The sequence below is a fragment of the Sinorhizobium sp. CCBAU 05631 genome, from assembly GCF_002288505.1.
Taxonomy (GTDB): domain Bacteria; phylum Pseudomonadota; class Alphaproteobacteria; order Rhizobiales; family Rhizobiaceae; genus Sinorhizobium; species Sinorhizobium fredii_C.
Map to the genome: position 1 here is coordinate 1 of NZ_CP023066.1, position 115,343 is coordinate 115,343.

Here is a 115,343-nt window from a genome sequence, read left to right on the forward strand (position 1 = left end):
ATGAACGCTTTCGCCGCATTCCCAAAATTCGAGTTCGACGACAAGATTCTTTTGCAGGGCGCAGAGATTTCCCGCAAGCTCGACCAGCTTCGCCAGGAGAAGTTTCCGCCGAATGCTCGCAAGACTTTGCGGACGTTCTCTATGGCAGAAGTGGCTCACTATCTCGGCGTGAGTCCTAACAATCTAAAGCGCCTTCACCTCGAAGGCAAAGGACCCGTGCCCGCGACTTCAAGTGGAGGCCGTCGCTTCTACACCGCCGAGCAAATGCTGGAGCTCCGGCATTTCCTTGACAAGACTGGCAAGGCCGAGGCCAAGAAATACGTCCCCTATCGCAAGCCAGGAGATAAGCTGCAGGTCATTGCTGTCGTCAACTTCAAGGGCGGGTCCGGCAAGACAACGACGACGGCTCATCTGGCGCAGCATCTCGCTCTCACGGGACATCGTGTCCTCGCGATAGACCTGGACCCGCAAGCCTCTCTCTCGGCGCTACACGGTTTCCAACCTGAACTAGACCGAAACCCGTCTCTATACGACTCGCTTCGTTTCGACGAACAGCGGCGACCGATTGCGGACGTGATAGCAGCGACTAATTTTCCTGGTCTGGACATCATTCCAGCAAACCTTGAGTTACAGGAGTATGAATACGACACCCCGCTCGCAATGCAGACGTCGACAGAAGGCAAGCGGTTCTTCACTCGTCTGGGCAGGGCGCTTGAAGACGTAGATGAGCGTTACGATGTGGTGGTGCTCGATTGCCCGCCGCAACTTGGTTATTTGACACTCACGGCACTGACCGCCGCCACGTCGGTGCTAATCACCGTTCACCCGCAAATGCTGGACCTTATGTCAATGTCCCAGTTTCTGCTGATGCTCGGCAACATAACAAAGACGATCAAGCAGGCGGGCGCAAACGTCCAAATGGACTGGCTGCGCTACTTGATCACTCGCTTTGAGCCATCGGATGTTCCCCAGGTTCAAATGCTCGGATTCATGCAGTCGATGCTCGCCGAGGAGATACTGAAGAATCCGATGGTGAAAACGACCGCCATTTCGGACGCAGGTTTGACGAAGCAATCCCTCTACGAAGTCGATCGTGCGAATTTCACGCGCGAAACCTACGACCGCGCGATGGAATGCATGGATGCGGTTAATTTCGAGATCCAAGGACTCATACATAGAGCATGGGGCCGTCTTTGATGTTGACGGCCGTAAAAACGCAGCGGAAACGCATTGATTTCAATGTGGTAGACCACTCGGGAGAGTGAAGAAATGGCTCGCAAAAACCCCTTTGCAAGCGTCATGACGGAGGCCCCATCTGGTGCGAGGGAGCCACTCCCAGAGTTCCGCATGTCAGGGGCATCGAAATCGATCCTCAGCTCGATCGATGAGCTCGCCGCGCAGGCCGACAAGCTGCGTGCCGGTCAAACGGTCGTCGAATTGGAGCCGGAACTGATCGACGGCTCATTCGTCAGTGACCGGCTCGAGGAGGATGAAAACGAGTACAACGAGCTTCTCGAGGCGATCCGCGATCGGGGGCAAGACACACCAATACTTGTCCGGCCTCACCCCAGCTTGGGCGGTCGTTACATGGTCGTCTATGGCCATCGTCGTTTGCGAGTGGCCAAGGCTCTGGGTCGGAAGGTCTTTGCTGTAGTCAAGGAAATGCGCGACGAAGACCACGTCGTCGCGCAAGGACAAGAGAACTCCGCTCGTGCAAATCTGTCATTCATCGAGCGGGCGGTCTTCGCTCATACGCTCTCGCAACTGCATTACGACAACGACAACGCCGTCGTCATGCGCGCTCTGTCCACTGATCGGGCCACCCTTTCGAAGATGCTGTCCGTAGCCGCGATACCGCGGGACATCCTCGATGCAATCGGAGCTGCCAAGACTATCGGGCGCGACCGATGGTATGAACTGAAAACCCTGTTGGAGAAGCCGGCGCATCTCGATGCCGCGACGCGTCTCGTCGGGGAAAATGGCTTCAGCGAAGGCAGTGCTGAGGAGCGATTCAACCGCCTTGTCGAACACCTCAAGCGATCGGGAAGGGCAGCGAAAGTCGCCACACCCAAAAGTGTTCAGAAGTGGGCGCCTGAGGACAAACGGATTGCCGCCAGCATGTCGTCTGACGGACGCAATTTTACGCTCGCTTTGAAGTCGAAGGATGCCCTGGACTTCGGAAAGTTCCTTTCGGACAACCTGGCCGACCTCTACGCGGCGTTCCGAAGTAAACGTGAATCATCACAAGGAGAGTAACGCGCAAAAGAAAAAGGCCCCCAAACGTCGCCGTCGTGGAAGCCCTTCTCTGTGTGTAAGCGACCTGAGAATCGCATTTCCCCGAATCCCCGTCAAGAGTCTTTGGCACCGTTTTGGTGAGCGGATTTCTTTTGCCTTCTGAAAGGTGAAGGAAATGCAGGTTGGAAATGTGACGACGCCCTTCGGGCGGCGGCCGGTTTCGCTTGCCCAAATCAAAGGGCAGATGCGGACGGCCGAGATCAGACCCGGCAAGACAGCCGACAAATGGAAGGTGTTCCGTGACGCCTGCGAGGCGAGGGCTGTTCTTGGCATCCAGGACCGAGCCCTTGCGGTCCTCGATGCGCTGTTGACGTTCTATCCGGACAACGAGCTTTGCGAGGAGCGAGGTCTCGTCGTTTTTCCGTCGAACGACCAGCTCTCAGTACGCGCGCACGGCATCGCCGGCACGACGCTGCGTCGGCATCTCGCCGCGCTCGTCGACGCTGGCCTGATCCAGCGCAAGGATAGCGCCAACGGCAAGCGCTACGCCCGCAAGGACGAAACCGGCGGGATCGAAGAGGCGTTCGGCTTCAGCTTGGCGCCGCTGCTTGCGCGCGCCGAGGAACTGGCGCACGCCGCACAACAGGTTGCCGCAGAGCGCAAGCGCTTTCGCATCACCAAGGAAGCGTTGTCGATCTGCCGGCGCGACATCCGCAAGCTGATCAGCGCTGCGATGGAGGAGGGGGCTGCCGGCGACTGGGGACACATCGAGGAGATATTCCTAGGCCTGACCGGGCGCATCCCCCGCACGCCGACGATCGCGGACATACAGCCGATCCTCGAGGAAATGGAGATGCTCCGCGAGGAAATCATCAACCGGCTGGAAATTCAGGAAAATTCCGAGAGTATGGGCAGCAATGCTGTTCAAAACGAACGCCACATACAGAATTCAAATACCGAATCCAGCAGTGAACTTGAACCTAGCTCTAGAAAGGAGCAGGGCGCGAACTTGAACCAGACCAGCCGGCCGACGAGCGAGCCGATAAAGGCATTCCCGTTGGGTATGGTGCTGAAGGCCTGCCCAGAGATCAACGATTATGGGCCGGGCGGCGCGGTTGGAAGCTGGCGCGACCTGATGTCGGCGGCGGTCGTCGTTCGATCGACGCTGGGGGTCAGCCCGTCGGCCTATCAGGACGCCGGCGAGGTCATGGGACAGGCTAATGCCGCGGTGGCTGTCGCCTGCATCCTCGAAAGGGCAGGGCACATAAAAAACCCCGGCGGCTACCTGCGTGATCTCACGCGAAAGGCGGCGCGCGGCGAGTTTTCGCTCGGGCCAATGCTGATGGCACTGATGCGGACGCATGAGAGTGCGGGCAGGAAAGCCGGATAGTGCGATCGCGGAGCGGCTGCTAAGCTGAGCCGAATGGGAAGGGGAACGTCGCATGCCATCTGAGTGCCTAATTCAATCGGCGCTAATGATGGGGTGATCGGCATGGTTCGTCCCGAAACGCAGTTCGAACTTGCCGCATTTCGGACATTTGTAGTGACCGCGCAAGTGTGGCGTGTCGCTATTGCCCAGCATAAGGGGTAGGAGAGGAAGTCCTTCCGAGCCGTCGACATCACCCAGCCAGGTCGACGGGTCATCAATACGCAATACGTTGGACGAGTTACATACCTCACACGTCAGTGGCGTCGCTTTGTAATTGGCAGTCGTCATCTCCTTGCAATTTTCACAGCTCACCGGTTCGGCCGAGTATACTTTAAAGTTCGTCATCAGGCCGCCCACCATTAACAACTTATCGTAGCCGCATGAAAAACAGTGCGCGTCCACAGAGTCCATTCCATCCTCCTCCTGCGGTAACGTTTGGGTCAGAACAGGGTTTTCCTGCTCGATAATTGGTTTGTCGTTGCCGACTCGTTTCATTCGCTCTTCCGACGGAACTGGCGGTTAAACGCTGATCCCTCGGAAGCGCGATTCAGAAGCGTACACAAGGGCTATTCGCGAGGTGCTTGTCTAATGCGGAGGGCGGCTTCGTGAAAAGCCTTTGCGATATCGTCGCGCACCTTCAGCCGTTCCGCGAACTCTTCAGGAGACTCGTCTTCATCCGGTTGTTCAAGCGCCAGAGACGCGATTAGGTCAGGCAAGTATTTGAGACCTCTAATTTCGATCGTAAGATCGCGATCCGAATGGGCGTTTGTCACCAGCCTCGCTCGGTCCTGAACGACGAAGCCATCAACCACACGGCCTTCATGCATATGGTCGCGGCCGGCGCGCGAGTAGCCCACAATCCCTCTTATCGAGACTTTGCTATCAACTATATCCATTTGCTCCTCTGAGAGGTTGTAGTCATGCAGTGCAGGCGAAGGTGCTGAAAATGCACCGCTCGGTCAATCGGTGATGGGCATTCGGTGGTCGCGTCCACCGAGTGGATGCTTGTCCGCCAAGCATCAATGACCTGAGCAGGCTTCGACCGACTTCGATCGGATGAGGAATATCGGCAATTGGCCCGGCAAATCATGGTAACTTGCGAATGGAATATGAAGGGACGTATACGCGGCAGGCATATTTGCGCGTCGCTTCGTGTTCTCAGGAACGAACGAGCCCGAAGCGACGCGCCTCGTCCAACAGCGCCCTGACGGAAGACGGCTGCCATTTCCGGCCGCCACGGGGCGGCCGCTCGTGCATCTGGTCCAGTTGGGCTGCAATGTCGCGCAGCGACAGATCAGGATCGGCGATCGCGATCCCCGCAACGAGTCTCATCAGATGATCCTCGGGCGGCCGGCGCGGCGATCGGGCAAGGAGTTCTGGTTCCGCGAGCTTTTCGCGCACCAGCCGATGCACCGCCCGGCGCAACCGTTCAACCGTCCAGTCGTGGCCCCTCCGATTGAGGATCCGCACGACATTGTCCCAATTGTGTTGCGGCCGTAGCCGGCGGACAGTCGGCAGCCATGTCTGCGCTGACGCAATCAGTTCATCGAGGTAGGCCCTTTCGCGCGCCACTGAGACCGCGCGGATGGCTTCCGGGCGGCGTTCCCGAAGCCCGGGATTGCCGGCAAGCCTGCCGCGCGCCTTGGCGGCCTTCATGCCAGCCTTGGTCCGTTCGGCGATGAGCGCGCGCTCGAGCTGGGCGACAGCGCCGAGCACTTGCAAGGAAAACATCCCCTGCGGCGTCGAGGTATCGATCGGATCGCGCAGCGAGCGGAAATGCACGCCGCGCTTTTCCAAATCTTCGATGACATCAAGCAGATGGCTGACCGAGCGGGCGAGGCGGTCCAGGCGGACGACGACGAGGACATCGCCGGCGGCAAGATCTTTGAGCAGCTTGGTGAGAACCGGCCTTGCGCGTGACGCGCCGGAGCCGTGCTCCTGGTGGATGCGGTGGCAACCGGCTGCCCGCAACTCGTCGACCTGGGCGTCGTTGAGCTGATCGTCGGTCGAAACGCGGGCGTATCCAATCAGCCTTTGCGGCAGGGGAGGAGGAATGAGGTTTGCAGCTTTTGCCATCGGATTTTCCGGCCGTTTCCGCGGCGGTTTGTACAGATAAGAAATGTGTCAGAAAACGAACCTTTGCAAGCGTGTTTTAGCTCGAAACGGAAGGCCGTACAGCGCGAAATTTGGTCTGCAACAAGCACGGGCCATCGACGGCCGGAAAACCGCGCCAGCGGCCTTCTGTGGGCGAAACGCGAAAAATTGGTTGTTATGAAAGGGATCGAGTACCGCGCTTGCGTTTCAGATGGGCTTTGAGATGGAGAAATAGCCGGGGGACAGCCCAGCGGTCGGCCGCTCGGGAGAGGTCTAGTCCAATCGATCAGGCAAATGAGTCCGCTGAAACCCTATCGATGGTTATTGAGCAGGGAATCTTGCGTCCGGATGACGGAAAGATCGTCGCTGTTAGCTTCCGTTTATGAAATTTGCCCACGTTAATTCATATACTTAATGTTCATGAATTCGACATCCGTGTTGTCGCGTGGCCGCGAGGCGATACCCTCCGCGATGTGCCTGCAACAGAGGCAGACGACGATGCGCGCAGCACAGGCAAACGGCGACGGGTCACCCGCCAATGTTGGACGATGAGGACGTGTTGGCGGCGACGGCCCAGGCGATGGGCACTGATACGAGGTCATTCGATCCAATCCTTCCAGGCGCCGAGCCGGGCTGATCCGGAAGCGCGGCGAACGCGCCTCTTTTCGTGCCGAAGCCTTTGGGCTCAAAGGCATGAACGGACGATCATGCGCTGCCGATGACCCGCAGCTTCATCGCGCGGGTCTCCAGCAGATACGTCTCGACCCCGGCTAACAGGTGTAAGCCCTCTTCGGTGATTGCTGCTCGGGAGAGGCCCGGCTGCACGATCCTGACGTCGAACTCGTAGCGATAGTCCTGCCAGCTCGCTTTCAGCTTTTTGAGGAACGCAGCGGTGCCTTGCTCGAAGCGTGAGCTTTGCCCCTTGTCCAGGCGCAGCTTCTCGCGCTTCAGCATGTGGGTGAACATGCGATTGGGACGGTCGCGCCAGCGCGCCGACTTTTGCGCCTGTCCGCAGACCTCATAGAGATCCTTGACGCGGGCGCCGGGCGTCGTGGCGCTCGAATATTTGCAGTGATGCAGCGTGACCTGCACAAGACCCTCCGTGACGCGGAGCGAGACCACATCGGCGATTTCCCCGGCGCCGTCGTCGTCGAAGATCAGATCATGGGCGTCGCCATCGGCGAGCAGCGCGTCGATCACGCGCCGCTGGACGGAGTCGGCGCGTTTCTCAGGGCCTTGGGATTCGGCACGGATGTTGGTCTTCGACCAGTCCCATATCTCTATCCGGTCGGCAGGATAGGGCTCGACGGCTTCACCCTCCGGCAGCGCATAAAGATGGCTGTAGATGAGCAGAGAGCCATCGCCGAAGTCGATCTGGGGGGAATCGTCTCCGAATGACTCGGACAAGGACTTCACCTTCCCGCCGATCCTGATGGTGGCCTTGGGACCGGCTCGCTGCGGATAGCGGGCGCCGCCATCGCTGAACACAATCTCGAACTCGGCGACATCGGCCTCGCTACGCACCGCGAAGCGGAGCGGACCGGTTCGTTCGTGATCGAGAAGCTCGATGTCGCATTCGGTGAACAGCACGGGCTGATCGCCGAAGCTGATCTCGACGCGATCCTCGATCTGCATCAGCAGCGACTCTGGCCAGTGGATCGCGACAGGCGGAACAGTGGGTCGCTCACTGATTTGTCGAGGCCGCATGGCGCTCTTGAAAACACCATCCGTCGTGATGCCGGGGTCGTTGACTGACCGGCCGATGTCCTCGCACCATTCGATCCAGTCGGTGAGGTCGCGAACGGGCGAAATCGACCAGAACTTGCCCTTTGCCGAGCAGCCACGGGTTGCCGGCACGCCGTCAAGGAATCCCGTCGCGAAGACATTGTTCTTGATTCTGGACTGGGACTTGGCAGTGTCGAGGCCATCGGCGACGTCGACGCCCATGTACATGGAGTAGCGCACGCCGCGTCCCTGATGATGGGTGAGGCCGAGGTTGCGCAGGATCAGGCGCTTGAAGCCATGCAGGCTGCTGAACACCTCTTCGCCTTCGACCCGACGGGTGGATTCGCCGCATACGGTTTTGGCCAGCTTGTCATAAGGACCCTTTGCCGAGCTGCTGACGTAAAGGAGGCCCTTCGTCTGGTCCCAATGCATCATGTGCAAGTCCCATATGACGTTGGTCGCATGCTGCGCGGTCGTCCATCCGGCTTGCTCCTCCGAACGGGTGACGAAGATGGCCACGCGCTGGTGCGAATTGATCTTCATGCCGAGATAGACGCCGGGATTGTAGAGGTCTTCGGCGCGCAGCGGCTCCCAGGCGTCGCACGAGGTCCGGTAGACCACGGCGTTCATCTTCGGTTCGAGCGTTTGCAGCGGAATGTCGCTGAGATCGCCGACAAAACCCTTGAACATCTCGGCACGCCGAGCCTGCCGCTCGATGCGCGCGCTGCTGAGCGCCTCGACCAGCGCGTTCCAGTCTGCATCTTCGGCGTAGAGTTTCGCCAGGGAGCGGTCGATGTCGTCAACGCCGGTATTGGCGATCACTGTCGCGTCCCCGAGCGTCGGATCCTGGCGGGTGAAGCGACCAACGAACTGGATGGTGACGGCAATGCTCTTGTGCGGGTCGTGGAGCCCCGCGATCTTGAGCTCGGGCAGATCGAAGCCTTCACCCAGCATGTCGACGCAGACGATGAGCCGGCTGTCGAACCGCCGAAGCGCGTCCAAATTCGCGCGCCGCTCGCGCGTCGCCTGCTGGCTATGAACGATGACGGGCCGAAACTCCGGAAACAGGGCGCTGTAGAGCTGATGCAGTGCCCTGGCGCGGTCGATCGTGGAGCAGCGCGCCATAGCGAGATGATTGAGCCCGGCATCGAGATCGGCTTGTAGAACCTCTCCGAGTTTTTCGGCGATCGCCTGATCGGCATCGGCCTGATCCAGGCCGAAGACAGCCTCGAAGCGGATCGGTTTGAAATAGCCTTCGGCCTGCGCCTTCTTGAGGGGGTAGGTGTAGATGAACTCGCCATCGACCCGCCGGCCATCTTCGCGAAATGGCGTGGCGGTGAACTGAACGATGGGCAATGGCGGGTCACGATCGACGAAAAGGCCGCGAAAGCGCGCCCAGGTCGGCGCGCCGATATGGTGAGCCTCGTCAATGAAAAGGGCCGACGCGCGGGCCGCCATTCGCTCCTGAACTGGCGCTTCGGCGCGGCCGGCGATCTGCATCGTCGTGACCACGACATTCGCACTGTCGAATATCTGGTCCACATCCGCGGCGCTTGTCGGGATATGAGAGAGGCGCATGACCACAGGGAAAGCAGCGGAAGCGTCGAGGCAGTCCTGGTGCTTGAGGACGCCGAAGGTCTCGAATTTTCCGGCGATCTGCTCGCGCAGCGCGTCGGTCGGGACGACCACCAGCAAGCGCTCGAACCGTTGATGGGCGTTGAGCGCGAGCATTGTTTCCGTCTTTCCGGTGCCCGTCGGCATGACGACAGTGGCGGGCTCGGTCGAGCGCGTGGCATGGGCAAGCGCGGCATGGAGCGCGCCGATCTGGGGGCGGCGCAGCCCGGGCACCGCCGGTCGACCGTTCTCGGCGGGGCGGCTTTCGCGGAGGTGGAACGCGTCCTGCCATGAGGTCGCGACAAGGGCGAGGCGTTCGCCGCGCACGGCCGCATCGAGTGCGGCGATGTCGGTCGGCGTGATGTTGATCCATCGACCTTCGCCGAGTTCCAACGCCTCGGCGATCGTGGAAGGCTCCGACGCGCCGGGCACCAGCAGGATGAGGTCGGCTTCCAGTCGGGTGGCCGTCCTGGCGCTGATGATCTTCAGCGTCTCGCCGGATTTCAGGCTTGTCTCATATCCGTTGACCCGTCGGATCGAAAACGGCCGGAGCCGGCAGGTTTCACGCACGGCGGGGACCGCCAGTTGCTGCACCGGACTCCCGAGCACCCTGCCGTCGATCGCAAGGCGCGGGGGAAGCAGCAGAGGGACCTCCTCGTGGAAGAGGTCGTCCTGGACGGGGCTGGCAGGGGTGCGGGATGTCATCGATCGCCCTCGCTTCAGGCCGCCATGGCCTGGGCCGAGGGCGAGACGGTGATGATGGCGCCGGTCGTCATCAGCACGATCAGTCCGCGCTCGGCGCCGGTCATGTCGAGATAGGCGCGGACTTGCGAGCGATAGTGATCGACTGTCTGGGGATCGGGGTTCACGTCGCTCTTCCAGTCGACGATGACCGCGGGGCGGTCCTCGGCGGTCAAGGTCAGCGCGTCCGCGATGCCAGCGGTCGCCGTCTCCTCGCCATCATCCGCGCGGACGGCGTAAACGGGGAACTCGGCCAAAAGCGCCGGGCGCAAGTCCGCGATCTCGGGCAGAGCCAGGGTCCGCATGACACAGCCCGCCAGCTCCTCGGCTGAAAGACCCGTCGCCGGATCGGCAACGGGCGAACGGCCGAGCGCCCGGATGAGCACGTTTGCGCGTTCGGTGAGGGCCGGCGCGACCGCGTCGGTTTCCCCGGTCAGGACTTCCTCCATGAGCTTATGGAGGATCAGCCCGCGCTCGCGGCCGCCCTGGACCACGACCGCCGTCTCAAGCTCATGCGGCTGATCATCCTCCGAGCCCATCCAAATTCCGGCCTCTTCCTCCCGAAGCACGGCGCCGGAAGCGCTCTCGTCGCGGCTCGGCGCCAGCCAGACGAGGCGCGTCTGCCGCGCGGCGATGGCCGCAGCCTCGGCCGCGAAGATGTCGCGCGTCTGGGTGTTGCCCGCGCCAGCGCCGGCGCCCGCCTCGCCGAGTGGCAGATGCGAGACATCAAGGCCGGGAAGATCGGCGAGCGACAGATCGAGCAGACCAATCCAGGCCGATCTTGAGGGCGTCGCATCGAGCCGGGGCAGAACGAGGAGCTCGCGGGCGCGCGTCGCTGCGACATACCAGAGCCGGATGCGTTCGCGATCCAGCTCGTCCTTTTCCGCCTGGCGCGCGGCCACATAACCATCGGGCGCGATGCCGAGGACCGGGCAATAAAACGTGTCGGTCTGGCGGTCGATCACCGCGCTGTCGGGCGCCATGACGCCCGTCATGGTGTTGACGGGGATGACGATTGGCCATTCGAGGCCCTTGGCCGCGTGCATGGTAAAGAGCGCGACGGCTTCTTCCTGCGCGTCGGGCCGGCCTTCCACGGCGCGCGCCTCATCGGTCCAGGCTGCGGTCATCGCTTCGGCGAAGGCGCGAAGGCCGCGCACGGCGTAGCCAGTCGACAGGCTCAGATAGAGATCGACATTGGCGAGCGCGCGTTCGGCCTGGCCGCGATGGCGCTCGAGAAGAAGGGGACGAACCCGCATCACGTCTACGGCCCGCGAGAGAAGCTCGTGCGGCGTCGTGCTGTTGCTGCGGCGGTAGAGCGCCTGCAGCTTTTCGATGATCTCGCGTGCGAGCGGATGAGCGATTGCGCCAGGATCGACGCCGAGATCGAGACGGGGAATCCGGTCGGGCTGCTCCTCGGAACGCGGCAGTGTCCAGACGATATCCAGGAGATCCTCTTCGGTGAGGCCGACCAGCGGGCCGCGCAGCAGCGCGCCGAGCGCCAGCGTATCACGCCGGTCGGCGAGAACGCGGGTCAGCGCGATCAGGTCCTGGACCTCCTGGCGGCGGAAGAGACCCTTGCCGGCCTGTGTCGCCACCGGAATGCCGCGACGCTCCAGCGCCTCCTCATAGCGCCACAGTTCGGCGCCGGTCGGCGCCAGCAAAGCGATGTCGCCCGGCTGGCAAAGACGTTCCGCGCCGCTGCGCCGGTCGATGATGGGCTGGCTGCCGATCAAACGGGCGCACAGTTCGGCCACGGCGTCGGCTTCGGCGTCGCGCTGCCGCTCGGCGCTGGCCTTGCCGTTTTCATCGGCGACAGCGATGTCGAGCGCCGCGACGCACAGGCCGCCGCCGGGATCGTCGTGAAACGGGTCCAGGGCCGTGAATCCGGGTTGGCCATCCGCCGATAGCACCGCCTTGAAGCGCTCGTTGACGAAAGTGAGGATCGACGCGCAGGAGCGGAAATTGGTGGAGATCGACAGAAGGCTGTCGGGATCCTGCCAATGAAAGGCGCCGCGCGCCTGCACATAGGCACCGACGTCGGCGCCGCGGAAGCGATAGATCGCCTGCTTGGGGTCGCCGACGAGGAAAAGCGCACCCGGCCGGATCCGGAACCGGGTCCAGTCAGGATCGCCATCGACCGGCTCGCCGCACAGCCGCCAGAAGATTTCGGTTTGCAGGGGATCGGTGTCCTGGAACTCATCGACAAGGACGCGTGCGAAGCGCTGTCCGAGTGCGCGCCGGACATCGTCATGGTCGCGCAGCAGATCGCGCGCGGCAAAGATCAGATCATCGAAGTCGAGCTGGGCGCTCGCGCGCTTGTGGTCGCGATAGCGCTGCAGGATCGGACGCGTCTCCTCGATCAGCGCCGCCAGAACCTGGCTGGCCGCCGCCTGAAGAAGCGAAGTCCAGGCATCGCAGCAGGTGGTGTAGTGGCCTTCGGCGGCGATGTTTAGCCGTTCGCCATCTGCCTTGGAGAGGCCCGCGTGCTTCGCCGCCTCGGTCCATTTGCCCTTCTTCCGATAGGAGGCGAAGGTGCCTGCCTTGGTGCAAAGATCCGGGTGCGGACGCGAGGTCAGAAGCCCAACCAAGCCCGAGGGCGTCGTGGGATCAGGACCGACCGCCAGCGCGGTCGCCGTCTCGGCCAGCTGCTCGACGATCACGACGGTTTCCCGGCTCGGTCGCCGCCGCTCCGCTCATGAAGGCCGCGAAATCCGCCGTCGCCTGCCGGAACGCCGTCAGATGACCGTCAAGCGGGGAGACGGGCGGCGCCGCGAGGGTGCGGCGGCGCCGCATATTTTCGGCGATATTGTGGACGAGCGCCACGGTTTCACCGGGGCTGTGAAGCACCATTTCGGCAAGGATGCCGCCCTGATCGCCCGACAGACGCTCCCGCAGCCAGCCATCGACGATCTCAAGGAAGGTGAGATCGGCCTGGTTGCGGTCCATGACGCCGGCGCCAGGATCGATGTCGGCTTCGGCAGGAAAGGGCTTGATCAGGCGCTGGCAGAAGCCATGAATGGTCGAACAGGTGATTTCGTCGATGGCGGCGCTTGCGGCGGCGAGATTGTCGCGTTGCCCCTGCGACAGGCCTTCGGGCAGCGCCACGCGCAGCTCGGTCGCGATGTCGCCGGCCGAGAGGTCGGCGACAATTTCGCGGACGCGCGAGAGGAGCTCGCTGGCCGCCAGCTCAGTGAAGGTGACGGCGGCGATGGTCCGCGGAGCGACACCCTGGGCGAGCATGACGGCGATGCGTCCGGCCATGACGGCGGTCTTGCCCGAGCCTGCGCCGGCCTCGACCAGGATCGACCGATCATGGAGGCTGATCGCGTCGCGGCGCGCGCCATCATCCTTGAGGGCTTTGGATACGCTGCTCATTATTCCGCCTCCCAGATTCGAGCGACTTGGCCAAGCCGCTCGGTCGCAGCCGGCAGCTTGCGTTTGCAATAAGTGGCGCTGGCATTCGCCGGCAGGGCGAAGGCGAGGTCGTCATAGTCGCCGCCCGTGTCGGGGCCTGGCAGCGCGGCGCCGCCGGCGAAACTGATCCTCGCCGCGCTCAGACAGCCGGTGATCTCAGCGAGCACCGCCTCGGGATCTTCGAGCTGGAGATCGATCTGCTCGCGCGGGAACAGTAGCGATGCGCTGATCGCGACGTCATCGCCCAGCAGGGCCTTCACCGCGAAGGCGTAGAGGCAGCGCTGAAGCTCCCGTCCGCCGTTCAGCCGGATCGCGGTCCGGGGAGCCCGGCCCATCTTGTAGTCGCGAACGAGCGCGCTTTTGCCGTCGCCCGCGATGTCGAGCCGGTCGATATAGCCGGCGATATTGAACCCGGTATCGGGGATCGAGACCTGTGCGCCGGGATCCCACGGCGTCTCCGCGTCCGACTTGGGCTCAGCCCCGCCGAACGGCACCTCGCCATAGGAGCGGGCATGCGGCAAAGGCGCATCGCCATATGCAAGAGCCCGACCCGCCATCAGCCGGGCATCATCCAGGGTGCGTCCCCAGATGACGGCCGGGGGGATTGCGCGTTCGCTTTCCCAATCGGCAGCGACAAGCCCTGCGGCCTGATCCACCGCCGCCGTGATTGCCCCGGCGTCAGCGGATGCCAATCCCCCGGCGCGTTCCAGGTCGCGCAAGGCGCGGTCGAGTACCATGTGAACCAGATCGCCGACGCCCTGCGCATCGAGCACGAGCGGCTCGGCGCTGCTTTCGGGCACACCCCAGCCAAAGGCATAGACCCAGGCGAAGCTCAGCGGATTGCGCAGCAGACGCCGGAGCGAGCTGGCCGACTGGGTGCGGGCCAGGATTGCCAGAATGAGCGGATGATCGGGCCGGATGAGTCCGTCATGCGGCGTGATCTCGGTGCGCCGCCAGTCGCGCCAGCAGCCTTGCGCGCTGATCGCCTGCGGATCGGCGCTAAACTCCTGCGGCCGGGCCATGAGGCGGTCGGTTTCGCTGAGGGCGTGGCCTGGCACGGCGTTGCGGCCGAGATAGACCTCCTCGCCATGCCCGACGAGGAGGGGGCTGCGTCCCAGGAGTCGCCCGTCGCTGTCGCGCCGGGCGCGTGAGAGGACGACCTTGCCGTCCGTGGTCGCCAGGATCGTCTCGAAATCTCGGCGATCGGCGAGGCTCACCGGAAGCGGGTCGAGCTCAGCAGTCGGAATGATATGGTCCGGGATCAGCCGGTCTTCGGCGATTCCGCGGGGCCAGCGCGAGGAGTTGAGACCGATCAGCCGCACGAAACGGCGCGGCGAGGCCGCGAGCGCGCTCGCCGGCATCCAGGCGACGGAGACGCACGCCTCCAGCCCGTCATCCTGCTTCAGGGTTTCGAGGGTGGCGTCGATCGAGGCCGCTGGCCCGGTGAGAAGGGCCTTGCGCCAGATGGCGAGCGCGCGACCGTTGAGGAAGGCCTCACCGATCTCCTGCGCTGCGTCCGGCCCCTTGGCGAGCATGTCGGTGGCTGCGCGCAAGGCCGGGGTGTGATCAGCGCCGTCCGGCCAGTCCTCGGGCTTCAATCGCCCCAGCAAGCGGTTCCAGGCGTTCGGCGTCGACATCGGCGCATCGGCCGGCAGGACGCGCAGCCAGCCTTCGGGAAGCGACTCAAACGGCGCGGAGTCCCGACACAGGGCTGCGAGGCGGCGGAGCCGGGACTGCGACAGGCCGCGAACCGCGATATCGGCCAGCGCGGCGGCCGCCTGGCCTTCACGGGTGGTGACGGCCCTGACGCCATGGACGAAGTGCAGGTCGATATTGGCGTCCGCGCGCAGGGCGAGAAAGTGATCGTCATAGTCGGCGGGCGAGGCAGTGGCGATCGCGATGTCAGACGGCGCCGCCCGCCCGGAGGCGAGGAGCGACCGCGCCCAGCGCATGGCCTCGATGGCTTCGTGATGGGCCGTCGCGGCGCTGACGGCGCTGACCTCCGGGGTTTCCGAGGGCGCGCGCAGCACCGCGATATCCGTGCCTTCCAGCCAGGCCGGCGCCTTCCTCGGCCCCGCCGTCCATTGCACGGGAATGTGCACGGTGAGCGCCTTCAGGAGCGGCCGCCAGCAGGGCGAGAGTTCGGTGAGGCCGGCGATCTCCACGGGGCCGAGAACGGCGGGCGCATGGGCGATACGGCTGACAGCGCCGGCGACGATGTCGATGGGACGCATCATGCCAGCGGGAAGCTGCGCCAGGACCGCCGCCTCCAGCCGGGCGATGGCGTCGAGCCGCGAATGCTCGGCCGCCCGCGCCGCAAGGTCGATATCAGCGCGCCAGGCCTTGTGCAGAGTGTCTGCGGCCGCGTCGATCATGCCGGGCAGCGACTTGATGCTTTCGAGCTCGCCCATCGGCGTTGCCGGCAGGACGGCCTGGATCGCCGCGCGCAGGCTTTCGTCGTCGATCGGCCGGACGACCCCCCCGGCGAGCCGCACTGCCGCCTGCTCGAAGGACATGACTTGCAGGCCGTGCCGGCCCTCGCGCGCCGCCGCCAGGCGGCGTTCCCGTATGGCGAGGCGACCGTGAACGACAAGGGTGGATCGACTCGCGACGGACATGGCCGCTCTCCTGCAGGGGTTACTTCTTGTTCGGACGCTGGGTGAGCGCCGATGCGCTCGCTGTCTTTGCGGCCTTACTGCTCTTGGGATTCCGCAACACTTTGGCGGCGGCGCTCGCCGCCCGCTTGCTCGTGACTTCGCCCTTGGAAACATGTTTCGGCATGGTTTTGCCCCCGAAATTTGCGCCGATCACCATTGACTGGCGCCATTGATGGGAATAATAATTACACGGATCGCGTCGATATGTCCATATAGTTTTTATTCCCATCGGCGCAGGAAGGCGAAGAGCAATGGTGGAAGGCGCCGCGGCATTGAAATGGGGTGTGGAGCGCCGGCTCGAGTTCATCGAGTTCCGGCTGTTTTGGGAGGGCGGAGTCAACCGCTCCGACATCATCGCGATGTTCGACGTATCCGTGCCGCAGGCGTCAAAGGACCTGACGCTCTATCAGGAGCGCGCGCCCCACAACGCCATCTATGACAAGAGCGCGAAACGCTATGTCGCGAGCGCGCAGTTCTCACCGATTTTCCTGAAACCCGATCCTGACGGCTATTTATCGCGCCTGCGCTCGCTGGCGGAGGGGCTCGCCGAGCCCAGCGAGTCCTGGATCGCGCATCCGCCCCAGACGGACATCGCCTTGACGCCGCGCCGCGCGGTCGATTCAGGGGTCTTGCAGGCGATCCTCAGCGCAGTTCGCGAACACCGCTCGATCGAGGTCCACTATCAATCGATGAGCGGTAGGCGGGCCGACCCGATGTGGCGCCGGATGACGCCGCACGCTTTCGGCTATGACGGCCTTCGCTGGCATGCACGCGCCTATTGTCACATTGACAATAAATTCAAGGATTTCCTGCTGCCTCGGATCCTCGGCGTGCGCGACATGGATGATCCTGGGCCCGGCGGCGATCAGGATACCTTATGGCAGGAGACGTTTAACATCGAGATCGGTCCTCATCCACGCCTGACACCGAGCCAGCGTGCAGTGGTTGCGAAGGACTATGGAATGACGAAAGAGCGGGCGGTCCTCACGGTCCGTTACGCGATGCTCTTTTATGTCCTCAAGCGCCTTGGCCTTCTTGGCGATGCCAGTCAGCAGGACCCTCGCACCCAACATATTGTCGCGGTCAATGCTGCAGAAACCGCACACGCCCTTAAGAGCGCTGACTTCGAACTTGATGAGGCGAAGCAGGCTCCGAAGGTCGAGGGGAGCGTTTAATGGAGAGCTCGGAACAGCGCCCCTATCTCATGTCCTTCGGAACGGGCGGGCTTTTCATCAACGAGAGCGTGGCCGTTGCGCGTCTGCATGTCGCCGGCGGCGATTGGGAGTCGACGTTGGTCGCCGCGCAAGAAAGCGGAGCATTCCCGGTCCGCAAGGCAAGTTCGGCGCGACGTTCGATTCGGGAGATCGTGAACCGCTTGAAGCGCCTGTCTTCGGACGAACTAGCGCTGTTCATAGAAGGGGACCGGAGCGAGCAGGCCGCGCTTTTGTGGCTCGCAGCCTGCCGCGCCTACAGGTTCATCGGTGAATTCGCGGTAGAGGTTCTCACCGACCGATTCTTGTCGTTGCGGACCGACCTGACCTATGACGACTTCGATACGTTTTTCTCCGCGAAGGAGGAATGGTCTCCCAAGCTCGCGGCGTTGTCTGCCTCGACTCGTGCCAAACTTCGCGCCGTTCTTTTCCGCCTGATGCGCGAGGCAGAAATCCTTTCACAGGACAACCGGATCCTCGGAGCGATGTTGTCGGCGCGCGTCTTGGCCGTGATTCAGGCCGGCAACCCCGATGAGCTCCGTTACTTCCCCGGTGCCGAACGACAATCGGGGAGGAAATAGGAATGTCGCGACTGAGTAATACGGCGAGCCCCAAGGATCGCTTCGATCACCTGCTGAAGGTGATCGCGAGCGAGCGCTTTCTCAAAAAGCAGGGCCTCGGCAACGAGGTGCCATTCTTCATCTGCCCTTATCCAGTCGACGAAGCGGTCGCCATGGAGGCGATGCGCGCGAGCCTGGTGAAGCAGCTTGGAAATCGAGGCGTCCGTGTGATGGAGATCAACCTCTATGATTTGAGCATCGCCATGCTGCGCGAGCGTGGTATTTGGGATGATGTTCTCGCCGCAGAACAAGGCATCAGAAAAGACGAGCTGAAAGAGCTTCTTCAAGGGGTTCTTGATCCCGAGACGCATCTCGTTCCTGAAATCGGCGCACGGCTCGCAAGTGAGGAGTTCGACGTCCTTTTTCTGTCGGGTGTCGGCGAGGTCTATCCCTATATTCGGTCCCACAATGTGCTGAATAACCTCCAGAGCACTGCCAAGGAAAAGCCGACGGTAATGTTCTTTCCGGGGAAATACACGCACAGCCTGGCGACAGGAGCGTCACTCGATTTGTTCGGAATGCTGCAAGACGACAAATACTACCGCGCTTTTGACATAACGCATTATGAGGTCTGACGGGCCATGAGCAAACTTCGCGAAATTTTCAAGGAACCTGTAGATCGCGAGATCGAGGGGGTCATCAAGGCGGATGACGAGGCGAGCCTCTGGGTCGAACTCGACGAATATATCATCACCAACGAGATCGAGCGGCAACTCGAAAAGTTCCTCGATGCCTACAACAATTACGGGACAGCCAATGGTGTCTGGATTTCAGGCTTCTTCGGTTCCGGCAAATCGCACCTGCTGAAGATGCTGGCGCTCCTTCTGGAGAACCGGGACGTGGGGGGCCGTCCCGCATACGAGCTTTTCAAGCAGAAGTGCGCTCACAATGAGATCCTCGCGGCCGATCTACGCAAAGCCGTCTCGATCCCCTCGAAGAGCATCCTATTCAACATCGACCAGAAGGCTGATGTGATCTCAAAGGAGCAGATCGACGCCCTGCTTTCTGTGTTCCAGAAAGTCTTCGACGAAATGTGCGGCTACTATGGCAAGCAGCCTCACATTGCCCAATTTGAGCGTGATCTGGATAGCCGCGGCCTGCTCGACGCATTCAGGGCGGCATACCAGTCCATCGCCGGCAAGTCCTGGGACCGGGGACGCGAACAGGCTTTGTTGGAGAACGCGAACGTAGCCAAAGCCTATGCTCAGGCTACGGGTGCTGATCCATCCGAGGGACAGGGCATTCTCACGAGGTATCGTCAGGATTTCCGGTCATCGATCGAGGACTTCGCCGACAAGGTGAAGGCCTATATCGACGCGCAGACGCCGGATTTCCGGCTCAACTTTTTCGTCGACGAGGTCGGTCAGTACATCGCCGACAACGTCAAGCTCATGACGAATCTGCAGACGATCGCGGAAAGCCTGAACACCAAGTGCCGCGGCCGGGCCTGGCTGATCGTGACGGCGCAACAGGACATGGCCTCCGTTATTGGGGACAGGAACCAGTGGCAGGAGAATGACTTCTCCAAAATTCAGGCGCGCTTTGCGAACAGGATGCCGCTTAACAGCGCCGATGTCGCCGAAGTGATTCAGAAGCGCCTGCTCAAGAAGACCGACGGCGGTATAGAGGCGCTGTCCGCGCTCTATCATCGCGAGTCGAACAACCTGAAGACACTGTTCGACTTTTCGGATGGCTCAATCCGCCTCGAGAACTTCCGGGACCGCGATCATTTCATTCACAGCTATCCATTCATTCCGTACCAGTATCCCTTGTTCCAGTTGGCGATCCAGAACCTGTCCCAGCACAATGCTTTCGAGGGCAAGCACAGTTCGGTCGGTGAGCGGTCGATGCTGGGCGTCTTCCAGGAGGTCGCGGTAAGGCTTGCGGACATTCCGATTGGCGGTCTCGCGACCTTCGACCAGATGTTCGAAGGCATCCGCACGGCGCTTAAATCGAATGTCCAGCAGTCAATCTTGATTGCCGAGAAGAATCTCGACGACGAGTTCGCCACGCGGATCTTGAAAGCGCTGTTCCTAGTCAAATATGTCAGGGCGTTCAAGCCGACGGCCAGAAACGTCGCGATCCTGATGCTGGACAGGTTCGACGTGGATCTGACGAAGCACAAGCGGCGTGTCGACGAGGCGCTGAGCCTGCTCGAGCAGAACACCTATATCCAGCGCAACGGCGAGCTGTTCGAGTTTCTGACGGATGAGGAGAAGGACGTCGAGCAGGAAATCAAGGCATTGGAGGTCGATACGGCCGAGATCGCCAAGGAGCTGGAGACGCTGATCTTCGATGGGGTCATCAAAAGCCGGAAGCTCCGGCACGAGTCGTCGTCCCAGGACTATTCCTTTGCGCGGTATCTCGATGACCGGCTGCTTGGGCGCGACTACGAGCTTGCGATCAATGTCATCACTCCATTTCACGAGCAGAGCGGAAACGCCGAAGCTATCGCGATGCGCACGATATCGAGGGACGAGCTCGCCGTCGTCCTCAACACCGATAGCCGCTTCGTGAGCGACCTGATGATGTTCAAGCGCACTGACAAGTACGTCCGCCAGGCTCGCGCGGTGACGCAGCAGCCTACCATCGAACGCATCATTCGTGAGAAGGGCGAGCAGAACAGCAGCCGGCAGCGCGATCTTACGCTCAAGGCCCGCACATTGGTGAGCGAGGCTCGGCTTTTCGTGCGGGGGGAGGAGATTGAAGTTCGGTCGGAGGATCCGCAGGCCCGAACCGAACGTGCGTTTCAGACCCTCGTCGACAAGGTCCATGTCAATCTCGGCATGCTACGCGGCGTAGCCTACTCGGAGAACGAGATCGGCAAGTTCCTTGCGCATGGCAATGACGGCATGTTTGGCGAAGATGCCGCGAATCTCACGGAGGCGGAGCAGGAGATTCTCAACTACGCGCAATCGAACGCCCGCAACGGCATACGGACGACAGTGAAAGCCGTCGTCGAACGGTTTGAGCGCAGGCCTTATGGCTGGTCCTATGCTGCGATCCTCTGCACCACGGCCAGCTTGCTTGGCCGGGGCAAGATCGAGGCGCGTTCGGACGGCAGCCCGTTGGAGGGCGAGGCTCTGCAACGAAGCCTCCAGAACGCCCATGCCTTGGGCAATATCGTGCTCGAACTGCAGGTGGAGTTTACGCCAGCGCAGACGCGTAAGCTCAAGGAGTTCTATCGCGAGTTTTTCGACGCGCAGCCGGCCGGTTCCGAGGGCAAAGCGCTCGGGCTTGAGACGGCGGAGGCCTTTGCTGCTCTCAAGAATGATCTCGCCGTGCTGGAGGCAGAGTCGTCGCGCTATCCCTTCCTAACCGCACTGAGTGGTGTGCGGGAGGCGGTGCGCGAGGTTACAGGCAAGCCATACGCGTGGTATCTGCAGGAGCTTGGCCGTCACGAAGATCGGCTGCTCGATCTGAAGGACGGCATTCTCGACTCGATTCGTCGCTTCATGGGTGGAGCGCAGAAGGCGATCTATGACGAGGCGCGGGCCTATCTGTCCGACCAGAGTGCCAATTTCGGCTATGGTGGCGATGAAAAGGCCAACGCTATCCGTGCCGTTCTGGACGATCCGAACTGCTTCAAGGGCAATACCATCCAACAGATAAAGGGTACTCTTGAGGCCCTGAAAGACGAGGTCGATAACCGGATCGCGACAGAGCGCAAGACGGCGTTTTCCAATGTGGAAGAGCTTCGAGAGAAGCTACGGGCACTGCCGGAATTCGCCTCCCTCACGGATTTCGATCGCCGAGAAATCGAGGCGGCCTTTTCAGGTGTCCTTGAGACAGTCGCAAACAGCAAGCTGATCGCAGTAATCCGTGAGCGGGTGAGCGGATTTAAGTCGTCGGTCTATCCGGCGCTTCTTGGCCGTGTAACGGCACCTCCTCCTGCGTCGCCCGCACAGAAGGGCGATGGTGAGGCCAAACGGCAGGGTTTCCAGAATGACGCAGGCCCGCTACCACCGGCGACGCCCGTCCAACCGGAATATGTGGCTGTCGGCGCGCTGCGCGTCACCTATGCCAAGCCGTATCTCGCCGATGAGCGCGATGTCGATGCCTATCTGGCGGCCCTGCACGAGACTCTGATTGCGGAAATCCACGCGGGCAAAAGGATCACGATCTGATGGATGCGATTCATTCAAGCAGCGCCCCACAGCGCGAATCGATGGACACCGGCGCGCTGAAAAAATTCGCGCAAGAAGCCCGCCGGATCCTGCGCGACCAGGTGTCGGCAAAGCTCGCCCAAGTGCTGGCTGAAAATAGTGCTGCGCGGCGCGAGGCGCCCAAGGCAGTGCAGGAGCTCGAAGGTGAGATCAGGCTGACGTCGCGCGACCACGTCGTTGAGAGGGTTGCTTACACCTGGTTTAACCGCTTCACCGCCCTCCGTTTCATGGATGCCAATGGCTATACGACCGTGCGGGTCGTGACACCGGCCGATGGGCAGACGCGACCGGAGATCCTGTCGGAGGCGATGGGGGGCATCGTTGGCGATGAAGTGCCAGGAGCCACCGCTGGGCAGGTTCGTGCTTTGCTCGACAACCGCACGCCTTCGCGTGATCCGCAGGGAGAGGCCTACCGCTTGCTGTTGGTTGCTATGTGTAATCATTGGCACGCGACGATGCCGTTCATGTTCGAGACGATTGCCGATTACACCGAGTTGCTGATGCCTGAGGACCTGTTGTCGCAGGGTAGTATCCTCGCCAAGCTACGCACGGTGATGACAGAGGACGCCTGCAAGGATGTCGAGGTCATCGGCTGGCTCTACCAGTTCTACATTTCCGAGAAGAAGGATGAGGTCTTCGCCGGGCTGAAGAAGAACGTAAAAATCACGGCCGAGAACATTCCGGCCGCCACGCAATTGTTCACGCCGCACTGGATCGTGCGCTATCTGGTCGAGAATTCCCTCGGTAGGCTCTGGATGCTGAACCGGCCAGGCTCGCGGCTAAAGGAGCGAATGGACTACTACATCGCTCCGGAAGAACCAGAGACCGACTTCCTGCGCATCACGTCACCGGAGGAGATGAAGGTGTGCGACCCGGCCTGCGGATCGGGGCACATGCTGACCTACGCCTTCGACCTTCTGTACGCGATCTACGAGGAGGAGGGATATGACGCGGCCGAGATCCCGGGCCTGATCCTCGCCAACAATCTGTACGGTATCGAGATCGACGAACGTGCCGGGGCGCTGGCCGCGTTTGCCCTGACGATGAAAGCGGCCGGGCGTCGCAAGCGATTCCTCCGGCGGGCGGGCAAAGACGGCGTCCAGCCCAACATCTGCGTGCTGGAGAACGTCAGCTTCAGGGACGACGAGCTGGCTGAATATGTGAAGGAAGCCGGGCGCGATTTGTTCGCCGCGGACGTGCGCGAGACGTTAGGGCAGTTTACAAAAGCAAAGAACTTCGGCTCGCTGATCGTGCCGAAGCTGGGGAACGTGTCCGAACTGCGCCAAGTGATATCTGAGAAGCAGTTTGAGAAGAATCTGTTCCTACGGGATACTCACGCGCGAGTTCAGGTTGTGTTGCGTATGGCCGACTATTTGAGCCGCAAGTACCAGGTTGTGGTGATGAATCCGCCATATATGGGCGGGAAGGGAATGAATGGACATCTGGGCGAATGGCTAAGGGAAATGTATCCCGACAGCAAGTCAGATTTGATGACATGCTTTATGGAGAGGGCGAATCTACTCTCTGTTCCTCTTGGTATTTGGGGGATGATAAATCTTCCATCATGGATGTTCCTAAGTTCATTCGAGACGCTACGGCTGCGATTGATTACTGAGAGCAGGATTGATTCTATGATCCATCTTGGTCGGGGTATTTTTGGCGCGGATTTTGGAAGTGTCGCGTTCGTCATCGTGAACAAGAACTCCGAGCGGAGTCGTATGGGAACGTATCGCCGGCTATTTGAGAAAACATCAATTGTTCGAAGCCCAGATGAAATTGAGCAGATGTTTCTGAATGAAACTGTTGGGCGATTTCGCGTTTCGCAGGACAGCTTCCTCAAGATACCTGGTCAACCAATTGCGTACTGGCTGAGCGATCAGGTTTTTGACGCCTTTGATCGGCTTCCTCCGCTTTCGTCTGTCGCGCCCACGAAGCAAGGCCTCGCAACTGGTGATAACGATCAGTTCCTTCGTCTGTGGTTCGAGCCCGATGCAAAAAGGATTGGGTTCGATTGTCAAAGTTCGGAAGAAACAAAATCTCGTCTGGAGAGGTGGTATCCGTGCAACAAGGGTGGCGAATTTAGAAAATGGTTCGGAAATAATAATATAGTCGTTGATTGGGGCAGTGGCGGAATCAGAATAAAGAATCTTTTTGGAGAAAATGGAAGGCTAAGATCAAGACCGCAGAATGAGAGTTTCTATTTCAAACCGGGACTCACATGGTCCGCCATATCAATATCTAGTCTCTCCATGCGGCTTTCGCCTCCGGGAGCTATGTTCGAGACCAAAGGGGCAATGTGCTTTCCGTCACAGAAGGACACGTATTCAGTTCTTGCGTTCTCTAATACCAAGATCGTAAACCGACTCCTTCTTGCTCTGTCGCCGACGTTAGACTTCCACGAGGGACCCGTCGGCAGGCTGCCATATAAGAATGCGGGTGGTGCCGATGCAATCGGACGCCAATGCACAAACTTAGCTCGCTCCGACTGGGACGCCTACGAGACATCTTGGAATTTCGCGCTTCTGCCGCTTCTAGAGGGCGAATACCGACAAGAAACGCTGGAAGGCACTTACAAGCGCCTGCGTGCCCATTGGCGAGGCATGACGGAGGAGATGCAGCGGCTGGAGGAAGAGAACAACCGTATCTTCATCGAAGCCTATGGGTTGCAGAACGAACTAACTCCGGAAGTGCCGCTGGAGGAGATAACGCTTATCTGCAATCCCGCCAATCGCTATGGCGGTCAGAAGGCGGAAGCGGAGTTGGAGGAGCTGCTGCTTGCCGACACGATGCGCGAGTTCGTCCACTATGCCGTGGGCTGCATGTTCGGCCGCTACAGCCTCGATGCGCCCGGCCTGATCCTTGCTAGCGAAGGCGAGGGGCTGGAGGTCTATCGGGCTAGGGTTCCAAATCCGACCTTCGAACCGGACGCCGACAATGTGATCCCCGTGCTTGATGGCGAGTGGTTCGCCGACGATATCGCTACGCGCTTCCGGCGCTTCCTTCGCGTCACCTTCGGCGAGGAGCATTTCCAGGAGAACCTCGCCTTCGTGGAGGAGGCACTGGGCAAGGACATTCGCAGGTACTTCACGCGCGATTTCTTCAACGATCATGTGAAGCGTTACAAGAAGCGGCCCATCTACTGGCTGTTCTCAAGTCCGAAGGGCACGTTCAATGCACTGATATACATGCACCGCTACCGTCCCGACACGGTGAGCGTGGTGTTGAACGACTATCTGCGCGAGTTCCGATCCAAGCTCGAAGCCTATCGCAGGGCGCAGGAGGTGCTTAGCATCAGCGGGGACGCTTCGCCTGCGCAGAAGACCAAAGCTTTGAAGGAGATCGAGGCGACAGCCAGACAGATCGAGGAGATCGACGCCTGGGAGCGTGACGTCCTGTTCCCGTTGGCAACGCAAAAGATCGAGATCGACCTAGATGGCGGCGTAAAGGTCAACTATCCAATGTTCGGTGCCGCCCTGAAGCCTATCAAGGGCCTCAACGATTCGGACGACTGAGGATGCTGGACCGGATCGCTAAGGGGCTCGAGGCCCAGTTCGACAAGCACCGGATCGTCTTCTGGTACGACCCGGCGCATGAGTTTCGGCAGGCGTACGAAGCCCTGTCGCTCGATGGCGTCGAAAAGATCGAGGTGGCGAACACCGAGTTCGCGGTGAAGCATCGCATTCTCCGGGAGGAGCCGAAGCAGCGCTTTCTACTCTATTGGGACGGGCCGCGGCCGGCCGATATCGACAACTGGCTGCTCGACGTCGAGCTGGCGCACGCGGTGTTCAAGACCGATCAGGTTGCGATCTGGCTGGCGGATCTCGGGTTGCCGATCAGTTTCGAGGATCTCGCGCGGGAGCATCAGGAGTTCTTTCGCTCAGGCCGCCGGCTGGAGAAGCTCAAGTCTGGGGTTCGTGGTGACGACACCAAGGCTAAGCTGCGCCTGAGGATGCTCGGTGTATGCGCCGGGTCTGATGGTGACTTCGACACTGTCGTCGAAGCGCTTTTGGCGGAACTTGCATTGGGCAAGGATGAGGGCCTGCGGCTGATCGGCCGCGTCGGCCTTAGCGAATTCCTCTGGGATCAGATGTCGCGGTTCTTCGGCTATCGTACCGACAAGCCGAGCATCGGCGATTTCGCGATCACTCTGTTCAAGGCCTGCTATCAGAACGCGGTCGGGGGCGATGCGATCCTAACTCCCGAGGCTTTGGTGTTCTTCCGTCGTTGGAAAAACAACCGGAACGCCGAGGAGGCATTCGCAAAGCTGTCGGCTGAATATGCCGAGGCGCTGGGCATAGCGCAGGATCTCGCTAAGCGCGACTTCCGCACTCTGATCGAGGTGGATCATTTCGAAGAAGTGGATCGGGCGATCATCCGCGCGCTGGTCCACGAGGTCGGCAGCCAGACCGTAGCGCAGGCCGATGTCTTGAACTGGATCCGCAAGCGCCGACAAAGCCATTGGTACGGATCCTATCGCGATCTTTACGAGGCGATCGGCTTTGCCGCCGAGTTCCAGCAGGCGATGGCGCAGGTGACACTCGGCATGACCAGTCTCGCGGAAGGCGTCGAGCGCTATGCGAAGAGCTGGTTTCGGATCGATCAGCTTTATCGAAAATTCATTTGGCGCATGCAGTCATCCGGGCAAGCGACGCTGATGCGCGAGCTGTTCGAGCAGGTCGAGAACCACTACGTCAATAGCTACCTGTTGCGTCTGAACGACTCTTGGCAGAGGCTTGTGGACGCGGCCGAATCCTGGTCGGCGCCGCCTGTTCCCGCGCAGCGGAGCTTCTATCAGGAGCATGTGGGCGAGTTTCGCCGGCGTGACCAGAAGATTTGCGTCATCATTTCCGACGCGCTTCGCTACGAGGTCGCCGAGGAGCTGTTAGGCCGTATTCGCAGCCTTGACCGATACGAAGCAGGGATCGAGCCGATGTTCGGGAGCCTGCCGAGCTATACCCAGCTCGGAATGGCGTCGCTACTGCCCAATGTGGATCTGCGGATTGCCGACAATGATAGCGGCACGGTCTTCGTGAACGGACAGAGTTCACAGGGTTTAGAGAACCGCAGGAAGATCCTGGCGACCGGACGGGCCGGCGATAGGACGACGGCTGTGAAGGCCGAGGACCTGATGGGCATGGATAAGGATCAGGCCCGTGCACTCGTCCGCGATCACGACGTCGTCTATATCTACCACAATCTGATCGATGCCATCGGCGACAAGCAAGTGTCTGAGGATCGCGTCTTCGAGGCTGCCGAGGATACGATCGAGGAGATCGTTAGGGTGGTCAAAAAGCTCAACGGCGCCAACGCCAACAATTTGATCGTAACGTCTGACCACGGTTTCATCTACCAGCACCGGCCGATCGAGGAGAGCGACTTCTCTTCGGCGCAGGTAGAGGGTGACAGAGTCCTTCTCCGCGACCGGAGGTTCATCGTTGGGCACGGACTGAAGGACAATCGCGGCCTACGGCGCTTCACGCCGGAGCAGGCGAACCTCGAAGGTTCGTTGGAAATGCTGATACCCAAGTCGATCAACCGGCTTCGCCGCCAGGGGTCGGGGAGTCGGTTCGTGCATGGCGGAGCGACCCTTCAGGAAATCGTCGTTCCGGTCGTCAAGATCAACAAGAAGCGGCAGAGCGACATCTCGGCGGTCGACATTGAGATCATCGGTAGCTCCAACCAGTTGATCACGTCGAGCCAGATTTCGGTTCGCTTCTATCAGGTTGCCGCCGTCACGGAGAAGACCCGGGCCCGCACGCTAAGAGCCGGCATTTATGCACAATCGGGCGAGTTAATCTCCGACAGCCATGAACTCGTCTTCGATTTCCAGTCCGAGAATGCTCGCGAGCGCGAAGTCGCGGTTCGTTTCCTGTTGTTGCGCCAGGCGGATGCATTCAACGGTCAGGAGGTCATTCTGAAGCTGGAGGAACGGCACGGCGACACCTCTCACTTCAGGGAATACCGCACGGCTCGCTACACGCTGCGCCGCAGCTTCTCGAGTGACTTCGATTTCTAAGGGGGAAGCGATGACGGCACTGGACGACAAAATCAACGAACGCTTCCCGGGCCTCGTGGTGCGCAAGGACCTGGTCAAGGCGGTGAAGGGTAACGCCATCGTCCCTTCCTACGTGCTGGAATTCCTGCTCGGGCAATATTGCGCCACCAATGACGAGGCTTCAATTCAGTCGGGCATCGAGACGGTCAAGGAGATTCTGCGCAAGCACTATGTGCATCGCAACGAGGCGGGCCTGATCCGGTCGAACATCCGGGAAAAGGGGCGGTGGAAGGTGATCGACAAGATCAGTGTCGACCTCAATACCGACAAGGACGCCTACGAGGCGACCTTCTCCAATCTCGGTATCAAGAAGGTCATCATCGATTCCGACACGGTGAAGGCTCATCCCAAGCTTCTCGTGAGCGGTGTCTGGTGCATTGCCGATGTCGAGTACGAGCGCAGCGAGGACAAGAATGTCGAGCCCTGGATCTTGAGCAGCATCAAACCGATCCAGCTCTCCAAGTTCGACTACGACGCCTTTCTCGCCGCGCGTGCCGGCTTCACGACCGAGGAATGGATCGACCTGTTGTTCCAGACGGTCGGGTTCGACCCCGAAATGTTCGGACGGCGGAGCAAGCTCCTGCAACTGATGCGCCTCGTGCCCTTCGTTGAGCGAAACTACAATTTGATAGAGCTAGGTCCGAAGGGAACAGGCAAGTCGCACATCTTCTCGGAATTCTCGCCGCACGGCATCCTCATTTCCGGTGGCGAAGTGACGGTTCCGAAGCTGTTCGTAAACAACAGCTCGGGTAAGATTGGACTGGTCGGCTATTGGGATGTCGTGGCCTTCGACGAGTTCGCCGGCCGGCAGAAACGCGTCGACAAGGCGCTTGTCGACATCATGAAAAACTACATGGCCAATAAGAGCTTCTCGCGTGGCGTGGAGACGCTCGGGGCCGAGGCATCGATGGTCTTCGTCGGGAACACCAAGCACAATGTTCCCTACATGCTGAAGCATACTGATCTATTCGAGGAGTTGCCTGAGAAGTACTATGACTCGGCTTTCATCGACCGACTTCACACCTATGTGCCGGGCTGGGAGATTGACGTCATCCGCGGGGAGATGTTCGCGTCGGGATATGGGTTCGTCGTCGACTATCTCGCCGAAATCCTTCGGCACATGCGCAATGACGACTATTCCAACCGTTACCACGGGCTGTTCACGCTCTCGTCTGATATTTCGACCCGTGACCGCGACGGGGTGAATAAGACCTTTTCAGGTATGATGAAGCTGCTCTTTCCAGCGGACAACGCGACTGAGGCCGAAGTTGAAGAGATCCTGCACCTGGCCGTCGAAGGGCGGAAACGGGTAAAGGACCAACTTCTTCGGATCGACAGCACCTATCCGGAAACGGACTTCTCGTTCACGGCGCAAGACGGGCGGAAGGTCGTCGTCAAAACGCTCGAAGAGACGGAGTTCCCACAGTACTACCACAAGCGTGCGATGGGCCACGACGGTCCAACGTCCGAGGTTGCAAGCGATTTCAGCGGTGCACCGACCCTAAATGCCGGGCAGCCGGCGGGTGAAGCCAAAACTGATGTCGCCGGTCCGCGCGAGGGGCACAAGATCTTCAGCGAGAACCAAAAAGGAGTCACCTTCGCCGATCTCTTCTGGCCTTGGCTTGAAGGCGCCACGAATATCGTAGTCACCGATCCCTACATCCGCATGTTTCATCAGGTGCGGAATCTGATGGAGTTCATCGAGATGATCGCGGTGCGCAAAGCAGCCGAGGATGAGGTTGCGGTGCGGCTCTTGACTTGCCCGGATGAAGCATACCCTGAGAAGCAGCAAGCCAATCTTATGGCTGTCGAAACCGCCAGCATGGCTGCCGGGATTAAGTTCTCGTGGGAGTTTGATGGGACAAACACGATCCATGCGCGTCATATCATAAGCGACTCAGGATGGAAGATCAGCCTCGATCGAGGTCTTGATATCTTTCAGAAGTTCGAGATGAACGATGCGTTTAGTCTCGCCAATCGGCTGCAGGCTTATCGGCAGGTCAAAGCATTTGAAGTAACCTACCTGCGCACGGGCGGTGGATCGTTATAGGCGCTGCTGCTGGAGTGGATAGGCAGTCTAAGGCGCTTGCTCCGGTTAAGGGTGCAAGGGCCGCCAGATAGTATAGTTGGTCGACACCACGGCAATGGCGGTTAGCCATGCGGCGCGTCCTCTGACCCGTACAAGCGTAGCCGATCAGGCGATGAACTGCTGGAACTCTCCCCGGGGTCGGCAGGTGGCACCGGACCTGCCTCGCGCGAACTGTGCTGCTGTAGTCTACCCCATTCCTACCGCCCGTGGATCAACCAGCGCCCTTCCTAAGCCGCTCGACCACATAATCCACCGTATTCATAAATTGACGGAACTTTTCCTCGTCCTCGAGCTCCTTTACAGGAATCCGAATATCGCCCGCGAGAGACGTTAGGGAAAAGGGCAGGCCGATCGTCCGAAAACGGTCTACGAGATCTTGCCGACTGTCCTCACTGGCAAACGCCGGGGAGTATGCGAGGTAGCCTAGAGATGACAACACCTTGCCATTCCCGGCAATGAACAGAGGGTAGCGCCGCCGCTCGCCCTCCTCCAATGACCACCCCATCGAGGGCGTTTGTGCCGTGGTGATAAAGCTGGTCAGATGGTGATCGCTCGCCCATCTCGAGATTTTCCGCGCCACTGCCAGTGCGCTTTCGCCATGGCGAGCCCGAAAGGCCTCGAACCACTCTTCCTCTGAAAGAGTGGTCGCCGTCCGACTCTTACTGATCTTTTGTTGATCGTTTTGTGTTTGGCCAAGAATGTTCGTGGCAAGGACCTGGCCTGTGGTGCCCACATGCTGACGAACTTCGACAGCGTAGACCTCGGCGTCTCGTAGCTGTCTTGCCAAAAACTCAACGATCCTCAGAAGTTCTTCCGGCATTTCGTCGACCAGGAAAATCATGCGTATCCGGCCGTTCCGAAGATTGTCTTCCACCTGAGACCAGAAGATCTCCACGTCGACTTGTTCGCCTAGCAGCAGCCGCAATACTTCCGCGGGATCTGCGCTAGCCTTTTTATTCGTAACAGCGAATGCATCGCGAAGATCGCTGAGAGACCAGTAGGATGGGCCGTTCGCCGCATAGTCGAACATTTGCCCAACTACCTCGCGGCGGCTACGAGTATCCCGGCTACGCTTAACCTCGACCAAGGTGGGAATCGCGTCCTGGTCGACGTAAAGATGATCAAGCGACCAACGCCGATCGGAAACAGTGCCATCTGGCACCGGAACCTCTCGTTGGATAAGAGCCCAACGTCTTGGTTCCTGGCCGTTGTATTGCCCCCCGAGAATAGCAGGATGCTCCGCGAGAAGGCGCTGAATATGGTCTTCGTTATCGTAAGCGCGCGGCAGCATCTCGCTGAGCGAGCCGTCCCCTGAAATGTGAAACAGGTATGACTGCATCTGGTAGTCACCTTTCGTCGAAGCGCGTCAATGACCCTACTTGCACACAGAGAGATTGTGCAAGGGAGTGCACGCAATCAACGATCGGAGTGAAGAAATCGACCGGCGCGCCCCGCGGATGCCCTTGGAAATGGACCTCGTACGGCGCCATGGCTGCTTGTTCGAGTGCTGGGCGCCTCCGCGCGCCGCGGCCTACTCTCGAACGGAGTCATGTCGATGCATCGATCACGCCGCGAGTTCTACCGCCGCAGCCGCCACAGGGGGCGGCGAACACGTCTCTCCTGGGGGCACATCCAAAATTTCAGCAGCGTGTGGCGGTCTACCACAATTCACTCAACGCGAGATAAGCGTTTATCATCAATCCCTTAGATCAGTATTCGAGGGAACACCAACCTCATTTGTCGGAAAATGCCCCGAATCATTTTGCTTTATCAAGCAAATCGGTTAGCGTCGCGGTCACCACAACTGCGAGTCGTTTTGAATTCGAGGAGAGTCAACTAGAACCGGAAAAAGTAAACCCCGACGTAGCAAGCTACATCGGGGAGCGAGAAACCCAAAAAAGCGGTTGGCGCCGCTCCAGGGCAAATCAGTAGAATTCCACGGTAAGGTTTCCGCCCCCCCATTGTCAACATGAAACGCAGCTTCTGCGAACGGTGGTGCTTTGTCCGGATTTCAGAAAGGAGTCCGATGCAGACCATTGCCAGTTTCAGGAGGGTTACGCCTGGCATTCTCGCCAGTGCGGCCCTAGCCATGCGCGAAGATCATAAGCCGACGACCAAGGCCAAGGTCGCCAGTGCGCTTAAAAAGTGCGCCGGCCGTCTCGGCATCAAGGGATACCCATATCAGATCCTCGATACGCTGCTTGCCATTTCGCCGGCCGAGGATTGGACGGCCGGGAACCGCCCGGTCGTCGCCATTTCGAATGCACGTCTCGCCTTCGATCTCGGTGTCTGCGAGAAGACAGTCAGCCGGGCGATACGATCACTCGTCGAGGCGGGCATTGTGGCGTACCGCGACAGCCCGACCGGACGGCGATATGTGAACCGGGAAGGGGGCGGCAGCTTCGGGCTCGATTTCTCGCCCGCTCGCCAAAGGCTCGCGAAGCTTGAGGAGCTGGCGAGCGCCCATGTCGATGAATGGCGCGCGATGCGCGAGACAACACGGCGAAGCCAAGGTGTTGCCCGGCAAATCGTCGATGCGCTCGAACAGGCTCGCCGTGATGGGATTGACGTGGGGGCCTCCGAAACTCAGTTCAATGAACTGATCGTCGAATTTCATGAGAAGCGCGCCAATGCCGACTATCTGGCCTCGCTGGTCGACCTGTTGAAGTCGGTGCTTGCGCTGTACGAGCCGCGAATCCCCGAACCCGAGGAGTCAAAAGGCGACAATTCGGCGTTGAAGGAACATGATATGTCCCCCGCACAAGACAATCCTGTCCCCCTAAATACATCTACAACCTCCCCTTCATCAGTAAGAAACGAACGGCATCACGCTAACGCGCGATCGGTTCAAGTTACTTCTGAGATCGGCTCTGCCGATCAATTGGCTTATGAAAACAAGCCTGTGGCGGCCGAGCCGTTGGCGCAAGACCCGCAACGCCGCGATGACGACGCAGCGACTACGCTTGAGCTTTTGCAGCTAGGGTGCCGCCAGCTACAGGCGGAATACGGCATAAGCTTGCGGTCCTGGCGCGAGCTGGACGAGCAGGCCGATTTCATCCGCACGCTCGTTCAAATTCCGCGCGACGCATGGATCGCCGGCGTCCAGGTTGCCGGGCGGATGAATGCGGCCGCCGCGCTGGCGATCGTCGCCGAGAAGGTGCTACGGGCGGCCGCGCAGCAGCCCGCAGCGGCGGAAATCAAGCGGCCGCCTCGATACTTCCTGTCGATGCTATATCGCTCTCCGAAGGGTGAATTGCACCTGGCGCCGACACTTCGAGCCTTGGCGAAATCGGCCATGAACTAGCGTCAGATCGCTCCTTTCATTTTCGGATGGCCGGCGAGTGGGTGAGCCCGCCGAAAAATTGCGCCCGAGGAAGGGTGCAATCACGGGAGCGGCGCACCATTGCCGTCGAGGTCCTGCCGGCGATCTGCTCTGAGCGGGTCGCGTAACGGCGAAGGGCCGCATCGACCGAGTGCGAGCTGCAGCAGTGGCCGCCGGGCTTCATCGCAACGTTTGCCGGTGAACGGCAGGGCGGCGGCGCTTTTGTCTGGCCGGCATGCGTCGAGGCGTGGATATCGACTTCGGCGCGGGCGACGCAGGGACGATGGCCGGCGTCAGAGCGCAGCAACGCCGGATCAAGGCGTCGGTTTCGGCGCCGATATGAAGTTGGACGGGAAGGACATGCGAATGGAAGCTCCTTTGCATGACCGCGTTGTCGATCGAATGGGCCACTAGGACCGTTCGGCCGTCCAGCAACAGCATAGCCGAACGATTTTCCCCGCGCCTGGCGGCACTTCCTCGCGAAACAAAATCGCCCGTCAATGCCGTCCTCCGCTCACGCTGCGGCCCGACGGGTGCAGGCCGACCTCGGGCCGGTCCTTTGTCGTGTCCATCGACAACGCAAGCAAAGGAGATACCGCGATGTCCGACCTCATGAACTTCATCCAGATCGACGACGAAACCAACGCCCTGACCGGCAACCTCGCCACCCTGACCTTCGACATCGACATCACCGGCGAGCCGGTCGAAAGCACGAACCCGAAGGCCCCAGTCTATCGCCTCTTTGGCAAGACGCCGCGCGGCCGCCGGATCGAGATCGGCGGTATCTGGAAGAAGAAGAACCAGAGCGGCGGCGACTACTTCACCCTCTCGGTCAATACCGGCTTCGCCAAGCTGAACGCAAACCTCGGCCGGTATCCGGGCCAGGACGACGACAGCCTGATGGCGGTGATCCCTTGGGATTGAGCGCCGCAACGCCCCCGCTCCGGCGGGGCACCCTCTCACCCGAGATCCGAAGACCGAAGGAGCGACCAATGTCGGAAGCCAATTCCTCCCTGTACCGCGTCGAGATCGTAAAGCCGGACAGTTCCACCGATTGCTTTCCATGCGTCGAAGCCGCCGAGCTTCCCGAGCTGATCATGCCGCTGATTTCCAACACAGCACAGCCAGCCGGAACCGTCGTGCTCGTCTATGACTACCACCTCTGGAAACCCGGCCTCGAGCACAGCCTGGTCCGGGCCATCTCAATTCTCCAATAAGTCCTGCCCTTGTTCGATCCGCGCCGGAGGCGGATCGAACAAGCTCGCCCGTCGGGCGAGGGCGATGCCCCTCGTCCCGACGCCTATGTGTAGCGGCCCGAGAAATCCGCGCTCGGGCTTGAGACTATCCCGATTTTTGGCTCACATTAACCGCGACCATGAATCCGGCTCGGTTCACATTAAATGAGAGCCAGCGCGGATTGCCTGCGACGGCCTCACCTTTGGCGAGACTGGGCGGTTCTTGCAGCCTATCATCCTGCTTTTCCGCTCCGGACTACCCTGCCCAATCGGGAGAGCCGTTCGGCCATAATCTCTGCGGTTAACGGCTCGGAGGGTGCAACTGTTGTCTGAGGCTTCGGGCTAACCGGCTTCCGCCGCTCCTCGCGATTCCGATGGCCATTTCCATTCGAGGAAGTCGGCGAGTCGTTGAACATCAACGCCAACAGAAAAAAGACGAGCCGGGGGTCCATCTTTCGCCGACGGCGGTCCGATGACCATCAATATTGAGCCGCGCTGCTACATCCCTCGGCTTTCGGGTGCCCGCGCGTGCATAGGATTTCACAATAGGCTCGAGTTTCGCGAGGAGTGCGGCAAACGGCACTTTTTTGCTGTCAAAGTGAACCATCTCCGCTTTCGTCATGTCGTATTTGGAAGCTTCGTTTTTGCTTGCAGGCTTCTTCGTCCGGATCAATTGCGCGTGGTTGGTTTTGCTGGTCGATTTAGCCTGAGCCTTAGGCGTGGCGATGGGAGGCGAAGTGGGAGCTTGCGGAATCCGCTCCGGGGACATTGGGTCGACCCACGCGCCGGAGATGAAAACCACCGGCTGCAAAGTGTCGCGGTCCACGAATGAAATCTCGCTGCCGCGAACGCTGACAAAGTCCCCGGCCTCGAAGAGGGGCTTTGCCGATCTGCACGTGAAGTGAAACTGCTCAGCCGTATCCGAGTCCAGAAACTCCCCCTCAACCTTGTTCTCCTCGCCTCGCCGTTCCACGGATTGCACGACAACGAGCGTCCACTCTTCGGGCCTTCTGCGTCCGAAAACCTTGTTGCGGGAGAGTCCTGCGGTGCGCGCGGCGCTGAGCAACTCGATAACCTGACCTCGTGCGCGTCTGGTGGGAGCGGTGATCGCTTCGGTCGAAGGGCGAGGTTTGTGGCGTGGGTGATCAGTGCAAGGATGCTTCGGCCATGGCGGCCCCAGGTCATCAAAGTAAACTCTGCTGCCGGACGCGTTCGCATAGAAAAAGACAGGTGCCCCGCAAACCGGGCATCGCGCATTTGGATTGACGTAGCACCCGGAAACAGAATTCGCGCCGCTTTGCTTCAACAGTACTCTTGCATCTCGAAGCTGAAAGCTCTCGGTGAGCTCGATCCTGTTGATCCTGGATCGACCGTAATTGACGCACCATCCGCATGAACAATCGGGGTAGTGATTATAGCCTGTCATAACGTTGCGATGCGCCCCCTGTCGGGCAAAAAGGTCAGACGTATCCCGTCGAAAAGCCTCTCCGCCCGCCTCTCCTCAGTGCCACGATGGCGAGAATGCTTCATAGCAGGCGTGCCGGCAAGATCAGTCAGGCAAGTCCACCGACAAACCCAGTCAGCTCGTCGAGGCGGACCATCGAGGTCGCACAGCGCCGCGACAGCCGCGCCTGCACAAGGGTTTCCCGCACCAGTGTCGTGAAGAGAAATTCGCGCTCCGGCGACGTGCAGACGATCGCCCGACATCCTTGAACATGAAGCCGTCGGCAGTGTTTATTGCGCCTAACAAGTCGATAGGAGTAGGCCCTTGGATGAGAGATTTCGAAAGTTTGCGGATGCCTTGCATCCGAAATTCGAGCAACTAATTTCCATGGAGCCCGTAGTCACGGGCAAGCTTCCAAAGATCGTCCCGACCAGCGGCGTCTACCTCTTTTCCGAGAACGGTCATCACCTCTATGTCGGAAGAACAGGCAGGATGCGAGGACGCTATGGTGACCACTCCCGGCCGAGCGCTAGCCACAATGATGCACCTTTTGCCTTCAAGCTCGCTCGGGAAGCAACCGGCTTCCTAAAATCCTCGTACAAGGCCGGTCCGGAAAGCCGGAAAGGGCTGTCATCGAACGAAGTGTTCAACGAAGCTTTCGCAGCCGCGAAGGCGCGCATAAGGGCGATGGAATTTCGCTTTGTCGAAGAAGGCGACCCGACCGCGCAATGCTTGCTCGAAATCTATGCGAGCGTAGTGCTAGAGACCCGGTACAACGACTTTGAGAACCACTGAAAAAAGCTCGACTCGCCGGCATGCAGGGGTCGTGGCGTTGGTTTCCCGCCAAACAACGCTCAGGAAAACGATAATCTCAAATAATCCGAGCCAGAAATCGCGATGATCTCGCGCGCGAGCATGGCAAGGGATCGGCAACTTGCCGGAAGCGAGGCTTACTGCCCTGATCAGGAGAGTGCGCTGGCGCGCACACATTCAGGAAGCACCCCGCAAGTGCGGGGTTCATCTCACCCACATTCGGGTCCGCCCAACCGATGCAGCCGAGCAAGCTCAAGGGGCAAGCGCGGCCTAGGCCGCTGTCCATCTGCAAGAAAAAAGGCCTTCACCGGCTAGGCCGGCGAACCTTCCGTTTTTCCCGCCGATCGACCCCTTGAGCTTGCTCGACCGCAACGGCCGGCGGGCTACGCCCACCGCCCTTCGCTACGGTTGAATGACAGGTCATTCAACCAAAACGAAGGCCGATGGCTCGCCCATTGGCGGATTGAGAAAGGAGCAACAGGTGCAGAAGATTGATCCAGCCCGCGCGATGTTCGATGCCGAGATTCACTTGCCCGCGTCGATCGACCGGCAGTTTCTTGCCGTGGTCCTGGTGGGCGCTGTGGAGAAGAAGGTTGATTTCGGCCTTTTCCAGGAAGATGGGAAAATCATCATTGCACACTACGGCGGCGATGAGGATCACCTGCCTTCCCTTTGGTCGGATCGGTGCTGGCATATCGGACGAGAGCCGGAAGACTTGGATGAGCCCGAAGAGCGATGAGATCGCGAAGGAGAGAAGACCAATGGACCACACCATGAGTTTCAATCCCGAATTGGGCTTCTACCCATGGCTCTCGACAGTCGCCTACATGCTCGACTGCGCGATGAAGGAAGTCGAGGGAGAAGCCGAGAACTGGCGACCCTATTTCGACAAAGGCATGAATCCGGCCGCTGCGATCACAGCACGGCAGGCCGACCAGTCCAACTAGCGCCGGAGACCAAGATGGCATTTTTCGTGAAAGACACCGACATTCTGATCAAGGGCACGCTGGAACAGGTGGAAACCTGCTATCCGATCCACCGCGGCGAGAACGGCAAGATCGGCTGGGATTACTCGGGCGGCGAAAGCCGCGTGTTCGACGAGGGCGCCAGAATCAAGACCAACGCCGACGGCGATGATCTTTTCTTAGGCGAGGACGGCAACGAATACCCCGAACCCGTGATCGAGTGGCGCGACTAAGCGTCTGATCGGTGTTTCCAGCCTATCCTGTTCCGGCCCTGAGGGCCGGAACGTCCTCACACCAAAAAATGCGCCGGCTCTGATGCCGGCCTTCCGCTTTTGAGGGGTTTTTCCAGCCCGGAGGGCCGAAGCCTGCTTTCAAGGGAAAGCAGGCGGAGCAGGCGGAGGCCTGAACGCGCCCTCCCCAGCGCCGTAGAGAAGGCCGAAGCCTGTGGGAAAACCCCGCGGCCCTTCAGGGGCCGCCTGATTGTTGCAGAGCTCACCCTTGACGATAGAGCGGACGCCTGCGGGTCTGTCGCCCGCGCGCTCGAAGAAGGGTCGGAGTGCGGCCGCCCCAAGATGACGACCGCGAAGAGTCCCCTCGCTAATTCCGCAATGGGGCAACCAGAAACCAAAATCTCGGAACTTAGCCGCGAGCTCGGGATTACGCGATCGATCTTCTACCGGCATGTCGCCCCTGATGGAGCCCTGCGACCAAGGGGAAGAAAAGTCCTCCCAGGGCGGAGATAATCAGGCCGAACTTGGTAAATTCGGATTGATTCTGCTTCATGTAGCAGCAGCGTTGACTCCCTTCCCGAAATTGGTAACGGTACGGCGCGTTCCTGCATAAAAGCACACATATAAGCGAACCAAATAAAGTCGAACCTGGGAACACAAGACTGGCGGAACAAATGAAGGGAATATCGAAGGTTGTCTCGTTTGACGGCCCGCCTGATCCAGACAAGATTAAGCCCGGCCAGGCCGGAGTGAATCTTGCCTGGCTGACCGAGTTGGCCGAGAACCCACCACCGAAGAATAAGCATTGGCCGGGCATGATCCGGGACATGGTGATGCATCCACGCCCAGACGGCACGGCTCCGACAAACGACGAAATGGCGGCGAAACTCGGAGTTTTCCGCGATACAGTCGCTCGGGCGAAAAAGCGTTGGCAGAAGATCGGCGTCATTTACCGTGTCAACTACAACGGGGCGTACGCCTATAGCCCGAAGATGCTGATCGTAAAGGACGAGAAGGGGAATGTGATAAAGCTTCCCTCGATCGACGTCCGCGTCGCCTCCGAGCTTGAGGCGCATCACTAACGATCAGCGGTAATTCTCGAATAGATCGACCGATGCAGTCCCCCTTCCTGAGCCGTCCGGATTCGGTTCTGCATCGGCATTTTCGCGCGCTTCCTTTGCGGCCGCGTTGAAGGCGGTTTCCAGCGATTCCTCCTCCTCCTGGTCCGCTGCTTCGGCCGGCAAGGCGCCGCGAGGCGGCGGCGCCTTGCCTCCGAGCACCGCCTTCACATACACATCGATATCGGCGTCGCTGGTGAAGGTTCCCGTCGGCTTGAAGGTGTACGTCCATTCGGCAGGTACGTTAGATGGACGTTGGTCCCTCGCATCGTCGGCGAACGGAAATTTGACGTGATACACGTTCTTGCCGACGCCGGTCACGAAGGCCGACACGCCCTTGCCGTCAACTCCGAGCATCGTGTCGAACTCGGAGCGTTCGACCGGGTTGGCGACGTGGGTTTCCTTGATCCACTTCACCGATCCATCGGACATCATATCGCGACGGTATTCGTAGAATGTGGTTTCGCCCAGGTCGCGTTCCATGCGTTCCGCTGTCGGACCGAAATTGATCCGGGTGATGATTTTGGTCCCAACAGAGGCCATCAGGATATCGAGCACTTCCTGTCCGTAATTCTTGGCGATTTGTGATAGGTCCTGGAGGCCGAGGACGGCGCAAACGCCCTTGGAGCGACCAAGCGTCACGAAGCGCTCGAAATCCTGAATTTCGGGCAACTGGCCCCACTCGTCGAGAAAGAACCAGATGCGGCGCAGATCGTTATCCGAGAGCAGATTGCTATCGGTCACCGTCGAAACCGCGACCGCGTAGAGCGCCGATATCCAGCCGTCGGAAAGTTCGGCGTAGCGGCCCGAATGCTGCACGATGACCGTCCTCTGATCGGTCTTGTTGACGAGCCATTCGCGCAGTCGAAAACGCTGTCGGCCTTCATAGGTGGGCCACGCGGTGGCGAGCATTTCGAGCAGCCGCATATTCGTTTCGAGCTGGCCGAGCGTTGACATGACCTGCTTATAATCGGCGGTCAGGAAGATGTCGGCGCCGCGCTGATATTTGAGCATGATCCGCAACAATTGCTCCTGATCCTGGCGCGTTTCATTGAGCAGATCGAGCCATGTCCAATTGTTCGGCTTTTCGGCCATCAGCTTGATCGCGCAGCCGGCGAGGACGGCGCGCGCGCTTTGCGTGAAAAACGGATGGCCGTTATCGGGGATGATGCGTTGTGCGAGCTCGACTGCATCTTGCGAAACGATCAGATCGGCGGCGATATCCCACACGGCCGATCGATCGTCCTGCGGTGCAATGAGAAGGGGCGGGATCTCCTTTCCGTCGCGGACGGAGGGCGGAACGATGCGCGTGTAATCGCCCTTCTCGTCGAAGATGATCGCCTTGTCGCCACGGGCGACCACGGAGCCGATCATCCTTCGAAACGTGACCGTTTTTCCGCCGCCTGGCGCGCCGAGAATGAAGGTGTGGTTGGTCTCCCGCTGTAGCGTGTAATGCCAACCGTTGAACATATGAATGCCGCGTGTCTTGGCATAGCGACTGTTCTTCTGCTCATGGTGCGCCGCTTTCAGCAGCGCGTCCATTCCTTCCACCACCATTCCGGAAATGATGACGCGGCGCTGAATGGCAAACCACCTCAGATAGGCGCAAATCCCAAGCAAGATGACTGCGGCAAAGAGGGGAGCGACAACCCACACCTGGTTGCGTATCGCGGCCGAGGCGAGGGGTGTTCCGATCGCCTCAAGATGCGCGCGGCACACTCCCCATTTCCAGACTGCGAGGCAGTCCCAAGCTTGTGAAAACCCCAGTTGCCGCGCTTCGCCACCAGCCACCGGCCATGCGAACCGGACGAAGCGGATGTACCAAAAGAACGGCGCCATGAGCGCAACACCGGCGGCCGAGAGGATGAGAAGCGTGTAGGGCGGTTCGGGTGTTTTCCGTATCATTTTTCAAACGCCTTCCGGCCCTTCTCAATCATCGCTTCCCGGAGCTTTTCGTTGTCCTTTTGCTCAGCGGCCGTCAGCAGAACGCCCATGAGAAAGGCGCGATTTTCATCACGCAATCCTGCTTTGACGACGAGGCCGCCGAGCAGGATCTTTTCATGAGCGTCCTTCTGTCGATTGGCTGCCATCCGGTCACGATACTCCCGTTGTCGTTTCGCCAGTGTCAGAGCAATTCGACCGCACTCATTGAGCGGGAGCTTTGCGAAATCGGTCGGCGACCTCCTTGAGCGCTTTAAGCAAATCGCGATCGGAAACGTCGAGATCGGAGAGGCCGGCCTTCACGGCCAAATCGCCAAGCCGTTCTGCTTCCTTCGCCTGAGCCGCTTTTAGTTGCTCTTGCAGCTTGGCGATTTCCTCCTGGATTTTCGAAACCTTCGTCGTGCGAGCCACAGATGACCTCCATTTCAAGTTGAACACCGCAGGATTGTTAACTGTGCACGCCAAAGACGACAAGATGGCACGAAGCGAAACCAATGCGAGCAGAGCCCGAACCCCCTGAAAAAGATGAGTTGGCGGAGCCAACGCTTTGCTAAAGTCCCGGATCGGGCCGCGCAGCGCCCGATTTCTAAGGGCGCACTTATGTATCGACAAGTCGATACTTGCTTGCTATCGATGCGTGCATGGCGATTTTCCATCTCCACGCAAAGGTTCTTAGTCGGGCGACCGGGCAAAGCGCGGTCGCGGCGGCGGCCTATCGGCATTGCGCCGCCATGACAAACGAGACCTATGGCCGTTCCTACGACTATTCGAACAAGCGAGGGAACGTTCACAGCGAACTGGCGCTGCCTGCCAACGCGCCACAGTGGGTGCAAGAGCTGGCGGCCATGCCAACTGTCCAGGCGGCCGAAGCATTCTGGAATCGCGTCGAGGCCTTCGAGACGCGGAAGGATGCTCAGCTCGCCCGAGAAATGACGCTTGCTCTGCCGGTTGAGCTAACGCGAGAACAGAACGTCGCTCTGGTACGCGAGTTCGTTGACGAGAATTTCTCTAAAAAGGGGATCGTCGCCGATTGGGCTTACCACGATATCAAGGGAAACCCGCATGTCCACATCATGAGCTCGCTTCGTCCTCTGGCGGAACATGGGTTCGGAGCGAAGAACGTTCGGGCTTTTGATGAGAATGGCGAGCCGAAATTCTCGAAGAATGGTCATGCGCTCTACCGCCAATTCACTGGAGATAAAGAACTGATTCCGGCGCTCAGGGAAGCATGGGCCGATGTCCAGAATCACCATCTGGCCGCTCATGGTCTCGATGTTCGGGTGGATCATCGGTCTTATAGCGAGCAGGGAATAGAGCTTGAAGCGACGATGCACCGTGGCCCGACTGCCGAGGGCATGGACCGGCGCGGCGCAGAGTCGGATCGCATCGAAATCAACCGTGAAATTGAGGCCACGCGCCGTCAGCAGGTGATGAGTGATCCGTCGATCATTCTAAAGCTGATCACGGCAGAGAAATCCGTTTTCGATGAGCGTGACGTTGCCCGCGTGGTCCATCGCTACACAGACAGCTACGAGGATTTTCAGGCGCTCTATTATCGCGTCGGTGCATTGGAAAATCAGGTGATGATCTCGCCGCCGGTCTTCGACCCGATGACCGACAAGATGCTCGAACGGCCGAAGTACACGACGACGGAGGTTCTTGATACAGAGCGCAACATGATCACTTCGGCTCGCGCCCTTGCCGCGCGAGATGGCTTCTCTGTTGACGCAAAGCGGGCAACCAAGGTCATTGGAGAAGTCGAGAAGACTGCCGGGTTCAGTTTTGATCCAGAACAGAGAATGGTGATTTCCCGCCTGACCGAAACTCGTGGCGTGGCTGTAATGGTCGGCTACGCCGGTGCGGGTAAATCGACTGTGATGAACGCCGTGCGCGCCGTCTACGAGGATGAAGGGCGCCGCGTTGTTGGGGGCGCATTGGCCGGAAAGGCTGCGGTCGGATTGCAGACAAGTGCCGGGATCCAGTCGCGCACACTGGCCTCATGGGAGGCTTCTTGGAAGAACGGACTTCGTCAATTGGAGGCGGGCGATGTGTTCGTTCTTGATGAAGCGGGCATGGTCGGATCGGCGCAGATGCAGCGCTTTGTTTCGACGGTGGAAGAAGCCGGAGCGAAGCTCATTCTGCTCGGCGATGCACGTCAGTTGCAGCCGATCGAGGCCGGTGCTGCGTTCCGCGCGATTGCAAATGATGCGGGATATATCGAGCTGACCGGCGTGCGTCGCCAGCACGAAGAATGGATGCAAAATGCAACCATCGAATTCGGCCGTGGTGATGCCGCAGCCGCCCTTGGCCGCTATATCGAGCATGACCTTGTCCTTATTGAAAATAACACCGAAACCGCCCGCGACACGCTCATCAGCAATTGGCGTCAGGATTGGGAGGCTGGCGTCGATGTTCTGCTGCTGGCACACCGCAATGCGGACGTGCTGGCGCTCAACATGGCGGCGCGGTCGGTAATCAAACAAGAGGGCGGCCTGCAGGACGAACATGCTTTCCGGACGTCGCGAGGACAGCGGCAATTCGCTGTTGGAGACCGGATCGTGTTTCTCGAAAAGAGCCGTGAGCTTGGTGTTGAGAACGGCTCTTTCGGCACGGTCGAGGAGGCGGGCCGCGGCCGACTTCTGGTGAGCTTGACTGACGGCCGGACCGTCATCGTCGCACAGAATGACTGCGCCAATATCGACTACGGCTATGCGGCGACGATCCATAAGAGCCAAGGCGCAACGGTTGATCGCGTCCATGTCCTGGCAAGCCGGACGATGGATGCGCACATGGCCTATGTGGCAATGAGCCGGCATCGCGAAACTGCAACGCTTTACGCGGGCGCCGACGAGTTTGCTTCGATCGACAAACTGGTCAGTACTCTTTCTCGCGAGCGTATGAAGGATACGACGCTCGCGTTCGAGCACACGGATGACTATCAGCAGAGCGTTCGCGAATTCGCCGAGCGCCGGGGTTTCCCGTCACTCTCCGAGATTGGCGATATGTTCCGCCAGCAGCTTGCGGCCTTCCGCGAACGTTTCAACCATGCGGTCGAGCGCCTGGAGGCGCTTGGGGCGAAGTTCGCTCATACCATCCGTCCAGGACAGCGCATGGAAGCCGCGGCCAGCCAGGCGCCATCCCAGCAGGCCACGCGTAGCCAAGAGCAGGCAGCGCCGGCAATCGTCTTCCCTGAAATGACGGCCGCGGTACGGCAGGCTCTTTCGAGGCTGGAGCACAATCTCAATCACTCGGAAACGGCCGATACGGATCGAGCCCGCCGGCGGTGGTTCGCCAATCTCGCCTTCGAGATGCAGGACGGATCGACAGCGAGCGACCTGCAGCGCTTCAACCGGGAAATTGCGGCGATCGTGCCGCAGGCGACGATCGTCGCCCTGGGTCCGAACATCAACGCAGATAGCCGCGATCGTGCTCAGTCGCTCATACCAGAACCCGTGCGACAGGCCTTTATCGAACACTGGTCGTTGATCCATGCCGGACAAAAAGCCGCTCACGATCTGACCCGGCTCGAGGCGGCACGGCTTCTCGCGACGGATGCGAAGGAACGGCTGGTCATCGACCAGTATGAGAGGAAGCAGGCCATGTTCACGACACCTGAAAAGCCGCTTGTCGCGGCCGTCATCGATTGGCGCGACAGTGTCGAAGCGGCTGTTGCGGCGCGCATGGAATCTCGGCCTGCCATGCAGGCAGCGACGCAACGTCTCGAGGCGGCCGTCGCCGCGGTCTGGCAGCAGCCGGAGACCGTGCTATCGACGATCCGGACGCGGATCGATGTTGAGCGTATTTCGGTTCCTCAGTTCGCTCAGACCGTACGCGAGGATCCAGCTTCCCTTGGTGATCTCAATGGCAGTCGGAACTTCTTCGGCAGGAACGACGGCCTCCGCGAGAACGCGATTGCGGCCGTTCCCTTGGCAGTCTCCGCACTGCAGGATTACGGCCAGGTCCGCGCTACACTTAAGAATGACCTTGCGCGCGATGAGCATCAGTTCAGGACGCTGATGCGGGAGCCGGTCAACGATCTCTCGCCGGCGGCGCGCGCGCTTGTCGGCCGCATCGAGCAGACGCCGGCGGATCGACTGGCTACGCTTGTGCGGACGGCAGATGACAGCCAAGCATATGCGGAGTTGCGCAGCTTTGTCGCGACGGTGCGAGAGCGTTTCGGTGCTGTCGGCTCACATGAGCTTGACCGCGATCGGCTGGCTCAAGCAATGCCGAGCGCCGATCAAAAACGAATCGATGCCTTCGCCGAAGGCTTCAAACGTGCCGACCAGATCGTCACGTCGGTCCAGGCTGCCCGGCAGGCCCATGGCGTCCAGATAAGTCATGAGCAGCAGCACAACCTTGGAGGGGGAAGTGGTCACGGCATCTCGCACTGAGATTGTGGCAAATGAGCCACGCTTTTCGTGATGCTGTATGTTGCAAAATCTCGCGATTTGAGTAGGACTGGCATTGAGAGGGTGATCAGTCTTTGATCGCCTGTCGATGAGAAAAGACAGGGCGACTTCTTGATGCGGAACTCAGTGGTGGTGGCGCTGGCATTTCTAACGAGTGCCTGTGCGAACAAGGCCGAGAATTTCGACACGTTATCGGTCAGAAAGTATGTCGATTCCTCATTAGAGGATGTTAATAAAGAAAAACGACATGCTTCCCTTTATCCTCGTGCCATCGAGCGTTTCTCGAGGAATACTGTCAAGCTACATCCCGAGGTCGCCGGCGAGGAGCTATTACAGCCGGTCGATGCCCGCTGGAACGGCACTCTCGACGACATAACCCGCAAGGCCGCTCGCATGGCGGGGTATTCTGTGCGCGCCGACGGAGAGCGGTCGGGATCTCCGATCATGGTTTCGGTGCATTGGGCGGACATGACGCTGATCAGCCTCTTGCGGGAGGCTTTCGGCCAAGGGAAAGGGCGCGCGTGGCTCGAAGTCGATCAGGTCCAGCGCGTCATGACGATCCACTATGCCCGGCCGGAGAAGAGCCCGGTTCCTCACCTGGACGACACGACCCTATGACGCAGTTCCGTTCGATCTTTGCCGCTTTCTCCGTCTCAGTCGCCCTGGCCGGTTGCGCCACCACTCAAAATCTGGAGCAGCCGCCTCCGCCGCCCGTTGTTGGTGGCGTGGACAATCTCACGAATGGTTCGGCCGCGCCTCTGACTTATGAGCAGTTTGCCCGCAAGACGCGCAGCGGGACTGGGGCAAACGCGGTCGATGCCGAACGGTATTCCGCATTGCGCGAGGCTGCGCTGGCCTACTCGGCACAGGCTGCTTACGAGCGGCGCTCCTGGGAAATCCTGCGGGAGCTCGAGGCGCAATCTTCGCGACTGTCGCAGGAGTTCAATTTCAACGACGTCGTTTACAAGGCGCCCAAGGAGGTTGGCTATGTCGTGCCTCCTGTCGTCAGCAGGGCGAAAGAGGCCATCACCATCACCAAAGGCGGCCGCGAGAGTGTCGCGGCGGATGAATACTACCGCATCGAGAAGCCCGGCCGCCTCGTCGGCGTAGTGCCGACCTGGCGAGACTATCTGGTGATGGGCGTGGACAAGGCATCCGATCCTTCAGACCAATTCCTGCCTTCCGACAAAGAAGAGCGCAAGATTTGGGACCGCTATATGGCGGAGGGCTGGCGCCAGGGCCGCATGCAGGCCGAGGAAGCGCTGAAAGAGAACATGAACCTGCTGCGCAGGGACTATGTTGGCATGATCGAGTATCGGCGTCTGGTCGATGCGGGGCTGATTCGAAGCCTGGTCGTGTCGTCGAGCGAGGTTCGCGCGAAGGGCACGCCAGACGAGCTGTTTATCGGCCAGCGCCGCGTGAAGATCGAGAACGCAGCAACCTTCGTTTCCGACCCGAGGCACTGGAAGCCGGTCACACGCCGGTTCGAGACCGCAAAATGAACGAGTTCACCTATTCGACGAGCAGCCAGACTTCGACGGTCGATCCCGCCGATCCGCTTGGCGTGCGCAGCAAGAAGGGGGGGTGGGCGGCATTTTCATCATCGCGGCACTGATTGCCGGGTCATTGGTGGGTGGCTTTACAAACGCGGATAGCAATGATCGACGAAACGCTGCTGGATAAGTCCGAGTTCTCGACAACGGCCGCCTTCGTGCCGGTTCTGAAGGAAGAGCCGACCCGATTCGACACGTCTCCTGACATCTTCGACACCTTCATTGTCGGCGCGGCAAAGCGTGGCGCATCCGACATCACGATCCAGTCTGAGGCGCGGCCGCGGATCCAGATCAACTCGCGCCAGCATTACGGCGCGAAGCGGATCCTCCTTCGGTCTGAGGTGGATCTGCTGCTGTCCTACATCTGGCGATCGAGTGATGCGCCGAGCATCTTGCGCCAGGGCCGTTGTCTCGACTTCTCCTATGAAGTGCAGGTGAGCCGGCAGGAGCGACATCGATTCCGCGTGAATGCTACGCCCATCACAAAGAACGGCGGAGCAGGAATCGAGCTCACGCTTAGATCCTTGCCGTCGAAAACCCCGAGCCTGGACGATGTTCAGTTCGAAGGGGAATTGCGGCCGTTTCTCAACCCGAAGTCTGGAATCATCGTCATCGCCGGCGCCACCGGTCACGGCAAATCGACCACGATGGCGGCCATTACGCGCATGCACCTGGAGAACCCCGAGAACCCCCGCAAGATCGTGGACTTTCAGGCGCCGATCGAATTCACCTTTGCCGATATCCTCAGCGAGCAGGGAGATTCTCCGAGCTTTATCGGTCAGACCGAGATCGGTGAGGGCCGTGATCTTCCAACCTTCGCGACGGGCATCTGGTCCTCCCTGCGCCGAGCGCCGGCGATCATCAACGTCGGTGAAGCGCGCGATCACGGCTCAATGAGCGGCTGTATCGCCGCCAGCATTCAGGGGCACATTGTCAATACGACCACCCACGCCGGCTCTGTCGCCGAGGGCTTGAGGCGCATGGCCATGGAGTTCCCGCCCGAGGAACAGGCGTCGAGAGCGTTCGACCTGATCAGCTCCTTGCAGATATTCATCGTCCAACATTTGATCCGGACGACCAATGGTACGAGGCGCTATGCGGTGCGTGAATTCCTCGTTTTCGATGACGACGTTCGCGACCGGTTCCTGGACAAGCCAATCGACGCTTGGTCCGCTGTCGTCCGTCAGCTTCTGAAAGAAGGCATGGAATCGAGCAAGGTCATTGCCCGGCCACTTGCGCTGTCCGTCATGAAACTGGTCGACGACGGCAGGATCACCGCGGATGAGGCCCGCAGCTTCATCCCGCGGTCGATGTTCGAGATCCTAAACTGAATGGGGCACGCCTTCCATGAGGTTGTACGAAATCGTCGGCGCGAACGGATTGGACGTCATCAACTTTGGATGCTGCTCAGGCTGTGGTATTTGGCGACGGCATTGAGATCCTTTGGCGCGGCGGGGCCAATGTGCTTCCTTATCGACAGGCGAACCCAGCCGGAAATTGAATGATGTAGACTAGCGCGGCCGAGTTCTATGAGCCTGGGAGCCGTTGGTGGCCGAGAAACGGAACCAGACCATCAGCACGGCATGCATTAACATACCGGCAAGGACGAGCAGCATCCCGAATCTTGCCACACGCATGTGAATCCGCCTCTTGGTAGCATCGTCGAGAAGCACTGGAACGGGCTCTGAATACGACGACGCTGTCAACACCGCGTCCTCCCTTCCACGGTCGGCCGACATCCGTATGGCCTCAAGCATCGTGCTCCAGAAGGGAACGAAGCGCGCTGAATCGTAGGCGGGTTCAGGCGCCGTCCGGTCGCTCACGGGTCGGCATGCTGAGTCCAGCAGTAGTCCCTGCTGAGCGAGGTCAAGCTGGAACGCCCAGACCACGGCCTTGCCGCCACCGATCCGCCCGGCCGCAAGCTCGATCCGCCAACCGACCGGCAACGCACTCGAGGGTGATATGCGCTGGGCAAAGCGGACGTAGTTGTCCATAGCATAGGCAAAGAGAACGGGCCGAGCGTCGTAGCGCGACATCCACAGCGACGTCGGAGCGCTCAGTCCGACCGCGGGATCGGTGTCCCACCGTGCGGGTGCGCTAGGGCGCACCGCCGTCAGCGGAGTTGCGAGCATCTGCGCTATGCCAGGAGCAAGGCCGTCACTACGCGCAAGATAGGGAAAGAGCCAAAGACCCGCCAAGGGTCCGTTGGACCCTGTCGCCTCCTTGCCCGGCACGGAAAGCGCGTCTCGCCTGAGGTCCGCTAGCAGGGCCGGATCGATATCGGCTGGATAGACCCACAGCCGGCCGGACTCCCGGTTGAGCAACACCGCGGCTGTTCCCGCAGCCACCGGCCTGATGGCGGGTATGCCATCCGGCGGGTTCGCCAATGTGGCGAGCGGTGTGGCGGGGCTGGCACGAGCGAGGCAGCCAAGTGTCCCGAGAAGAACCGAATCGCCCGCAGCCCGAATGGTCTCGGCGCTCAGGTAGTCGAGGATATCTGCCGTTCGCACTTCCCCGGTCTCATTGATCGTCAGGTCGAGGGAATGTTGCCCGTCCGGAAGCGGGCCCAACGTGTTCAGTACGGCAAGGCGGGTGGTTCCCTCTGACCATTGATCGAAATCCGCCACACAATCCTTGACGGGGATTGAATCGCCGCCAGCACTGCCGCACTTCAGGGGGATCGCGGTGTCGTCGTCACCGCGCAGGCGCAACGACGCGTCGGCTTCCCGCGGCCCTTTCAGCAGCATCGCATAGATTAAGGCGCTGTCCTTGTTCTGCTGCAGCCAAGGCTGGCCGAACAAGGAGACATAAGCATCGCTGCTGACCACGCTCCCCCTTGTCAGGTGCACGGTCGGCGGATTGGCACTTATGCCGACAGACAGTCGGTGGCTCAATAGGTCCCATTGGTCCTGAGGGTCGCTGTCAGCGACGTGGCGCTCCACAGCGATGTTGCGAACGTTTCGCAGCACAGTGAGCCCTTCGACGATGGCGGTTTCGATGCTCTCCGTAATCCAGCGCTGCGGAATTTTGGCGTGGGCTGGTGCCGGAGGCAGTGTGGAGACCGCTTCTGGGTCCGTTTCGGAAAGCACCTCGATCACGACATTGCGCATACGATCGAGCACCGCAGGATCACTTCTCGAGCCCAGCTGTGCTGTCTGCAATGGATTGTTCAGCACGAAGAGGTCCAGGGCCCTCCTGACAAGCGGTCCCGCATCGAGGACGCGACTGCTGGCCATAAACGCAACAGGGTTGCACTCCCGCGGCGCAGCATGCCCACCGTGCAGGGCCGCGAAATCTGCCTCGAAGCATTTCGGCGTGCGCCGCACATTATCGTTTGGCAACGCATAGGAACGGAGGACCACAGATTCTGGCCTTCCAAAAACAAACAGCAGGCTGGCCATTCCGACGAGCACAAGCAGCGGACCGATCAGCACCGCCACGATAGGACTGAAGCGGCGGCACCAGCTGACTTGTGTTCCGGAAGAAAACGAAACGTGCTTGTGCCAGACGTAGCTCAAGGTCACGAGCAACGTCAGGAAGCCGAGCAATATCGCTGCGGGCCCTGAAGCGATCCACGACTGCTGGAAAAAGCCATCGAGCGTCATGCCAGAAATCCGCTTTCATTGAGGCGTCGTAGGGTCTCCTGGGTGGTGGCCTCAGCCGGAAACACGACGAGTTGGGCGCCGTGCCGCTCCAGTTCGAAGCGGGCAGCTTCGAGCCTTTGGTCTCGAAGACGAACGAAAGTCGCCGGGTGGACCTCCGAAGCGTCCTCGAAAGCCCCATTGCGCGGATCGCGAAACAATGTCGCCCCGTAGCGGTCATCGTTCGAGACGATGGCAGCAACTCTCAACCGGTTGCCGTCAACGCCCAGCTCATCGGCCATCGCAACAAGGTCATGCCGGTTGATGGACAGCCCGTCGGCAACGAAGAACACCAACGCCGCTCCGCCATGTTTCCGGACGTGGTCCGCGGGAGGAGTAAACGAAGGAGGCTGATCCAACACTGCCGGAATATCGGCACACAGCTGATTCGGATCCGCTGTCAGGACGGCCTCCCCGCCGACGCGTGCGACCTCGGCACGACCATGCGACATCGTCACGGCGCCGACGAGGAACGCGGCAAGAGTCGCTGCGTAGTCGCTCTTAGAGGGAGAGTTGCGGGCGGTCGGGAAGGCGAGCGCACCCGTGCCCTCCAACAAGACTAGCACGCTCGTAGCCTGTGACGAGGTCTTGAGCCGCACACGCGGCTTCATTGGCGGTACCACGGCGCCACGCCCAAGAACTCCGTAGAGACTGGCAGGGATAATCGCGCGTCCAGCATCGCCAGCGCGCCATTGCCGGAAACCGGCGGGAAGCCCGGCATTGCGAGCGGCGGCTGGCTGTCCGGGATGAGCGCCCCATTCGCTCAGAGCCGCCTCAAGGGACAGCAGCGGCGCGGCCCGGGGCGGCAAGCTCGCCTCGCTCAGGATTCGGCGACGCCACCGGTCCAGGAGTGCTCCTGCTGCAGCCCAATTGCGAGCTAGCGGCGAAAACATAACGAGCGCGCAGATTATCAGAACCAGGACCGAAGCGGCCGATGCGTCGATTGTCAGACGGGCCGACGACGAGCGGTTGGTGTTGAGCAACGTAATGACTTTGGAGAGATCGATCGTCGACAGCTGTTGGGGGAAGTCGAGCGGCAGTATGATTGGGGGGCCTGCCGGCGGATCGCTGAGAGTCATCGCGACCGCGCCGCGATACCCCGAAGTCCTCGGTTCCACCCTGATACGCGCCTCGCCAGTGCGCGGATTGAAGCTCTGCAGGATTAGCGAGGCCGGTTCGGTGCCAGGGGCGAAGGGCGCGGCCGAAGCGTCAGCGGGGTCCAAGTCGAGCCGCCATTTCCAAGCCGAGTCGCGCCCGGAGTGAGCGTACGCCACAAGCGTGAAGGCCCCGGTCGCCACGTCCCGATCGACAATCGTGTCCAGGACGGGAGCATCGATTGGCTGGTCCAAAGACTGTGCAAAGCGATCGAGCATCTCCATGCCACCGTCACGCGGAAACGTGCCGCTGAGGTTATCCTCTTTCGTCACCACGCGGTTGTATACGGTGCCAGTGCCCCCATCCATGAGGAAGCATAGGCCCCGCTTGAGCCGCGCCGAGTGCGGCGTCTCGATGAAATCGTGCGCAAGCTGGTCTCGGGCGAAAGGCGAATAGCCCAGAATGACCGATCTGCCGCGGCCGATCTGGACGACCTGCCGCAGCACGCTGCCGTCGCCGAGTTGCAACTGTCCTGATACCAGTCGGTCTTCTGCCCGCGGACCGAACGCGCCAAAAAATTCCGGCGCCGGGCCAGTGCGGTTGAGCGCATTGGCAAAGGGCAGCCTACCCGAGGGAAGGGGAGTGTGTAGGCAATGGTATCGAAGACCAGGAAACTCTGCCGCCAGATCGAGTGCGCAAGCGGCGTTCCTGGTGCCGAGCGTCCCATAGTCGACGCTAGCCGCCACAAGGCCACCCGACAGCGGCCTAGCGTTCCAGTTGCTCTCCATTTTGGCAAGAATCACCCGGGCAACAGTTGCCGGATCTTCCTTGGATGACATTTGCGGCAGAGGGGCCACCGCGTCCATCAGGCCGTTGGAAAGCTGTTCGCGCAGGAGCGCCGTTGTTTCAAAGAGAGTGCCGCCGATCCGCGCGGCCGCATCCTTGTATAGTTCTGAATCGAACTCAATCGACGGAATGATAGGCTGAACGAGAATCCGGCCGCCGGCGTTGATGAACTCTTTGAGCCTCCTCTGCACCACAGGGGGATCGTAGCGGCCCGGGTCGCCATTGTCGCAGATCTTGGGGACGGCCAGCAGGCGAGGGGCGGGCTGATTGGTGTCAAACAGCAGGACCGCCGCCCGTGGCACACGGCTGGTCCCGGGCCGATAGAGCCCGGACTGCTCAAGCTGGACGATCGCGTCGATGGTACGTTTGATGGGATTATCACACTGTAGATTGTCCTTGAACGTTCCTTCGCTTCCAAGGCGTCCCCGCGCCGCATTCTCGTCGAAAGCCTTGGGGAAGATCGAAACGCTCGGAGCGACCGTCTCCAGCAGCCCGCGAAGCCGAATCTGCGGATGGGAGGGCGCCGGCGACGAGACCGGTGGAACCGCAATGAGGGGGCTTTGAGGAGCGAACCAGAACAGGCTTCTTTGGGTGCTAATTGGCTCCGAAGCAGCCGCACACGAGGCGCTGGCCTCGGCGCTGCCCGCTACTCCGGGAGAGACCAAACTCTCGAGCACTGTCTCTTGAAGATTCGGCTTGGCTCCGGCGCCGCGAATGAGCAAGCCATTGGCAGTGGGGCTAGCCACGATGAGGGGCATGGATACCGTCGGCGGCAGCATTGGTGTCGCGGGCACAGCCCAGGCTGGAAGCTCACCCGCCTCTCGGGCGGAGTACTCGGGCGCCGCAACAAGCGTATTAAGGGCACCGGCCTCCACCAGCTGTTGGATCTCGAACGAGTCTAGCGCCCGGATCGCATCGGCACTAGGCGAGACGACCGCAAGGCGGCGGCTTTTGCCCAAGCATTGGCGAAACTCCTCCGGGCGGGCGAGGAGATCATCGGGACCTTGGAACCAGCAGTCGAAACTACGCCACAATGTCCGCCACGGCGACCGTATTGCCCAGTCCTTGTCGCTGGCGGCCTTCGCCCTCCCCTCTTGGCTGATGGTCTCTAGGAGCTTGCTCACCCCCCAACCAGGGTCTGGAGCGACCAAGTCGGCGGCACCCATCTCCCACCCTGCGGCGGCATGCTGATCCGCGATCGAGCCCTGGCGCGGCGTATAGAGTGTCAGCATTGGCTCCGAGGCGCGCCCCAACGCGGTGCCGCCGCGAAAGACTACCTCGCCGTCCGGCAACGACACAGTCGCGGTGATGTCAATGAACGACCACCAGTTATCCTTGCAGATGCCTTTGGAAACGTTGTCGGCGATCAGGTCCAGGTAGGCCACCGTCACAATCAGCCTTCTCCCCTGGTCAGGCCCGTTGGGGCGTTCGACGCGCACGTCGTCTCGTTGAGCGTCGGCGCCGCTCAGCAGGTTGGCGTCGATCAGGTAGGGAGGCTGGTTCGTGGATAGTCTGGGGGAAGACGTCACCTGGCAGTCGGGCGTCAGAGCGTGTTGGACGATCTGCAGCTCGATCCTTCGCGCGTCCGTGATGTGGTCCGCTGCAAAATCGAGCCGCAGCGCCACGGAGTTCCTGCCCACAGGCGTCGCCCGCCAGATCGGCGCTGTCACCGTGAGCCGACGGTCCGGTGTGTCGCCGATCTCGTGGTACTCGACGGAGGCACGAAGCGACTCGACCATTCCGAGGTACTCCGAGACTATCTCCTCCTCTCTCACCCCTCGTTCCTCGGATAGCGGTCCGCCGGGAACGCCCACCAACATGAGCCGATTTGCCCGCCACCGATTGTAGAACGGCGTGGTATCAAAGGCCTCCCCCGCCGCCGTCATAGCGGACCGAAGGTCGCGCCCCGCTAATTTAATGGCGCCACGCGAGGGGTCGCTACACCCGGGATCGCTAAGCACGAGGTATGTTACTTCGGATAGAAACGGTCGGTCGCCTAGGGGCTTGCTGAGGCTGTCCTCGAAAGCGGCGCGGTTCTCGAAAGCTTTACACTCCGCGACTACGACGAAATGCGTGGGCAAGGTGATCGTGGGAGTGAACGTTGCAATGGCCACCGCGCCGCTGCCCACGACAAGAGTGAGCGCCATGACCAGACGGCGCACACCAAGCGGCGGCCAGAGGGCAGCAATGCCTACGCACAAGGCTACCAAGAGGTAGGTACCGGGAATGATGTCCCAAAAGTCAACTGGCACGACGAACCACCGGGCCTTCCGCCTATTTGTGTGTCAAAGCTCTCAGGGCAGCGCGTGTGTTGCGGCCGCGGGCTGGGTGCTCGGCGATCGTCGATGCCGCTGCATAAATGACCATGTCGACACTGGTGCGCGTAGTGTGATGTAGGTTTAATTCGTCGAGGCGCCGCTTGATGTCGTTGACGACATTCGTGCCATAGTGTTCGGCGCGTACCCAGAACAGGTCGATGCACTCGGCGACCGTCTGGAAGGGCTGTCGACGACGGGCCAACTCGCTCGCTTCCGAGATCAACGCCATGAGTGCTTCCCCATTAGGCCAGACCTTGTCTTGCACGCAACGCAGCCGATCGAAATAGTCCCCTAGTGTCCGGTCGTAAGCGGGACGCTGCGCGACCTCCTTTAGGGCAGCCAAAAGGGCCCGCCGTTGCGCCTGAGGTATCGCGGTGAACCGCTGGCCTGCGAGCCAAGTCGTGAACTCCTTGTGATTCTTGGACGAAAAGGCCTTCGTTTGGCTATCGAGCGGCTCGAGTATCCTTTTGTCGTCGAGGTCCTTCTCGATCGAGCTGCGGATGTCCGGCTTCGTCGCGAGGTCGGGCAGACTTTGGATGAAAGCACACCACTGCTCGACCGCGGCGTCCTCGACAACCTTGTGGTCGATCATCTCCTGGCGCAGTTGCCCGGCACGACCGCCGGTCCAGATCGTCTTTGCCGCCGGCAGGAGCAACTCGTCGTCATCGAGCCGGCGGCGAAGCAATGCATCGATCTCCGGACTGCCGTGCATCAGGGTGCGCACGATCACATGGATCGCTTCCTCCTTGCGGCGCGTGTTCCCGGGCTGCGAGGCGGAAGAGAAGCTGTCCTGCACCTTGTGCGAGATCACCGTGATCGCGGAGTCAATGAAGTGCCGCCCCTGCACTTGGATCGAGCGCTGCCAAAGAGCCATCGCCTCGTTGCGCGCGACCACGGACGCTGCCTTTATCCAATCGATCAGGGCTCGTGCGTCGGGACCGTAGTGGCAGAGATCACTCAACGTGGTCATGGCCGCTTCCAACGCGGGATCGGACCGGGCAAGTCCGGACAAGAGCCTCCGCATGTCTTCGGACAAATACTCAAAGCTTGGTTTTTCCGTAGCCGGATTGCCCCAACAGCACAGCGTGGCCGCCGCGGCGCGTCGTAGCGTGCGCGGACTGGGCGGAAGGACATTGGGGGTCCGGACGGGCCCGAGCTGCGTGGCAGCAGCGTCGCTGGCAGCTACCTCGCCAACAGCAGCCTCGCCATCAGGAACCTCGGATACAGGCTCGGCCGATACCGGCTTGGTGGTCGTCGCCCGCGCAATAGCACTCGGGGCAATGGTATCGGTCAGGACGTCCAGCTGTGGACTGAGCAGCCGATACTGTCGGCCAATCCGCGCGGAAAGCGGAGGGCTCAAGTTCCTCGCGCTGGAGTCGTACCCCGGGGGATTCATGGTCATCAGTACTACAACGGGCAGCTGATAGGTGTCGCCGCCCATGATTGCCTCGCCTTCTTCGAGCAACAGTAGCAGGCTGTCCAGAACGCCATCCGAAAACCGGTTCACCTCGTCGAGAAAGAGGACGAGTGTCTGACCGGGCTTCATTAGGCCATTGGCGCCATCGCCCTCAATTTCGACTCGGCCGTTGATGACGATCGGGCGGCCCGTCCCCGGATCCCGGCGCGCGCGACTGAACAGTGGCGCGTACTTCGGCTTGGGGAGGACGACGCCGCTTCTGACTTCGAGGGCAAGATCGTCCTCGATGAGGTAGTCGCGCGGCAACTCCTTGTTCCCTTGGATTTTGATGATGCCGCTAGGCGGGATTAGGCCGCGCTGCTGCGCAATGTTGGCCGCCTGGCCGACACAGTAGGACTTGCCGCAGCCCCGTGGTCCGGCGAGCGCCACGTGCTGCTTACGCTCGATAGCGCCCACGATGGTCTCAATGAGGTCGGATCCGGTCTCGTAGAATCGCTCGACGTTGGAGGAGTCGAGCTTGTTCAAGGGATTGGGAGATGCCTTCAGCCAGAAGAGGCCGTCCTCCATCCAATTCCGAACGGTGGAGGCGAAGCGTCCTCGAAGTTCCCAATTGCTCATTCGCTTACCTCAATGCGAGTCGACTGAAGGCGTCCGAGCGCCGGCTGGTAGGCCCCAAAGTGGTTCCTGTCCCTGTTGAACACGCATGCATGCACCTCCGCGTAGACCTTCGGCCACTCATCGCTGTTCGCGCTCTTGACAACGTCGTTGACACTACTCTCATCTACTCTGATCCTGGCCGCCACCTCTTCACCGATCCGCTCCTTGAGGGACAACAGAACCCAGTCGCACAAAAACGGTACTGGGCCCTGATCGTAAAGAAAGCCGTTGATCGCCTGCCGCTGGTCTTCTGGCGTTTCCGGCTCGTTTGCCAGCATTCGGAGTTGCAGCCAGAACTCGGCTAGGCGGTCCGGCCGGTCCTTGGGAATACTATCGGCCATTGCCTGCAGCAGCGCCTTGCCGTGGTCGTCCGCGCTTTGCATCGTCTCCCCCAAGATCTCCGTGGTGGTGATCTTCGTACTTCCGAAGTTGAACCCGCCAGAAAACAGGCGGAGTATCGCGTCCAGAAACGAGCGCCTTTTCTCCTCGATCGTGACCGTGGTGGATTCGTCTGAAGAGGGAGGGGGGGGAGGAGGAATGAGCGCCGGCGGAATGTATGCGAAATCGGGAACAAAGGGCGTGCTATCGGTGGGAGCGTCAGCCGGTGCCGGGGGAGGCTCGATCATTGGCGCCGGCAAGGCGTTGAGTTCCGCCTCGAGCTTCTCGACATCGATCCTCAGTTCGTTGTTCTCCGAGTTCCAGGAAGCCAGCTTCACCTGGACGGCAGCCAGCCGGCCGCTCAGGCTGTCACACGCTTTGGCTTCAACCCGCAGTTTTGCGTACTGGCGGAGCGCATCCCGGGCCGTTCCTTCCCTGCTTTCGACAACCTGCTCCAGAGCGGCCATGTCATTTACCAGCCGTCCGCAACCGTCAGTCACCAGCGTCGATGGTTCGACCGGAGGCGGGGTGCCATTATCGACCTTGGACTTAAGGAGGGGAGTGACGGAAATGCCCACCAGCTCGACCGTGACCACCGCCAGTAGCAACTGCCGCTGCCAGGGCCTAAGCATGACGCCATCGACCATTCCGTGCCCCCGCCATGCCGCCAGCACAATCGCCACGACGACAAGCAGCGCTGCGGGGAGAGCCGCCCAGGCAAGCCAGTCATAAGCGTGCGTTGCAACCACGCCGACAATGATCAGCAGGGCCGCGGCAAATCCGACCGCCAGACCATCGAGTATACCGTAGGGCTTCATGGCGCCCTTACTCGTTCGGGTCGAAATACTTGCTTAGGCAAGCCTGAACGTCCGACGCGACCGAGGCGCCGTATCTCGAATTTTCGACCGTGGCCATGATTTTTGCAACGAATTCCTGGTCGGATACTTGGATCGGACCCTGAATATTGGCGGCTTTGAACACCTCGTCGCACTCGAAGCGGCCGGTCTTGGTTGCCTTGTTGATGAGTTCGACTACCCTATGCGCGGCGTCTTGCTTCAGACCGCCCTCCACAAGGGCCTTCTCGGCGACGACCTTGAGCCCGCTCTCGGCCAGCTTGCCTAGCGCGGCCAGATCACCCTCGTTGGCCTTGCCGAACTTGCGAGCGACGTCGAACAGCGTCTTGATGCCCTCGGGCGAAACAGGCTTGCCCTGGTTGATGTCGTTGATCACGCTGGCGATGCCCTGCACATCCTTGGACGAAATCTTCGCCGGCAGAATGCTCGGGAGGATGGCCGCCGCGGCCGCGGCACAGATGCCGGCCGAAGCAACCATGCAGACCCCCGCGACGCCGCCAATCGCCGCGACCATCGCGTCGTCGCTGTTGTCCGGATCCTCCGCGCTCTGCTGCACGCGCGCGTCGTTGCCTCCGTTGACCTGATTGGCGGGATCGTCGTTCGTTTGCTTGGCCACATCGACATCTTCCTTTAGCGCGGTCCCGGCGCGATCTGCTACCTCGGGAGGAACGCCCGCCTCCTTAGCCTGCTTCACGACGCCGTCGATGATGGCGTCGGCGTCGTCATATTTGTCCGAGGGTGGCGTGGGCGGAACCCGGCTGGCAAGGCATGATGGGTCGACCGCGATGATCAGGCTACCGTCCGGTCGCGTCCCGATGAAGGTTCCCGGAATTGTCACCAGGGTTTTGCCTGAGGAGTCCTGGCCGGTCACCTCGGTGACGCAGCTCAACGTCGGAGTGCTTTGGGCGAGCGCCGATTTTGGGGCCGCCAGCGTAGAGGCAAGTATCGCCGGAACCGTACACGCTGTCGCAGTGTACCGCGCGACTCGAAGACCAAGAGTAGCAAGCATCCTACTTCCCCTCAATGTTGACCATGTTCGCGGCTTCGAAATCAACGACCAGAGTGAACCATGGCGCGGGTCCATCCTTGCCGACAAGCGTCTTGAGCCGAACCGGACCTACCGGATCGCCCACGGCCCCATCCATAGCCTGCGGCACCTCGGTCTGAATGCCTCCCTTGATGGTCATTTCAAGTGGTCCGAGCACTTTGATAGGCTTGTCGAGGAAATTTGCGACGGAATACTCGCCGGGGTGCCACGCGACTTCCGGCGCAAACCCGTGAACGAATTCGATGGTCAGGGCGACGGCGTCGCTCGGAACGTCGAAACTCTTGGTCCGCTTGAAGCTGTCGTTCGCATAATACCGTTTGCAACGCTTCTGGAACCAGCTCGTATGGCAGCTTTGATGGCTAAAGCGCCGATATGTCCGCTCCCAGGTGCCTAGATCCTTCGTTACGCTTTCGATCCGCAACGCCGTCACAGTATCGCCAGCATTCAGTTCCGGCACCCGTTCCGCGATATCGGGCACGCGCGCTTCCCAGCGGACGGTCGCCTCGTCCAGGTGGGTCACGACGATTTGCACTGGGATGGAAACTTCTTTTGCTTCGGCGATGGACCATTCCGCCGACCAGGCGATCGCCCCAAGACCCAAGACCCCGACGATCCTTGCAAGAATCTTGTGCATTTCACTCCCCGTCCGCAACAGCGCTGGCGGGCACGGAGACGACCAGAACGGCGCCGACAACGGCCTTGGTCGCATTCAGGTGCACTGGCGGCCCCTGGCAAACCGCAGAACGGTCGGCTAATGCCGGATCGGGCCACCCCACGATCATTGCCTCGGCTAGCCGTTCCGGGGCCCACAGGGAATCGCCACCGTCCCTGGCCCTTTGGTCGACGCTGGAATCGATCCCTGCGGCGCAGCTCTCGACAACCGTCTCATCCGAGCGGGGCTGGCCGGGAAGCACCACCAAGAATGCGCCACGCTGCAGATCTGCCGAGGGGTTGCTCGCGGCATCCGTGGCACAGCAGGCCCAGTACATTCGGGTCGGGTCCAGCAGCAATAGGTCCGAAGCAATGCGCGATTGGCCCCGCCACACGCCGGCGTAGAGAACGACACTTTCCGATCGGCAGTCGGCAATCCCATGCGTAGCGGCCCCGTCGCACGGCGACTGCGCGTAAGCTGCAGTGCCGGATGCGACCACCAACCAAATGAAAAGATGAACCAACCCCCTCACGGCGCCCCCTCCCGGCCCCTCCCAGATACCTCTCTGGTACCTCAGACTGTAGTCAATCCCTCAATGTCGTGACCCAGATCGAACGTGATTGAAATCTTTCCGGCAACTTCGCGGCGCGCAGGCATCCAGCCAGTCGGCAGCATCCGTCGGATTCTCGAGTACTTCCCCCGTTAGAAGCGCAGCCCTTGGTCTACAACGTTCAAGGGAGCCGCGACTACGTCACTGATCGCCAGTAGGTACTGCCTTACATTGTTAGAAGTTTATCGTTGTACTCGGTACGTTAATGTCGCACGCTCCGAACAGGGCGCCGATAAATTCCTGCTTAAACTCGTATACAGTTTTCCCCTCTACGGAGACTATGTAACTTGGATATCCATCATGACAGCCGCTTAGAACGATCTCTTTTGCGCTTTTGTCGACAGTTATGTCCAATTTATAATCGATATTTGGGATGATAATTATGCCTGAAGCAGTCTGTCCGGTGGCCTTGAATGCTGCCACACTACCGGAAAATTGCACGTTGTTGATAACAAACTTGTCGCGAATACTGGATAGATTCGTTCCGGACAGTGAGGTGACGCCTGTCTCAAACGTATTTGAGATTTGTTTGGTATCAAAATGAATCGTTAGCGTTTGCCGCGACTTTAGACCGGCTTGGAAGCTGAGAGCTGCCTGCCTAATTCGAGTCTCTATGACGACGTTTATCGTCTGGGCGGCAGCATCGTTCAGATATAGTGGGAAAAGGATTGCGCCCGTTATTGCAACGCGCAAATTAACAGTTGACATGCACTTTCCCCCCACAAAGCGCTCTATGAACTAAACTACTTGTTGCCCTCCATTGTCAATCCGGAAATTGCTGCAGTGTCGTGCTGATATCGTGGAAAGAGCGAAATTGAAGCAAATGATCGCATAATGCGATTTATGGAACTAACGTGTTGATTTCATTAAATAAAGCTTAAGTAGCTGGCTGCGTTGCCGGTCCCCGCGCTGGCCGACCGGACCATCCGTGCGGAAGGAAGGCCGGAAGTTTCTGTGGCTGTTGGTAGAAGATGTAGCTCATGAAGGAGCCGAAATGCGCTTTAGCATCGCACAACAGGTCATCGCATTTCAGAATGGCGTCGAGGTTGTTACCAACGGCTTTCCAGTGAATGCGCTCCTCTTCCTTTAGCGAGTAGCCCACTGCGGTTCGCAGGACGACCTGGGCGCGCGTCATGCCTCCCGAAGCGAGGAAGGACTGAACAAATCCTTCGTCGCTGATTTCCTGATGATCGTGCACGGTCGAGAGGACAGCCCAGACCACCGAATCCGGTACGTGCTCGGTCCGAACGCCGGCCGCATCGTGCAGGTAGGCATCGGAAATCTGGAATAGTGCCTGGTACCCGTCTGGAGTCGCCTCCTTTTCGCCGATCCGCGTCACTTCGAACCGGATTCCGGCGCCATCCTTTGGAACTAGATAATAATCACCAGCAAGGATGCTCATTAGGTCATTAATGATCGCCAACTCTAAATCGATCACCACAGACTCTTCGTCGATCGGCCTCGCGATGGACGGGTCAAACAAAATCCAGAATCCCAAAACGCGAGGGCGCCAGGCAATCAGAAGTGGCTGCTTTAGGAGAGCAGCATATGAATGCAGGCGCTGCAAATACGAAGTCTTGATCTTTAGCTGCGCATCCTTAGTGGTCTTGACTTCGACCAATGCAGTGCACGTCTTGCCGTCCGCCTGGAACACCGCAAACAGATCGGGGACGGTCCACGAATTGCGGGCCGGATCCTCAAGAACGTCATCGCTGAGCCTATGGACGAAGGTGCACCATCCGAGCCAGCGCAGAATTGCGGCGAATTCAACCTCCGCGGAAAGGCCGTATTCGACGTGCTGGACCTGTCGAGTAAACTTATCAATGTCACTTACATCCCAGCCAACCTGCTCCGCCGCCCTGACAATGGCATGTGCGGCATCCGTCGACACGAACGGCTTGGCCGTTCGTCCGAGCCCAGGTATTGGCGACGGTCGGTCTATTGACTGGTCTTTCATGGCACTCCGTTCCCGCTGGCGCACTAACGCTATTCATTGTCTGATGACAACGATGGTCTCCGCTGCGACCTTAGCTCAACTTCACACCTTTGTGGGTCCCGCACCAACAGAAGGCCCGCTCAGCGGGCCTTTTCAGACGTCTATGATACGAGCTCACCCGAAAGGCAGGAAATAGCGTCGGATAGCCTTCGCAATGCTGTTCGAGAAGATCAGCAAAGCCCCTACGGCCAATAGGATTGTCAGCTCGAGCCTGTAAGTTTTCGGATCGTGAATGATACTGTCGATTCCGACCGGCAGGAGCTGGAAGGCGAAGATCAATCCCAATGGCAGGGCGAAAAGAACACCACGCGGCATTGAAAAGAGGATCAGGAATGGTGTGAAGATCACCATTCGCACGGCCTTTTCCGTTGCGGACAGCTTATGCGCCTCAAGGTCACGAATTGGACGCAGATATTTCGGCAGTGTCATATCCGGCCCCTTTCGTGCCGCGGTGAGCATTAGACTAACGCTACACCAAATTCAATCATGGGAAAACCTCTTGCTACCGCAGGTTCTAAGACGTTTTCTGTGTCGGCTTCGGAAGCATCATCGGTTTTGCCCCCTCAATAGACCGTCCCATGTGATTCGCCATACCCAGCGCCGCTGCATTGGTTCGCATTGCCGTATGAGCATCGAGATCGTCGCCGATGTGATCGAACCAGCGGAAGATCCTGCCAGGGAATTCGGCGATCAGCGAGAACGAGCGCTCGATGATGACGAGGTAGACCGCTGCCATGAAAATCATCACGACGAAGATACCGAGGAACCAGGCGAGGCTTACATGGCTGTCGCCCACGAGTGCTTGGGCCGAAGTCAGCGCATAATAGAGCCCGCCGTTGATCAAAACGCCCATGATACGGAACAGGATCATTCCGAGCAGCAGCCCAAACAGCATGAGGACGGGCGTCAGCGTCAGCGCCAGGACCATCACATAGCCTCGACGGGCTTGCTCGCCACCCATGCCCTTCCCTTCCATCGAGAGGTGCGCGATCGCCCATAGCGGGGCGGCAAAGATTGCTTCCATGACGAGCAGGAAGAATGCCCCGATCCCGATGACCCATGTCACCATCGGGACCATCGGCAGCACGAATGCGAGGAACATTCCGACCGCGCCGATGCCACTGATGATCCAGCCCACAAAATTCGAAAGCACGGCGATACCGTTGCCGACATAGGGTACAACTGCCAGCACCGAGAGCGCGATTATCGCGGCCGAAACGTAGAACGTGACCTGCGTTCCGAATGTTACAAGACCGATCATCGGATCATTGGTCGCCCGCGTCGGGTTCAGGAATTCGAGCGCTTCATAAAGCGTACCGGCCGAGGGCATCCAGTCCGAAATGTCGCCGCCGCTATCGGCGAAGGCGACACGCTCGTTGACGAAGGCCTTGATGCCGCTGCGGGCAACGCTCTCGTTCCACCATTCGACCGTGCCATTGTAGGTCGCGGAGATCTGGTCGAGGAATTTCTTGGCGTCGCCGTCGGCCGAGCCGAGCAGATACCAGTTGTTGTCGGCATATTGCGACGCAATCGCGTTGTGGACGTTGCCACTCGGATTGGAAGCCGCGCCGATCGCACCGCCTGGGGTGGCTTTCGGCAAGGCCGTCGCCACAGCGTTGGAATCGGCCGACAGACGGGCAATCAACTGATAATAGAAGCCGGCCTGGAGCCAGCCGCCATTCTTCAGGTTGCCGGCGAGAGCGACGCTCTGTTCGTCGCCGACAGGCGTCACCTGCAGCGGCTCGTCTGCCTCGGTGATGTCCTTGCCGGCCTTCTGCAGCTTATCCTCGCCGATATATTGCTTGAGGATAGCAGCGTGCTTTGCCCGCCAGCTCTTGAGGTCTTCCCGAAGGTTTCGATAAGCCGGAAGTGCCTGGCGCTTGCTGACGGCCTGTGCAAGCTGCGCCGCGGTTCCCGTAAAACTGTCAGCCGTTTGGGAGACCGCCGTTTCCATGTCCTTGATGTAATCGTCGTAGGTCTTCCCGGCCGCTTCGGCGAGGCGCTGAAAGCCTGTCGTCTGCCCGGGCAGGCTGACCATGCCGCAAGCGCCGTAGGAGTTCGGCAGGCTGTAGGCCATCTGCCGGATGCCCGAAACGGTCTGCCAAGGGCCGCGCGCTATGCCATCGAGGCCGTCGCCGCCCTTGGAAACCTCAAGATTGTAGACGGCCTGGCAGAGTTCCATGCGCCACAAGGCTTGCAGGAATTGACCATCGAGCGCGTCATAGTCGCCGCCGACAACGGGGATCCGCTGTTCGACGATCAGGTCTACCGTCTCGTTCCAGAAGAACGAGGCCGTCGCCGTGCTGACGTTGACCATGTAGGCGATTGCATGCTGAGCGGCGTTGTAGCCCGTCGGCATGGGAACCAGGGCGCCGACTGCCAGAATGGTCCGCAGCGGAACCCACATCGCAGAATGCCGGCGTCCGAGAATTTCGCCCTCATGGGCCGATTCCGTGACGCCGACCACGATGTTGTAGATGAAAAGGACCGCCGCGACAGCGAAGAACAGGACGTTGAAGTTGGCAATCAGCGACGAAACGAGGGTTTCTTCATTCGGGCCGGCGAAGAGCGGCCCGAAGATCATGTTCAGGAAGGAGTTGGACCGGGTATCGCCCTCGCCCTTGATGATGTCGGCAATGTTGATGTCGTCGGCACGTGCGACACTTGCCGAAATCATCCAAGAAAGCGCGAGGAGCCCTACCCGGTTCATGTCATTCGTCCTTGGAAAGGATCTGCATATTGGAAGGCAGACGGTCGTTGAAATAGTCGCGAACCGATCCGACACGGCCCTGTCGAATCTGCCACGCGCGGAAATCCGCCTTCATGGAGAGAGCAAAGGCGATCATGGCGAGAATGCACCCGCCAATCAGGAGGTAGAAGGAACGATGGCCGAGCAGATACAGCACGGGGATCGCGCCGAGTGCGGCACATCCCGTGATCATGTAGATGCTCGAATCTCGGTCCCAGGCCGCGAGCGCCGCTTCGATCTCGGTCACCTCGAGATCGCGGCTCAGCTCCTTGAAACGCTCTATGCCACCGTCCCGGTAGCGATCGCCGAAACTTCGCGCCCGCAACCGGCCCTTCGGCCGCAGCTCGTCGATCGTGTTCTGAACATTATCAACCGCATCAGTTGCGGCATGAGAAGCGGCATCGAAGAATATCCTCGCACCGAACAGGCGCTTGGTGTTCCAGGCTGCAAACCGGCGAATGCGGCCCTTCTCACTCATTGCGCGTTCGCCGTCGTGATGGTCGTGCGACTGTCGCGCTCGTCGAGGCTGTTCGATAGCAACGCGGCAATGGCGGCCGCCTGCCGGCGTTCCAGATTGAACCGCATCCAATCGACATGAAGATTGAGCGCTTGAGCCAGCAACTGTTCGCGCTGTACGGCCTCCGGCGACATGCCCGCCAGTTCCTGGTGCCACTCGGGATTGGCGAAACGCGAGCGGACGAAAATATCGACCGCCTGCAACTCCGAAACGTGGTCGCCGACCTCAAACGGATAGGATTCCGTCACGGCTTTCTTCGCCCATTCGGCGAGCTGCTGACCGCCGGTCGGAGCGGCGATGTCACCGAGATAGCTGTAGACCGCGTGGGCGGCCGAACGACGCGTAGCATCGACCTGGCGTGCGGCTACCTGCGCACGGCCCGCTGGCGTCTTCAATTCCACTTGTGTGATCGGCTTCGGCGGGATCGGATCGACCATGTTGTTGATCATCCGGACGTAGGCCTTTGATATGTCGCCGTCCGATGTATCGAGCGTGATCGCGTCGGTCAGGAGGCGAACATCCGAGGTCGGATCGGCGAGACCCCCAACGTTGCGCAGTGCGTCGCGATCGGAAACGATCGCATTGGCGACGGCCAGGCCGCCCTCCATTACGGGTTTGCCGATATCTTCGTTGCCGTATGACCAGTTGCGGGACGCGTTTGCAACGTCATTGCCGCCGTAGCCGGCAGCCCCCTGCCCCGCTTTTCCCATGGTGAAGATGCCCGAGAGATCCAGGCAGGCCGATGTCGCCGGGTCATACCGGCCTCCTTCGGCAGCAGCTCTCGCCTTCTGCCTCTCTCTGATGGTCTCGGAGAGTTGCGCAGCTTCCTGCGTGCGCGAATTGGCTTCGATCGCGCGGTTCTGATAGGCGCTTAACTGCGCAACCCCCTTGAGGATGGTCTGTGCAATCTGATTGCCGACATCCGTGGTATGGGTGTTGATGTTCTCCTGGGCGCGTTGGACGATGTTGCGAACGGTCCCGCAATTGCAGCCAGAAGCAAACGCGTCGCTCCCCGCGGAAAGGCTGACCAATGCGGTCCCGGCAAACAGGAGCGATTTTATGATTGCCTTCATCACAGGCCTCCCGGTCCATAGAGATCGTTGTAAAGTTCGTTAAGCAGCGAGCCGTCATTCTCGCGCCGGCCGGAATTGTTGACCGACGGCTGCTGCAGGTTCAGCGAACCACCTTTGTAGTTGTAGTCGAGCGTCGGGACCGATCCGCCGCCCATGCCGCCCGGCAACTGCAGGGAGTCGAACGAGGGCAACTGCAGCGCCGATTGAAGCGGTTCCGTCACCTTGTTCCACGCATCCTGCGCGTAGGAGCAAATTTGTTGCTCCGCGTTCGACGTGGCCGAATTGAAGAGGCTGGTGAGGTCCGGCACTTGGATTGCAAAGTCGAGATTGACGTTGAACAGATTGTCGAGACATCCGAGCTGGTCGAGCGCCGGCGGCTTCTGCAGAGCCGCCTCGTGACGCTCCACTTCCTTGTCGATGCCGGCACGGATCGCATCGACAAGGTTGACCTTCACCGTGTCGATGCAGCCCTTCCCTTCTGTTTTGAAAAGCTGTTCGATCTGGTCCGCCTGAGCCGGAACGGCCGCGGCTGCAAGAGCCAGGCCGCTCACGGCGCAAATTGCCAGTTGTCGGAGGGTCCTCATAGCGTTGCCTTCTCCCCTTGGAATGGTGGGATTTCTCGAATCAGAACCGGCCGTTTCGTGCCGATTCCGGGGAAGCCTTCGGTCTGGTCGTACATGCCGCCACCGACGTCGCCGCCAAGGCCGCCAGTTCCGTCAAGACCGGCGAAGGATTGGCCGTTCATCGCAGCCATGCGCTTGAGCAAGTGTTCCTGCAGTTCGGCATAGGACGAGAAACCGTTCGCGCTCAGATAGGAGGCAGGAAGCACGCTCGGATCGAAACCACTGGCGACCCAATCGTTCAGAGCGCCGGCGCCGAGGAAATGCGCAGCACCAAGCAACCCGTCCTGGGTGATTTCTACGCCGTTGATCGTCTGACCGACCAGACCGCGGGTTTCGCTGCTCATCGAAGACCAGTTTCGTTCGGCAAGCTCATAGTTCGCCCGGTCCTGCAACGAAGCCCCGGCGTTCGAATAGCGAAGGTCGTTCAGGCTATTGACGCCAGCCGATTTGGCTTTGTCGGTGGCGTAATAATTGCGCCAATCGCCTTTGGGTCCGCTTCCGTCGTATTGGAAATAGCCGAGCTGGTTCCAGGTGCCGGCAGTGATCTGGTACTTGCCGACAGCACTCCCGCCATTGCCGTTAAAGATCGAATAGGAATCGCCACCTTCGAGCTTCGCGGTGTTGCTGTTGTAGTCAGCCTTCGCCCCGATCGGCAAAAACAATGAAAAGGCGACCACTAATCTCTTCATCGCTTCTGCCCCGCAATGGTGATCTTCATCGGTTCAATCACCGATCGGGGCTCTTTCTCGCCGAGCGAATAGGTCGCAACGCCATCCCGCGTCGCGACCTCGACCATGCGGCGATCGTTCTCGTCTCGCTCGTCGATAACAGAGAAATCCGGCCCCCAGGCAAGGACGACGTCGATGACCTGTTTCTTGCCGTCGAGGAAGACAACCGGGCAGGCCGAATTGCCGCAATAGTAGGTTGAGCTTATCAAAATCGCAGCTTCATCGCCGGATTTCAGATTGATGTCTTGAGCAGACACATTCGATGGTTCGAGCGGTTCGTAGCCACCTTTGAAGCGCTCCTTGAGGGCTCGAGTGGCCGCCTTCAATTCCTCCTCCGTGGGTGTCCGGCTCTTCCGCTCCTGCGGGACCGGTTGTGCCATGTACGCCGTTCCCGACCATTGCCAAAGGCGCCGGCCGTCAAAGATCGGCTTCATCCCGGTTACACCGACCGCACCAAGCCCAACAGTTTTGCCCGGCATCCGCCAGACTTCGAGCCATTGCTTGTCGTCGTAATAGAGGGCCGCCACGTAGCAGCCCGTCGCGCAGCCACGCGCTTCGCCCAGGCGAACGACGATCTGGTCATAGCCATCCGTGGGCTCCTCGAGCCAGATGCGGTTTGCCTGCACGACCCTGTATTCCCGGCCATACATCTTCCGGGCCGTGGCCGTTGCGTCTGCGTCCGTTGTCTCGAAATCGATCGTTTCCGTGACGATCTGATCAGTGGGCGATTGCGCTATAGCCGGCGCATACATGCTGACGGCGAGCAGTGCAGCAACCGCCGGCATTCCTGTGTTGCGAAGAAGATCAAAGACGATCGGCGGGAGCGTCGTTTTCGTTTTTCGTGTCATGAAGCCTCCTTGATCAGCTCATCGGCAAGCTGGCGAATGGCATTGCCGCGAACCTTGTCATCGATCGCCACGCCCCGGTCCTCCATGTCGGCAAGACGGCGTTCGATCGTCTCCTTGGCCGATCCAGAGGGAAAGCGGCGCGCAAGCAACCGTCGCGCCGCCTTGGACCCAAGGGCCTCGTAGAGCATTGTGCGAAGCGAGGTATCTTCAGCCGTGGTCGAAAGCGCCCAAATCTCGATTGGGCCAAGCTGGTTGAACACATGCTGGACGTAGGTTCCCGACTTGAGATTGAGCATCGCCAACAGTGGCGCCCCCTCCCCTTCTATTGGCCCGCGAAGACCTCGCATGACGTCCATGATCGAGGGCGTCAGGTTGTAGGTCGATGCAATCTGACGAATGGAATCTTCCGTCGGCACGTTGCAGAACCAGAAACTGTTCGCGAGCTTCTGGACGCTAGGGTCGAAGTCCTCGAGGAGCTGAGAGGCAAGCGAGATCTGGACGCCGGCCTTGCGGCCAACGCGAACGTCCTGGATTACCTGATCGCGAATGCCGAGCCCGCCCGTCAGGTGATATTCGTCGAAGCAGAGCCGTTTCGGCATCTGGCGGTTATTTTCGATCCGCTGGAGGTGATAGGCGCGAACATCATCGGTGAGATCCAGTGCGCGCACTTCGTCGGCATCCATCCAAAAGTCCGACGTCAGCGCGTGACGCGCCAGCATGTACATGATGGCGGTCTGACGCTTCGCTTGCGGACCGCTCTTCGCCGTCACGCCGGCGAGATCGAAGGCGATGATGCGGGCGTTCGACACATCGAACCGCGTCGGCCGTCAAGGATCGGATAGTCGCGGCAGGCCGCTGTCAACATGCGCTGGAAAGCCTTCAGCACATCCTCGCCGGTCGGCACCTTCATGTCGCGGAACGGTTCGCGCACGATCTCCGAGTTCGAGATGTTCACGAGGTCAGGTAGCGTCGGCACAGCGTAGCGCTGTGCTAATGCCGCCTCATGATATTTGCCCTTCGAGAACAGAAAATCGGTGATCTCGTACCAGGTCGTCGCCGTATCGATATCAAAACCGAGCTCGTCGAGTGCCGCATCGACCTCGAACGAGTCCGAACGGGCGTAACGCTTCGGTGAGCGGCTGTCGCTGAAGAACTTATAGGCTTCGTCGATCGTCGCGCCGGCAAGGGCGCTAATGCCGTCGTAAGTCGCCTCCTCGCCGTCCGGCGTGCAAATCAGGCAGCACAGATTGACGAGGTAAGCACGCTCGTATTCGAACGGCGTGCGCATGCACAGTTGCAGGTCAAAAGGATTGACCGAATACTGTTCCGACATCTTCAGCCGGTGGAACACCGCCTCGTGCCGACGATGGACGGGCAGCGCGTCCCGAATAAGGCTGATCAAGCCAGAGGAAGACGGGCCGATATCGATAATCGAAATGCGCGGCAATAGCCCTTCATTCGATCGGCTCCGGCCCGACTGGCGCGAAAGCGCCACGCCGAGATTGATCGAATTCATGAGAACGGATTTGCCGGAACCCGGTGTGCCTACGATCAGGTCCACCCACCCCAATTGCTTCGAAGAACCCGGCTGATAAGGCCACAGCTTACCGTCCTTCGTTCGAAACATGACGGAACCAAGTTGCCATGGGCTCGCAGGACGCGCGATCGGAGCGAGCGCGAACGCATCGGCCAGACTTGCGGCGGCCGCCGGCGCTGTCGATTGCGCGTTGAGCGCCAAGGTCGAGGACATGACGCATTGGACCGGATCCCCAACCAATGCGTCCGTCTGGCAGTTGCCCCAACGCTCTACCGTTCGCCGCAACGTGGCGACATGCCGCTGCAGGAGCTCCATCTGCGTCTTCGGCGCCCAGGCCGCGAAGGAGCAGCGCCAACGAACAACCGTGTCAGCCGCGCCGTCGTCGCGACGCAGCTTCTCAAAGGCCGCCCTGATCCGCGAATTGTGGATCGGGGCCGTCCACGTCATCATGTTCGTATAGGTTTCCTTGAACGCCTGGCCCTGGAAACCTCCGGAATCGATCAGCATCGACACGCGCCAGGAGATGCGTTGATTGCTGTCGAGAACGCGCCGGATCAGCTCGTTGAATTGAACGACGACCTCTGGTCCGAGCGAAATGTCGAAACCCGAAAAGGCGGTCTCGCCAAGCTGTACCGTCGTCTGGTCGATCACCTCGCCATGCTCGCTGATGAGCTGGCGGGCCAGAAGCGGCCAGAGCATGTTCGACACATCGGTCTTTTTCAGCTCCCTTGCCGTCTTCGGCATCCTGGCGCGGGCAAAATCGCCCGGCAGGATCGCTTTCCAGCGTTCGCCGGCGATCAGATATTCGGGATTGAGGACGCCCTTGATCTCAGCAAGCGCCTCGTGAACCTTCAAGGGTTCGATCTCTATCCCGACAATGTTCGATTCCCTCACCAGTGCTTCGCCGAAGGACCGGTGTCGCGTCATCAGGGCGTCGATCGCCAATGACGGCCACTGCGCATGGCGCATTGGCGGAGCGCCCCGCGCATCGCGCCTCGCCTTTTCTGAGCTTGTCTTGATTTCCTGCCGGGTCAGCAGGGTCGGGCGCGACCAAAGCGCGGTGAAGCAGCGCTCTCCCGTCAGACGTTGCGGCAACAGTTGCCGGCGCTCGTCGATCAGGTCGTGAATGTCGAGACCCGTATCGGCCGCCACGCCTTCGGTGACAGCCAGGGCACGGTTGATGTCGGCAGCTCCCAGGTCCGGCGTATGGCCGAACCAGAATTGAAGCGTGTAGCCGGGTGCCCCCAATTGAGAGCTGAAAGCAAGGCGGAGATCGGTCACCGCCTTGCTGATCTCTTTCTCGCCCGGCATGGACCGGAAGCCTTCGAGCCGGAACATGGTCACCAACGAGCCATCGTCGGCAACAAGCGTGTTCTCGCCCTCCGAAGTCACGAGCCGGCAATAGCCGTCCAGCGACTTTCTGAGCGCTGATCGGCCGATGACAGCCGCCAGCGAGTCAAGCAATCCGATCCCGCCCAACATCAGTTGATCGACCTCAGCGTGCCATCAACCGACGTCGTATCGGCCCCCGAGCCGAAGAAGGTCGTAACGCCCATGCCGAGAAATTCCGGAATTGCAATCAGGCAGGCCGCAACCGTTCCCCAAACGAGCGCCTGCTTCGGGCTCGAGCTGGGATCGTGCGGATTCCGGTTGTTCTGGACCAGCTTGTAGACCGCCGTGATGGCGGCGATCAGGCCCAGGATGAACGAACCTGCGCCGATGAAGTCGCCGGCCGGCCCGAGCGTGTCGTTGCGGACATTGGTCAAGATGTCGCCAAGGCCGCCGCTCGACTGCGCCAATGCAACCGACTGGTAGGCTAGCGTTCCGGCAAGGATCGTTGCCGTTTGAATCCATGCTTTTTTCATGAGTGCTTCCTTCTCTCCTATCCGAGCACGAGCTCTTCGATCATCCCGAGGAACATCACGATATTCATCGCGAACACTCCCCCGATGACATGGGTTGTGCCGAAGGCCACAAGGCCCGGCGCCGGCCACTGGACCGACTTGTTCAGCAAAAGAAGACCGCGGATGAAGCCGAGCAGTCCGATGAACTGCACCACCCGCAAAAGCGCGATAATCACCGAGCGCGCTTGCTCATGATCGAGCGGCGCGAGCATTTCGGGCGCGTAGGCGAAAACTTCAGAAGCGGCGACCGTCTCGTCCACCTGAAAGAACGACACGAGGAAAGCGGAGATGGTTTGCGACAATGAGACCAGCAACACCGCTATGATCAGCGTCACCGTCGGCACCCACGGCCCGTAATCGTTCGGACCCCGAAACTGTCCCGACTGAGACCGCTCGCTTGCGGTTGCAAAGCCCTGCAGCGCCAAGATGGCGAGGATAACGCCCAGGATGAAGCACGCGGCGACGACGAGCGCCTGGGCCGGCGGGACCAGGTCAGCAAGCCGCTCGACGAGGCCGACCAGTCCGTTCAGTGCATTGCCATTGCCGCCCACGCCTCACCCCTTGCCCTATTCCGTCGGTGCGTCTTTGGCGGACTCCGCCTCCACCACCTTTTCCGGGCGGGGCGAAGGCAGCGGCGCGGCCTTGTTTTTCGGGGTGACGATCTGGTGTCTGGCGGTCCCTTGAATCTCGTCTTCGGCCATCTCTGAACCGGATTCATCCTGTTCGAGCGAGTGACCGTTTGAGGCCGGTTGGATCATGCCGAGAATCGCCTGGTCCTGCGCTTTCAGCTCGCGCAAATGACCGATAATCACGTCAACGACGCCATTTTGCGATGTCAAAGTCGTAATTTCGGAGCGCAACGAGGCGTTGTCCACACGCAAATTGTATAGCTCTTTACGCAATGAACCTATCTCACGTTTCAGTTGTTGTGCCGCGGTGGCATCAGTCGCAATACGGGAAGGTGTTTCGCCGGAGGCGTTTGCATTGGTATAGTACACGCCTCCGCCAACTAGAGCGAATATCGCGCCAACGAATATTACTCTAGTAAACATACCAAGCCCGCTATCGTCGGTGGGAAGAGTTTTAAAGTTACGTTTCAAGCCGTAAATTCCCATGGGTTTTCTTTTAGTGTACTTTTGGCAACAGGTGCGAGAATCAATCAGCGATTGAGACCGCCAGGGGGTGACAGTGGGATTCCTTATGGCATATTCAGGCCAAATTGCAACATACAGCAAAAGGAAAACCGGCAATGAAGGCCCGCAAAATCCTCCTGGCGTCATGCGCGATTTTTCCCACGGTCATCCCGGCCAAGGCCGAGCTGAATTTGTGGCAGCAAGGTTTCGTGGGCTGCACCGTCACGTCGTCGCCCTACGCCAATCAGGTGCTTTTCAAGGATGCTTCGAAGGTCCGTCCGCTGATGCAGATCGCCGGCATGAACGCCTGGGCGGTCCCCACGCCGGACGGCGGTCAACAGGTCGCGTTGACCACGCCTGACGGCCTGACGATCTACGGTCGGATCGTAGGTCCATCCGGCGAGGACATATCGGCCGCGCTTCTGGCAACCGTGCCGACGGTCAAACCCGAGGGGTCTTCTTTCGATCCGGCGCCCGTGGCTGCCACTTCCAGCCAGCCCGCGTCGGCCCTGCAAGCAGCCAGCAACACGACTGAATCGCCCAATCTTCCCGCGCAGCCCAACGCGACCGTGGCGATCAGTCCTCCGCCGGCCGGTTCCACCTCCCAGGCCCGGCCGGCGACCACCCAACAGTCTGTGCAGCAGGCGGCACAGTCCCCGGCCGCTCCACAGCAGCTTGCTTCGGTCGGATCGCAAAACGTGACCGATGTCCCAAAAGCATCGAGCGTCGAGCAGCTCATCCAGCAGGCCCAGGACTTTTCGATGTGGTTTCCGGTCAACACGCCAAAGCCCGGTTCACCGCTCGTCTATGTCTTCGTTGATCCGACATGCCCGCATTGCGCCTGGTCGTTCGACCATCTGATGCCCCGCATCAAGGATAACAGCATCGACTTGCGCGTGATCCTCACCCCGATCCTGTCGGCCGAGGCTTTCGACATCGCCGCTTCGATCATGCACCAGGACGACATCGCCACGACGCTCCTCGAGCAAACCCGATCAGTCATCGGTTCCGGCAAACCGGCGCCAAAAGTCGATCCGAAGCAATTTGATCCACGGGTCACCGAAGGCCTACGCCGCAACGTGTTGTGGATGCGATCCAACGGCGCACCGGGCGTTCCCTTCTATCTCTATCGCTCCAAGCACGGCGCGCAGTTCGCATTCGGGTCGCTAACCGATGCACAACTGGCATCTGCTCTTCCCGATGCTCAGCCAGCGAATACGGCCGCTTCCACCGGAGCTGGCGCGCAATGACCAAACACATCGAATACGGTCAGATCGAAACCGTTCTCATGCGGGCCGACGTTTACCGGACGGCCTATAGGCGCATGAGCATTATCGCCCTTGCACTGCTCGTCGTCGCAGCGATCGCGGTCCTTGCGGCCGTCAGCCTTGCACTGACAAAGCCGGAGCCGCGCTATTTCGCGATGACGGCCGACGGGCGCATACAGCCTCTTATTCCGCTTGATCAGCCGCATTTGAGTGCGGCCGAGATCACGACCTATGCCGCTGAAGCGGTCACGCGCTCCTTCACCTACTCCTTCGCGACCTATCAGCAGGATTTCCAAGACGCGCAGCAGTATTTCACCAAGCCGCAAGGATGGAACTCGTTTGTCGACGCCGTCCAGAAATCCGGCACCCTCGATCTCGTGAAAAACCGCCGTCTCAATACGACGGCAATCGCGCAGCGCGCCGTCATCGTGCGCGAAGGCGTCGGTTCCACCGGCATCTACGAATGGATCGTCCAGATGCCGGTGCGTGTAACCTACCAGTCCGCGTCGGAAGTGACGGGCCAGAACCTAATGGTCACGGTCACTTTGCAACGCTTGCAGAGCTATGAGCATCCGCGTGGCGCGGCCATTTCGCGCTTCCTCGCGGCCCCCGGAGGTGCTTGATGAGAACACTGGCCGTCAATTTCGCTTTCCTCTTGGCCTTGAGCGGGTCGGCGCTGGCGCAACAGGCTGCGCAGCAAGCTCCGGCCTACGCGCCTCCTCAGCCGGACACCTCGGCCGAACTGCCGGAGCAGCCCGCGCAGCAACCTCCCCAGGCCGCAGAGAGCCAGCAGCCTGCGATGCAGGGCCAGCCTGCCCCTTCGAAGTTCGGCGAAGCAGACCCAAATCAGGCCGATCAGCGTCAACCGCGGCTGGCGCCGAACGTGCCGATCATCGGCGCACGCCGCTTGCTGCAGTCCCTTTCCGAACTGGACAGGCCCTTGACGCCGGAAGAGATCACCGCTTACGGGGCAACCGTCCAATCCGTCATGCCGATGTCCCCCGAACTCATTCGGGACTATCGCAAGCGGATCGATGACAGCCAGAAGGCCGCAGCCATGCCCCCGAACGGCGTCCGCGCGACGCCGATCTCGGATTCCTTGCGCATGTCGTTGAAGTCGAACCAGCCGCTCCAAACGCTGTACACGACGCCCAATACCGTTTCGGTCATGGCCTTCTATGACCGAACCGGCAAGGCATGGCCTATCGCCAGCTATGTCGTCGGACGGGCGGATTCCTTCCAGGTCTATGCCCTGCAGGAAGGATCGAACCAGCTCGCGGTCACGCCGCTCGTCTCTCACGGCTATTCGAACCTGATCATCTCTCTCGTCGAGGAAGATCGCCCGATCGTCATCAATCTCGAGACGAACGACAGCAGGACCCATTTCCGCAGGGACATCACGGTCGAAGCTTTCGGTCCGAACGCCGAGATATCGCCCACGACGGTTGCGACGAAGACGCCGCCATCCGACAAAATCATGATGTCATTCGCCCAAGGGGCCGATCTGCCCGATGGAGCGATCTCGCTGCGTTCTTCCGATCCGGAAGTCGAGGCCTGGACCTATAAGGGCGATCTCTACATCCGAACGGCGAACACTCTGATTTCGCCGTCCTGGAATTCTGCCCTGACGGGGCCGGGTGCCGTCCATGCCTACCGCCTGAAACCGACGCCTGTCGCGCTCGTCTCGCGAAATGGCACCATTTCCAGAGTGAGGATCTCGCAGTGAGTGACACGAACGACGACAACGCCAAGAATCGGGCGCCGGAACGCGAAGACGCAGCGCCCGAGCTTGCCGAGGCCGCTACCGTCAACCGTTCCTCGCGCAAGCGCGGCCAATCGATCCAGACATTTGTCGTCATCGGCTTGCTGGCGTCGGTTGTGGGCTATGTCGCTTATTCGATGCTGAGCAAGAACGAATTGTCGGCATCCCGGCTTTCGCGCGCTCCCAATGTCGATGCGACGCCAGCAGGCCAGCAACAGGCCGAGTCGGAACGCTATCAGCAGTCGCTCGACACGGTGAACCAGCAAGGGGCTCAATCGGCCGCTGACAGCGGCGGAAGCTTCCTGCCAACGCCGGACGAACCGCTGCGTAATGTCGATGATGTTCGCGACGTGACCAAAGAGCCCCTACCCCGCCAACGGCCAGTCGCTCCCCCCAACCCACAGCCGACACAGGCCGTTGAGCACGTAACGCCTGATCGCCAGCGTCAGATGACGCCGGACGACTACAGCGACATCAACAACCTCGCAGCCGCCATGAGTGGTCAAGCCGCAGGCCTCGTCCAGCAATGGTCTCCGAAAGGATCGGTCAACACCATCGTTCTCAACCAGACGCTCTACAAATCGCCAGAGCAGCGCCTTGCAGAAGAGCAGGCTGCCGAACAGGCGGCCCTGCAAGGGTATGGCGGCATGGTTGATGGCTCGGACATGTTGATCCGGGCCGGCCAGATCATTTTCGCGCGAACCGTCAATGCGTCCGATTCCGACACGCCCGGGCCCGTCGTTGCTGAGATCTTCCAGCGAGGCCCGCTTTATCGCGCTCGTCTGATCGGAGCATTCCAGCAGAACCGCAACACCAATGCCCTGATCGTGGAATTCGATCGCATCGTCATGCCGAACGGCGACGAGATCCCGACCGCCGCATATGCTGTCGATGGCGCCAAAGGCTCCATCGCCGTCAAATCCGACGTCGATCAGCGTTGGCTTGCCCGCTACGGGCCGCGCCTTGCCGGCGCATTCATCTCCGGCCTGGGCGAGGTCATGTCCCGACCGACCCAGGAAGTCATCATCGGAAGCAACACGACCACGGTCGTCGATCGCGAGGCCGAGCTACAGGACGCCCTTTATGCGGGCGCTGGCCGTGTCGGCGACCAGCTCGCCAGCGAGATCGAGGATATGGCCCCAAGCGGACCGCTCGTGAAACTCGGAAGCGGCTACACGATCGGCGTTCTGTTCATGCAGGGGGTTCCTGACGTGCAGAGCCAGCAAAATTCGGTCGCAAACCGATGACCAAGGCCGAAACAGACGACGGCAACCGTTTCAAGAAGAGGATCCATTGGCGCGACTCTATGCGCGAGCCGCGCCTTATGATCTTTGATGCGCGGTTGGTGTTCTTCTTCCTGCTTCTGGCGGTTCACCTGGCGGTCTGGACCGCCTTGTTGCTGCTAGCGGCCATTGGCGTTTTCTGGCTCGTCGAACGAGCGGGATACCGCCTGCCGAGCGCATTGAGGACCATACGGGCGACCTTCGCAGGCGTCCGACGTCCGGCCTTCTATCAACGGCGCTATCGTGAGGCCGTGGACTACGGTTTCGAGTATCGCCGAACCCCCCTCCCCTCGTTTGCGATGCCCGTCCCATCTGCCCCAATGAGCGTTGGTGTCGTCAAAGAGGTCAATTCGACGCTGGTGGATGAGCAGCCGGCCAGAGTAGTTGAGCCGGCACAGTAATATCGTTCTCGATCAACCCTGAGCCGGCAAGTCGAGATCACCCCAAAGCTGGTGACGACCCCGGCCGAGTAAAGAAAGGTAAGCCAATGAAGCACAAGATGTTATATGCCGCGGCGTTCGCACTCGTGTCCTGCCCCGCGGTAGCGCAGGACGTAAAATTTGATGTTTTTGGAATTCAGGTTGGCGCTACGCCAGCAGTAGTAAGCCAGGCTCTCACGGACAAGGGCTTCTCAATTTATCAGGAGCTTCGCGGGCCGTCATTTGATGAACAGATCGCCTTGAGACGAAACAAGATCGAGATGGGCGCGGCCAAGGGTGCCGTCAAGGAAATCATGTACGTGAGAGACGAAGACCGGGTTTCCGTCACATTCGCGGCGTGGCCGGAGGGTGAGAAGGTAGTCCGGGTGACGTACCACCCGAGTATCACCGAAGATGACTGCCCGACTTTCGAAAGCGCTGCTCAGAAGAAATACGGCCACGGCATTGAATACGCCGGCACTTGGATCGACCGGCCCCTCGTTAAGAATGGGCTCACCTCACGCGGCGAACGACGCCGTAACAGTCCTGGTCAAGTGCGGACCCGGAAGCAAATACGTCTCGATGGATCAGCTTGGGGCATTCGATATCCTGGGCGAGATGCTCGATAAGGCCGACGGCGAAGTGATCCACGACTTTTGATCGTTGCCCGAGGTGACGCGATTTGTCGTCACCTCACCCGCAACAGAGGGCATTATAGGGTAAACGTTTCCGATAGGTTTGATTAAGGTAAGCCATAATTAAACGATAACGAAACGAAACGTTGAAGTTTATATTTCGTTCACGCTTCGCATATAAATTGATCATCATCCGATTCCGATAGCCTTTGGGATCGAATCCCAACAGATAATCCATTACATACGAAAGATGATCGAATGGCAGTCGTTTCGATGATGACCACTAAAGGCGGCGCCGGCAAAACGACCGGTACGCTGATCCTGGGAACCGTTCTTGCCGAGCAGGGCGCCTCTGTCTGCCTGATAGACGCAGACCCCAACCAGCCGCTTATGAAGTGGGCCAAGGACGCCAACATCCCGCCATCAATGACCATCATCGGTGACGTTACCGAGGAAAACATCATCGAGACGATCGAGGAGCAGTCGGCAAAAAGCAGCTTCGTGATCGTGGATCTCGAAGGATCGGCGAACCTATCCACGGGCTACGCGATCACGTCCAGCGATCTCATTCTGATCCCGCTGCAACCGTCAAAGCTCGATGCCGACGAGGCCGCCAAGACTCTCAAATTCATCGTCCGCCAGGGCAGGAGCAGCGGCAAAGAAATGCCCGCCCGCGTCTTCTGGTCGCGCGTACCCGCGGCCTATGTGACGCGAAGCGCCCGCGATATCGGCACGCAGTTCGAAGAAGCCGGCATCCGGTTCCTCGAAGCGCGTATCGTCGAACGCGAGGCGTTCAAGGGTATCGTCAATTTCGGCGAGACGCTCGAAAAACTCGCGGACGACCAGGTTCCAAGCCTGGAAAACGCCCGGGCAAACGCCGCCATGTTCGTCGCCGAGGTCATCGCACTGTTGAAGGAGCTGCGCCAATGAGCAAGGAGCGTCTGACCATCGACCTCGACGAGTTCAGGCCAGAGCCCAAGAAGGTCGATCCGCAAACAAAGGCAGCCGTCGAAAAGGTCGCCGAAAACAACGGCTTCAAGACCCGCCATGCACCCGAACCGGCTGCGCGCAAGGCGCCAGCGGTTGCCAAACCTGCGCCAGCAACCGCGCCGGCCGAGACAGAAGGCGAGGGCGAGCCTCGCCGGCGCGGCCGCAAGCGCACCACCAATCGCAATACGCCTTTCGCCGTCAAGCTCAGGGTCGAGACCAACAACATGATCTACGACTATGCCGATCGGCTCGAATGCTCCGCGATCGCCGAAGTCATCGAACTTGCTCTTGGCGCGCTGCAAAAGGAGCTCGATGAGGGTATCGATCCTCGCGCTCGCGCAGCCGCGCAAGTCGCCGCCAAGCGCTGATGGCCGCGTCAAGGGCAGGGGAGGGGTGGCAATCGCTATACCGCGCTCTGTTATCGCCTGCGCTTTCGCGGCGAATCTATGCGAGGCGCGCTGCGCTCGCCGGACTCCTTATCGCCGCGACGCTGTTCTTTGTCCTCATTCAAGGTCATTTCGGCCGGTCGCTCATCACGCCGATCGCGATCGCCATGCTCTGCTTTGCGGCGATGTTCACCGGCCAAATCACAACCATCTTGGCCGCCTGGATGCGAAAACCCTTCCTCTCATCCAGGACAAGCTATTGCCTCATCTTTCCGCTCGCCCTTATCCTTTCACCTCTGCTCGCGCCGGCAATCCTTGCGGGTTCCGCCGTCCAATTCCTCCGAGCGTCGGGCTAGGTCGAGGAGGGTCGAAGGACAGTCGAACGAAACCGGCGGAAAGCAGCAGGGTGACAAAACTTGGTACAGCCAAGAGAGCAGGGGGGAGAAGTCATGAAGGCAAGGATTGCAGGGATTATCGGAGGGGCGCTGGTTGGTTTCTTGATCGGCGCAGGGACAGGCATAGTCGGTGGCGTCTTCGGTGGGGTCGCAGGCGTGTCCATTTTTACGGTGGTCGGCGCAGCTTGGGCTTAGCGCCGGGCCTGACTTTGCCAACGCAATTCGCCGCTGGCGGACCCGGTGACAAAGCCCGGCCGGCGCGGTTCCCGAACAAACCGAGGTACAGTAGCGATGGATTCCACCACAATCAGAGAACTGCCGACGATGACCGCGGACGCAACTGAGCAGGCGCAAGAGGACATGGCTCTGATCGCACGCGGCGAAGAATTCGATCTTCCGTGGCGCAGGCTCCGCGTTCTACTCGATCACGGCCTGGTGGAGATCACAAGCCCGGTTCTCCTGGGCGGCCCGCTTGCGGGCAGCCGTACGTCCATCTCTTGGACCGATGAGGGAATGCGTTTCATGCGCCAGACAAGCTAAGGAACGGATATAGTGAAGAGCCCCGAGCGAGGCACGCGCACGCCAGAGCTCGAGGCGCCATGAGAGGGTGATCAAATGAAAAGCGTCTTTGCAGGCAATTTCGATCCAGAGAGGGCGATAGAGGTTGCAATTGAACTCTATGGAAAGGACGCGACGACCGCCGTGGCGTATTGCGCGCTTGATGCATATACCGATCGTCGAGAGGCCGACTACCGATTCTGGTTCGGCATTTTCGCTCACCTAAGGGGCATTCCACTGTCCGACAGCAAGCATTGACGACCTCGGAACAGGGATGGTCGGAAGCCCCTTGCCTACCACCTGTTGGCATCGCGTTGGCGCTCCTCGACGGCTCGTCGCATGGCGTCCTCGCGCCCACACTCGTACTTCTCCATGTAGTAGCGGATCAGAGATAGCCGGCGGCCTTCATCCATGATGGCGAAGACGTTCCTGAATTGCTGTTCGACCGCTGATTTGCTCTTAGCTGGTCGACTACCGCCAGTGAACTTTGACAGCACAAAGTACGCCAGCAATCCGACGACGATCCCAACCAACAGGCCGAGAACCGTTTCCTGGTCGAGGAAGTCGCTTAGAAAAGCCATGGCAGCTACCTCAATCGCGAACGAAGCGCACCCTGTCCTGTCCCGCCAAGAGGAAGCTCCGATAACCCGCCGCGCGTGCTGCCTTATTGGCGCCGCGAACCTGCTCTGACTTGCTGGCATTCGCCCAATACTGTGGACGCTTGGCGCTCGCTGGCAGCTTATCCCCTATGGCCGTTTCGATCTCAAGGAACGAGAGAATGATCTCTCTCAGCCTTTCTCTGGCAAGTCGCTGCGTCAGCCCCTCGTATTTCGACATCTGCCCCCTCCTTGGTTTGTTCTCAGCATGGCCAAGCTTGCAATGAAATCAAATACTCCGTTTGGGCGGCGCCCCTAATCCTTGACTGCAACCTGTGCTGTGAGACCCTACGACCCCTCGGTTGTAGTGCGTAGGGGAAAGCATGGCACAGCTCTCACGGAAAGTGGCCCTCGCGCTGCTCATCCTACCGGCGCTGTCGGGCTGCGACTTCGTTGAATCCTTCTTTGATTCCGAGTTGGTGACCGCATGCGAGGCGGCCCTGAAATTTCGGTTGCCGTCCCCCTCCGGGTATAAGCGCATCAAAATCAGCCACTCTGAGGACATGGTAATGGATCGGGCCGGATATGCGGAATATCTGTCGTCGGCCTTCAAGGATGCTGATTATCGCGAGAAGCTGCTGCAGGATTTTGATCGAGGCAGTGTTAAGCCCGTCTTGTTCAGCATGGTGATCAGCTACGACGCCCCCAACGCGTTCGGAACGCCGCTCCGCGCTCATTCTCAATGCGAGTACGTCGACGAGTGGGGTGACGAAACAAAAGCGAACGAGATCCTGGTGATGATCGACGGGCAGGATAACGCAGATTGGTTGAACAATTGACCTTCGATGATGACGTCGAGGCGGCGATCGCGGCCGCCTGCGAAGAACTTGATATGACGCGGGAAGAGATGATCCGCCTCATCCTTCGCGAGTGGCTGGAGCAGTACGGTTTCCTGCCGGTCCATGAGTTGGATGAAGGGAGCGAGACGGAAGGGAGCGCATAGTATGAGCGGTTTTACCGACGAAGAGCGGGCGGCCGAATTAAAGCGCCGCGACGATGCCATTAAACTGCGAGAGGAAGCCACAGAAGCAGCGCGGCGTCGTGCAGAACTGGCGGAACTGGCACGGGCGGAAACGAGATGCCTCCATTGTGGCAGGCCGATGCGATGGTGGGAGGCCACGGATCCCGAAATCCCCTTGTGCGACAACTGCCTCTGACCGCTCGCATGCCTTGGCACTTATGACAACCATGAACGCCCATATGAGGGCGGAAGAAACGTCGTCGGCCTTTAGCGCCCAGCGCGCGGCAGGATCTCACCCCCCATTGCTACGTCGTGGAGCAGCCTGATGTTCAGTCCCGCGATGAACCCACAGCAATGGAGCAATGGGAATCCAGAATGTCCATTGTGCTTGGTGCTCGATTCCTCGGAGCCGATCGGGCGCACGGGCTGTGTGCACTTCACAGCAACAATTCGACAAAACAGCACGATTTTGAAAGCGCCAGATTGGTGCGCGGTGTTTGGTGCGAACGCTTCCCGAAATTGCAAATAAGGGAGCGGGCCGTCGTCTCTGGAACTTGGAAATAGGAGACGGCGGCTCTTCGTGTTCTCTAGCGTCTGCCCTTGGCACCGCGTCCTAGTCGCCGGTCAAACCGGCTCCCCGAACCAGCCGCACCGATCGCTAGCCTTCGCGACGGGCGTTCCCGGTCTTTTGCTCCACAAGCCCGTCCTCTGCCTGCTTCGTCAAGCCTCTCGCCGCGTCCGTTTCGGCCCAATCCGGGTGACGGCCGACTGACGCATCACTACAGCGCCGCGCGTCTTATCAGACGCGCAAAGGAGCTGTAGCACTTTGAATTGCTGCATGTCTTTGTCCTCAAATCGGGGTCGATTTAAGGAAACATGCAGTGGCCGCGGCTCTCGCCGCGAAGCTTTCTCCTCGAGGGGGAGAGATCGGCCGCCGGTCTCTCCCCCGCAACAGGAAAAACCGGTCTCCCCGTCCTTCCGCGCTCTCGCTTGTGCAGGATCAGGCTCGAGGATCTGCGCGCACGCGCGCGGATCCTTTTCACCTGTCCCTTCGGGCGGGTGATCCCCCTCCGGTTTTGCCTGTTGCCCCCCTCTCTCCGGTCGGATCGCCGACTGCTCGGGAGCAGGAGCGGGGCTCCTGCCCCTCTCGGGGACAGGAAAACCGCGTTCCGCGGGAAAAGGAGATAGCAACCGTGGCGAAACTCACCAAAGCGCAGCGCAAGGCCCACAACGAGGCAGAGGCCATCCTGAACAAAGACCACCTCACCGAGGACGAAAAGGATTTCGTTTTCCAGAACTGGCACGAGGGCGCCAATTTCATCAATGGTGCCGCCGGCGCGTTCTTCACGCCGTGGAGTCTGGCCGCCGATTTCGCCCTTGATGGGGGCAGCGGTCGCGTCATCGACCTTTGCGCCGGTATCGGCGTCCTCAGCTATTTCATCCATCACCGCAGCCGTTGGGGATCGCGGCTTGCCGATATCACATGCGTCGAGATCAATCCCCGTTATGTGGAGATCGGCCGCAAGCTCCTGCCCGAGGCCCGTTGGATCAATGCCGACGTGTTCGACTGGCGAGAGCTCGACCTGGGCCGGTTCGAATTCGCCATAGGCAACCCCCCGTTCGGCCGCGTTCGTCGCAACGGCAACGGCCCGCGCTATTGCGGCCCGGAATTCGAATTCCATGTCATCGACATTGGCGCTGAACTGGCCGATCACGGCGCGTTCATCATCCCGCAGCAGTCCGCCAGCTTCAAATATTCCGGCTCGCAATGCTTTGAGCGCCGCACAGGCGGCCGAGGCGTCGATTTCGAGAACCTGACTGGCCTTGAAATGGGAACGGGTGCCGGCGTCGATACGGCACTTTATCGGGATGAATGGAAGGATACGTCCATCATCTGCGAGATCGTCTGTTTCGACTTTGCCGAAACGCGCCAGCGCCGAGCGGCAGAGCGTGAGCGCATCGAGGCGAAGCCGGTTCCCCGCGCATCCGGTCGACCCGCCGAACAACTCGCCTTGCTTTGAGGGACGAAACCATGAGCACCCCCGCGATTTTTCAGGTCATGGAGTTCTATGGCAACGGCGATCCCTTTTTCGGCGGGAATGCCGCCGATTGGTGCCTCTACATCCAGGAGGACGGAAGCCTTGCCTTTGTCTCCGGTCCGGAGGCGCACCACCGCAAGCTGGTCATGGCTTATTTCCCGACCCAATACGAGGCAGAGGCAGCAGGAGCCGCAGCCAGCACTCGCAAGGGTTCGATTTCCGCGCTCCCGGTCAAGCCGCCTATCGAAGTGCCGACCGGGCAGATTTCATGGATCGTCGGCACCAAGCACGTTGGCGCCGAAGACGATGAGCTTGCAGACGAATTTGTGAGCAGGGCAAAGCGCGCCGGCGCAGGAGATCGCGATTTGGTCGCGCAAATCGTCGCCTACGCCCTTGCATGCCACCGGGCTAATCAGGCCCTTGTCGCAGCGTTCCGGCTTTGAGCGGCCAAGAAAGATCAGCAACCACCCGAACAATTGGACCTGTTATAGGTAGCAGACGAAACAGGAGCTACAACCATGAGCCGCTACTACGTCAACCTGCACAACAACGGCCGGATCGATCCGGAAGCCATCATTGGCTACGACAGGCCGTTGCGGACCTTCTTCCTGCAAGGCTTCATTCCGCTGGATTCGGAGCTTGATGAGCCGGAAATCTGGCTTGGAACCTTCCTGGAAGAGTTTCCGACGCTCGAGTCCCTGGTGGAGGAAGCCCGCACGCGCGGCTTTGAGATTGCAGGCCTGAAACAGGCCGATATGATCGCCATGCTGGCCGAAGCCGGCCAGAAGCACGAGCCATCGCTTGGCGAGCGGCTTGGATGGATCAAATAGCAGCCAGCCGGTAAACAGTACGGAATTTCCGCACTTTCCACTTGACGTAGGTGCGGAAATTCCGTATCTAACATCGATGCATACGGTCATTGAAACGCCCGCCTATCTGGCATCCGCCAAGGATGAAAACGTGACCGAGGAAGAGCGCAACGAAATTGTGTCCTTCCTCGCGTCAAATCCCGACGCGGGCGATATCATGGCCGGTACAGGTGGAGCCCGAAAGCTGCGGTTCGGTGGCCGTGGCAAAGGAAAGAGCGGTGGCTACCGCATCATCACGTTCTATGCCGACGAGGATATTCCGGTGTTCCTGCTCGACATCTACAGAAAGGATACCCAGGCCAACCTTTCGAAGGCCGAACGCAACGAGCTACGCAAAATCTTGACAGCCCTTCCCCAGGCATGGCGGGAGAGCGTCAGTAAACAGGTCAAGAAACTCAGGAGTCGAAAATGAGCAAGGCAGGATCGCGGATTTTGCAGGGCGCACGGGAAGCTCTTGCTTATGCCAAGGGCGAGGCCGAAACAGCGGAGTATGGTGTTCATATTCCGGCAGAGGTTGACGTTCGCGCCATCCGCCAGAAACTCGGATTGTCGCAAAAGGCATTCGCTGCCCGCTACGGATTTTCCGCTGGCCGCGTTCGCGATTGGGAACAGGGCCGATCCAATATCGACGCGCCGTCCCGTATCCTTCTCACCGTCATCGAGAAGGAGCCGGAAGCGGTCGAGCGGGCGCTGTCCGCAGCCTAAAGCTGATGCCGCAAAAGGAGACTTGCCATGGCACTTGCCGTTAAGCCGAAGGCACCGGCCATCACTCCGGAGGAAGTGGAGCGCCGCCGCAAGATGGTGCGCAGCGCTTTCCGCTCGAACGCCATGGAAGGCCTTCGCCCGAACCCGGCCTGCCAGCCGATTTTCGAAGCCTACATTGCCGGCGAGATCGAGCTTGATGAAATGATGCCGCGCGTGAAGGCCATTCTCGGCATCAAATAGATGTCGTTCACGCTTGCCGACGGCATCACCCTCAAAAACAAGGTCGGGGCAGAGACACACGAGGCGCTAGAAGCGGCCGAGCATCCGATACTCGCCGTCCGGTTGCTCGAACTGCGAAGTGGTCTCGGCCCTGAACCGACTTTCGACACCACCTATCTTCAGGCCATCCACCAACACCTTTTCCAGGACGTGTTCGAGTGGGCCGGGCATCTGCGCCATCAGCCCTTCACCTTCGAGGATGGCACTGAGGCCGTCATGCCATCCATGCACAAGATCGGCGGCAAGGATTTCGCGATCGGCAATGAGATCGACAAAGGCCTGCAAAGCCTCATGTCGGATCTCGAATCCCGCGACTTTCTTCGCGGCCTTGATCGCGAAACTTTCGCGAGCCAAGCGGCCGAGGCCTTCGCGCGGCTCAATTCCATCCACCCCTTCCGCGAAGGCAATGGCCGCATGCAGCGTGAATTCTTCGCCGCCCTTGCCGAAAGGGCAGGGCACCCGCTCGAATTCGGCGTGATTTCCGAAGAACGCATGACGTTCGTCTCGGTCGCCGCGCACGAACGCGGCGACCTGGCGCCCATGCGCCGCATGTTCGCAGAAATCACCGACCCCGACCGCGTCAACGCGCTCGAGGTCGCACAGCAGGCCATTGAGCGATTCAGGCCCGCGCAGGCACCCCATGTCACTGCATGGGATGCCGTCTATATGGCGACGACCGAGCCCGGGCAGGACTATAGCGGCCGCTTCAGCGGCGCGGCTGGCCCGAACTTCATGATGCAGAGGGACGACGGCGCGATCATCATCGGCAATGTCGTCGACCTGCCGGACCCACGTCCTGCAACCGGCGCGCATTTCTCCTTCATCGCTTCCAATCCGCGCGCGGTCGAGCTCGCCCAGGAGCAGGCGAACGCGCCGCTGATCGCGGCTGTCCGCGAGTGGCCGACTAGCGTCGAGGCCGCGGTCGCTGCCTGCCTTGCGACGCGGCCGGGCATCAAAGCGGCAACCCGCCGCCTCGAGGCGGCGGTTGCTGCGGTCTGGCAAGACCCGCAAGCCGTCATGGCCGAGATTCGCCGACGAATCGAGGTCGAGCAACGGCCAGTTTCCGAGTTCACCCATGACATCAGGCAGAACCCGGAGGCCTTCGGCTCTCTCAATGGCAGCCGCAGCCTTTTCGGCCGCGAAGACGCGGTGCGCGAAAAGGCGCTGACCGCCGTTCCGCTCGCCGTCGCAGCGCTCCATGACTATGGCCAGGTGCGCGGCTCCTTGATCGCGGACCTCACCCGCGATGAAGAGCGCTTCCGCGCTCTCATGAGCGAGCCGGTCAACGATCTGTCGCCGGCGGCTCGCGAGCTCGCAGCCCGGATCGAAAGAGCACCCGCCCATGATCTTGGCGCGCTCGTGCGCGCTGCCAATCATGAACCGGCGCTTGCCGAGCTGCGCGGCTTCATCACCAACGTGCGCGAACGCTTTGGCGTCCCCGGCTCGCTTGAGCTCGACCAGGACCGCCTCGCTCAAGCCATTACGAAAGCCACGCCGGAACGCCTCGAGGCGTTCACGGCCGGCTTTTCGCGCGCTCAATCCATTGTATCTCGGGTCGATTCCATCCAGCAGGCCAACAGGCTGCAAATGGACCACGACCAGCAACACAGCCACGATAAGGGGAAGAGCTTCGAGCCTTAGCGCATCACGCTGCTCGAAACCTTACGAAGCTTCAAGAGCCAGAGCACGGTGCAGGGAAGGGTATTCATGACGGTTGCAGCGAAAGACGCCTTTTACATCAAGCTCGGGCGCGGTGGCGAATGGGAGTCCGAATGTCTGAAAGCAGGTACACTCCGCTTCGGATATCATGAAACGCCGCACGACCATTGCCTTGCGGGCGAATGGGAGAAGGTTCGGGACTTCTGGACCTCAATTCGCGGGGATCAGGGAACCGCTACCCGCGACATGAAGCAGATACGGGCCTTTTACGAGGCAGACGAGAGTTGCCTGTTCATCACCTTCGCCAACGGCCTCCTTTACTGGTGCAGACCGACCGGCGCCGTCGAAATTTTGCACGACAATGCGCGTCGCCGCGCTACCGTCGATGGCTGGCATGGGCAGAGCATTGGGGGCGTCCCATTGTCGTCTGACCGGATTTCCGGGCACCTCCTCAAAGTACAGATGTTTCAGGGGACCATCTGCCAGGTCAAACAACAGATGTACTTGCTGCGAAAGCTCAATGACGAACTTTCACCGGAATTAGCGGCTGCCGAGGAAGCCGAACGCGCGATGCTGGCGGCGATTGTCGGCCTTATGCGGCTTTTGACATGGCAGGATTTTGAGCTTCTCGTCGACCTGATCTTTTCGGCGAGCGGCTGGCGGCGCATCGGTGTCGTCGGCCGCGTTCAGAAGACCGTGGACCTGGAGCTTCGGTTGCCGACGACGGGAGAGCGCGCCTTCGTTCAGATCAAATCCCAAGCCAACACTGCCAGTCTGAGGGACTACGTAGCGCGGTTCGAACAGGCTGAGCTGTATGATCGCATGTTTTTTGTCTGGCATACCGGCAATGTCGCCGCGAACGGAGAGGCGGACGGCATAACGCTGATCGGTCCGGAGCGCCTGGCCCGCATGTGCTTTGATGCTGGTTTGGCCTCGTGGCTGCGCGAAAAGGTATCCTGAGACTGACCGGTGGTTGATAAGAGATTCCGCGATTTGCTAACTATCAACCGCCATGGATCAGTTATTACGAGGTTTCCCAGCATGAAGTCTATTGCCCTTGCCGCCCTTGCCCTGGTTGCCGTATCGGGCTGCACCACTACCAACAGCACCGGCTACGATCTGACCGCCGTTTGCCTTACTGGCGAAGGAAAGCCCGTTTCCAAAGGCATGACCTACAAGGGCAAGACATGCGCACAATCGGACATGCCGATCGCAGACGGCAAGATGGCGCCGCTCGTCTGGCGGTGAAAAGGAGAGGGGCGAGCAGGTCTCTGAGGACGCTCCCGGTCCTATAGGACCGTCCCCGTGAACCGAATGGATGCGGAATGCGGGCGGCGAGCCACTCTCACCCCCCAAGCAGGTGAGCCAACTCGACGATCTTCGTTCCGCTGACTTCGAGCGTGACCCTGTTGTTGAGCAAGCCGCGAATGACCGAGCGAAGCCCTTCTACATCGTTTTCGTCTATGCAGCGGTAACCCTGCTCGACCAGGTTCTGGTGAACCGACTGGTCGACCGCCAGATAGTCCTCGTTCGCAATCTCGCTGAACACGCTTACGAGGAATTCCGGCTGTTTGGCGACGATCTTGAAGCGAACCGACTGCATCTCGTCAAGTGCGAAGCGTGCCGCCTCGACGTCGCCCTCCCGGATATTTCGTCTCGCGGTCACCAGTAGGCGTTCATGACGCTCGATCTCGTCATCATCGGCCATCGATCGGATGTCGTCGAAATCGGTTTCGGCTGATTCCACCTCCCGGTTGAGAACCCGTTCTACGTTCTCCGGGTTTATCTTCAAAAGAGCGACTTCCTGCCGGATCTTGCGAGCCTCCTCGGTCACTGATCGGTGCGTGTCGGCATCGACAGAGTTGGCGAGCGCCGCATGCTGGTCCTCGATGCGGTTCTTAAGATCGTTCATGTCCCCGGACTTGTTCGATATCAGCTCGGCCAGCCCTTCGAGATCTTCTTCCGCTCTGGCAAGCAGCGACGTGGCGACCTGAGATCCTTGCTCCCCTTCGAAATTGATATGGCCACCTTCGACGAAGTACAGGGCAGGGGCATCAATCAGACGACCGATCTCGGGTATCTCGACGTCGAAACTCAACGTTCCATTATCGCTCATTTTCCAATGGACAATGAGTTCGGATCCGCGCGAGATGCGTTCGCCTCGGCTTAGATCCGTCGAAGCCTGCAGCCTAAAGTCGCCGATGTGGAGGTTCTTCTCGGGATCGTCCACCCCGGTCGCCATATCGAAAAATTCGAAGTTCAGCGTATCGTCGGTGCCGCCCCGCAGCGTCTTGCCTGCTCTGAATTTTTGCTTCCCTTCGGCCGGGAGAGGCGTTCCCTTCGCGACAAGTGGCATGAGCCTGTTGCGTTCATACCCCACGGTTCCCACCTGGGTCTTGACCGCGAGCGTATAGGTCATCGGGATGCTGGCCGCACTCGCGGGTGCTCTGGCAACCGTGATCTGCCGTGAGAGGGCTGCGATCGGCAATCCATCGCGGCCAGTGACCACGACTTTGAACTTGTTGTCCCCGTCATGCCTGAGGTTAAGGGTCAGGCGGAGAGGGCCGTCGATCGCGGTTCTTCCAGTGGTGCCGCCGCTTTCGTCGGTGACTTCGATCCAGTATCGGCCGGTATCGTTCTCGCTCGGCTTCACACTTAGCTTTGCCGTCGTGGTCGTTACGCGCGTGGGGAAGTCAAACATCAGATTGATGTCTCCGCTGACTTCCTCCCGTGATCGCGAGACCTTCCGGGTGGATTGATCGTCGTCCCAAACCCGGCTCTCGGCGAAAATCGCAGCGCCCATCGCCACAGCCGTCATCGGATCGAGGGACTGTTCGACCTCGATGGCAAGCTCGTTCTGGAGCATTTCCCTGATCAGAGGCATCTTGGACGGCCCGCCGATCGGTACGATCTTGCTGATGTCCTCGGCCCGGTAGCCGTTGTCGGAAATGATCTTCCTGCAAAGTGCGATGGTTGCCTCGACCCTGTCTCGAATGACCGCTGCGATGGTATCACGCGTGATGTCGATGCCGAGGAAGATCTCCGATCTGTTCTCGTCGGTCATTCTGACGTCGTCTTCGCTGGCGAAGATCGATGCAGAACTGGAAGCCGACAACTGGATTTTCGCCCGCTCAATGGCGTGATGGGAGATGGTCGTCAGGTGACGGTACTTGTCTTCCTTCTGGAAGTGGTCCGGGAGATTGAAATTGTCGAGAAGCCAAGGCCTGACGATGCTGTCGAAGATGCGTCTGTCGAAGTCCCTGCCGCCCAGCATGTTAATGCCTTCATGGGCGATGACGTTGACCGCGCCACCGGTGCTGATGACCAGCGCGACGTCGAAGGTGCCGCCGCCAAGATCATAGATAAGGAAAACGCCGTCCTTCACGGCCGATTTCGCGATTGCGGCGATGGCCGCCGCGACGGGTTCCTGAATGAGGCTGACCTTGTCGAGGCCCGCGGCCCTGGCCGCCTTCAGCGTCGCCTCGCTCTGCATCTGGTTGAAGGCGGCAGGGATCGTGATGACGGTTCCTTCGATGGCCTGTCCGCCGGATTCCGTGTTCGCCTGGGCTACCAGCGTCCGGATGACTTCGGCGCTGCACTCTTCTGGTGTCCATTCCTCATCATTGATCCGGACTGGGCTCTTCGTTCCCATGAGGCGTTTGAACCCTGAAGCCACGCTCTTCGGCGAGGTCACGGTTCGGTCGTAGGCGCTCTTTCCTACGAAGCGGTGCCCGCGTCTGTCGATATAGATGACGCTCGGCAGGACGTCGCCGCCGTCCGCGGCTTTGAAAAGACGGAGCTGGCCGTCGACATAACCGACGACTGCAGAGTTCGAGGTGCCAAGATCGATCCCAAGGTACATTGTGCGTCCGTCTTTCTTAAACCGGGTTGTCCAGTAGAACCCTGCCGGGCAGGATTACACGCATGTCGCTGACGACTGCAGGTTCCAACGTCTTGGAGACGATCAGCCCTTCTTCCGTTGCAAAGTCGTCTAGATTGTCGGCCGATGCCGGAGATCCCGGCCCGAACGACTCTCCATCGAATGTCACGAGCTTGAGGTTGGCCTCGGTTGCCAGGGTCTGGAGCTGGAGTTCGGAATACCTGATCTGCGAGGCCAGGCGGCCTCTCTCGCTTTCCTCGAGCGAATCGATGGCCTTGTTGAAGCGCTGGATCAATTTCCACTGTTCGACGCAAAGGCGCGCCATGACGCTGAGTGACTCTGCCGACCAGCTCATCACCAATTCCTCGATAGGTTTGCTGCTTCCTGTTGAAATTGCGCGGTTCGGCCAGAGGCCTCAGCCTCGACGCTCGTCAGGTCGCTTCCCCAGTATCTGAAGCTTGAGCAACGACCATTGTAGTCGTCGATCAGCACGTTGAATTTGACGACCGCGGAGCTGGTGGCCGCCATGGTTCTGAGCACATCCAGTCGACGACCTTGAAAGATGCAGTACCGGACCTGCGGCTTTGAAAGAGTGAGGCCGGTCCCGATGGGCGGGACGCTTTCCTGGTAATCGTCCACGGAAGGGGAGTAGCTTGTCGTCCGTGTTGTCGTCGTATTGGACGAGGTGTAGCTACTGCGCGGAGTGCTCTTCTTGTTTTCCTGAAGGATAACCGGAACGATGATGACGGCAGCGATCCCGGCAATCCATGCCCACTTGACTCGTTTTTTACGCCTCGCCTCTATGAAGGCGTCGAGCATGTTGGTGAATTCCCGTCGCACAGTGCTTGGCGCGACGGCGACAATCCCCTGAAGCTGCTGGATCATCCAGGACAGGTTTTTTGAATTCTTTTCAAGATCTGAAATTTTCCAGTTCTTGAAAACCGTGCCTGCATCCTCCTCCAGCGTCTCGACCACTCCGTCGTCGACCAACGTTCGGAAGCGCTCTAGGACGAACTGCGTGAGGAGGTAGCTGGCTTCCGGATCGCCGTGATCGTTGTTGCATGTCAGCGCCAGATCTCGCAGTACGTTCACCCCGACGTTCGGGTTTCCGTTCCCTGCGATGAAACTGTTTGTGGCCCGAACCAATGCTCCGACAGGAGCCGACGACCCGGCATTCAGACCTTGCGCCTTTACGATCTTCGAGAACTCGAAATACTGGGCCTTGGCCTCCTCGCACGCGCTATACAGTGGTTCAAAAAGCTCGAAGTCTTTGCGCTCCTTGATGAGGTCGTCGAGATCATTCAGGTCCTTCTCGGCAATCTTCCCAAGCTCCTGATATGAATTGAAGCTTATTAGGAGTGCTGAGGCGAGCTTTCGCGCATCTTCGTGCCGCCCTTGGTCGTTGGCGAGATGAAGGGAGAGCGCGCGAACCTTTTGGAACTGAGCTTTCGAACGAGGCTCTGTGAGGCCGCGCGATTCGTAGAACGGCGAAACCGGACGAACCAAATTCCACCACTCCAGCAATAACGCCTTGATCTTGGCGACCAAAGCCGGAATTGCGCCCGGCTGGGATTTTGCAGCCTCTACTGCTTCGTCAATTTCATCAGCGAGACGAGACAGCGTCCCCTCGTTGCGCTTCTCATATTCCTTGACGATCGCGGCGAGCAATGACGCCTGCGCTCCATCCGCACTATTCGCTTCGACAAGCGCGTAGATTGCCTCCCGCGGCGCTGGCGATTTCAGAAGGCTTTCAGTTGCGGTGACCGCATGAAGTTCCTTGAGGTGCTGAAGCGCGATCAGGAAGCTTTTCCAATCGGGAGATGGGAACCCGCTTGCCTTCCGCCCGGAGCCAAGGAAGTCGAACACCGAACTGTTGTCGAGGGCATCCCATGAAGCCATCAATGCGTTGACCACGTGGACGTCGGTCGCCTGCCGCCCGCAAAGATCCGCAATCAAGTTGGCTCGGGCCAGCTCGGGCAGCATTTCGACGGATGAGAGCAGCACTCCGCTGGAAAGGGTCAGCCGACGATCGAAGATTTTCTCGATCTGAGCCTGGCTGAGTTCCGGCAGCCACCCAAGTTCTGCAGCCAGCCTTAGCCTTGGGGTCACCAGCGTTTGCTGGGCTTTGTGGAGATCGGACTCGCTGACAGTTCCTTCGAACTGTGCTTCATCCATCAATTCGGCGATCTCAGAGGCGGTCGAAGTATACGAAGCGCGCAGGACGCAGAATGCATTGGAAGATAGTGCGAAGACTTCTGGCCGCATTTTGAATCAGAATGGGAGAGAAACAAATGGTTGTAGACGGGCGACAACCTCGCACAGAGAACCATGGATTTAAAGGGGTATTTTCGCATTCCTAAGAAACACTCAGGCGGGCGTTTGCGCGGGCTGTAGGACATATCCAAACGACTTTGCCCTCCGCTCGAGATTAGTCAGGATGCGTCGGCGGTAATTGTCCTCGTAGTGGGATGCTCCGGGATCGGCGTATTCCATACCGTGCCGCAGGGTATTGTAGAATAAGACGGCGATTTTGCGGGCCGTGGCAGTGACCGCCTTGGCCTTGCCGACACGTGCAGACAGACGCCGATAGAATGCCCCCAACGCGGTCTGAGTGCGCCCGACCGCAACCGCGGCAAGTCGCAGCAGCGCTGCGGCCCGGCTACCGGATCGTCGGGTCCGTGACGACAACACCTTGCCGCCGGAAATTTTGTTGCTTGGTGAGAGGCACAGCCAGGAGGTGAAGTGCTTGGCACTCGGCCAAGCCGAGAGGTTGGTCCCGCACTCTCCGACCAATTTGAGCGTCAGATAAGGCCCGAGCCCGTGAATCTGGGTGACATCGCAGCCGAGCAAGCCGTAGAGGGCGGCGCGAACATCGAAGGCTGGGTCATTGGATTGCTTCTGCGTTGTCCGTACAGTCGGCGGTTTGCCTACAGGGGTGGACGAGGCCTTCCGTAGCCGTTTCAACACAGCCTCAATGCGCATGTCACAGAGCGCACTTTGGCTTGGTAGACGTCGTACAACTCCAGTGCCTGGGTCAGGGCAAAGATGTGCTCTTCGCGATCATTCCCGACGAGCGCCTGACGGATCGTCTCTACAGAGGCATGGCAGCGTGGATCGCGATAGGCCGACAGAACCATCGGGTCGCGCTCACCGGCCACGATCGCACGGATGATGGCCATGCCGGTGACACCGGTGATGTCCGTCACCACGTGATGGAGTTGCAGATTCATTTGCGTCAGCGCTTTTTGCATGTGCTGGATGTGCGAGGCAGCGTAATCCAGTAAACGTTCACGCTGGCGCAGATAGGCGCGCATGACCGCAACTTCGCCCTTCAGCCGGAAGCTGGCCCTGAGCAATCCATATTCGTGCAAACGCTGCAGCCATTGGGCGTCGCTGATATCGGTCTTGCGGCCCGGCACGTGCTTGGCATCGCGAGCGTTGACCACTATGACCTCAAAGCCACGCTGATCGAGTATCTCGAAGACCGGAATCCAGTAGACCCCCGTGGACTCCATCGCGACCGTGCGCACGCCACATTGTGTGAACCAGTCCGCCAACCGATGCAGATCGCCGGTGAAGGTTCCAAAACTGCGTACCGGCTCGCAAGCTTGGTCGGGCCCGACTGCGGCCACGTGCATCGTCGCACCGATGTCGATTGCAGCAGCATTCAAGTGGGTAGGGGAAATATCCCGCTTGCTGCGAGACTTCTTTGTTCCAGACATGGCAGTGCTCTCCGATCCGATTGTCGAATGGAGGGGCTGGGCTGTGCCAAAAGATCAAATTCCTAAACGGGATCGCCGACAACGGCGTCACCACTCTCAAGCGCGCAGCAGCCCATGGACCACGTTAGGTAACGGGGTTAAATACCACCAAAATGCCGACGGCCGCTCCCCTCCAGCGCTGACACTAGCACACCGTTTCTATCCCCGCAGGCGGGGCACCCACCCGCGAAAGGTTAGGTAGCAACTGCCACCAGTCTTCGAGCGGCTGAACCCATTGGATCGCCGCGACCCTATAGAGTGGCTGAAGTAGTGCGGGGACGAACGAGAGACGGGCGTCACCCACTTCACCAAACCAGCCCGCTCATAGAAGGCAAAAAGCCTGCAGTCCTGTGCTGAGCGCCGGGCGGGAAACCGCGAGGGCGGCTTCAAAGCTTGGGTCATGCGGCAGAGGCTTTATTCGCCTCGTGATGGGCCGGGAGTCCCGCATTCTGAACAACGGTCCCATGGTTGAGAATCGCCCCGCTAGAGAAGCATAGGTTGCCGCTCGACCGGCTGCAGCATCATCTTCTCGGCCGAGAAGGGGCGCTGGAGTGCCTTTGCGTCTTTCCAATCGGCTGTCATCCATAGCTCGACCTCAGCCGGCTCCGTCAGGATGACCGGCATGGCGTTCGAGTGGATCGGCTTCACAACCTCATTGGCATCGCAGGTCAGGAAGCCGAATAGCTCATGATCGCCGGCCCGCGGATTCTTCATGGATCCGCGCTCTCCCTTCCAGGGCGTCCAGATTCCCGCGAAGAAGGCCAGCGGCTCGCTCGCGTCGAGTGAGAACCACCGCGCCGTTTTCTTCGGCTTCGTGTCCTCGTATTCGCAAAAAGCCGTCCAGGGCACGATGCAGCGATATTGTGGCTCCAGCCAGCGACGCCAATGCGGTGAATCGACATTGCGAATGTTGGTGACGCCGTAATCCGGTTTGCCCTTGGTGACGAAAGGCGGCGACGGCATCCCCCAGGTGAGGTTCACCAACTCGCGTTCGCCGTCGGCGGTATTGCGGATGACAGGCCCGGGCTTGTCAGGAAACACTTCGGTCGATGGCCTTGCTCGGTTGGTCATGTCGCGGTGTGCCCTGCCGATCCGTAAGCCGTTGCCTTCCCTATTTCCGCACCTGGTGCATTTGAGCAGCGGCCGAAGCTCGTCGAGCGTAACGTCATGGCCATACTTGCCAGCGAGTCTCCATCGGTCAACCCACTGGTTGTGGTCGCACTTCGAGCAGCGCGCGCCGAGCAGTTGATTGTCCGCGAGGTCGGCGAGCCGAAGATGACCAATGCCGCAATCCGGATCGATGGCTCCTTTATCAGGGATTAGATCGATTCCGCGTCGATGGCGCATTGCCCCCTCCTCCTATCGTCGGGGCTTTCCTATGAAGATGGTGTTACCGTCCCGGTTTTCACACATCTTGCATCGCATCTGCGGTGCAAGCCGAAGGATGCTCTGCCTTTTGCCGAAGCGCGCGGCCAGAGCGCGCCGATTAAGCCGATCGATGTGACCGCAGCGCCGGCACTTGCATAAGACGTCGCACCATTCGGGAAGGTTCGCGAAAGTGATCTGGTCAGGGGCGCCGGCTGGGGCCGCACCACCAGCCGGCTCCGTCGAGAGGCGGACAACTCCCCTGGGGGCATCTCGTAGGTGAGCTTGCAACGATTCCGGTAGACATTGGCGCTCTTCTCGCAGCCGATCGCGGCCGAGATTTCACCGAGAAGCGCCGGCATGCTGCGATCGCCGATCCGATCAAAGAGCGCCTTGGCGTCGTATTGCCTCTTTACGCCGCATTCGCATGTGATGCGGATCTTCTTCCAGTACAGTCGCTCCGATAGCCACCATGTCCCGGACCTAGGCATGTTTCGGTTTCCACTCCGGCCGATGCTCCATGCAAAACCATCGTGGGTCGGCCTTGGCCGCGGCAAAGCCGAAGCTTCCCCATTTCTTGCAGCCGGGATGCTCGCACCAGTGCTCGTACAGTGTCGCTTCCTTGCGCGCGGTCGAGCCTGCTTCGTCGCTCATTGTCAGCTTTCGGGGCCGTTCTGTGGGAATTTGTTCCTAACATGTTCTCATTGGTGACGCCAGTCAAGGCCGCCACTGTTGTCGCGGCTCGCACGCGGAACGCTGCAGGGCAATTGAGGACGGCGGCCGACTATCCACGTTCTACGGCGTCCCCAAGCGATGCCAGGCCTCCTCATACTCGGCCGCCGCGTATGCCTTCGGCGGCTGCAACCAGTACGACACTTTGCCACTGCCGTTGATGCCTCGATGGGCAGCGGCCTTCACCTCGCCCAACGTCAGGACGTAGCAGGTTGGCGAGTCCGAGTTGGCGTTAATCGTTATCACCCACCATTGCGATCGCAGAGTATCCAACGAACCGCCGAGTGGAACGGGATCACGTTTTGAAAGCGCCTTGGACTGGATGGGCAACACGCGGGATTCATCGTCACTCGCGGCATAGAGGTCTGCGCCCCTTGCATTCCGCACAGTTGGCATGACGTGCCAGCCTCGCCGCGAGAGTTCGCGTGCGACGTGATAGAGGCCAGAGTTGCCGGTCAGTTGATTCCGCAATTCAGACGTTCCTCGGTTCTTGCCTGATGAATAGCGCTCAATCGTTTACGTCTGTTTGAGATGCATAGGGTGGCTTGACGCCGAATTCGCAATTGCTCACATTAACGGCGGCCTCTGCGCACAGGCCGGTGTGCCCACCATGCGAAGCTCATGGCAGTGCGATAATCCTGGTCAGTCTTGAACCGTTCCCGATTGGGCGGATTTGGCTAGCAGTGGGCACATGGTCGGATCCGTTGCTGTCAGGAATGGATCATGACAACGATAGAATCGCTCGACTTCATCAAGAATCTCTCCAAGAAGCTTGCACGCGCCCGGCGCATCAAGCGCTCCATTGCGCTCGATGTGACCGCTCAGCAATTGGGTTATCCACACTGGAATGCACTGACGGCGGCTCACAAGAAGGGATGGCGACCGACATCGACACAAATCGAAACCTTAACGAGTTTCGTCGACACAGCGAATCCCATAAAAGCGAAACAAGCTGGCACGGCAAGCTTAGGCGCGTTTTCCGACGTGCCGGGGATCACGTTGGTAGCGTCGATCTCGCCGGCAAAAGGCACCGCCGATCTCTTTTCGGCCGAGACGATCCTTGGCGAGCTGGACGGCCACAAATTCCGCCTGAGGGTCGACTTTGGCGACGTGGTTATGGAAGGGCGCGGCTGGCGGATCATGGTTCCCGAGGCGCCGTCAGCCAGTCCGGAATTCAGCGTAACCGACCGGCGGATCAAATCGAACCCGATCCTGGACGGGGACTTTCGCGACAAGGCGCTCAGGGTAGCCCAGATCCGAGCTGAGCAGGTGCGCGCCTGGATAGCTTCCGACTGGTCACGCCGATCAACGGTCCCTGATGCTAACGGCAAAGTGAAACACCCCTTGTTCGTGTCATCTTCCGATCGGTGGTTCTGCTTTCATTGCGATCGGACGTTTACCGGGATGCAGATCGCCACGAACCTCTGGCACTGCCCCGCCTGCAGCGCTTCGCCGATCAACATCCACGCAGCGGATGAACAAGCATCTTGGAACAATGAAGAGCCGGATGGAGGTCAATGAAGCTTGGGAGCTTTCAGGAAAACTCCGGCGCCGAACTCCCGCAGCTACATGAGTTGTAGGAATTGCGACGACACACGAGAAACGTGGGAACAAAGACATAGGTGACGAATTATCAAGGCGCGCTGTCCCTCAGCGGCGTCAGGTCCCCAACATGTGCCCTGCACCATGCGCAAGGCTGCGATGTTACCCACGGCACTACTCGAGGGTGGGGAATGGACTTATCTTTATCCTTGTCAACGCGCAGTACCTCCTCCCACTGCGCAAGATGTAGATCGGTTCCACTCCTCCTCCCAGGACCGATCAAGTTCAAAGACCCCGACGCCTCCTCCCGGCTCGGGGTCTTTTCGCCTTTACGGGTTCCTTTTTCAGTGGACCGTGATGCCGTCATCGAATGCAAGCGCGCAGAGTTTCGCGGTCTTGTCATTTGCTTCGATCGCCAGCGCGTGGTTCTCAGCAAGACTGATCAGGGCGGCGGCTGTCTCATGCCGCGTCCAGCCGGCGGCTTCCGCCGCGGCTGCAACGGCCTGAAACAAATCCTCGATCGCTTCCTCGCAGTCGAGGTGTCGATCCGGGTGTGTCGGCTGGCGTTTCGGACGTGTGATTTTCACAACTCCCCCCTGAACCATGGATTCTCGTTCAGCCGGACGGCTGCTCGCGATCCAAGGAAAATACCGTTGCATGATCGGCCCGCTCTCGGAGGCCTTTGAACGAAGGATGCCGCAGCTTTTCGTCTTCCGTCCAGGCGCGATATTCGACTTCGGCGACGAGCAGCGGCCGCACGAAGACAGCGCCCTTTCGCCGGAGCGCGACTGGCGGCTTGTCCTCCCTGATCGTGTCCAGCAGCTCACGCAGCTTGACGGATTCCTGGTTGCTCCAACCAGTGCCGCAGCCGCCGACGTAGACGAGCCGATCCTTTTGCAAGGCCGCAAGCAGGAGCCGGCCGATCGCGCGGGGCACAGTCGATGGCTCATAGCCGACGATGACGAAACTGTCGCGACGCTTGCAGGTGATCTTTCGCCACCATTCCCCCCGGCCGCTGTGATAGGACTTGTCCCGGTGCTTGGCGATAATTCCCTCGAGGCCGTGGTCGCAGGCAATTCGGTAGAACTCTTCGCCGTCAACTTCGACCTCTTCCGACAATCTGATGACACCTTCGCGGCCGACGACGATCTGCTCGAGCAGCCGTCGGCGCTCGCGGAGCGGCTGCCGCCGCAGGTCGTACCCGTCGAGATAGAGCAGATCGAAGGCGAAGAAGAGGATTTCGCGAGGATCATGCAGGCTCGGTTTCCGGCCAAGCGCGCGTTGCAATGCGCCGAAATCAGATCGGCCCCTCTCGTCGAGCACGACCGCCTCACCATCGAGGATCATGGACTCATGCCCTAGTTGACGCGCTTCGGCCGCGATCGCGCCGAAGCGACGCGTCCAGTCATAGCCGCCGCGTGTGATGACGCGCACCCTCCCGGGCTCCACGTGAACCGCGAGGCGGTATCCGTCCCATTTTACCTCAAAGACCCATTGAGGCCCTTTGGGTGGTCTGTCGACGAGCATTGCCACACACGGATCGATGCGCGCCGGCATAGGATCTGGTGGCGGCTGGTCGGGCGGCTTTTTTGATGACGCTCTCGCCATGCCGCATTAACGCACAATTTCGCGGAGGCGGCGCAAACGTCGGGCTAATTCTTTTGTGTAGCTTTCCGTATGTGCGCCCCCCGCTTACGATTTTCGCTCAAAGATGGCGGAGAGGGGCATGCATTATCGCCAGAAGTCGGCGCTTTTCGCGGCGCCTTGGCTGGTTGTTGGATTGGTCGCGGTAGTCGTCTCTGGCGGCATGACCATCAGCGACTTCGAGAAGCCAGAGCTTCTGGTCGCAGCTCTGCTCGTCGGCGTCATCGTTGGGATGGCCGTTGAGCAGCTCTTGGCGGCGATGCGGCGGCAGGCATGGCAGGCCAGGAATCAATCACGCTGGCAGGAAAAACGTGGCGGGGCGAGCATTGTCGCTGGGCCGTGGCTTGCGGCACTCGTTCCGGAGCCGCCGAAAAAGCCCGATGCTGCCGAACAGTTGCGCATCGTGATGGGCGCTAGTTTCACGATTCAGCCGCTCCTCAACAAGAGCGAAGCGCGCGTGTTCAAAGAGCTCGACCGCATCGTGATTGGCTGCAATCCTGCATGGCAGGTGATGGCTCAAGTCTCGATGGGCGAAATCATCCGCAGCAAGGATCCGGTCGCGCATAGCTGCATCAATTCAAAACGGGTCGACTTGCTCCTGGTGGACGGCAGCTGCCAGCCTCGGCACGCCATCGAGTACCAGGGTGGGGCGCACCATCAGGGCGCCGCGGCCGCGCGCGATGCCATCAAGAAAGAGGCGCTTCGACGCGCCGGAATCGGCTATTACGAGGTCGTCGCAGGACAAACGACCCCGGCGGAGCTTAGGCGGCTGATCGAAAAGCTGGTCGACAAGCCGACAAGCGGCCCGTCCTGAGTGTCTACTTCTTGCCGAGGTATTGCATCACCTTCTCACGGCTCGGGCCTGCCTCGCGGATCGCCTCGAGCGCCTTCTGGCGTGTGACGCCCGCAGCCTTCATGATATAGGCGACCTCATGTTCCTGCGTGGATGCAAGCTTGCGGTCCCGTCCCTGCATTTTCGGATCGTCTGCCATTTGCTCCTCCATCGTCATGCAGAAGGATAGGAGCCCCGCACCATTTGCGGCGCACCAGACCCCACATACATTATCGGCGCTTCTTCAGGTTAGGATATGGGTCTCGCCCCAATGCCTTGGCAATAACGCGCCAGTCCCGTCCGCCCATTACGGGTATCCGCAGCGCCTCTGCTGCGGACAGGTGTTGCAAATCTCCCGTCACCTCATATCCGAGCTGGTTCAGCTCGGTGAGGAGCGATGGCTTCAGTTTCAAGTCTGCAAGTTTCGTGTCCATGCCGAGATAAGATCAGGCCAAGGCGCATCGCGCAACTACATGATTATGCAGCGACCTTTGCTCCTCAGGTGGTAGCAGTATCGCTCCGCCCGAACAGAAATCCCGTAAAGTCTATCAGAAGACCCGCGCTGCTCCCGCGAAGGCACCCGCAATTGCGGCCGCCACCATCAGCTCTCGAGCTCGTCCTTCCCATCAAGCACGATCTTCAACGTCCTGATGACGTCAGCGGCATCCACGAGGGCATCTCTGATATCTGCGGCGGAAAGGTCGCGGGCGCGCTCAGACGCTACTCGGAGGTCTATCAGCACGTCTTTGGCGCCGTGGCTGCCGGCGATTCCCGTCTGCTCGCGCATGTCGCGTATCGTATCGATCGATCGATCGAGAAGACGGCTGACTTCATATGGCGACAGCCTCTCGGGCTCGTTAGCCGCGCGTATCAACTCAGAAATGAAATTCGTCGTGAGACTCATGGACTGTTCTTTGCGTGTGCCTGGGCGGTTCGGTACCGGCGCTTTATGACGGATCCTGTTCGGCGAGCGCTTTCACAAGGCCGAGGGTCCGGCTCCGCACCCTTTCATCCGCGATCCGGCTAAAAGCGCGAATGAGCGCCAAGCCTTCAGAGCTCGACACGAACTCCATGATTTCTGGTTGCAGGTTCTTTTGACCACTGCGGTCGGCGTCATCTGCCGTTGCCCCGGGCATATCTTCGAAGAAATAGGATACTGGCACATCCAGCGCGTCCGCGATCTGCTGGAGGCGGCTTGCACCTACGCGATTGGTGCCCTTCTCATATTTTTGTACCTGCTGAAACGTCACTCCGATAGCCTCCGCAAGAGCCATCTGTGTGACCTGCATCCACACCCGACGCATCCGAATTCGACGGCCGACATGGATATCGACCGGTTCCGGCTTTCCCTTTGTTTTTTCGGGGCTAGGATTCAGCATGCACTTCTCCGTGTAGTTTCAGCGATCCCGCCTATCGCGGCTCCGCTAGTGTCTGTCTCAGCGCCCCCGTGCGCTGCGATAAACCGCAATAGCAGACCGCACGTCAAGTCAGATAAGGAGGAACGGAACCGCTTGCCGGAGGCAGTCGGTCCCGGTTTCCGCCCTTCGGGCGGCGCTAATGCTAAACCTCCTGCGGCTGCCTTTTTACCGGTCAAACGGTGCGCGAACTGGCGCTGGCCGCTGCGCTGCCTTCGCCTGGTATGCTCATTGTTTTCCTTGGAAGAGGGGAAAGGAGGCGCTGCCCCCTCTCCCCAGCAATGGCGAAAACCGGTCTCCCCGTCCTTCCGCGCTCAGCTTGTGCAGGACCAGGTGCGCGGATCACGCATGCGCGCGGAACCTCGGCACCTGTCCCTTCGGGCGGGTGATCCCCCTCCGGTTTTCCCCATTGCCCCCCTCTCTCCCGGTCGGATCGCCGACTGCTCGGGAGCAGGAGCGGGGCTCCTGCCCCTTGCGGGACAGGAAGACCGCGTTCCGAGGGAAAGGAAAAACGGAGATCACATCATGACCGAAACAATCATTGTTCCCCTCAACAAGCTGGACGTCGATCCCAAGAACGTGCGCAAGAGCTACCGCGCCGAGGGCATCATTGAGCTTGCAGCCAACATCAAGGCCGAGGGCCTTCTGCAAGACCCTGTTGTGCGCAAGGGCGACAAGAAGGGCCGCTATTTCGTGACTGTCGGCCAGCGCCGTTTGGCGGCTCTTAACCATCTGGCCGAAAACGGCGACGTCGCGAAGGACGCCCCCATTCAGTGCAAGCTGCGCGAGGGCAGCAATGCCGAGGCCGTCAGCCTTGCCGAAAACGTCATGCGCGAACCTATGTCGGCGGCCGACCAACTCGTTTCTTATACCAAGATGGCCGACGGTGGCATGACCATTGCCGAGATCGCCGCACGCTTCGGCACGACCGAAACCATGGTGCGCAAGCGTCTCGCCCTTGGCCGCGTCTCTCCCGTTCTCATGGAGCTTTACCGCGCCGAGAAGATGACACTGGACCAACTTTCCGCCTTCACGATTACCGACGATCACGAGGCCCAGGAGCGGGTTTGGAACGATCTGCCGTCTTATAACCGCTATGCGCAAAATATTCGCCACGCGCTGACAGGGGAGGGGGTTCGCGCAAGCGACAAGCGGGTGCAATTCCTTGGTGGTCTCGATGCCTATGAGGCAGCGGGCGGAGCCGTGAAACGCGACCTTTTCGATGACAACGGCGGAGGCTTTGCAGTCGATATCGTGAAGCTCGATAGCCTTGTGGCCGAAAAGCTTGAGGCCGAGGCAGAGAAGGTCCGGGCGGAAGGCTGGAAGTGGGTGGAGATCACAGCCGATCTTTCCCATGAGACCCTGCACGGCTACGGACGCCGCTACCCGCAGCCGGTCGATCTTAGCGAGGAAGATCAGGCCGAGCTGGACAGGCTCACCGCCGAATATGACGAGCTTGCCGAACAGATCAATGCTGATGCAGCCGACGACGAGGCCGAGGCGCGCCTTGAAGAACTCGACAAGCGCATCGATGCGTTGCGCGATCGGGGTGAGGCTTACGAGCCGGAAGCCTACGAGATCGGCGGCACGATCGTTACGCTCGGCTACAATGGCGCCGTCCGCATCGAACGCGGCCTTGTCCGGCCGGAAGACGATCCGCGGCGCAAAGCGGCAGGAGTGAAGCAAGATGGCGAGGACGGCGAAGCCGATGTCGGCAAGCCGAGGATCAGCCATTCGGCGGCCCTGATAGAGGACCTGACGGCGCAGAAGACCGCTGCGTTGCGCATCGAACTGGCGAACAATCCCGATATCGCGCTGGCAGCCGTGGTTCACGTCATGCTGTTGGGTGTACTCGGCTCGGCCTATGGCTACGGAACGCAGAGCGCGCTTCAAATTTCGGTCACATGTGAGCACCTTGAGGCGTCGATGAAGAAGCCGGACGCCAATCAGGCGCTCGCCGAACTGGAAAGCATGCGCGAGAATTGGGGCCATCAACTCCCAGGCAACTCCGCCGATCTTTGGGAATGGTGCCTTAATTGCAGCCGCGAGGAATTGCTTGTGCTTCTGGCTTTTGGTGCAGCCAACAGCGTCAATGCGGTGCAAAAGCCGCATGACTATTATGGGAAGGCCGGTCGCGAACACGCTAACCAGCTTGGCCGCGCCTTGAATGTCGATATGAAGAAATGGTTCGAGCCGACCAGCGAAGCCTATTTCTCGCAAATTAAGAAGAAAAGCATCGAGGCCGTCATTTCCGAGGTGAAAGGGGAGGAGGCCGCAAGCTCCGTTCGCGCGGCCGGTAAGAAGGCCGAGGCGGTCGCCATTGCTGAACGACTGATAGCCAACACCGGCTGGCTTCCCGAACCGATCCGCATTCCGTCTGTCGAGATCGGCACGGAACATGCCCGTTCCGAAGCGGCTGAATAGGTCGCTGACTGGCCGCGCTTATCTCCGGCGCGGCCAGCTTCCCCACTCGCCCCAAAGCGCCCGGCCAGGCATCGAGCCTGCCCGGGCGCTGGCGCGTTCGCTCCTGAAATGGGGCTGTTTGCGGGAGAGGGCGATTTTGCTACCCTAAGCCGATTGGGGGAACGACCCTTGACGCCGCGCAGCAGACCTCAAGTGCCTGTTCGCGCAATCCAAACTTTCGACCCAGTGCTGCCGCTCGTCGATACCGACCGGAATTTCCAGTGCTGGCCCAAAGCAGACCCATGTCTGCCTGATTGTGCCTAGCGCCCCGGGATGCTTGGCCGAACCGCTCGGACCCGTTCCAACCCATCATTTGAGGGATAGCCACACCCGCCATGCTACTTCGCGAAGGGTTGGCCCGCTACCGCGATCTAGGCTTGATTAATGTGTAATGCCGGCACAAATTCGGGGCGGTGACGCCCCGATAGAAGAACGGAATAGGGCTTTCAAACCCGATTTACGGGCTTTTGTGGGGTTTAATTTCCCTATTGATAGTTATCATGCAAGATATTCACGACTTACTGTCAAACACCCTTTCGTTAACGAGCCGTAAACTGATAGGTAGCTTTGTTACCAAAGTTAACGAAAGCTATGAACTTCTGTTCTCCTCTGCTGGTGACGCAATAATTGTAAGAACAGAGGAACTGGTGCGATTACGCGCTGGAGGCAAGCCACGCATCATCGGGGCAAACCTTAAGACCCAGCGCTTACTTCGGGTAAGCCTGCTAAGTCTGAATACGCTAAAAGGTTATCGCGAAACGAATGATCACGTTTTGCTCAATTATGCTTTGAGGCTCGTTCAAGAATTCATGCCGAAAAGAGACAATGTTGATCCGCCATTCTATGGTGCTTTGTCGGATTCCATTTCTAACGAATCCAGATTCTGCACAGTGCCATATCGACATGAAAGGCCAAGATTGAAGTGGGACGCCTTGAGTAGCTTTGAGGAAAGGTCAGTTGCCCGAGGAAAGACTTATTCTTCCATCAGAAGGCGAGAAAACCGAGCCACTGATCGCCTAAACGATGCTGATATCAAACTGATTAATCTTTGGGCCAACGACAATGAGCAGAAACTCACCAGAAGTGACTTAAGTTCTGAATATTCAAAGACTCTGTCGAGATTTAAGCGATACATCTACGCGAGAATGGCCGAAAAGTTTGTCGCGGAGTTCTACGAGAAGCAGTTGAGCGTGAAGGCTAATGATGTGTCGATTCTTCAGCTTGGCGGTCAAGACTCGCGCTGGAAGACACACGACATAGAGGCTGACACCTTGATCGACGTAAAGAATGCGACAGTCTTCAGCAGTAACAGACGACGGCATAACTATTTCGATAAATTCAAATCTGTAGATGAAATGGATGTTGCGATCGCGGGAGTCTTATCCGATGCCAACGGTCCACGGTATGAGAAAGGAATTCGACAGACGCTGCTTGGACTTGTTACGAGGCGCGATGTCGTGGATGCTACGGACGCTGTGAATGCTCTCCCGGACCGGCTCTTCCCTGTAACCGTCCATTTCGAAACGGGATATATCCCCGCTTGGGCCTTCGAGCTAGCCGAATATACACCTGATTACGAAGTGCTGTATGAATGGGCCGTCATCCTTGCTCGTAAGCCGGAAACGATCATGTCGCTGGCGATTGCTTGCGGACGACATCGGGAGTGCGACGTTTACCCAGCGCTGAGCGAATCCCAAAGGGGACTGGTCGATCGATTCGCCCTCGCTGTGTCGAGGTCTTCGTATCGCAAGCTCACGATCGCGCTCTTTTCCATATCGGAGTTCATAAACTCCGTTGCTCAAGGCAAGGATGGGGCCGCCGTCATTCGTTTCCTCCGGAGGATGATCTCCATCGAGGATTTCACGGATTGGCCGCGCACTATAACGGTACCTTATTCCGGTTTGGTTCTCAGCGGATCGCGCCAACTTAAGATTGGCGATGAGTATGAGATCTATGTCGATTGCCCCGGCGGCGATGCCGGGTGCCTATACGATCCCACGAACTCAATCAAAGATTTATTGAGTATGCTTGAGCAGTGTGGCGAACAAATTGCTTCATCGGGTATGACCTTCTGCCACTTCGATGCCCCAAGTCCATACATGCTCTTGGGAAAGACCGATCTCGGGGAAAGACTGACCATCTACACCTACTGCGGCGGCCGATCAAAAAGTGGCTTTCGTTGCGACAATTTCCCGTTGTCATTCGGAAAGCATGCCAACTGCCGTACCTGCGGCCGCCTGATATGTGACGAATGCGGGTTCTGCTCAGAACGGTGCGTCGCTAGGCCTGGTGACTCGGGAGCCAAGTTTTGAACTTCAGGTTTAGCCTGCGAGAAACTCGAACGGAGCGGCGCTATGCGGTATCGCGTCGGTCACGTCTTACAGTTGCGCATCTGGTGGTGCCGTGGACTACTGTACCGCGTGTTGGTGATTCCCAAGGCGGGTGAATGGCTACTATCCGTACGATCGAGATCGAAAACTTCCGCGGCATAAAAAGCCTGAAATGGCACCCGAGACCCGGGGTCAACTGCCTGATCGGTCCAGGAGACAGTGGGAAGTCCACGATCCTTGACGCGATCGACCTCTGCCTCGGAGCACGGAGAACGGTACAGTTCACCGATGCCGATTTCTGTGGGCTGGTTGTCGATAACGCCATAAGCATCACCCTCACGCTCGGAGACCTCGGTCCGGAACTGAAGTCGATCGACGGCTACGGGCTCTATCTCAGAGGCTACGATCACGGAAAGAAGCACTTGGAGGACGAACCGGGCAGCGGCCTTGAGACGGTCCTGTCGCTAAACATGCGTGTTGAGAGCGACCTCGAACCCGTATGGTCGCTTGTCTCCGAGCGCGCGCAGGCTGCGGGTCAGACGAGGAACCTGTCCTGGTCCGACCGCGTCAATCTCGCGCCAGTCCGTATCGGTGCATTGTCCGACTATAATCTTTCGTGGAGACGGGGTTCGATCCTCAACCGCCTCTCCGACGAGACGGCAGATGCGTCTACGGCCCTCCTCGAAGCAGCACGCACCGCAAGGAAGTCATTCGGCATCGACGCGGAGAAGAAGCTCGGCAAGGCCCTTGCGATCGTGACCGAGGTGGCAGGTGATCTTGGGATCGATGTTGGTGCTCACGCCAAGGCCGAACTCGAAGCCCACTCAGTATCTGTGACTGCCGGAACGATTTCTCTGCACAACGAGACGGGCGTTCCGCTCAGGCGTCTCGGGATCGGTTCGACACGGCTGATGATATCGGGCCTTCAGCAAAAGAACGCGTCCGAATCCGCGATCCTGCTCGTCGATGAACTCGAACACGGCCTCGAACCTCATCGCATCATTCGCTTCGTGGATAACTTAGGCGCGAAAAAGAAGGATCCGCCGCTGCAGGTCTTCCTGACAAGCCATTCGCCCGTCGCTGTCCGGGAATTGTCGGTGGACCAGCTCTCGATCCTGAGGAAATCCGGCGGCCGACACGAAGTCCTTTGGGTCGGAGAATACCCGGATCTACAGGGAACCCTGCGGCTCTATCCGGAAGCCTTTCTCGCACGATCCGTGCTTGTGTGCGAGGGAGCAAGCGAGGTGGGGCTGCTGCGTGGGATCGACCAGAACCGTGTCGAGGCGGGAAAGCGTTCGATGTATGCTGCAGGAACCTGCCTGGTAAGCGCCAACGGCTGCAACAACATCATGCCCCGCGCGAACGCCTTCCAGTCCATGGGTTATCGCGTAGCGACGTTCCGTGACGACGACGTTCGACCGCCTGTGGGAGAAGAAGGGGTCTTCGAGCTCGAAGGCGGCGACATATTCAAGTGGCGCAAAGGGAACAAGCTCGAAGTAGAGCTCTTCGGGAGCTTGCCCGCGGAGGCCGTCGAGCACTTGCTGGAAAGGGCGCTGGAGGATCGGTCGGAAAATGAGATCGACAGTCAGCTCAGAAGCCATTCAAACAACGCCGTCACGCTGGAAAGGGTTCGTGAGGAGTTGAAAGACGGCGCATTGAGCCATGAGACCAGAAGCGCCTTGGGATGTGCGGCCGGCGGCAACAAGGAAGGAAAGAAGGCCTGGTTCAAGTCTGTCGGGGCGATGGAGGAGATCGGCCGTGACGTCGTGATCCCGCATCTCGATGGCAGTGACAAGGAATTCAAAGCGGTCGTTGTGGCTCTGAGAAAGTGGTGCATCAGTGACTGAGGAACAGATCGACCTCCTTGATATCCGCTGCGGCTCCGTCACCGCGCCCGCAGGCTGCGGAAAGACGCAACTCATAGCGGATTCGTTGGCCCGGCATTTGGAGAGGAAACCGACCCTCGTCCTCACCCACACCAATGCTGGCGTAGCTGCGCTGCGGTCCCGGCTGGAGCGGGCTGGGGTTCGATCGTCCTCTTATCGGCTGGCAACTCTGGACGGCTGGGCGCTCAGAACTCTAAAGACCTTTCCGGCTCGCTCCGGCATAGATCTCGAGCATCTCGAGCTTGCGAAACCTCGCGACGACTATCCAGCGATCAAGCGGGCCGCGGCATCGCTACTTGGCGGCAGGCACATAGATGATATTCTGGACGCGAGCTACAGTCGGCTCATAGTCGACGAATATCAGGATTGTGGTCCGGAGCAGCACCAGATGGTCTGTCACTTGTCCACAGTACTCCCGACCGTAGTCCTTGGCGACCCAATGCAGGAAATCTTCAGTTGGCAGGGTGCGCACCCTGACTGGGAAGATGACGTTTGCTCGACGTTCGCATCGGTTGGCGAGTTATCGACGCCCTGGAGGTGGATCCGCGCGGATGCCGAGGGGTTTGGACGATGGCTTCTGGAAGGGCGACGCACGTTGATGGCGGGGAACCAGATTGACCTCCGCGACGCTCCACCGGAAGTGGAATGGGTGGCACTGGACGGTGTCGACGATGACGAGAAGCAGCGGCGTGCATGCTTGGTAAAGTCGCCTCAACGCGGCGGCGAAGTTCTGATCATGGCGGCGGGTGTGCAAAGAGACCTGCAGCGCCAAATCGCAAGGCAGACGCCCGGAGCCGTCACCGTCGAGAACGTCGACCTTACGGACGTGATCGATTTCGCTGCAAGTATCAATCTGGATCCGCCGGGGGATCTGGAGACGGTGTTGGAGTTCGCATCGGAGGTGATGACGAATGTGGACAGGACCGATTTGATACGAAGGGTGGCGGTGCTGGAGCGCGGAGCCGGGCGCAAGGAAGCCACGGCTGCGGAAGTGGCAGCAAGCGATTACAGGAAGACCGGTTCGGCGGAAGACCTCGTCAAGCTGTTCATGACGCTCGAGGGCAACCCTGGGGCCCGCACTTTCCGCCCTGAAATTCTGCGCACCTGTATTCAGGCTCTCCGAGCTTGCACGCCCGGCACCCCTGGCTCGTTTCTTGATGCTGCTTTGCGTATCCGCGAGCAGAGCCGCATCATCGGACGGCGCGTTCCTCCGAGGGCTGTCGGAAGCCCGCTGCTGCTGAAGGGCTTGGAAGCGGACGTGGCTGTGATCCTGAACGCGGCGGAGTTCGACAGGATGCCAATCCGCAACATGAAAAACCTCTACGTCGCGATCACGAGAGGTTCTCGAAAGCTGGTTGTTTGCTCCGCGAGTCCTTTGATCGGATAGACGTATCGGCAACGTTCCTTCCTCGACAACTTCCTGGCCGGGTAGTAGTCCACTTTTGGCGCATTGAGGATGCACACGGTGCATGCGCGAACTTCCACTCACCACCCTTCTGCGACGCCTGGGACGGCCAAATTGCCCGTCACCGCTTGAATCCAATCTGGCGCTACTCGCGCCTTTTCAAAGCCTCGCGCTCGAATTGCAAGCTGATCGAATCCTGCAGTTTGCCAACCGTGCCATCCTTTCGAAATCGCATGCCGTTTACTGCGAAGGTGACATGATCGTCGCTGGCATAGAGAGTGACCCCTGTTACCGAAAGCCGCAGAAGGCCGCCGTGTTGTTCGACTGTCACGATGTCTCCCTCCTCGATCCCAAGAATCGCCTGCGCTAACATGGAGCGTTCGCTTTCGAGCGCTCCTTCCCAGCGCTCCAATTCCCCCTCGATCTGGCGCCACGCCTCACGCGCGGATGAAAATGGGCGCTTTTCCCCGAACCATAGCCGATCCGCGATGGCCAGCGTCTCGTTGGGAACTTCTCGTTCGATTGCGTAGGCAGCGTTGAGCATCATCTCGTTCACCCGCTCCGCCTCGAGAAAAGCAAGAAGCCGCTCGCGATAGGGCGCTACTGACGCCCTCGTGATAGTCGGTGAAAACGACACCTCACGCTCAGGCAGATGGTCAATCGGCATGATCTCTTTCAGTGCCAGCCTGCCGGTCACATAGCGCTCCGGCGGATCTTCATCGCGCCAAGCCTTACGGGTGTATTCCACCCACAGCTCTGTTGCCGAAACGCAAAGAGTGCTGTCAAGAAAGAGACGCGACTCAGGCGTGAAGACGTGACGAACAGACCAGGCATGATCGGTCGCCATGAGCGGCATGACCACGTGCTGGAGCCTTTGGTCGCGGACGAAGCGGACAAGAGCAGCGATCCGCTCCTGGAGGTTTGAAGTCAGGCGCACGAAGACGACTGGACCATCTGCAGTGGACCAGCTTTTCTTGTATGCGTTCTCAAACACCAATAGCTGTGGCCGGGCCAGCGGCAACAGCCTGCCGACAAGGCCTACCAGGCTATTCTGTGCTGGATGCGCCCAAGTCGCGGCGACCTTCCCCGCCTTAACCCACTCATGCCCACGGTCTTGAATTGCCAGCAGGACCTGTGCGGCAACATCAGGACTTACCTGGGGGAGCCGGCCCCCTCCGAGCTCGGCTCCGCTCACATCGATGCCGCGATCTTGCAAGTCGGAGAGCGCCGCTCGAAAGAACTGTTGCTGCAGTTTCGACAGTAATTCCGCTGATCTGGCCCGAACCGATTCCCGGCGGCGACGTTCTATTTCCTCACGGAAAGCACCCAGCGGTGGACGACGTAAGATTTGGCCTGCCTCCACTTTCGCCCAGTATCCGCGCGGTGGCTTCGGAACCTGCAGGCGCGCGCAGAGCTTGCCGACCGCAACATCCGATACGCCAAGCTCTTTGGCCACCTCTTGGGTCGGCTTCTCCCAAACCAAGGCAAACAATTCCTCGCGGGACAGGTCGTGTCGGGCCATGCGATCTCCTTCTGTTGAGAGCCAAGATAGTTACGAACTCCGCCGACGGCGATTCACTTGCAGGACCTGGCGCGGGACTTTGTCGGGGGCGATTGCCCGCTCCACCCATTTCCGTCATCCCCGACACGTGCACCGAACGGCTCGATTGAGCCCTGCGCTCTCACTTGATCGCATCTTGCAGATCGGCTTCCGATATAGTTCGGGCTTCCAAGAGGTGCGAAATGGAAGATGATATCTGGGGTGGGGCCTTCTATGACGATGGCGAGTGGGTTTCCCGGTCCGACGTGGAAGAACAGCTCCGATACCAGGAGTGGCGAGCAAAGTATCCTAATGCGATCAGATCTTTGATTTCGTATTTTCAGGATCTCTTGTCGCTGGCGGAAAGCTACCACCTTGAGACAGGTCGTCATCTCAATGTGTACGGCGACATTGGGGAACTCTTCGGCGCCATCACCTACCGAATAAAGCTGAACAAGAATTATGCGCAGGGTTCTGATGGTAGGCTTGGCAACGATCACATCGAGATCAAGACCATCACCCCGTTCAAGTCCAAGGACGAGGTTGTCGTGAAGGTATCAGGTAACTTCAGCAAGCTGCTCGTCGTGAAGATCAACGCGGACTTTGAGGTCTCATCCCGGATGGTCGATCGCTCGAAGCTTCCCAAAACGGCGAAGCCTTTCCTCAGGGATAAGGTGGGGTGATCTGCTTCCAGGCGAATGACGGCTTCGTCCGCGATCATGCCATTCCGGCAGTCGAGGTGAAGGGCAAAGGTCCACCCGGTACGGCCGTTGCCTGAAGGTTACTAAAGGGCAGCAATGCATCAAATCTCGCCGCTCGTCGCACGAGCCGTCAGCCGCACCATTCATACGGATCATGATACCCGCCGGCATAAGGCCGGCCATAACCGCTTACGACCATCATAGCCGCGATATCGTCGCCGGCAGGGTCCTGACGCTGACGAGGATCCGACCATAGCGATCGCGCCCTTGCGGATGAAATAAAAGGCCGGGCGTCTGCATGAGTTCGCGCAGACGCGACGTTGCTGCATGGGAGGCCAAAAGGGCAGCAGCACCTAATAGCAGTCGCGGAAACATCATTCAGACATATCCTCTCGGATTGATTTCACTTCATGGAGCAGAATCGAATCAATTTCGGGGCGCCAGCGCAAGAGGTTTCTTCGGGCGAGGCGGCCCGGCCGAAGGCGGGCGGCGCTGTCGCGCCGCCCTTCGCATCAGTCCCGGGGGATGACCGCCAGGAGACTTTCGTCGTCCTGGCCCGGATACCGGCCGAGGTTCGCGTTCAGCTTGGCAAAGCCGGTGTTGACCGAGAGCGTGTAGTAGTCGCCGCCGTTCTGGTTCTTCTTCTTCCAGATGCCGCCGATTTCGATCCGGCGGCCGCGCGGCGTCTTGCCAAAAAGCCGGAAGACCGGGGCTTTCGGGTTGTCGCTGGCGATCGCTTCGCCAGTCACATCGAGATCGTAGGACAGTGAGGCGATGTTGCCCGTTATCTTGTCGCCGTCGATCTTGATGAAGTTCACGAGGTCTGCCATCGGAATTACTCCTCTTTTGGGTTGCCGATGCGGAAACACGGGAACGAACAAAGGACTTGCGTCACCCGACTGGGCCGGAACACGGTGGAGGACGCCGAAAACCGGCGATTTTGCCTCGCGAGGAAGCGCCGTAGGCGCGGGGAAAATCGTCGGTGCAGGCGTTGGCGCATGTCCGTTCGGTCCTAGATTCCGCTCGCCAGGCAATCCAAAGAGAGCGGAGTATTTCCTGTGCTCTTGGCAGGCCGATGAACTACAGGTTCGGCCCACGGTAAGGGTATAACATTCCTTTCCCGTCGTTACCTCTGATTGTAACGAAACGATGCCTTGCATCTACGCATAGCTAGAACGTCTGCCGTTGGTACCGCAGCTCTACTCCGGTCGTGTCGGACCAGCTCACCGAACCAGCCGTGCCGACCGCCTGGCCTACACAACGGTCAAGACCGCCG

At 59.8% G+C, this 115,343-nt stretch carries 96 protein-coding genes and 4 pseudogenes; 52 read left to right on the plus strand and 48 right to left on the minus strand.

From position 1 onward, the window contains the following. From repA to repC (SS05631_RS30275), 3 genes are all read left to right on the plus strand, one after another. Complete coding sequence (gene repA / locus SS05631_RS30265; RefSeq protein ID WP_037424921.1) at positions 1–1,197, plus strand: plasmid partitioning protein RepA; 1,197 nt, start codon at positions 1–3, stop codon at positions 1,195–1,197. A 72-nt stretch (positions 1,198–1,269) separates the two neighbouring features. Then, entirely contained in the window at positions 1,270–2,256 is a 987-nt protein-coding gene (gene repB / locus SS05631_RS30270; protein ID WP_037424919.1) for a plasmid partitioning protein RepB, read from the plus strand. Positions 2,257–2,410: 154 nt separating this feature from the next. After that, positions 2,411–3,625 carry a plasmid replication protein RepC gene (gene repC / locus SS05631_RS30275; protein WP_037424917.1) on the plus strand — a complete coding sequence of 405 codons (1,215 nt, stop codon included), beginning with the start codon at positions 2,411–2,413 and terminating at the stop codon, positions 3,623–3,625. A 72-nt stretch (positions 3,626–3,697) separates the two neighbouring features. Here repC (SS05631_RS30275) and SS05631_RS30280 read toward each other — a convergent pair whose 3' ends face one another. From SS05631_RS30280 to SS05631_RS31265, 7 genes and pseudogenes are all read right to left on the minus strand, one after another. Then, complete coding sequence (locus tag SS05631_RS30280) at positions 3,698–4,159, minus strand: hypothetical protein (RefSeq protein ID WP_037424916.1); 462 nt, start codon at positions 4,157–4,159, stop codon at positions 3,698–3,700. Positions 4,160–4,230: 71 nt separating this feature from the next. Continuing rightward, positions 4,231–4,560, minus strand: a complete 330-nt coding sequence (locus SS05631_RS30285) for a hypothetical protein (protein ID WP_037424913.1) — start codon at positions 4,558–4,560, stop codon at positions 4,231–4,233. Between the two features lie 262 nt (positions 4,561–4,822). Continuing rightward, positions 4,823–5,740, minus strand: a complete 918-nt coding sequence (locus tag SS05631_RS30290) for a recombinase family protein (RefSeq protein WP_095678174.1) — start codon at positions 5,738–5,740, stop codon at positions 4,823–4,825. A 723-nt stretch (positions 5,741–6,463) separates the two neighbouring features. Then, entirely contained in the window at positions 6,464–9,802 is a 3,339-nt protein-coding gene (locus SS05631_RS30295; RefSeq protein WP_037424902.1) for a DEAD/DEAH box helicase family protein, read from the minus strand. 14 nt (positions 9,803–9,816) lie between these two features. Continuing rightward, a pseudogene (locus SS05631_RS30300) lies at positions 9,817–13,213 on the minus strand (UvrD-helicase domain-containing protein). Next, positions 13,213–15,870, minus strand: coding sequence for a PD-(D/E)XK nuclease family protein (locus tag SS05631_RS30305; protein ID WP_037424896.1), 2,658 nt, complete (start codon positions 15,868–15,870; stop codon positions 13,213–13,215). The pseudogene SS05631_RS30300 and the gene SS05631_RS30305 overlap by 1 nt, the downstream one beginning before the upstream one ends. Positions 15,871–15,889: 19 nt before the next feature. After that, complete coding sequence (locus SS05631_RS31265) at positions 15,890–16,066, minus strand: hypothetical protein (protein WP_157213210.1); 177 nt, start codon at positions 16,064–16,066, stop codon at positions 15,890–15,892. Between the two features lie 94 nt (positions 16,067–16,160). Between SS05631_RS31265 and SS05631_RS30310 the strand changes: the two genes are divergently transcribed. Genes SS05631_RS30310 through brxL form a run of 7 tightly spaced genes read left to right on the plus strand, consistent with a single transcriptional unit; the run spans position 16,161 to position 30,011 of the window. Beyond that, on the plus strand, positions 16,161–17,084 hold the full coding sequence (locus SS05631_RS30310; protein ID WP_037424893.1) for a WYL domain-containing protein: 924 nt from the start codon (positions 16,161–16,163) through the stop codon (positions 17,082–17,084). A gap of 29 nt (positions 17,085–17,113) precedes the next feature. Next, positions 17,114–17,701 carry a DUF1819 family protein gene (locus SS05631_RS30315; RefSeq protein ID WP_086022803.1) on the plus strand — a complete coding sequence of 196 codons (588 nt, stop codon included), beginning with the start codon at positions 17,114–17,116 and terminating at the stop codon, positions 17,699–17,701. A gap of 2 nt (positions 17,702–17,703) precedes the next feature. Beyond that, positions 17,704–18,315 carry a DUF1788 domain-containing protein gene (locus SS05631_RS30320; protein WP_037424888.1) on the plus strand — a complete coding sequence of 204 codons (612 nt, stop codon included), beginning with the start codon at positions 17,704–17,706 and terminating at the stop codon, positions 18,313–18,315. Between the two features lie 6 nt (positions 18,316–18,321). Further along, on the plus strand, positions 18,322–21,867 hold the full coding sequence (gene brxC, locus SS05631_RS30325) for a BREX system P-loop protein BrxC (protein WP_037424884.1): 3,546 nt from the start codon (positions 18,322–18,324) through the stop codon (positions 21,865–21,867). A 41-nt stretch (positions 21,868–21,908) separates the two neighbouring features. Then, a complete protein-coding gene (pglX, locus tag SS05631_RS30330) occupies positions 21,909–25,418 on the plus strand; it encodes a BREX-1 system adenine-specific DNA-methyltransferase PglX (RefSeq protein ID WP_037424908.1) in 3,510 nt (1,169 codons plus the stop codon). Positions 25,419–25,420: 2 nt separating this feature from the next. Then, positions 25,421–27,922 carry a BREX-1 system phosphatase PglZ type A gene (pglZ, locus tag SS05631_RS30335; protein WP_037424881.1) on the plus strand — a complete coding sequence of 834 codons (2,502 nt, stop codon included), beginning with the start codon at positions 25,421–25,423 and terminating at the stop codon, positions 27,920–27,922. A 10-nt stretch (positions 27,923–27,932) separates the two neighbouring features. Further along, on the plus strand, positions 27,933–30,011 hold the full coding sequence (gene brxL, locus SS05631_RS30340) for a BREX system Lon protease-like protein BrxL (RefSeq protein ID WP_095678175.1): 2,079 nt from the start codon (positions 27,933–27,935) through the stop codon (positions 30,009–30,011). A gap of 250 nt (positions 30,012–30,261) precedes the next feature. Here the strand turns inward: brxL and SS05631_RS30345 are convergent, their stop codons facing one another. Continuing rightward, positions 30,262–31,389, minus strand: coding sequence for a hypothetical protein (locus tag SS05631_RS30345; protein ID WP_050988354.1), 1,128 nt, complete (start codon positions 31,387–31,389; stop codon positions 30,262–30,264). A 687-nt stretch (positions 31,390–32,076) separates the two neighbouring features. Between SS05631_RS30345 and repC (SS05631_RS30350) the strand changes: the two genes are divergently transcribed. The 3 genes from repC (SS05631_RS30350) to SS05631_RS30365 all read left to right on the plus strand — a co-directional run bounded on the left by repC (SS05631_RS30350) (position 32,077) and on the right by SS05631_RS30365 (position 34,589). Then, a complete protein-coding gene (repC, locus tag SS05631_RS30350; RefSeq protein WP_162109169.1) occupies positions 32,077–33,354 on the plus strand; it encodes a plasmid replication protein RepC in 1,278 nt (425 codons plus the stop codon). A 618-nt stretch (positions 33,355–33,972) separates the two neighbouring features. Beyond that, on the plus strand, positions 33,973–34,296 hold the full coding sequence (locus SS05631_RS30360) for a DUF736 family protein (RefSeq protein WP_037424848.1): 324 nt from the start codon (positions 33,973–33,975) through the stop codon (positions 34,294–34,296). Positions 34,297–34,364: 68 nt separating this feature from the next. Next, complete coding sequence (locus SS05631_RS30365; RefSeq protein WP_037424846.1) at positions 34,365–34,589, plus strand: hypothetical protein; 225 nt, start codon at positions 34,365–34,367, stop codon at positions 34,587–34,589. Positions 34,590–35,022: 433 nt separating this feature from the next. On the opposite strand, the gene SS05631_RS30370 is transcribed toward SS05631_RS30365, so the two are convergent. Then, complete coding sequence (locus SS05631_RS30370) at positions 35,023–35,673, minus strand: hypothetical protein (RefSeq protein WP_095678176.1); 651 nt, start codon at positions 35,671–35,673, stop codon at positions 35,023–35,025. A 702-nt stretch (positions 35,674–36,375) separates the two neighbouring features. Here SS05631_RS30370 and SS05631_RS30375 point away from each other — a divergent pair. From SS05631_RS30375 to SS05631_RS30400, 6 genes and pseudogenes are all read left to right on the plus strand, one after another. After that, on the plus strand, positions 36,376–36,846 hold the full coding sequence (locus SS05631_RS30375) for a hypothetical protein (RefSeq protein WP_095678177.1): 471 nt from the start codon (positions 36,376–36,378) through the stop codon (positions 36,844–36,846). A gap of 499 nt (positions 36,847–37,345) precedes the next feature. Then, positions 37,346–37,603 carry a hypothetical protein gene (locus SS05631_RS30380; protein WP_244412317.1) on the plus strand — a complete coding sequence of 86 codons (258 nt, stop codon included), beginning with the start codon at positions 37,346–37,348 and terminating at the stop codon, positions 37,601–37,603. 22 nt (positions 37,604–37,625) lie between these two features. Next, positions 37,626–37,811: a hypothetical protein gene (locus SS05631_RS30385; RefSeq protein WP_037424839.1), complete on the plus strand. Its 186-nt coding sequence runs from the start codon at positions 37,626–37,628 to the stop codon at positions 37,809–37,811. Positions 37,812–37,825: 14 nt separating this feature from the next. Beyond that, entirely contained in the window at positions 37,826–38,062 is a 237-nt protein-coding gene (locus tag SS05631_RS30390) for a hypothetical protein (RefSeq protein WP_037424835.1), read from the plus strand. A 315-nt stretch (positions 38,063–38,377) separates the two neighbouring features. Further along, positions 38,378–38,572 (plus strand): annotated as a pseudogene (locus SS05631_RS32450) (recombinase family protein); the annotation flags it as partial. A 161-nt stretch (positions 38,573–38,733) separates the two neighbouring features. Continuing rightward, the gene (locus tag SS05631_RS30400) at positions 38,734–39,141 is read left to right on the plus strand and encodes a hypothetical protein (RefSeq protein ID WP_037424832.1); all 408 of its coding nucleotides are present in this window, start codon (positions 38,734–38,736) and stop codon (positions 39,139–39,141) included. A gap of 3 nt (positions 39,142–39,144) precedes the next feature. Here the strand turns inward: SS05631_RS30400 and SS05631_RS30405 are convergent, their stop codons facing one another. From SS05631_RS30405 to SS05631_RS32455, 3 genes are read right to left on the minus strand one after another with little or no spacing between them, the layout of a single operon-like run. Continuing rightward, positions 39,145–41,082: a type IV secretion system DNA-binding domain-containing protein gene (locus tag SS05631_RS30405; RefSeq protein WP_037424829.1), complete on the minus strand. Its 1,938-nt coding sequence runs from the start codon at positions 41,080–41,082 to the stop codon at positions 39,145–39,147. Further along, complete coding sequence (locus SS05631_RS30410) at positions 41,079–41,267, minus strand: conjugal transfer protein TraD (RefSeq protein WP_037424827.1); 189 nt, start codon at positions 41,265–41,267, stop codon at positions 41,079–41,081. Before SS05631_RS30410 ends, SS05631_RS30405 begins: the two co-directional genes overlap by 4 nt. 55 nt (positions 41,268–41,322) lie before the next feature. Further along, complete coding sequence (locus tag SS05631_RS32455) at positions 41,323–41,730, minus strand: TraC family protein (RefSeq protein ID WP_244412315.1); 408 nt, start codon at positions 41,728–41,730, stop codon at positions 41,323–41,325. Between the two features lie 29 nt (positions 41,731–41,759). On the opposite strand from SS05631_RS32455, the gene traA reads away from it, so the two are divergent. The 4 genes from traA to SS05631_RS30435 all read left to right on the plus strand — a co-directional run bounded on the left by traA (position 41,760) and on the right by SS05631_RS30435 (position 48,414). Next, the gene (gene traA / locus SS05631_RS30420; protein WP_050988352.1) at positions 41,760–45,512 is read left to right on the plus strand and encodes a Ti-type conjugative transfer relaxase TraA; all 3,753 of its coding nucleotides are present in this window, start codon (positions 41,760–41,762) and stop codon (positions 45,510–45,512) included. A 132-nt stretch (positions 45,513–45,644) separates the two neighbouring features. Next, positions 45,645–46,148 carry a DotD/TraH family lipoprotein gene (locus tag SS05631_RS30425; RefSeq protein ID WP_037424825.1) on the plus strand — a complete coding sequence of 168 codons (504 nt, stop codon included), beginning with the start codon at positions 45,645–45,647 and terminating at the stop codon, positions 46,146–46,148. Continuing rightward, the gene (locus SS05631_RS30430) at positions 46,145–47,032 is read left to right on the plus strand and encodes a type IV secretory system conjugative DNA transfer family protein (RefSeq protein WP_037424823.1); all 888 of its coding nucleotides are present in this window, start codon (positions 46,145–46,147) and stop codon (positions 47,030–47,032) included. The genes SS05631_RS30425 and SS05631_RS30430 overlap by 4 nt, the downstream gene beginning before the upstream one ends. 155 nt (positions 47,033–47,187) lie before the next feature. Next, positions 47,188–48,414, plus strand: a complete 1,227-nt coding sequence (locus SS05631_RS30435; RefSeq protein ID WP_037424821.1) for an ATPase, T2SS/T4P/T4SS family — start codon at positions 47,188–47,190, stop codon at positions 48,412–48,414. A gap of 180 nt (positions 48,415–48,594) precedes the next feature. On the opposite strand, the gene SS05631_RS30440 is transcribed toward SS05631_RS30435, so the two are convergent. The 20 genes from SS05631_RS30440 to SS05631_RS31270 all read right to left on the minus strand — a co-directional run bounded on the left by SS05631_RS30440 (position 48,595) and on the right by SS05631_RS31270 (position 73,689). Then, the gene (locus SS05631_RS30440; RefSeq protein ID WP_050988351.1) at positions 48,595–50,688 is read right to left on the minus strand and encodes a hypothetical protein; all 2,094 of its coding nucleotides are present in this window, start codon (positions 50,686–50,688) and stop codon (positions 48,595–48,597) included. Further along, on the minus strand, positions 50,685–54,917 hold the full coding sequence (locus SS05631_RS30445; protein ID WP_037424816.1) for a hypothetical protein: 4,233 nt from the start codon (positions 54,915–54,917) through the stop codon (positions 50,685–50,687). The genes SS05631_RS30440 and SS05631_RS30445 overlap by 4 nt, the downstream gene beginning before the upstream one ends. Positions 54,918–54,939: 22 nt before the next feature. Next, positions 54,940–57,018 carry an ATP-binding protein gene (locus SS05631_RS31735; protein WP_037424810.1) on the minus strand — a complete coding sequence of 693 codons (2,079 nt, stop codon included), beginning with the start codon at positions 57,016–57,018 and terminating at the stop codon, positions 54,940–54,942. Then, entirely contained in the window at positions 57,015–58,253 is a 1,239-nt protein-coding gene (locus SS05631_RS30455) for a hypothetical protein (protein WP_037424808.1), read from the minus strand. The genes SS05631_RS31735 and SS05631_RS30455 overlap by 4 nt, the downstream gene beginning before the upstream one ends. 7 nt (positions 58,254–58,260) lie before the next feature. Further along, positions 58,261–59,160, minus strand: a complete 900-nt coding sequence (locus SS05631_RS30460; protein ID WP_157213209.1) for a hypothetical protein — start codon at positions 59,158–59,160, stop codon at positions 58,261–58,263. 139 nt (positions 59,161–59,299) lie between these two features. Continuing rightward, positions 59,300–59,971 carry a hypothetical protein gene (locus SS05631_RS30465; RefSeq protein WP_037424804.1) on the minus strand — a complete coding sequence of 224 codons (672 nt, stop codon included), beginning with the start codon at positions 59,969–59,971 and terminating at the stop codon, positions 59,300–59,302. 802 nt (positions 59,972–60,773) lie between these two features. Then, positions 60,774–61,307 (minus strand): hypothetical protein, encoded by a 534-nt coding sequence (locus tag SS05631_RS30475; RefSeq protein WP_037424798.1) that lies wholly within the window; start codon positions 61,305–61,307, stop codon positions 60,774–60,776. 169 nt (positions 61,308–61,476) lie between these two features. Then, the gene (locus SS05631_RS30480) at positions 61,477–62,556 is read right to left on the minus strand and encodes a hypothetical protein (protein ID WP_037424796.1); all 1,080 of its coding nucleotides are present in this window, start codon (positions 62,554–62,556) and stop codon (positions 61,477–61,479) included. A 153-nt stretch (positions 62,557–62,709) separates the two neighbouring features. After that, positions 62,710–63,054 (minus strand): hypothetical protein, encoded by a 345-nt coding sequence (locus SS05631_RS30485; protein WP_157213208.1) that lies wholly within the window; start codon positions 63,052–63,054, stop codon positions 62,710–62,712. A gap of 55 nt (positions 63,055–63,109) precedes the next feature. Then, positions 63,110–65,305 (minus strand): DotA/TraY family protein, encoded by a 2,196-nt coding sequence (locus tag SS05631_RS30490; RefSeq protein WP_037424791.1) that lies wholly within the window; start codon positions 65,303–65,305, stop codon positions 63,110–63,112. Position 65,306: 1 nt separating this feature from the next. Beyond that, positions 65,307–65,822 (minus strand): hypothetical protein, encoded by a 516-nt coding sequence (locus tag SS05631_RS30495; protein ID WP_037424788.1) that lies wholly within the window; start codon positions 65,820–65,822, stop codon positions 65,307–65,309. After that, entirely contained in the window at positions 65,819–66,934 is a 1,116-nt protein-coding gene (locus SS05631_RS30500; protein WP_037424786.1) for a hypothetical protein, read from the minus strand. Before SS05631_RS30500 ends, SS05631_RS30495 begins: the two co-directional genes overlap by 4 nt. Then, complete coding sequence (locus SS05631_RS30505; RefSeq protein ID WP_037424784.1) at positions 66,934–67,518, minus strand: hypothetical protein; 585 nt, start codon at positions 67,516–67,518, stop codon at positions 66,934–66,936. The genes SS05631_RS30500 and SS05631_RS30505 overlap by 1 nt, the downstream gene beginning before the upstream one ends. After that, entirely contained in the window at positions 67,515–68,246 is a 732-nt protein-coding gene (locus SS05631_RS30510; RefSeq protein ID WP_157213207.1) for a hypothetical protein, read from the minus strand. Before SS05631_RS30510 ends, SS05631_RS30505 begins: the two co-directional genes overlap by 4 nt. Next, entirely contained in the window at positions 68,243–69,133 is an 891-nt protein-coding gene (locus tag SS05631_RS30515) for a hypothetical protein (protein WP_037424780.1), read from the minus strand. Before SS05631_RS30515 ends, SS05631_RS30510 begins: the two co-directional genes overlap by 4 nt. Further along, positions 69,130–69,942, minus strand: coding sequence for a hypothetical protein (locus SS05631_RS32460; RefSeq protein WP_244412313.1), 813 nt, complete (start codon positions 69,940–69,942; stop codon positions 69,130–69,132). Before SS05631_RS32460 ends, SS05631_RS30515 begins: the two co-directional genes overlap by 4 nt. Then, positions 69,900–72,134: a hypothetical protein gene (locus SS05631_RS30520; RefSeq protein ID WP_245369191.1), complete on the minus strand. Its 2,235-nt coding sequence runs from the start codon at positions 72,132–72,134 to the stop codon at positions 69,900–69,902. The genes SS05631_RS32460 and SS05631_RS30520 overlap by 43 nt, the downstream gene beginning before the upstream one ends. A gap of 17 nt (positions 72,135–72,151) precedes the next feature. Next, positions 72,152–72,535, minus strand: coding sequence for a hypothetical protein (locus SS05631_RS30525; protein WP_037424777.1), 384 nt, complete (start codon positions 72,533–72,535; stop codon positions 72,152–72,154). A 17-nt stretch (positions 72,536–72,552) separates the two neighbouring features. Beyond that, entirely contained in the window at positions 72,553–73,125 is a 573-nt protein-coding gene (locus SS05631_RS30530; protein WP_037424775.1) for a hypothetical protein, read from the minus strand. Positions 73,126–73,140: 15 nt separating this feature from the next. Next, positions 73,141–73,689, minus strand: coding sequence for a hypothetical protein (locus SS05631_RS31270; RefSeq protein WP_157213206.1), 549 nt, complete (start codon positions 73,687–73,689; stop codon positions 73,141–73,143). 134 nt (positions 73,690–73,823) lie between these two features. On the opposite strand from SS05631_RS31270, the gene SS05631_RS30540 reads away from it, so the two are divergent. The 10 genes from SS05631_RS30540 (at position 73,824) to SS05631_RS30590 (ending at position 81,661) form a co-directional block, all read left to right on the plus strand. Continuing rightward, positions 73,824–74,957: a hypothetical protein gene (locus SS05631_RS30540; RefSeq protein WP_037424770.1), complete on the plus strand. Its 1,134-nt coding sequence runs from the start codon at positions 73,824–73,826 to the stop codon at positions 74,955–74,957. Next, positions 74,954–75,598 (plus strand): type IVB secretion system apparatus protein IcmL/DotI, encoded by a 645-nt coding sequence (locus SS05631_RS30545; RefSeq protein WP_037424766.1) that lies wholly within the window; start codon positions 74,954–74,956, stop codon positions 75,596–75,598. The genes SS05631_RS30540 and SS05631_RS30545 overlap by 4 nt, the downstream gene beginning before the upstream one ends. After that, positions 75,598–76,701, plus strand: coding sequence for a DotH/IcmK family type IV secretion protein (locus SS05631_RS30550; RefSeq protein ID WP_245369192.1), 1,104 nt, complete (start codon positions 75,598–75,600; stop codon positions 76,699–76,701). Before SS05631_RS30545 ends, SS05631_RS30550 begins: the two co-directional genes overlap by 1 nt. Beyond that, positions 76,698–77,984 carry a DotG/IcmE/VirB10 family protein gene (locus SS05631_RS30555; RefSeq protein WP_037424747.1) on the plus strand — a complete coding sequence of 429 codons (1,287 nt, stop codon included), beginning with the start codon at positions 76,698–76,700 and terminating at the stop codon, positions 77,982–77,984. Before SS05631_RS30550 ends, SS05631_RS30555 begins: the two co-directional genes overlap by 4 nt. Next, the gene (gene icmT, locus SS05631_RS30560) at positions 77,981–78,421 is read left to right on the plus strand and encodes an IcmT/TraK family protein (RefSeq protein ID WP_193378223.1); all 441 of its coding nucleotides are present in this window, start codon (positions 77,981–77,983) and stop codon (positions 78,419–78,421) included. The genes SS05631_RS30555 and icmT overlap by 4 nt, the downstream gene beginning before the upstream one ends. Positions 78,422–78,507: 86 nt before the next feature. Beyond that, positions 78,508–79,068: a hypothetical protein gene (locus SS05631_RS30565; RefSeq protein ID WP_037424744.1), complete on the plus strand. Its 561-nt coding sequence runs from the start codon at positions 78,508–78,510 to the stop codon at positions 79,066–79,068. 264 nt (positions 79,069–79,332) lie between these two features. Beyond that, positions 79,333–80,004, plus strand: a complete 672-nt coding sequence (locus SS05631_RS30570) for a ParA family protein (protein WP_037424741.1) — start codon at positions 79,333–79,335, stop codon at positions 80,002–80,004. Beyond that, positions 80,001–80,432 carry a hypothetical protein gene (locus SS05631_RS30575; protein ID WP_037424738.1) on the plus strand — a complete coding sequence of 144 codons (432 nt, stop codon included), beginning with the start codon at positions 80,001–80,003 and terminating at the stop codon, positions 80,430–80,432. The genes SS05631_RS30570 and SS05631_RS30575 overlap by 4 nt, the downstream gene beginning before the upstream one ends. A gap of 704 nt (positions 80,433–81,136) precedes the next feature. Then, the gene (locus SS05631_RS30585; protein WP_083854277.1) at positions 81,137–81,385 is read left to right on the plus strand and encodes a hypothetical protein; all 249 of its coding nucleotides are present in this window, start codon (positions 81,137–81,139) and stop codon (positions 81,383–81,385) included. A gap of 75 nt (positions 81,386–81,460) precedes the next feature. Next, positions 81,461–81,661, plus strand: a complete 201-nt coding sequence (locus SS05631_RS30590; RefSeq protein WP_037424727.1) for a hypothetical protein — start codon at positions 81,461–81,463, stop codon at positions 81,659–81,661. 35 nt (positions 81,662–81,696) lie between these two features. On the opposite strand, the gene SS05631_RS30595 is transcribed toward SS05631_RS30590, so the two are convergent. Together SS05631_RS30595 and SS05631_RS30600 are read right to left on the minus strand one after the other, a co-directional pair. Continuing rightward, positions 81,697–81,984 (minus strand): hypothetical protein, encoded by a 288-nt coding sequence (locus SS05631_RS30595; protein ID WP_037424724.1) that lies wholly within the window; start codon positions 81,982–81,984, stop codon positions 81,697–81,699. Between the two features lie 10 nt (positions 81,985–81,994). Continuing rightward, positions 81,995–82,240, minus strand: coding sequence for a hypothetical protein (locus SS05631_RS30600; RefSeq protein ID WP_037424721.1), 246 nt, complete (start codon positions 82,238–82,240; stop codon positions 81,995–81,997). Positions 82,241–82,382: 142 nt separating this feature from the next. Here SS05631_RS30600 and SS05631_RS30605 point away from each other — a divergent pair, with 142 nt between their 5' ends. The 11 genes from SS05631_RS30605 to SS05631_RS30665 all read left to right on the plus strand — a co-directional run bounded on the left by SS05631_RS30605 (position 82,383) and on the right by SS05631_RS30665 (position 89,819). After that, positions 82,383–82,838, plus strand: coding sequence for a hypothetical protein (locus tag SS05631_RS30605; protein WP_037424718.1), 456 nt, complete (start codon positions 82,383–82,385; stop codon positions 82,836–82,838). Continuing rightward, a complete protein-coding gene (locus tag SS05631_RS30610) occupies positions 82,835–83,002 on the plus strand; it encodes a ribbon-helix-helix protein, CopG family (RefSeq protein WP_083854276.1) in 168 nt (55 codons plus the stop codon). Before SS05631_RS30605 ends, SS05631_RS30610 begins: the two co-directional genes overlap by 4 nt. A 1,211-nt stretch (positions 83,003–84,213) precedes the next feature. Then, positions 84,214–85,041 carry a methyltransferase gene (locus SS05631_RS30625; RefSeq protein ID WP_037424998.1) on the plus strand — a complete coding sequence of 276 codons (828 nt, stop codon included), beginning with the start codon at positions 84,214–84,216 and terminating at the stop codon, positions 85,039–85,041. Positions 85,042–85,052: 11 nt separating this feature from the next. Then, positions 85,053–85,502 (plus strand): hypothetical protein, encoded by a 450-nt coding sequence (locus SS05631_RS30630; RefSeq protein ID WP_037424995.1) that lies wholly within the window; start codon positions 85,053–85,055, stop codon positions 85,500–85,502. 75 nt (positions 85,503–85,577) lie between these two features. After that, on the plus strand, positions 85,578–85,889 hold the full coding sequence (locus SS05631_RS30635) for a hypothetical protein (protein WP_037424993.1): 312 nt from the start codon (positions 85,578–85,580) through the stop codon (positions 85,887–85,889). Continuing rightward, the gene (locus tag SS05631_RS30640) at positions 85,861–86,340 is read left to right on the plus strand and encodes a type II toxin-antitoxin system RelE/ParE family toxin (protein ID WP_244412335.1); all 480 of its coding nucleotides are present in this window, start codon (positions 85,861–85,863) and stop codon (positions 86,338–86,340) included. Before SS05631_RS30635 ends, SS05631_RS30640 begins: the two co-directional genes overlap by 29 nt. Further along, on the plus strand, positions 86,337–86,633 hold the full coding sequence (locus tag SS05631_RS30645) for a helix-turn-helix domain-containing protein (RefSeq protein WP_037424988.1): 297 nt from the start codon (positions 86,337–86,339) through the stop codon (positions 86,631–86,633). The genes SS05631_RS30640 and SS05631_RS30645 overlap by 4 nt, the downstream gene beginning before the upstream one ends. A 27-nt stretch (positions 86,634–86,660) precedes the next feature. Beyond that, positions 86,661–86,873 carry an antitoxin VbhA family protein gene (locus SS05631_RS30650; protein ID WP_037424985.1) on the plus strand — a complete coding sequence of 71 codons (213 nt, stop codon included), beginning with the start codon at positions 86,661–86,663 and terminating at the stop codon, positions 86,871–86,873. Beyond that, positions 86,874–88,553, plus strand: a complete 1,680-nt coding sequence (locus SS05631_RS30655) for a Fic family protein (RefSeq protein ID WP_050988362.1) — start codon at positions 86,874–86,876, stop codon at positions 88,551–88,553. 66 nt (positions 88,554–88,619) lie between these two features. Continuing rightward, positions 88,620–89,531, plus strand: a complete 912-nt coding sequence (locus SS05631_RS30660; protein WP_037424982.1) for a restriction endonuclease — start codon at positions 88,620–88,622, stop codon at positions 89,529–89,531. Between the two features lie 81 nt (positions 89,532–89,612). Then, positions 89,613–89,819 carry a hypothetical protein gene (locus SS05631_RS30665; RefSeq protein WP_037424980.1) on the plus strand — a complete coding sequence of 69 codons (207 nt, stop codon included), beginning with the start codon at positions 89,613–89,615 and terminating at the stop codon, positions 89,817–89,819. 97 nt (positions 89,820–89,916) lie between these two features. Here the strand turns inward: SS05631_RS30665 and SS05631_RS30670 are convergent, their stop codons facing one another. From SS05631_RS30670 to SS05631_RS30690, 5 genes and pseudogenes are all read right to left on the minus strand, one after another. Next, positions 89,917–92,433, minus strand: coding sequence for an Hsp70 family protein (locus SS05631_RS30670; protein WP_037424976.1), 2,517 nt, complete (start codon positions 92,431–92,433; stop codon positions 89,917–89,919). Positions 92,434–92,449: 16 nt separating this feature from the next. Beyond that, the gene (locus tag SS05631_RS30675) at positions 92,450–92,806 is read right to left on the minus strand and encodes a hypothetical protein (protein WP_037424973.1); all 357 of its coding nucleotides are present in this window, start codon (positions 92,804–92,806) and stop codon (positions 92,450–92,452) included. Beyond that, positions 92,806–94,716, minus strand: coding sequence for a hypothetical protein (locus SS05631_RS30680; protein ID WP_157213213.1), 1,911 nt, complete (start codon positions 94,714–94,716; stop codon positions 92,806–92,808). Before SS05631_RS30680 ends, SS05631_RS30675 begins: the two co-directional genes overlap by 1 nt. A 102-nt stretch (positions 94,717–94,818) precedes the next feature. After that, positions 94,819–96,173: pseudogene (locus tag SS05631_RS30685) on the minus strand (IS110 family transposase). Between the two features lie 522 nt (positions 96,174–96,695). Further along, the gene (locus tag SS05631_RS30690; RefSeq protein WP_037425014.1) at positions 96,696–97,283 is read right to left on the minus strand and encodes an SOS response-associated peptidase family protein; all 588 of its coding nucleotides are present in this window, start codon (positions 97,281–97,283) and stop codon (positions 96,696–96,698) included. Between the two features lie 96 nt (positions 97,284–97,379). Between SS05631_RS30690 and SS05631_RS31275 the strand changes: the two genes are divergently transcribed. Further along, positions 97,380–97,535, plus strand: coding sequence for a hypothetical protein (locus SS05631_RS31275; protein ID WP_157213212.1), 156 nt, complete (start codon positions 97,380–97,382; stop codon positions 97,533–97,535). A gap of 525 nt (positions 97,536–98,060) precedes the next feature. On the opposite strand, the gene SS05631_RS31610 is transcribed toward SS05631_RS31275, so the two are convergent. Continuing rightward, complete coding sequence (locus SS05631_RS31610; protein WP_086022804.1) at positions 98,061–98,231, minus strand: hypothetical protein; 171 nt, start codon at positions 98,229–98,231, stop codon at positions 98,061–98,063. Between the two features lie 801 nt (positions 98,232–99,032). On the opposite strand from SS05631_RS31610, the gene SS05631_RS30710 reads away from it, so the two are divergent. Then, the gene (locus tag SS05631_RS30710; RefSeq protein WP_050988360.1) at positions 99,033–99,830 is read left to right on the plus strand and encodes a hypothetical protein; all 798 of its coding nucleotides are present in this window, start codon (positions 99,033–99,035) and stop codon (positions 99,828–99,830) included. A 365-nt stretch (positions 99,831–100,195) separates the two neighbouring features. Here the strand turns inward: SS05631_RS30710 and SS05631_RS30715 are convergent, their stop codons facing one another. After that, positions 100,196–100,438, minus strand: a complete 243-nt coding sequence (locus SS05631_RS30715; protein ID WP_050988359.1) for a hypothetical protein — start codon at positions 100,436–100,438, stop codon at positions 100,196–100,198. A 28-nt stretch (positions 100,439–100,466) separates the two neighbouring features. Beyond that, on the minus strand, positions 100,467–101,459 hold the full coding sequence (gene ligD, locus SS05631_RS30720; RefSeq protein WP_050988358.1) for a non-homologous end-joining DNA ligase: 993 nt from the start codon (positions 101,457–101,459) through the stop codon (positions 100,467–100,469). 118 nt (positions 101,460–101,577) lie between these two features. Here ligD and SS05631_RS30725 point away from each other — a divergent pair, with 118 nt between their 5' ends. After that, positions 101,578–102,309, plus strand: coding sequence for a DUF2726 domain-containing protein (locus SS05631_RS30725; protein ID WP_037424963.1), 732 nt, complete (start codon positions 101,578–101,580; stop codon positions 102,307–102,309). A 4-nt stretch (positions 102,310–102,313) separates the two neighbouring features. Here SS05631_RS30725 and SS05631_RS30730 read toward each other — a convergent pair whose 3' ends face one another. The 4 genes from SS05631_RS30730 to SS05631_RS30745 all read right to left on the minus strand — a co-directional run bounded on the left by SS05631_RS30730 (position 102,314) and on the right by SS05631_RS30745 (position 103,706). Next, complete coding sequence (locus SS05631_RS30730; protein ID WP_083854283.1) at positions 102,314–102,487, minus strand: DUF3606 domain-containing protein; 174 nt, start codon at positions 102,485–102,487, stop codon at positions 102,314–102,316. Positions 102,488–102,557: 70 nt separating this feature from the next. Then, the gene (locus tag SS05631_RS32465; protein ID WP_037424961.1) at positions 102,558–102,761 is read right to left on the minus strand and encodes a hypothetical protein; all 204 of its coding nucleotides are present in this window, start codon (positions 102,759–102,761) and stop codon (positions 102,558–102,560) included. Between the two features lie 167 nt (positions 102,762–102,928). Continuing rightward, a complete protein-coding gene (locus tag SS05631_RS30740) occupies positions 102,929–103,231 on the minus strand; it encodes a hypothetical protein (RefSeq protein WP_037424958.1) in 303 nt (100 codons plus the stop codon). A gap of 43 nt (positions 103,232–103,274) precedes the next feature. Beyond that, on the minus strand, positions 103,275–103,706 hold the full coding sequence (locus SS05631_RS30745; protein ID WP_037424956.1) for a helix-turn-helix transcriptional regulator: 432 nt from the start codon (positions 103,704–103,706) through the stop codon (positions 103,275–103,277). 561 nt (positions 103,707–104,267) lie between these two features. Here SS05631_RS30745 and SS05631_RS30750 point away from each other — a divergent pair. The 4 genes from SS05631_RS30750 to SS05631_RS30765 all read left to right on the plus strand — a co-directional run bounded on the left by SS05631_RS30750 (position 104,268) and on the right by SS05631_RS30765 (position 111,808). Next, a complete protein-coding gene (locus SS05631_RS30750; protein ID WP_050988357.1) occupies positions 104,268–106,166 on the plus strand; it encodes a ParB/RepB/Spo0J family partition protein in 1,899 nt (632 codons plus the stop codon). A 539-nt stretch (positions 106,167–106,705) separates the two neighbouring features. After that, positions 106,706–108,517, plus strand: coding sequence for a hypothetical protein (locus SS05631_RS30755; protein ID WP_157213211.1), 1,812 nt, complete (start codon positions 106,706–106,708; stop codon positions 108,515–108,517). A gap of 134 nt (positions 108,518–108,651) precedes the next feature. After that, positions 108,652–110,382, plus strand: a complete 1,731-nt coding sequence (locus SS05631_RS30760) for an ATP-binding protein (RefSeq protein WP_037424952.1) — start codon at positions 108,652–108,654, stop codon at positions 110,380–110,382. Then, a complete protein-coding gene (locus SS05631_RS30765; protein ID WP_037424950.1) occupies positions 110,375–111,808 on the plus strand; it encodes a UvrD-helicase domain-containing protein in 1,434 nt (477 codons plus the stop codon). The genes SS05631_RS30760 and SS05631_RS30765 overlap by 8 nt, the downstream gene beginning before the upstream one ends. Positions 111,809–111,971: 163 nt before the next feature. Here SS05631_RS30765 and SS05631_RS30770 read toward each other — a convergent pair whose 3' ends face one another. Continuing rightward, positions 111,972–113,348, minus strand: a complete 1,377-nt coding sequence (locus SS05631_RS30770) for a hypothetical protein (RefSeq protein WP_037424947.1) — start codon at positions 113,346–113,348, stop codon at positions 111,972–111,974. A gap of 221 nt (positions 113,349–113,569) precedes the next feature. Here SS05631_RS30770 and SS05631_RS30775 point away from each other — a divergent pair. Next, positions 113,570–114,068, plus strand: a pseudogene (locus SS05631_RS30775) (hypothetical protein). Positions 114,069–114,579: 511 nt separating this feature from the next. Here SS05631_RS30775 and SS05631_RS30780 read toward each other — a convergent pair. Continuing rightward, complete coding sequence (locus tag SS05631_RS30780; RefSeq protein ID WP_037424945.1) at positions 114,580–114,897, minus strand: DUF736 family protein; 318 nt, start codon at positions 114,895–114,897, stop codon at positions 114,580–114,582. Positions 114,898–115,343 lie beyond the last annotated feature (446 nt).

Coding starts and splice junctions, on each gene's coding strand:
- repC (WP_162109169.1), top strand. CDS start 32,077: ATGCAGACCATTGCCAGTTTCAGGAGGGTTACGCCTGGCATTCTCGCC.
- SS05631_RS30290 (WP_095678174.1), bottom strand. CDS start 5,740: ATGGCAAAAGCTGCAAACCTCATTCCTCCTCCCCTGCCGCAAAGGCTG.
- ligD (WP_050988358.1), bottom strand. CDS start 101,459: ATGGCGAGAGCGTCATCAAAAAAGCCGCCCGACCAGCCGCCACCAGAT.
- repA (WP_037424921.1), top strand. CDS start 1: ATGAACGCTTTCGCCGCATTCCCAAAATTCGAGTTCGACGACAAGATT.
- SS05631_RS30455 (WP_037424808.1), bottom strand. CDS start 58,253: ATGAAGCCCTACGGTATACTCGATGGTCTGGCGGTCGGATTTGCCGCG.
- SS05631_RS30315 (WP_086022803.1), top strand. CDS start 17,114: ATGTCCTTCGGAACGGGCGGGCTTTTCATCAACGAGAGCGTGGCCGTT.
- icmT (WP_193378223.1), top strand. CDS start 77,981: ATGACCAAGGCCGAAACAGACGACGGCAACCGTTTCAAGAAGAGGATC.
- SS05631_RS30285 (WP_037424913.1), bottom strand. CDS start 4,560: ATGGATATAGTTGATAGCAAAGTCTCGATAAGAGGGATTGTGGGCTAC.
- SS05631_RS30650 (WP_037424985.1), top strand. CDS start 86,661: ATGGCACTTGCCGTTAAGCCGAAGGCACCGGCCATCACTCCGGAGGAA.
- SS05631_RS30320 (WP_037424888.1), top strand. CDS start 17,704: ATGTCGCGACTGAGTAATACGGCGAGCCCCAAGGATCGCTTCGATCAC.
- SS05631_RS30750 (WP_050988357.1), top strand. CDS start 104,268: ATGACCGAAACAATCATTGTTCCCCTCAACAAGCTGGACGTCGATCCC.
- SS05631_RS30480 (WP_037424796.1), bottom strand. CDS start 62,556: ATGAAAGACCAGTCAATAGACCGACCGTCGCCAATACCTGGGCTCGGA.
- SS05631_RS30295 (WP_037424902.1), bottom strand. CDS start 9,802: ATGACATCCCGCACCCCTGCCAGCCCCGTCCAGGACGACCTCTTCCAC.
- SS05631_RS30605 (WP_037424718.1), top strand. CDS start 82,383: ATGGCACAGCTCTCACGGAAAGTGGCCCTCGCGCTGCTCATCCTACCG.
- SS05631_RS31610 (WP_086022804.1), bottom strand. CDS start 98,231: ATGAGCGACGAAGCAGGCTCGACCGCGCGCAAGGAAGCGACACTGTAC.
- SS05631_RS30675 (WP_037424973.1), bottom strand. CDS start 92,806: ATGAGCTGGTCGGCAGAGTCACTCAGCGTCATGGCGCGCCTTTGCGTC.
- SS05631_RS30630 (WP_037424995.1), top strand. CDS start 85,053: ATGAGCACCCCCGCGATTTTTCAGGTCATGGAGTTCTATGGCAACGGC.
- SS05631_RS30405 (WP_037424829.1), bottom strand. CDS start 41,082: ATGATACGGAAAACACCCGAACCGCCCTACACGCTTCTCATCCTCTCG.
- pglZ (WP_037424881.1), top strand. CDS start 25,421: ATGCTGGACCGGATCGCTAAGGGGCTCGAGGCCCAGTTCGACAAGCAC.
- SS05631_RS30600 (WP_037424721.1), bottom strand. CDS start 82,240: ATGTCGAAATACGAGGGGCTGACGCAGCGACTTGCCAGAGAAAGGCTG.
- SS05631_RS30515 (WP_037424780.1), bottom strand. CDS start 69,133: ATGACACGAAAAACGAAAACGACGCTCCCGCCGATCGTCTTTGATCTT.
- SS05631_RS30690 (WP_037425014.1), bottom strand. CDS start 97,283: ATGACCAACCGAGCAAGGCCATCGACCGAAGTGTTTCCTGACAAGCCC.
- SS05631_RS30655 (WP_050988362.1), top strand. CDS start 86,874: ATGTCGTTCACGCTTGCCGACGGCATCACCCTCAAAAACAAGGTCGGG.
- SS05631_RS30710 (WP_050988360.1), top strand. CDS start 99,033: ATGACAACGATAGAATCGCTCGACTTCATCAAGAATCTCTCCAAGAAG.
- SS05631_RS30435 (WP_037424821.1), top strand. CDS start 47,188: ATGATCGACGAAACGCTGCTGGATAAGTCCGAGTTCTCGACAACGGCC.
- SS05631_RS30570 (WP_037424741.1), top strand. CDS start 79,333: ATGGCAGTCGTTTCGATGATGACCACTAAAGGCGGCGCCGGCAAAACG.
- SS05631_RS31275 (WP_157213212.1), top strand. CDS start 97,380: ATGGCCATACTTGCCAGCGAGTCTCCATCGGTCAACCCACTGGTTGTG.
- SS05631_RS30430 (WP_037424823.1), top strand. CDS start 46,145: ATGACGCAGTTCCGTTCGATCTTTGCCGCTTTCTCCGTCTCAGTCGCC.
- SS05631_RS30345 (WP_050988354.1), bottom strand. CDS start 31,389: ATGCAGTCATACCTGTTTCACATTTCAGGGGACGGCTCGCTCAGCGAG.
- SS05631_RS30755 (WP_157213211.1), top strand. CDS start 106,706: ATGCAAGATATTCACGACTTACTGTCAAACACCCTTTCGTTAACGAGC.
- SS05631_RS30305 (WP_037424896.1), bottom strand. CDS start 15,870: ATGTCCGTCGCGAGTCGATCCACCCTTGTCGTTCACGGTCGCCTCGCC.
- pglX (WP_037424908.1), top strand. CDS start 21,909: ATGGACACCGGCGCGCTGAAAAAATTCGCGCAAGAAGCCCGCCGGATC.
- SS05631_RS30665 (WP_037424980.1), top strand. CDS start 89,613: ATGAAGTCTATTGCCCTTGCCGCCCTTGCCCTGGTTGCCGTATCGGGC.
- SS05631_RS30660 (WP_037424982.1), top strand. CDS start 88,620: ATGACGGTTGCAGCGAAAGACGCCTTTTACATCAAGCTCGGGCGCGGT.
- SS05631_RS30635 (WP_037424993.1), top strand. CDS start 85,578: ATGAGCCGCTACTACGTCAACCTGCACAACAACGGCCGGATCGATCCG.
- SS05631_RS30440 (WP_050988351.1), bottom strand. CDS start 50,688: ATGACGCTCGATGGCTTTTTCCAGCAGTCGTGGATCGCTTCAGGGCCC.
- SS05631_RS31735 (WP_037424810.1), bottom strand. CDS start 57,018: ATGAGCAATTGGGAACTTCGAGGACGCTTCGCCTCCACCGTTCGGAAT.
- SS05631_RS30365 (WP_037424846.1), top strand. CDS start 34,365: ATGTCGGAAGCCAATTCCTCCCTGTACCGCGTCGAGATCGTAAAGCCG.
- SS05631_RS30770 (WP_037424947.1), bottom strand. CDS start 113,348: ATGGCCCGACACGACCTGTCCCGCGAGGAATTGTTTGCCTTGGTTTGG.
- SS05631_RS30485 (WP_157213208.1), bottom strand. CDS start 63,054: ATGCTCACCGCGGCACGAAAGGGGCCGGATATGACACTGCCGAAATAT.
- SS05631_RS30410 (WP_037424827.1), bottom strand. CDS start 41,267: ATGGCAGCCAATCGACAGAAGGACGCTCATGAAAAGATCCTGCTCGGC.
- SS05631_RS30385 (WP_037424839.1), top strand. CDS start 37,626: ATGGACCACACCATGAGTTTCAATCCCGAATTGGGCTTCTACCCATGG.
- SS05631_RS31270 (WP_157213206.1), bottom strand. CDS start 73,689: ATGGGAATTTACGGCTTGAAACGTAACTTTAAAACTCTTCCCACCGAC.
- SS05631_RS30390 (WP_037424835.1), top strand. CDS start 37,826: ATGGCATTTTTCGTGAAAGACACCGACATTCTGATCAAGGGCACGCTG.
- SS05631_RS30780 (WP_037424945.1), bottom strand. CDS start 114,897: ATGGCAGACCTCGTGAACTTCATCAAGATCGACGGCGACAAGATAACG.
- SS05631_RS30575 (WP_037424738.1), top strand. CDS start 80,001: ATGAGCAAGGAGCGTCTGACCATCGACCTCGACGAGTTCAGGCCAGAG.
- SS05631_RS32465 (WP_037424961.1), bottom strand. CDS start 102,761: ATGGACACGAAACTTGCAGACTTGAAACTGAAGCCATCGCTCCTCACC.
- SS05631_RS30400 (WP_037424832.1), top strand. CDS start 38,734: ATGAAGGGAATATCGAAGGTTGTCTCGTTTGACGGCCCGCCTGATCCA.
- SS05631_RS30725 (WP_037424963.1), top strand. CDS start 101,578: ATGCATTATCGCCAGAAGTCGGCGCTTTTCGCGGCGCCTTGGCTGGTT.
- repB (WP_037424919.1), top strand. CDS start 1,270: ATGGCTCGCAAAAACCCCTTTGCAAGCGTCATGACGGAGGCCCCATCT.
- SS05631_RS31265 (WP_157213210.1), bottom strand. CDS start 16,066: ATGGTGATCGGCGCAAATTTCGGGGGCAAAACCATGCCGAAACATGTT.
- SS05631_RS30740 (WP_037424958.1), bottom strand. CDS start 103,231: ATGAGTCTCACGACGAATTTCATTTCTGAGTTGATACGCGCGGCTAAC.
- SS05631_RS30495 (WP_037424788.1), bottom strand. CDS start 65,822: ATGAGTGAGAAGGGCCGCATTCGCCGGTTTGCAGCCTGGAACACCAAG.
- SS05631_RS30525 (WP_037424777.1), bottom strand. CDS start 72,535: ATGAAAAAAGCATGGATTCAAACGGCAACGATCCTTGCCGGAACGCTA.
- SS05631_RS30310 (WP_037424893.1), top strand. CDS start 16,161: ATGGTGGAAGGCGCCGCGGCATTGAAATGGGGTGTGGAGCGCCGGCTC.
- SS05631_RS30490 (WP_037424791.1), bottom strand. CDS start 65,305: ATGAACCGGGTAGGGCTCCTCGCGCTTTCTTGGATGATTTCGGCAAGT.
- brxL (WP_095678175.1), top strand. CDS start 27,933: ATGACGGCACTGGACGACAAAATCAACGAACGCTTCCCGGGCCTCGTG.
- SS05631_RS30465 (WP_037424804.1), bottom strand. CDS start 59,971: ATGCACAAGATTCTTGCAAGGATCGTCGGGGTCTTGGGTCTTGGGGCG.
- traA (WP_050988352.1), top strand. CDS start 41,760: ATGGCGATTTTCCATCTCCACGCAAAGGTTCTTAGTCGGGCGACCGGG.
- SS05631_RS30545 (WP_037424766.1), top strand. CDS start 74,954: ATGACCAAACACATCGAATACGGTCAGATCGAAACCGTTCTCATGCGG.
- SS05631_RS30550 (WP_245369192.1), top strand. CDS start 75,598: ATGAGAACACTGGCCGTCAATTTCGCTTTCCTCTTGGCCTTGAGCGGG.
- SS05631_RS30475 (WP_037424798.1), bottom strand. CDS start 61,307: ATGTCAACTGTTAATTTGCGCGTTGCAATAACGGGCGCAATCCTTTTC.
- SS05631_RS30500 (WP_037424786.1), bottom strand. CDS start 66,934: ATGAAGGCAATCATAAAATCGCTCCTGTTTGCCGGGACCGCATTGGTC.
- SS05631_RS30540 (WP_037424770.1), top strand. CDS start 73,824: ATGAAGGCCCGCAAAATCCTCCTGGCGTCATGCGCGATTTTTCCCACG.
- brxC (WP_037424884.1), top strand. CDS start 18,322: ATGAGCAAACTTCGCGAAATTTTCAAGGAACCTGTAGATCGCGAGATC.
- SS05631_RS30760 (WP_037424952.1), top strand. CDS start 108,652: ATGGCTACTATCCGTACGATCGAGATCGAAAACTTCCGCGGCATAAAA.
- SS05631_RS30730 (WP_083854283.1), bottom strand. CDS start 102,487: ATGGCAGACGATCCGAAAATGCAGGGACGGGACCGCAAGCTTGCATCC.
- SS05631_RS30565 (WP_037424744.1), top strand. CDS start 78,508: ATGAAGCACAAGATGTTATATGCCGCGGCGTTCGCACTCGTGTCCTGC.
- SS05631_RS30280 (WP_037424916.1), bottom strand. CDS start 4,159: ATGAAACGAGTCGGCAACGACAAACCAATTATCGAGCAGGAAAACCCT.
- SS05631_RS30745 (WP_037424956.1), bottom strand. CDS start 103,706: ATGCTGAATCCTAGCCCCGAAAAAACAAAGGGAAAGCCGGAACCGGTC.
- SS05631_RS30595 (WP_037424724.1), bottom strand. CDS start 81,984: ATGGCTTTTCTAAGCGACTTCCTCGACCAGGAAACGGTTCTCGGCCTG.
- SS05631_RS30680 (WP_157213213.1), bottom strand. CDS start 94,716: ATGCGGCCAGAAGTCTTCGCACTATCTTCCAATGCATTCTGCGTCCTG.
- SS05631_RS30510 (WP_157213207.1), bottom strand. CDS start 68,246: ATGAAGAGATTAGTGGTCGCCTTTTCATTGTTTTTGCCGATCGGGGCG.
- SS05631_RS30585 (WP_083854277.1), top strand. CDS start 81,137: ATGGATTCCACCACAATCAGAGAACTGCCGACGATGACCGCGGACGCA.
- SS05631_RS30425 (WP_037424825.1), top strand. CDS start 45,645: ATGCGGAACTCAGTGGTGGTGGCGCTGGCATTTCTAACGAGTGCCTGT.
- SS05631_RS30670 (WP_037424976.1), bottom strand. CDS start 92,433: ATGTACCTTGGGATCGATCTTGGCACCTCGAACTCTGCAGTCGTCGGT.
- SS05631_RS30360 (WP_037424848.1), top strand. CDS start 33,973: ATGTCCGACCTCATGAACTTCATCCAGATCGACGACGAAACCAACGCC.
- SS05631_RS30645 (WP_037424988.1), top strand. CDS start 86,337: ATGAGCAAGGCAGGATCGCGGATTTTGCAGGGCGCACGGGAAGCTCTT.
- SS05631_RS30505 (WP_037424784.1), bottom strand. CDS start 67,518: ATGAGGACCCTCCGACAACTGGCAATTTGCGCCGTGAGCGGCCTGGCT.
- repC (WP_037424917.1), top strand. CDS start 2,411: ATGCAGGTTGGAAATGTGACGACGCCCTTCGGGCGGCGGCCGGTTTCG.
- SS05631_RS30590 (WP_037424727.1), top strand. CDS start 81,461: ATGAAAAGCGTCTTTGCAGGCAATTTCGATCCAGAGAGGGCGATAGAG.